The sequence below is a fragment of the Streptomyces sp. NPDC102490 genome (genome assembly GCF_044765285.1).
Taxonomy (GTDB): Bacteria; Actinomycetota; Actinomycetes; order Streptomycetales; family Streptomycetaceae; genus Streptomyces.
In genome coordinates this window covers 1-113,898 of the sequence record NZ_JBIWJU010000011.1, presented here as the reverse complement: position 1 = coordinate 113,898, position 113,898 = coordinate 1, and the positions used below count along the sequence as shown (strand labels likewise).

The following is a 113,898-nucleotide window of genomic DNA, read 5'->3' as shown; positions in this document are numbered from 1 at the left end:
CTACAGCGGTACGCGCAGGGCCCCGTCGATGAGTTCGGCCGCCTCGGCCGTGCCCGCGCACCCGCTGCTCACCAGGTGCTCGCGCACCGCGCGCAGTCGGTCGCGCAGCCGCTGGGACTCCATGCCCCGGGCCTGTTCGGCCATCCGCACGGCCGTCGCCACCGCCTTGTCGGCGTCGCCCCGGCGCAGCTCGATGGTGCTGAGCATGGCGAGCCGGTGCACGCGCCCCCGGTCGTGCGCCGGGGTGTCGACGGCGGCCGCCGCGTGCTCCCCGGCCGCGGCGAGTTCGCCGAGGCTCAGCAGTGCCTCCGCCACCTGGACGTTGACCAGTCCGGGCTGGACGTAGCCGGTCTCGTCGGGCTCGTACCCGCGCCGGATGCGCTCGGCGGCCTGCTCGGCCCGGCGGATGCAGGCGAGCGCGCCGCTGCCGTCGCCCAGGTGCGCGTACGCCTTCGCCTGCATCGCGTACAGGTCGGAGGCGAGCGCCGGGGTGATGTGCCGTCCGGCGGCGCGCAGCGCGGCCTCGGCGAAGGCGACGGCCTGGCGGTACTCCCGCGTGAACAGCGCCTGGTTGACCAGCAGCGCGATGACGTAGGCGCCGAGCCCCCGGTCGCCGCTGGCCTTGGCGAGCCGCAGCGCCTGGTGGAAGTAGCGCTGGGCGAGGCCGTGCGCGTCGGAGTCGTACGCGCAGATCCCGGCCACCGCCACCAGGCCCCCGGTGGCCCGGTGCAGTTGCCGCCCGGTGGCGTCGGTGTAGCTGCCGCGCAGCAGCGGCGCGGCCTCGGAGTTGAGGAAGCCGACGATGCGGGCGCGGGTCGCGATGCCGCCGGCCTTGCGGTACATCTGCTCGTAGTGCGTGCGGGCGCAGCGCACCATCTCCAGGTCGGCGGCGGTGACCCGGTGCCGCCCGCCGCGGGAGACGTCGGTGTCCTCGGGCGGGTTCTCCCACTCCCACACCGGCATCACGGCCGGCGTGCCGGTGAGCGCGGGGGCGCCGAGGATGTGCGGTCGCCGCTGCTGGTCGGAGCGCCACAGGGCGGTCGCGCGCTCCACGAACCCGGACAGCGAGCCGGTGTGCGGGGCGGCGGGTTCGCCGGGCACGCCGAGGCCGATGTCGTCGAGGGTGACGGGGCGGTGCAGCCGGGACGCGAGGACCTCGCAGATCAGGTCGGGCACCTGGCCGCGCGGACGCTGCCCCTTCAACCACCGTGCCACGGCGGTGTGTTCGTACCTCAGTGCGAGCCCCCGCACCCGACCCGCCTGGTTGACGTGTGCGGCCAGTCCCGCGTGCGAGATCCCGGCCTCGTCGAGGACGGCGTCGAGCAGGGTGTTGGGCTGCATGGGTGCCCCCCGGTGAATCGGTGCCGACAGCGTAGTGCGTCGGTCTTCACACGGGGTGTGAACGCAGTGCGCGCATCCGCAGCGTGTGCGCGCTGTCGCGGAGAGTTCCGGGCCGGTTGACTGAAGGGCCTCGAAAGAGGCCGGCCGGGCCGCCGGCTCCCCCTCGTACAGTGCGGCGGCCCGAACCCACGCCGTCCGCCCCGCCGCCTGCCCGACACTCCGTGGCGGGGCGGACGGTGCGCCGGCCGGAGAAGCGGTCAAACCCCGTTCAGGTGACGCCCCCAGGGGCGCGGGGAACTGCGCGACCGGCCACCGACTACCCGCGGCCGCCGACCGGCAGAAACCCCACGCCCCTTAAGCGCACCGAACCGCTAACTACGCAGCACCGCTCCGACCCGCTCGCCCGCGAGGGCGACCGCCGCGTCCCGCGCCGCCGACGCCTCGTCGACCGTCAGCGTCCGGTCCCCCGCGCGGAAGCGCAACGCGTACGCCAGGGACTTGCGCCCCTCACCCAGCTGCTCCGCGTTGTCGTACACGTCGAACAGCCGGATGGACTCCAGCAGTTCGCCCGCGCCCTCGCGCAGCGCCGCCTCGACGTCCGCCGCCGGGACGAACGCGTCGACGACCAGGGCGACATCCTGCGTGGCGACCGGGAAGGTGGAGATACCCGGCGCCTGCGGGGTGTCGTCGCCGACCCGCCCCACGGCGTCGAGGTCCAGCTCCATCGCGCAGGTGCGGGCGGGCAGGCCCAGCGTCTTCAGGACCCGCGGGTGCAGCTCACCCGCGTGCCCGATCACGCGCTCCTCGCCGTCCACGGTGATGGTCAGCTCGGCGCAGCGGCCCGGGTGCCAGGGACCGTACTGGCCCTTGCGGACGCCCAGTTCGGCACCGGCCTCGCGCGCGACGGTGCGGGCGGCCTCGACCGCGTCGGCCCAGTCGGCCGGGCGTCCCTTGCCCCACCAGCCGGCCTGCTCGCGGGCGCCGGTGAGGACGACGGCGACGTGCCGGGGCTGGTCGGGCAGCGCGGCGTCCAGCGCGGCGAGGTCGTCCTCGCTGGGGCGCCGGTCGACGGGCAGGTCGGCGGCGATCCGCCGCTCGTCGCGCGGGTGGAAGACCAGGCCGGTCTCGAAGAGCGCCAGGTCGTGCGCGCCCCGGCCGTCGTTGCGGCGCAGCGCGCCCAGCAGGCCCGGCAGCAGCGAGGTCCGCAGCGCGGGCTCCTCGTCGCTGAGCGGGTTGACCAGCTTGACGACGCGGCGGGCCGGGTCGTCGGCGTCGAGACCGAGCTGGTCGAAGACCTGCTCACCGACGAACGGGTAGTTCAGCGCCTCGACGTAACCGGCACCGGCCAGGGCCCGCCCGACGCGGCGGTGCAGCCGCTGCCGTGAGGTCAGGCCGCGACCCGCCGGGGGCCGGGGCAGCGTGGAGGGCAGGTTCTCGTAGCCCTCCAGGCGGATGACCTCTTCGGCCAGGTCGTTCGGGTCGGTGAGGTCGGGCCGCCAGGACGGGACGGTGACGATCAGCTCGTCCTGGCCGTAGACGTCGCAGCCCACCTCCTGGAGGCGGCGTACGACGGTCTCGCGGCCGTACTCCACACCCGCGACCTTGTCCGGGTGGTCGGCCGGGACGCTGATGGTGTGCGGCGCGGACGGAGCGCTGATCTCCGTGACCCCGGACTCGGCGGTGCCGCCCGCGAGCAGCACCAGCAGGTCGACGGTGCGCTGCGCGGCAGCGGCGGCGGCCTGCGGGTCGACGCCGCGTTCGAAGCGGCGGGACGCCTCCGACGACAGCTTGTGGCGGCGGGCGGTGCGCGCGACGGACACCTGGTCGAAGTGGGCGGCCTCGATGACCACGTCACTCGTCGCGTTCCCGCCGTTCTCGGCGGTGTCGTGGTCCGCGATCTCGGTGTTGGCGCCGCCCATGACGCCCGCGAGGCCGATGGGGCCGCGGTCGTCGGTGATGACCAGGTCCTCGGCGTGCAGCTTCCGCTCGGTGCCGTCGAGCGTGACGATCTTCTCGCCCTCCTGGGCCCGGCGTACGCCGATGGTGCCCTGGACCCGTGCGCGGTCGTAGGCGTGCAGGGGCTGGCCCAGCTCCATCATCACGTAGTTGGTGACGTCGACGGCGAGCGAGATCGGACGCATGCCGACCTTCTGGAGCCGCCGCTGGAGCCAGATCGGCGAGCGGGCCTCGGCGCTGAGGCCGGTCACGGTGCGGGCGGTGAAGCGGTCGCAGCCGGTGGGGTCGGCGATCTTCACCGGGTAGCCGTAGGCGTTCGGGCCGGGCACGTCGAGCAGGGCCGGGTCGCGCAGCGGCAGGCCGTAGGCGATGGCGGCCTCGCGGGCGACGCCGCGGAGGGACAGGCAGTCGCCGCGGTTGGCGGTGACGGCGATGTCCAGCACCTCGTCGACCAGTTCGAGCAGCTCGATGGCGTCCTTGCCGACCTCGGTCTCCGGCGGCAGCACGATGATGCCGTGGGTGCCGTCGTCGCCCATGCCCAGCTCGTCGCTGGAGCAGATCATGCCGTGGGACGTCTTGCCGTAGGTCTTGCGGGCGGAGATCGAGAAGCCGCCGGGCAGGGTGGCGCCGGGCAGCACCACGACGACCTTGTCGCCGACGGCGAAGTTCCGGGCGCCGCAGACGATCTCCTGCGGCTCACCGGTGCCGTTGGCCTGGCCGACGTCGACGGTGCAGAAGCGGATCGGCTTCTTGAAGCCCTCCAGCTCCTCGATGGTCAGCACCCGGCCGACGACGAGGGGGCCCTTGAGGTCGGCGCCCAGGTGCTCGACGGTCTCGACCTCCAGACCGGCCGAAATCAGCTTGGCCTGCACGTCGCGGCCGGTCTCGGTGGCCGGCAGGTCGACGTACTCCCGCAGCCAGGAAAGCGGGACCCGCATCAGATCTCCATCCCGAACGGCCGGGTGAACCGGACGTCACCCTCGACCATGTCTCGCATGTCCTCGACGTTGTGGCGGAACATCAGCATCCGCTCGATGCCGAACCCGAAGGCGAAGCCGCTGTACTTCTCCGGGTCGACGCCGCAGGCGGTGAGTACCCGCGGGTTGACCATGCCGCAGCCGCCCAGCTCGATCCAGCCCTCGCTGGAGCAGGTGCGGCAGGGCCGGTCGGGGTTGCCGACGGACGCGCCCTTGCAGACGTAGCAGAGCATGTCCATCTCGGCGGACGGCTCGGTGAAGGGGAAGAAGTTCGGCCGCAGCCGGGTCTTCATCTCCGCGCCGAACAGCGACTGGACCATGTGGTCCAGGGTGCCCTTGAGGTCCGCCATGGTCAGGCCCTCGTCGACGGCGAGCAGCTCGACCTGGTGGAAGACGGGGGTGTGCGTGGCGTCCAGCTCGTCGGTGCGGTACACCCGGCCGGGGCAGATCACGTAGACCGGCAGCTCGCGCTCCAGCGCGGAGCGGATCTGCACGGGCGAGGTGTGGGTGCGCAGCACGACGCCGGACTCGGAGCCGCCCTCGGGGCCCTGGACGAAGAACGTGTCGGCCTCGCCGCGGGCCGGGTGGTCCGGGCCGATGTTGAGGGCGTCGAAGTTGAACCACTCGGCCTCGGCCTCGGGGCCCTCGGCGACCTCGTAGCCCATGGCGACGAAGATGTCCTCGATGCGCTCGGAGAGCGTGGTGAGCGGGTGGCGGGCGCCGGCCGGTACGCGGTCGTAGGGCAGCGTGACGTCCACGGCCTCCTCGACCAGGACGCGCGCGTCACGCTCGGCCTCCAGCTCCTCCTGGCGGGCGGCCAGCGCCTTGTTCACGGCACCGCGGGCCATGCCGACGCGCTTGCCGGCCTCGGCCTTGGCCTGCGGGGGCAGGGCGCCGATCTCGCGGTTGGCCAGCGCCAGCGGGGAGGTGCCGCCGGTGTGGGCGACCTTGGCCTCCTGGAGCGCGTCGAGGGAGTCCGCGGCGGCGAAGGCGGCGAGCGCCTCGTCCCGCATGCGCTCGATCTCTTCCGGTTTCAACGCCTCGACCTCGACTGGGTCGTACGACTTATTCGGTGCCGACATCTCTTCCCGTGCTTCCGGTTGGCTGGCTGGGACGCCCCGTCTACGGTCCGGAGACTGTGCGGAGACGCTTGGTCGACGCTTGGTCTGCGGATCTGGACGCAAAGGTGCCAAAGACCGAGTCTAACGGGGCTGTGGAACGCTGATTACGCCCGTGGGGTCCGTCGGCCGTCTCAGGTGGGTGTCAGCTGAGGTACGCCGGTGCCGCCACGGGCAGGGTAAATCGGAACTCGGCGCCCCCGCCGGGGGCGCGGCCGACCGTGATGGTGCCGCCGTGGGCCTCGACGATGCCCTTGACGATGTACAGCCCGAGGCCGGTGCCACCGCGCTTGCTGCCCCGCCAGAAGCGGGTGAAGACGCGGTTCATGGACTCCTCCGGGATGCCCGCCCCCTCGTCGCTCACCGTGACCGACGTGCCGGTTTCCTCCCCTTCGCGGGGGGACGCCGTGGGCGTGACGTCAATGGTGACGGTTCCCTCGCCGTGCCGCACGGCATTTTCCAGCAGGTTGCTCAGCACCTGGTCGACCTTGTCGGGGTCGGCCCACAGGTCGGGGAGCGGCTGGGCGAGCCGGAGCAGGAAGCGGTCGGCCTCCTGACCGGCGGCGACGTACGCCTGGATGTGCCGTCCGACGGCGGCGCCGATGTCGACGGGCTGGCGGCGCACCTCCAGGCGGCCGGAGTCGATCCGGGAGATGTCGAGCAGCTCGGCGATGAGCCGGGTGACGCGGTCGGCGTCGGCGTCGACGGTCTCCAGCATCAGCCGCTTCTGGTCGTCGGTGAACCTCTCCCACTTGGCCAGCAGGGTGGCCGTGAAGCCCTTGACGGAGGTGAGCGGGGAGCGCAGTTCGTGGGCGACGGTGGCGATCAGCTCGGCGTGGCTGCGCTCGGTGCGGCGGCGGGCCTCGGTGTCGCGCAGGGTGACGACGACGCGGTGGACGGGGCCGAGGCGTTCGGCGCGCACGTAGCGGGCGGTGACCAGGACTTCCCGGCCGCCGGGGAGCAGCAGGTTGCGCTCGGGCTGGCCGACCCGGATGGCGAGGCCGCCGTAGGGGTCGGTGAGCTGCCACCAGCGGCGGCCCTCCAGGTCCTCCAGGGGCAGCGCGCTGTCCAGGGGCTGCCCGAGGGCTTCGGCGGCGGGGGTGGCGGTGATGCGGACGGCGGCCGCGTTGAAGCAGACCACCCGGCCGTGCTGGTCCGCGACGACCAGGCCGTCGGGCAGCTGGTCCGGGTCGATGCCGAGGTCGGCGAGGTCGCCGGGCGTACGGGGCGCGGGCGGACGCGGCACCTGGCGTGCTCCCGGTGCGCTGCTCGTGCCGACGCTCATCCCCTACCCCACCTCTCAACCGCGCAGGGGCCTTGAGCTGGTCACCCTACTAGCTCTCGGTGACGGAGCGGCACCCTCCGGCGGCACGCTGTGCACGCGCCGACGCGTAGAGACATACGGCGGCGGCGGTCGCGAGGTTCAGACTCTCCGCCTTTCCGTGGATGGGGACGCGCAGCACGGCGTCGGTGAGGGCACGGGTCTCCTCCGGGAGCCCCCAGGCCTCGTTGCCGAACACCCAGGCGGTGGGCCCGCCCATGGTGCCGGCGTCCAGCTCGGTGTCGAGGTCGTCCTCGCCCGCGCCGTCGGCGGCCAGCACCCGCACCCCGGCGTCCCGCAGCCCGGCGACGGCCCGCTCGACGGGCACGCCGACGGCGACCGGCAGGTGGAACAGGGAACCGACGGAGGCGCGTACGGCCTTGGGGTTGTACAGGTCGACGGAGGCGTCGGTGAGCACGACCGCCTCGGCGCCCGCGGCGTCGGCGCAGCGCAGCACGGTGCCCGCGTTGCCGGGGTCCCGCACGTGCGCGAGAACGGCGACCAGTTTGGGCCGGGCGGCGAGGATCTCCTCGAACGGCGTGTCCAGGAACCGGCAGACCCCGACCAGCCCCTGCGGGGTGACGGTGGTGGAGATGTCCTCGATCACCGCGTCGGCGGCGAGGTGCACCCGGGCGCCGACCTCACGGGCGGCCCCGACGATGTCGGCGTACCGTTCGGCGGCCTCGACGGTGGCGAACAGCTCGACCAGCGTCTCCCCGTACCCGGCGGCCTCCCGCACGGCCTGCGGCCCCTCGGCGAGAAACAGCCGCTCCTTCCCCCGGAAGTTCCGCTTCCCCAGCCGCCGCGCGGCGGCGACACGGGGGGACCGGGGGGAGATCAGCTCGGGGGCGGCGGGTCGCACTCTTCTCACCTTCACAACTAAAGCAACGCTGGCTGGGGCGCCCCTTCAGGGGCGCGGGGAACTGCGCGACAGGCCACAACGGACCCGCAGCCGAAAGAGAACCGGACGGGCGGCAACCGAAGGGACCCGCAGGCTCCAGCCTGCGGGTCCCTTCGACAACCGGCTAAAGCCGGCGCAGCGTCACGCCGCCTTCGGCGCGTTCACGTCGCTCGGCAGTGCCTTCTGCGCGACCTCGACGAGCGCGGCGAACGCGTTCGGGTCGTTGACGGCCAGCTCGGCGAGGATCTTGCGGTCGACCTCGACGTTGGCGGCCTTCAGGCCCTGGATGAAGCGGTTGTACGTGATGCCGTTGGCGCGGGCAGCGGCGTTGATGCGCTGGATCCACAGCTGGCGGAAGTCACCCTTGCGCTTCTTGCGGTCGTTGTAGTTGTAGACCAGCGAGTGGGTGACCTGCTCCTTGGCCTTGCGGTACAGGCGCGAACGCTGACCGCGGTAGCCGGAGGCCTGCTCGAGGATCGCCCGGCGCTTCTTGTGGGCGTTGACTGCCCGCTTGACGCGTGCCACTTGTTAACTCCTTGTAGCGGGGCCGCGGTGTTCCTCACGCGGCCCGGTATCGATGGGGTCCCGGTCCTGCCGTACGGCGCTCAGTGGCGCCCGTACGTCACTTGCCGAGAAGCTTCTTGATCTTCGCGGCGTCGCCCGGGGCCATCTCGGCGTTGCCGGTGAGGCGACGCGTCACGCGGGACGACTTGTGCTCGAGCAGGTGGCGCTTGCCGGCGCGCTCACGGAGCACCTTGCCGGAGCCGGTGATCTTGAAGCGCTTGCTGGCACCGCTGTGCGACTTGTTCTTCGGCATAGCGCCGTTCTCTCCTCGTCGGTGGCGCTCCGGTGCCCGGTCGTGAAACCGGGCACGGTGGGAGCGTCGCTCTTGTATCGGTCTGTGTCCTGGGGACTGGCGGTCCCCCGGGGTCACGCTTCGGCGGGTGCCTCGGCCGGGGCCTCGGCGTCCTCGATGTCGTCGGCCTCCGCGGCGTTCTGCGACTTGCCGGGGTTCGCCTTCGCGTCCGCCTTGCGGGCTTCCTGCGCCTGGCGGGCCTCGGCCATCGCCTCGGTCTTCTTCTTGTGCGGACCGAGGACCATGATCATGTTTCGGCCGTCCTGCTTCGGATTCGACTCGATGAAGCCGAGGTCCTGGACGTCCTCCGCGAGCCGCTGCAGCAGTCGGTAGCCGAGCTCCGGCCGGGACTGCTCACGACCGCGGAACATGATCGTGATCTTGACCTTGTCGCCCTGCTTGAGGAACCGGACGACGTGACCCTTCTTGGTGTCATAGTCGTGCGGGTCGATCTTCGGCCGGAGCTTCATCTCCTTGATGACCGTGTGCGCCTGGTTCTTGCGCGCCTCACGGGCCTTCATGGCCGACTCGTACTTGAACTTCCCGTAGTCCATGAGCTTGCACACGGGCGGACGGGCGTTCGCCGCGACCTCGACGAGATCGAGGTCGTACTCCTGCGCAAGCTCCAGGGCCTTGGCAAGCGGGACAATCCCGACCTGCTCGCCGCTGGGACCGACAAGTCGCACCTCGGGAACGCGAATCCGGTCGTTGATGCGGGGCTCGGCGCTGATGGATCCTCCTCGGTAGCACCACGCGACGGTCTGGCGGACAGCCGCGTAACGTCTGTGTTCGATAGACCTAACCGCGCCGGCACATGAAAAATGCCCCGGACGATCACAGGCGGGGCTCCTCGAACTGCTACCGGAGCACCGCCGCTATGACCGCGGGGCGCGATTTCGGGCTGGTCGCCGCCGTGGGACGGGACCGCCTGACCGGTGACCCGCCGTCCGGGGGACGGCCAGGTGGGAGTTCGAAGCCTCCACTTGTGGGCCGGATCCGCTGCCGTGAGCGTGCGTGTCCGACCGGTCGTTACACAAGGTTAGCAGCTCGCCGGGGGAAGGGCTAACCGAGTCCGAGTGGGGCCCGCTCCCCCGCTGCGCCTATCGTGTGCGGCATGAGTGAGACCCCTGCCGAATCCGCGGCGAATCCCGACTTCGACGCCATGACCCGCGACATCGCCGAGGTTCCCGCCGTCGAGGTGATCGTGACGGTCGCCGTCAACCTGATGAGCGCCGCCGCCGTGAAGCTGGGCCTGACCGAGGAGGGCGACGCGCACAAGGACCTGGACGAGGCCCGCAAGCTGGTGCACGCGCTGGCCGGTCTGCTGGACGCGACGGCCACCGAGATCAGCTCCTTCCACGCCGCGCCGCTGCGCGACGGCCTGAAGTCGCTCCAGCTGGCCTTCCGCGAGGCATCCCTCGTCCCGGACGAGCCGGGCCAGGGCCCGGGCGAGAAGTACACGGGCGCGGTCTACGGCTGACCGCCGCCCGTCTGACCCGGGGCAGCTATCCCCGCACGTACAAGGGCTCGCCTGGCGGCGTCGCCCCGGCCGGCAGCAGTGCCAGGTCGAGGCCGCGCACCAGGCGGGCCCTCAGTGTGTCGTCGGCGGCCAGCCGCTCGGCGACGGCGCGGGCGGCCTTCGCCGCGTCGGCGGCCGGGTCCAGGACCAGGGCCAGCGTGCCGTCGGCCCGTCCCGGTCCGAGGTGGGCGCGGAGCACGGCGGGCTCGTCGGCCAGGGCGGCGCGCACGGCCCCGGCCACGGCGGGGTCCGCGAGCGGGTCGGTCGTCGTACGCCCCTCGGCCAGTGCCAGCAGCACCGCTCCGGTCAGCTCGAACGCCACGGGTCCGGCCAGGTCCAGAACGACGGTGTCCGCCTTCTCGTGCGCGGCGGCTTGCAGCGCCTGGTGCACGGGTACGGCGACGGGGCGGGCGGCGGGGTCCCAGCGGGCGAGCGACTCCGTGGAGGTGAAGGCGGGCAGCGCGGTGCGGCCACCGGCCTTCAGGGTCGGCACGGCCATGTCGCTGGTCTTCTCGCGGCGCAGCCCGTTCTCGTCCTCCTCCACTTCACCCAGCACGGCGACGACGGGCACGAGCAGCCGGGCACCCTTGAGCGCCTCGAGGACCGGGCCCACGGCGGCGCGATCCTCGGCCCAGGCGGCGAGCGCGGCGCTCAGCCGGGGATCGGCGGAACCGTCGTCGCCGGAGAAGACGGAGTCGGGAATGTTCTTGTTCGCCACGGTCCCGACCCTAATCCAGGGTGCGAGCAGCTCGTCGCGGACCCCGCAAGGATGCGCGGAGACGCTTGCACGGGCAGCGGCCGCCTTGCCCAGGGGAGTGTCACCCCAGCGGAGTTACCTTGGAAGCCTGCGGACCTTTGGCACCCTGCTCGATGTCGAAGGACACCCTTTGCCCGGCGTCCAGAGTCTTGTAGCCCTTCATCTGTATCGCGCTGTAGTGGACGAGGACGTCCGGTACGGCCTCCGGCACTGGGGCGGGTTTACCTCGCAGTCTGCTCCACCAGCTCTGATGCGGCGGGGAATTCCAGCCGTCGGGCGTGATCCACCCGTATCCCTGCTCAGAATTAAACGACTTGACCGTTCCCTCAGCCATGCCTGGCTCCTCGTCCGGTCGCTTCGTCCGGGCAGTGAGCGGGGCTACACGTGACCGCCAGGATCACTCTGATTCCCGCTCCGGAGAGTGTCAATGCAACGCCGAGGTTCGAGAACAGGTTCTGAAGAGCGTTTGATTCCGATAAAGGTTACGGCTGTGACGCCGTGATCACACCAGACACGGCAAGATCATGGCACTCGACCAGCGGTTACGGGACAGCCCTTAACCCCTCGTTGACTCCGTCAACAATTGTTCCAGCGCCCCCGCAACCCAGCGGTGCCGCGTCGAACCGTCGTGCTCCCAGTCCATGTCGAGTTCCGCAGAGAACTCGGTGATGTACATGCTCGAGCGGTACGGGAAGTAAGCAGGCTCGGCGTCACCTTGAGGATCAGCCGCACCGGGGTTCCCGCAAATGAAGTCGCCGAGCGTTTTCCAGCGTTCGCTTTCTGAACTTCACGATGCCCCTCCCCCAGAGCCGCTCCCCCAGCCACCGCGTGCGGACTATTGTGCCCTCTCACCGCAGACGTCCGGCACGTACGACCGCGTCCGGGTCCGTCACGCGTGCAGCATCAGCGGTCGCCACGAGCACGATGCCGGGACCCGCCAGGAGTTCGTGGACGGTCGAAGTACGTGTCAACTGGCCCGAAGACCGACCGCCAGCGTCAGTTCAAGGACCCGGTGTGGCGATGCGAGATCCGGAAACAGCTCCCGCAGCTGCGACATCCGGTACCGGACGGTCTGGGGATGGATGAACAACGCCGCCGCCACCTCGTCCCGCCTGCCCTGGTGCAGCAGCCACGCCCGCAACGTCTCCTCCAGCCGCCGTGCGGTCGCGACAGGCAAGGTCCTGAGCGGTGCGAGGGCTCGGGCACGCAGGTCTGCGAACGCGTCCACATCGGCGGTCAGCACCAGTTCGGGCAGGTGATCCTCGGTGTCGCGGATATCAGAGGAGAGGGAGCGGGCGCGTACGGCTCGTCCGTACGAAGCGGACGCACGGGTCCACGGGCGGGCCGGGCCGACCACGGCCGTGTGGTGGGTCAGATGCCGCAAGAGATGTGATCGTTCGGCATCGGGGACGAGCAGCACACCGGTGGCGTCCGGCAGATCGTCGAGGACGAGGGTGCTCGGGTCGAGCGCGCGGTAGGCAGGCCGGGCCTGGGCGGCGGGCAGCAAGACCGCCGTCAGCGAATCCGGAGGCTGCCATCCGGCCCGTTGAGCAGAGGCCAGCAGCACGTCCGGGCTCGCGCCGGCGAGGAGATCGCGGGCCAGGTGTTCCAGGTGGCGCTCGTGGGCCCTGCCCCGAGCAGCCAGTTCGTCGGCGTGGCCCGCAGCGCTCGCGGCGGAGAGCTCGTCGATGTAGGCGAAGGTCAGCTCGGCGAACTTGGCGACCTCGACGGCGGGCAAACCTGCGGACACGGCGCCTGCGGCCAGGCGTCGCCAGGCCACGCGGGCGCCGACGCGGTAGGCGCTGAGCAGGGCGTCCATCGAACGGCCGTCGCGCACCTCGCCGCGGCCCAGCTCGTAGGCTGCGTCGCCGGCGTCGCCGCCTGTGGCGTTCCCGCTCGCGAGGTCCAGGTAGTGCCCCAGGGCGGTGCGGACGGCCCGGCGAATGGTGGCGCCCATATGGCCCGACAGGGCGTTGGCGTAGGAGGGGACTTCGTCGATGATCGCCTGGACGACCTCGTCGGCGGTGGTCTTCAGCGCGGCCCGCAATGCGGTGACCGTCGTCTCATCCAGGGCCAGTTCGCTGGCCCTCCGGATTGCATGGCTCACGTCTTTGTTCCCTGCGAACAATTCCACCCACCAGATTCACGTCCTGCGGTCAGGACTTTACGCCCTGAGGCGCAGCAAGCTGGAGCCATGACGAGTGCAGCCCTCCGCAGCAGGGCGTGGAAATTGCTGGAGATGGTCACAACACCGCTGCTGCCGTCGGACTACCTCGACCTGGTCAGCCCACTGCGTGCGGGCGCAGACCTGCGTGGGCGCATCGAGGCCGTGCACCCCGAGACGGGTGACGCCGCGACCATCGTGATCAGGCCAGGACGGGGCTGGCGCGGCCACACAGCCGGTCAGTACGTGCGGATCGGGGTCGATGTCGACGGGGTGCGCCTGTGGCGTGCCTACTCCATCACCTCGCCGACGAACCGCCAGGACGGCCGCGTCACGATCACCGTGAAGGCTATCCCGGACGGCAAGGTCAGCAACCACCTGGTCCGCAGGGCGAAACCGGGCACGCTGATCGAGCTCGACCAGGCGACCGGTGACTTCGTGCTGCCGCAGGCCAAGCCCGCCAAGGTGCTCTACCTGACGGCCGGCAGCGGCATCACACCCGTGATGGGCATGCTGCGCGACACCGAGCCCGACGACGTCGTCATGGTCCACTGCGCGCCACAGCCGCAAGACGTGATCTTCCGCAACGAACTGCACAACCTGGTCGCGGACAAGAAGCTGCGGCTCACCGAGGTGCACACTGCCAGGGACGGCATGCTCGACATCGCCCGTCTCGACGAACTCGTGCCCGACTGGGCCGAGCGCGAGACCTGGGCCTGCGGGCCCGCGGGCCTGCTCGACGCCGCCGAAGAGCACTGGAGCACACACGGCCTCCAGGACCGTCTGCACACCGAGCGGTTCCGCCCCAGCATCGTCGTCGCCGGTGATGGCGGCGAGGTCACGTTCAGCGCCACCGGCAAGACCGTCGACGCGGACGGCGCCACGCCGTTGCTCGACATCGGCGAGGAGGCGGGCGTGCTCATGCCCTCCGGGTGCCGCATGGGCATCTGCTTCGGCTGCGTCACGCCGCTCAAGGCGGGCGCCGTCCGCGACCTACGCACCGGCGAGATCACCGAGGCCGAGCCAGGCGTCCTCATCCAGACCTGCGTGTCCGCCGCCGCGGGCCCCTGCGACATCGAACGGTAGGAGAACCTTGACCGCTATCGACCCCACCGCCCACCTGACTGCGGAGCAGATCGAGGAGCTGGGCCGCGAGCTGGACGCGATCCGCGACGAGGTGATCGCCGGCCGCGGCGAGAAGGACGCCGCCTACATCCGTAAGGTCATCGCCGCCCAGCGCAAGCTGGAGCTGGTCAGCAGGGGCGTGCTGCTGTTCTCGATGTTCCCGCCCGCGTGGCTGATCGGCACCGCCGGTCTGTCCGTGGCGAAGATCATGGACAACATGGAGATCGGGCACAACATCCTGCACGGCCAGTGGGACTGGATGCGGGACCCGAAGATCCACTCCACCACCTGGGAATGGGATCACGTCTCGCCGGCCGACCAGTGGAAGCACTCGCACAACGAGCTGCACCACACGTACACCAACGTGATCGGCAAGGACAACGACCTCGGCTACGGGATCATGCGCGTCGACGAGGACCAGAAGTGGCATCCTTTCCACCTCGGCCAGCCGCTGTGGAACTTCCTCAACGCCTGCTTCTTCGAGTACGGCATCGCAGCGTACGACCTGGAGCTCGGCAAGAACCTGAACAAGCGCCGCCGCAAGGACCCGGAGTTCCGCGCGCGGGCCAAGGCCGTGGGCCGCAAGATCCGCAAGCAGGTGCTCAAGGACTACCTGATCCACCCGCTGCTGTCGGGCCCGTCGTTCCTCCCCACACTCGCCGCCACGTTCACCGCCAACCTGGTCCGCAACCTCTGGTCCCACTCGGTGATCATGTGCGGACACTTCCCCGAGGGCGTACAGGTCTTCGAGCGCCGGTCGATCAAGGACGAGACGCGCGGCCAGTGGTACCTGCGCCAGATGATGGGCTCGGCGAACATCAGCGGCAGCAAGGCCATGCACTTCATGACCGGCAACCTGTCGCACCAGATCGAGCACCACCTGTTCCCCGACCTGCCGAGCAACCGGTACGCCGAGGTCGCGGTGAAGGTGCGCGCCCTGTTCGAGAAGTACGAGCTGGAGTACGTCACCGGGCCACTGCCCAAGCAGGTTTTCTCCGCGTGGCGCAAGGTCTTCCGGCTCTCGCTGCCGAACAAGAAGCCCGAGGTCGGAACGCCGGACCGCGAGCAGGAGCTCGTCGCCGCCTGATTGTTACAAGCGCCTGGCTCACGAACCCGAGGTCAGGCGCCCTTGTCCGCGGGCTGCAGAATCGCCACGCACTCCACGTGATGCGTCATCGGACGTCACAAGGTGTGTGGACGGGAGGAGAATCTGCGGCAGGTCAGCTGCGGGATGCCCGGCGCAGCGCTCGTCACCGGCCCGCCCGGGCCAACCCGGTGGGCCGGTGATGAGGCTGGACATCCGGACCGACTCGTCGCCGGGTTTCACCTCGTGCACATCGGCGTCCGCCCCGGACACCTGCTCGGGTGTTGCTCAGGCGTCGATGATGACGGGGATGATGAGGGGCTTGCGGCGATGGGTGCGGAACGCCCAGTTCGCCACGGCGCGGGCCACGAGCTGTTCGAGCTGGCGCGCGTCCCCGACGCCTTCCTCGGCAGCGGTGGCCAGCGTCTTCTCGATGACGGGGATGACCGGCTCGAAGGTGGCGTCGTCGTGGACGAAGCCCCGGGCCAGGAAGTCGGGGGCCTCGGCGAGGGCGCCGGTGTCCGCATCGACGATCGCCACCACCGTGACCACGCCTTCGGCGGCGAGGGTGAGGCGGTCCTTGAGGGACGCCTCGGTGGCACCGCCGACCTCCATGCCGTCCACGTAGACGTTGCCTGCGGGAACCTTGCCACTGACGGACGCCCGCCCGTCGACCAGGTCGACGACGACGCCGTCCTCGGCGATGACCACCCGGTCGGGGTCCACACCGGTGCGGATGGCGAGGTCGCCGTTGGCCCGCAGGTGGCGCCATTCGCCATGCACGGGCATGACATTGCGGGGCTTGACGATGTTGTAGCAGTAGACAAGTTCGCCGGCGCTGGCGTGCCCGGAGACGTGCACCTTGGCGTTGCCCTTGTGGACCACGTGGGCACCCCACCGGGTGAGTCCGTTGATCACCCGGTAGATGGCGTTCTCGTTGCCGGGGATGAGGGAGCTGGCGAGCAGGACGGTGTCGTCCTTGCCGATGCGGATCATGTGGTCCCGGTTGGCCATCCGTGACAGCGCGGCCATCGGTTCACCCTGGGAGCCGGTGCACACCAGAGCGATCTTGTGATCCGGGAGCTTCTCCAACTCCTTCGTGCTCACGACCAGACCGGAGGGGACCTTCAGATAGCCCAGGTCCCGGGCGATGCCCATGTTGCGGACCATCGACCGGCCGACGAAGGCGACCTTGCGGCCGTGCTGGTGGGCGGCGTCCAGGACCTGCTGGATGCGGTGCACGTGGCTGGCGAAGCTGGAGACGATGACCCGGCGCGGCGCGGTACGCATCACCTGCTCGATCGCCGGGTTCAACTCCCGCTCGGAGGTGGTGAAGCCGGGTACTTCGGCGTTGGTGGAGTCGGTGAGGAACAGGTCCACGCCCTCCTCGCCGAGGCGGGCGAAGGCACGTAGATCGGTGATGCGGTCGTCGAGAGGGAACTGGTCCATCTTGAAGTCGCCGGTGTGCAGCACCATCCCGGCCCGGGTCCGGATCGCGACCGCGAGGCTGTCCGGGATGGAGTGGTTGACCGCCACGAACTCGCAGTCGAAGGGCCCGAAGCCACGCCGGTCCCCCTCCCGCACCCGCACCGAGCGCGGCCGGATGCCGTGCTCCTTGAGCTTGGCCTCCAGGAATGCCAGCGTCAGCTTGGAGCCGACGACCGGGATGTCCCTCCGCTCACGCAGCAGGTACGGCACGCCGCCGATGTGGTCCTCATGACCGTGGGTGAGGACCACCGCCACGATGTCGTCCAGCCGGTCCCGGATCGAGGTGAAGTCCGGCAGGATCACGTCCACGCCGGGCTGGGTCTCCTCGGGGAACAGCACCCCGCAGTCGACGATGAGCAGTTTGCCCGCGTGCTCGAACACGGTCATGTTGCGGCCGATCTCACCCAGGCCGCCCAGGGCGATAACCCGCAGCCCTCCTTCGGGAAGGGGAGGGGCGGCTTTCAGTTCGGGGTGTGGATGACTCATACCCTGACGGTACCCGGAGAGCGGGACAGGATGATCCATTACCTCCTCCCGACAGGGTCGGGGCGCGATGGTGTGGTCTCGGGTGGACACGAGCGTCCCGTCCACGCTCAGTACGGTGCCCTTGTCGAAAGATCTGTGGGGCAGGAGCGCGGTCACCGGCCCGAGATGGTCGATGATCCGGTCCACGGCTGACTTCGACACGCCGAAGAGCAGGGCGAGCTGCCGCATCGTCAAGTTCGTTCGCCAGTAGACCGCGACCAGCAGCGTCCGGTCCTCCAGAGACAGGCTCCACGGCCGCCCTCTACCGACGGTGTCCGCACCCTCGCGCCGCAGAACCGTCACCAGCTTCCTCAAGGAACGCGGGCTCAGCCCGGTGAACGGGGCTATCCAGGACGGCTGCGATGCCGTAATCACACCAGTCACAACTGGATCACCCCAGTTTCGGCACCGAACGCCTGGCGCACCGATGAGTTTTCTGCACTGCGGGCGTCCTATTGGCAGCAACGCACACCACGGCGGTACGGCCCCTACGTGAACCGGAGAGACAGACATGGCAACAGCGCGAGAGCAGTCGGCCGGAGCCGAGGCCCGAGTCGCCTCCGCAGACGGCACCGAGATCGCGTTCGAGCAGTCGGGCAGCGGGCCGGCCGTCGTCCTGGTCGCCTCGGCATTGGCAGACCGCTCGGACACGACCAAACTCGCGGCCCTCCTCGCCCAGCACTTCACCGTCATCAACTACGACCGGCGCGGACGGGGTGCCAGCGGTGACACCCATGATTACTCCCCTGACCGCGAGATTGAAGACATCGCCGCGTTGGTCGAACACCTCGGCGGTTCGGCATCGCTGTTCGGCTCGTCCTCCGGAGCGGTCCTCGCCCTGCGCGCGGCCGCGGCCGGAGTCAACGTCGACCGCCTGGCTCTGTATGAGCCGCCGTTCGTGGTCGCCGAAGGAGACGACGGGCCGCCCAAGGATCTCGCGCAGCAGATCACCGTGATGCTTGCGGAAGGCCGGCACAGTGACGCGGTCAAGTACTTCATGACGAGGGTGCAGGGCATGCCCGGCATCGCCGTGTTCTTCATGAAGCTCATGCCGAAGATGTGGGCAAACCTCACCAAGCTGGCCGGCACTCTGCCCTATGACATCGCGGTCATGGGCGATACCCAGCAAGGCAAGCCGCTCGATGCCGAGGAGTGGAAAGGGGTGGCCGTACCCACCCGAGTGTTGACCGGTGGCAAGAGTGCGACCGCATTCCAGCGCGCCGCCCTCGCCGTCACCCAGATCCTGCCGCAGGCCGACCACCGCACTCTGCCCGGACTCAACCATGGCGCCGTCGTCATGGCGCCGCGAAAAATTGCCCCGCAGATCATCGAGTTCATCAAGGGATGAGTTTGTCGTTCGAGCGGTTCGGCGGCGCTTGGCACCTCTCCCGGCACTCCAGGACAAAACGCTCTTTGAGGACACGTCACGCGCCAGTAGATCCGTCGATCTGCTCGCGGATGAGGTCGGCATGGCCGTTGTGACGTGCGTATTCCTCGATCATGTGCACCATGATCCAGCGCAGGGAGACGGCCTCGTCGCCGACGTGACCTGCTCCCTGTTCGGACAGGCGGCTGGACTCGTCCAGTCCTGCCTCAGCGATCAGCTCACGGCCGCGGGAGACCTCGGCCTGCCAGGCGGCCACCGCCTCGTCGAGCCCTCGTTCAGACCGGAGGGCAAAACCGTCGTGGTTGCTCTCCCCGAAGACCGGCGGCACATTCTGACCTGCGAACACGCGCTGGAACCAGTTGCGTTCCACCTCGGCCATGTGCTGCACGAGCCCGAGCAGCGTCATCGACGAGGGTGGGGCCACAGCAAGCCGTAATTGGTCATCCTTGAGGCCCGCACACTTCAGGGCGAGCGTCGCACGGTGAAAGCCCAGCCATGCCTCCAGCATGGTCCGCTCGTCGGCATGCGCGGGAGGAATCGGCCGTCCGTCCGGTGTCGTATTCATGAGCACACCCTGGCAGCGGCAGCCGTCCCTCACGCGTCTCTTCGCTGGCGACGAACACGCGCCCCGCCCACTCCTGCTCATGGCTCACAGACCTCCGATCGACGGCACCCACAGCGAGCGCGTGGACCACCGCTGTCATGGCATCCTCCGGAGCCCGGCGGGCGCGACGGACGCGGCGGCGTCGTATCGTCGTCGGTTTCGGGGCCCTCGGGTGGGGAGGCGGCGGTGGGGACGGTCGAGACGGTGGTGGGCGGTGAGGTGCGGCTGGCCGCGGCGATGGCGTCGGTGACGGTGCCGGACGGCGCCGAGGTGTCGGTGGCGGTCCTTGAGCCGGGGTCGGGCGCGGGCGCCTCGTACGGCACGGGCGCCTTCGACACGGCGAGCATCGTCAAGGTGGACATCCTGGCGGCGCTGCTGCTCCGGGCGCAGGACGCCGGGCGTGCGCTCACCGCGTCGGAGAAGGCGTACGCCGCCGCGATGATCGAGGACAGTGACAACGACTCGGCGTCGGCGCTGTGGCGGGCGATCGGGGCGGCCGACGGGCTCGACGCCGCGAACGAACGCTTCGGGCTGACCGGCACCGAGGGGGGCGAAGGACCGCTGTGGGGCCTGACCCGGACCACCGCCGCCGATCAGGTCACGCTGCTGCGGCAGGTGTTCGTGGCGGACGGCTCGGTGCTGAACCCGGCCTCACGGGCGTATGTGCGCGGGCTGATGGAACGGATCGCGGACGGTCAGCGGTGGGGTGTGTCGGCGGCGGCCGACGAGGCCGCAGGGTCGGCCGGTCCGGCCTGGGCGCTGAAGAACGGCTGGCTGCGGCGCAGTACCACTGGACTGTGGGTCGTCAACAGCATCGGCCGGGTGGCGAGCGGCGGCCACGGCTACCTGGTGGCGGTGGTGTCCCGGGGCAGCGGTACGCAGGCGGAGGGGGTCGCGCTGACCGAGGCGGCGGCACGGGCGGCGGTGACCGTGTTCACGGACACCGCCCTCTAGGGACCGTTCCGGGGGTCAGTAGTCCTCGTGGCGTTCGCGGCGGCCGCGCCACAGGACGACGGACGCGACCACCAGGACGCCGCCCGCACTGCCGGCCAGCGGGCCGGCCCAGGCCGAGGTGTCGTCGTCGGAGGCGGGCGTCTCCGGCCCCGGGCCGAAGTACTCGTCGCCGTACGCCGCCGACTCCAGCCCCGCCGGCCTGAGCCGTCCGGCCGCCTCGATGGCGGCGGCCGGGTCGACGAAGCCGAAGCCGCGGGAGTCGTCACGGCCCTCGGCCGGGGCGTTGCGGGCGGTGTCCTCCAGGACGGACTTGACCTGGGCCGGGGTGAGGCCGGGGTGGGCCGCCTTCACCAGGGCGGCGGCCCCGGAGACGAAGGCGGAGGCGGCGCTGGTGCCCCAGCCCTCGTAGTAGCGGTGGTCGGGATCGGCGATGATCACGTCGACGCCGGGGGCGCTGACCGTGGCGTACCAGCGGCGGGTGGAGAAGGAGGCGCGGGTGCCGTAGCGGTCGACGGCGGTCGCGGCGATCACGCCCGGGTAGGCGGCCGGGTAGGAGATGTGGTCGCCCTTCTCGCCGCCGTTCCCGGCCGAGGCGACGACGATCACGCCCTGCCGCAGGGCGTACTGGATGGCCTCGTCCTCGGCGGGTTCCGGGTGGGCGGAGGCGGAGTCGTCGCCGAGGGAGAGGTTGATGATGTCGGCGCCGTGGTCGGCGGCCCAGCGGATGCCCTCGGCCAGGGCGTTGCCGCGGGTCTTGCGGGCCTTGGCGCGGGAGGGGTCGCCGTCCTCCAGGATCACGCGCAGGGGCAGGATCTTGGCCTCCGGGGCGATGCCCATGACGCCCTCGGCGTCGCCGGGGCCGTGTCCGTGACCGGCGATGATCCCGGCCATGGCGGTGCCGTGCCGGGCCCAGGAGCGGTCGCCCTCGCTCGCGCCGAAGCCGACCAGGTCCTTGCCGGTGAGCACGTTGCCGGTCAGGTCGGGGTGGTCGGCCTCGACACCGGTGTCCAGGACGGCGACGGTGACGCCCGCGCCCTTGGTGGTGCGCCACGCCTCCTGGGTGTGCATGGCGTCCAGGGCCCACTGCTGGGCGCGGATGCCGTCGGCGTGCGCGGCGGGGGCCGGGACCAGGACGAGGGCGGCGGCGAGGAAGAGGCTCAGGGCCCCTGTCCTGCGGCGGATGTCTGCGGGGGTCACGACGGGTGCTCCGTGGGCGCGCCGACGTTCTTGCGCAGGGCGCGTTCGACGCGGTCGGCGAGGCCCTGCGCCTCGTGGCCGAGACCGGCCTGGGCGGGTGCCGAGGCGGCGCCGGATTCGATGGCCTCCTCTGCGGGTTGGGGCTCGTCGACGGTGCGGCCGTCGGCCCAGCCGGACACGGCGTAGACGACGACGGGGGCGTCGGTGAGGACGGAGACGGTCCAGGAGGCCCGCTGCGGTGCGCCGAAGCCCGCGGCGACCGTGTCCTTCGCCGCGTACGGCAGGGGCATGAGGTCCTCCCGGCGGCCGAGGCGCTCCTTCTCGAACCGGTCCGCCAGCGCGGTCATGGCGGCGGCGTCGGCCTTGGTGAAGAGCAGGCCGACGGTGGTGACGTGGCTCTGGGTGGCGTCGGTGTAGGTGGCGCGCAGCAGACGCGAGCAGCCGACCGGGTCGAGCACCTTGGCGAGGAGCCGGTCGAAGGCGCCGGCGCAGTCGCCGTCCGGGGCGACGGCGACCCGCGTCCAGGTGCGGTCGGCTCCGCCGGGGCCCGCGCCCTTGCCCTGGACGGTGGGCGGGAACAGCTGGTCGACGGGCACGCTGTGCCAGAGGTCGCCGGCCTGGGTGTACGCGCTGCGCGCGCCGTCGTCGCCGGAGTCCCCGGCGAGCCAGCTGCCGGTGACGGCTCCGGTGAGGAGCCCCACGCCGAGGACGAGGCAGACGGCGGCGGCGACGGCCTGCGGCCGCGGGCGCCCGCCGAGCGGACGCGGCCGGGCCAGTCCGTCGTACCCCTCGGGCTCCCCGAACGAGACCCGGGGCCGTGTGTCGATGGGGCTGCTCCAGGAGAAGGCGGGGTCGGGGGCGGCAGGGGCGCCGGGGCGGTCCGGCGGGCCGGAGAACGGGGTGGCTTCCGTTCGAGCCGAGGGCTCCGGTTCCGTCTCCGCCGGGAGCGGGCCCCGGCGCGCGGTCGGGGTCTCCCCGGGACGGTTGGGCGGGGCCTGCGGTACGCCACCGACGGTCGGCGCGGTGTCGGGGAAGCGGGCGGAGGCGCGGGGCGGCGGCTCGGCGTCGGCGGACCGGGGGTCACCGAGCCGGAAACGCGGGTAGCGGGTGCGGACACCGGAGTCCGCGCGGTCGTCCCCGGCCGCCGTACGCCCCCCGGGGAAGGACGCATCGGCGTCCCGCCGCGCACCGGCCTGCCCGACCTCCGCGTCGCCACCGCGCTCTGCCGCGGGCGCCCGCACCGGGCGGGGCGGAACGCCGGGACGGGGCGGCGTCACGGGGCGGGCCAGGGTGTCCGGGCGGGGTGAGGTGGGCGGAGGCGCACTGCCGGGACCCGGCGCAGGCGCAGACTCCGGGCGCGGCGGCATCGCCCGTCGGGCCGGGGTCTCCGACCGGGGTGAGGGGGGCGGAGGAGCGGTGCCGGGCCGTCCCAGCGCGGACGAGGGACCTGGCGTGGGCTCGGGGCTCGGCGGCGTCGACGGGCGGCCCTGGGCCTCCGGCCGGGGCGAGGTGGGCCGAGGAGCGGGGCCGGGACCCGACGCGGCCTGCGAAACGGGCCCAAGACGCGACGGCGTCGCCGGAGTCGACGCGGGCGCAGACTCCAGACGCGGCGGCATCGCCGGGCGGGCCGGGGTCTCCGCCCCGGGTGAGGGAGGCCGAGGCGCGGTGCCGGGCCGTCCCGGCGCGGACGAGGAGCCCGGCGCAGACTCCGGACGCGGCGGCGTCGACGGGCGATCCGGGGCCTCCGGCCGGGCCGAGGTAGGCCGAGGAGCGGGGCCGGGACCCGACCCGGACTGCGGAACGGGCTCAGGGCGCGACGGCGTCGCCGGAGCCGACGCGGGCGCAGACTCCGGACGCGGCGGCATCGCAGGGCGGGCCGGGGTTTCCGGCCCGGGTGAGGGAGGCCGAGGCGCGGTGCCGGGCCGTCCCGGCGCGGACGAGGGGCCCGGCGCAGACTCCGGACGCGGCGGCGTCGACGGGCGGCCCTGGGCCTCCGGCCGGGGCGAGGTGGGCCGAGGAGCGGGGCCGGGACCCGACCCGGACTGCGGAACGGGCTCAGGGCGCGGCGGCGTCGACGGGCGCCCCGGGGCCTCCGGCCGGGCCCAGGTCGGCCGAGGAGCCGTGCCGGGGTCCGGCGCGGAGGGCGGACCCGGCGTGGGATCGGGGCTCGGAGGTGTCGTGGGGCGCGGTGGGGTCTGTGGGTGGGGTGGGGGCTGCGGGGGGAGGGAGGCGCGGCGCGCTTCCGTGCTCATGCACCCCCCGTTCCTCGGGCCCAACCCGTCTCTCCGACCACGGGTCCAAGACCGTGGTCGCTCCTGCCCGGCCCGGCGCGGAACCGTTCCGTCCCGGGCACGCATACCCGCCCGGGAGGACCACCATCCCGGCGCGGCCGCCAGGGCCCTGCCGCCGGGGTGGGGCCCGCCGTGCGTGCGCGTCACTCTACGGCGTGACCCCGCCGGAGGGGGAACCAGTCCGCACGCCCGTGGCATTGGCCCGGATCGTCCCCCTACCCTGCGGTAATCCTGTCTGGCAGGCTGCGTCCATGACTGCGCGCGCCGCCGACCGGGCCCGTTACGACCGGGCCACCGCCCATCTGGACGCCCCTGTGGCGATCGTGGACCTGGAGGCATTCGACGCCAACGCGGACGACCTGCTCCGCCGGGCCGGCGGGAAGCCGATCCGGGTCGCCAGCAAGTCCGTACGCTGTCGTGCGCTGCTGGAACGGGCCCTGGCCAGGGACGGGTTCGCGGGCGTCATGTCGTTCACGCTGGCCGAGTCCCTGTGGCTGGCGCGCTCCGGTTTCGAGGACGTGCTGCTCGCCTATCCGTCGGCGGACCGGGCCGGGTACGCCGAGCTGACCGCCGACCCCAAGCTCGCCTCCTCTGTGACGGTGATGGTCGACGACGTGGCGCAGCTGGACCTGGTCGACGCGGCGCGGGAGGGCGACGGCGGAAGTGAAGTCGTGCGGGTGTGTCTGGAGTTGGACACCTCGCTGCGGCTGTTCGGGGGCCGGGTGCGGGTCGGGGCCCGGCGCTCGCCGCTGCACTCCCCCGCGGAGGTCGCCGAGCTGGCCCGCGCGGTGACCCGCCGGCCGGGGTTCGAGGTCGTCGGCATCATGGCGTACGAGGGTCATGTCGCCGGGGTCGGCGACGCGGTGGCGGGGCGTCCGGTCCGGTCGCGCGCGGTGCGGCTGATGCAGGCCGCCGCCCGGCGGGAACTGGCCGAGCGGCGGGCGGCCGTGGTGCGGGCGGTGCGGGCCGTGGTGCCGGGCCTGGAGTTCGTCAACGGCGGTGGCACGGGCAGCGTGCAGCACACCGCCGCCGAGGACGCGGTGACGGAGATCGCGGCCGGTTCAGGGCTGTACGTGCCGCGGCTGTTCGACAACTACACCTCGTTCAGCGGTCGTCCGGCGGCGCTGTTCGCCCAGCCCGTCGTACGGCGGCCGGGGGTCGGGGTCGTGACCGTGCTCGGCGGCGGGTATCCGGCCTCGGGCGCGCCCGGCGCCGACCGTCTGCCGGTGCCGTACCTGCCCGAGGGCCTGCGCTACGACCCGCAGGAGGGCCCGGGCGAGGTGCAGACGCCGCTGCTGGGCTCGCCCGCCGACGACCTGCTGATCGGCGACAAGGTGTGGTTCCGGCACGCCAAGGCCGGGGAGCTGTGCGAGCGGTTCGACGCGCTGCACCTGGTGGAGGGGGACGCGGTGACGGCGACGGTGCCGACCTACCGGGGCGAGGGGCACACCTTCCTGTAGCGCGGCGGCGCTCCGGGCCGGGGTCAGTCCGTCGGGCCGATGCCGCTGCCCACGCCGCCGCCGGTGTCCGCGTCGCCGATGGGCCGGATGCCCTTGGTGATCCGGTCCATGTCCGCCAGGGGCGGTCCGTCCTCGCCGGCGTCGAAGACGTAGCGGACGAGGATCGGGGACTCGGTGCCGACGGTGGACGGGAAGACCATCGACTGCACGTAACCGCCGGGCCCCTCGGCCGTCTTCACCCGCCAGCGCACGTAGTACCCGGCGCGCCCGGCGACCGCGACGGGGCCGGACGCCACCTCCTGGTGGGACTCGATGCCGCCGAAGGGCTTGTTGCCGATCAGGTCGCGGTCGTAGGCGTCGTCGGCCGCGTCCTCGATGTCCTGCCGCGCGAGGATCTTCGGAGAGGACTCGGCGTTCGCCGTGACGGTGCGGGAGACGACGAGGCCGTGCCGGCACACGCTGCCGTCGGCGGGGCAGTCGTAGGTGCCGTCGGTGGTCATCATGACGTCGTCCTCGGCGACGTACTCGGGCCTGACCCAGCCGTCCGGCAGCGGGAAGGTGACGCCGTTGAGCTGGTCCTCGACCAGGGCCGGGTCGTCGGCGGAGGGCTCGGAGGTGCTGGGTGCGGGGGACGGCGGGTCGCTCACCGGCGCGGGGCCGGTGGCGGTCGCGGTGACCGGCGGGGTCCGCGTCCGCGGGCTGCCGCCGTCGTCCTCGCCCAGGACGAACACGCCGGTGACGATCGCCGCGACCAGCACGGCCGCGGCGGTGGTGAGGGCGACGGCCTTCCCGCGTCCGCCGGCGCCCGCCCCCGGCCCGGGGCCCGTCCCCGGCCCGGGGTCCGGGGCGCCCACCGCGGGCCCGTAGCCGACGGGTTCGGGGGCGCGGCGGTGCTCCGTCCAGGCGGTGCCGTCCCACCACCGTTCCTGGTGCGGGGCCGACGGGTCGCGGTACCAGCCGGGCGGCGGCGTCATGCTCATCCCGGCACTGTAGGACGCCGCGCGCGGTGTTCTACAGCGGTGTGACGTACGCCCCCGAGATCCCGCCGTCCACCAGGAAGTCCGTGGCGTTGACGAAGGAGGAGTCGTCGCTGGCCAGGAAGGCGACGGCGGCGGCGATCTCCTCGGCCTCGGCGAACCGCCCCACCGGGATGTGCACGAGACGGCGTGCGGCCCGCTCCGGGTCCTTGGCGAACAGCTCCTGGAGGAGCGGGGTGTTGACCGGCCCCGGGCACAGCGCGTTGACGCGGATGCCCTCCCGCGCGAACTGCACGCCCAGTTCCCGGGACATGGCGAGGACGCCGCCCTTGGAGGCCGTGTACGAGATCTGCGAGGTGGCCGCGCCCATCCGGGCCACGAAGGACGCGGTGTTGATGATGGAGCCCCGGCCCTGGCGCCGCATGTAGGGGATGGCGGCCTTGCAGCACAGGTAGACGGAGGTGAGGTTGACCTCCTGGACACGCTGCCACGCCTCCAGGCCGGTCTCCAGGATGGAGTCGTCGTCGGGCGGCGAGATGCCGGCGTTGTTGAAGGCGACGTCGACGCTGCCGTAGGTGTCGTACGCCGCCGCGAACAGCGCCTCGACCTGCGCGGGGTCGGTGACGTCGGCCTTGACGAAAAGGCCGCCGGTCTCCTCGGCCGCGGCCTTGCCCCGGGTCTCGTCCACGTCGCCGCAGACGACGTGGGCGCCCTCCGAGGCCAGCCGGCGGACGGTGGCGAGGCCGATGCCGCTGCCCGCCCCGGTGACGACGGCGGTACGGTCCACGAGCCTGCGGCAGACGATGTCTTCGCTCACTGTGCGGGGCCCTCCGTGCTCGACGGGATGTCACTGATGAAGACGTTCTTGGTCTCGGTGAACGCGGTCAGCGCGTCCGGGCCCAGTTCGCGGCCGAGGCCGGACTGCTTGAACCCGCCGAACGGTGTCCAGTAGCGGACGCTGGCGTGCGAGTTGACGGACAGGTTCCCGGCGCGCACCGCGCCCGACACGCGCAGGGCGCGGCCGACGTCCCGCGTCCACAGCGAGCCGGACAGGCCGTAGTCGGTGGCGTTGGCCAGGCGGATCGCGTCGGCCTCGTCCGCGAAGGGCAGGACGACGGCGACGGGCCCGAAGACCTCCTCGACGGCCACGCGCGCGTGCGCGTCGACACCGGTGAGGACGGTGGGCGGGAACCAGAAGCCGGGGCCGCCCTCGGGTGCCTTGCCGCGGATGCCGGCGGCGTCGGCGGGGACGTGGGAGCGGACGCGCTCCAGCTGGGCGCGGGAGATCAGCGGGCCCATCTCGGTGCTCTCGTCGGCCGGGTCGCCGACCCGGACGGCCTCGATCGCGGGGGCGAGGAGGTCGAGGAAACGGTCGTACACGGAGCGCTGGACGAGGATGCGGGTGCGGGCGCAGCAGTCCTGGCCCGCGTTGTCCAGGAAGGACAGGGGGGTGGCGGCAGCGGCGGCCTCGATGTCCGCGTCGGCGAAGACGATGTTGGGGCTCTTGCCGCCGAGTTCGAGGGTGACGGGTTTGAGGAGCGCCGCGGCCTTGGCGGCCACCTGTCGGCCGACGGCCGTGGACCCGGTGAAGACGATCTTGGCGACGCCCGGGTGCTCCACGAGCGCGTTCCCCGCGACCGGCCCGTGCCCGGGCAGCACCTGGAACAGGCCCTCGGGCAGGCCGGCCGCCAGGGCGAGTTCGGCCAGCCGGAGCGCGGTGAGCGGGGTCGTCTCGGCGGGCTTGAGGAGGACCGCGTTGCCCGCCGCGAGCGCCGGTGCCGTGGCCCAGGCCGCGATCGGCATCGGGAAGTTCCAGGGGGCGATGACGCCGACGACGCCGAGTGGTTCGAGGAGCGTGACGTCCAGGCCGCCGGCCACCGGGATCTGGCGTCCGGTGAGCCGCTCCACTCCCCCGGCGGCGTAGTCGAGCAGGTCGCGGACGTTGCCGGCCTCCCAGCGGGCGTTGCCGAGGAGGTGCCCGGCCTGGCGCACCTCCAGGCGGGCCAGCTCGTCCAGGCGCTCGTCGACGGTGGCCGCGAAGCGGCGCAGCAGCCGGGCCCGGTCGCCGGGGGCCAGGGCGGCCCAGGCGGTCTGGGCCCGGGCGGCGCGGGCGACGGCGGCGTCCACGTCGGCCGCGGAGGCGGCGGGGACGGTGGCGACGACCTCTTCGGTGGCGGGATTCAGTACCCGTAGCTCGTCGGGGAGTTTCTCGGACAACCGGTGCCTCACATGCGTTCGAAGGAGCGGCGCAGTTCCCAGTCCGTGACGGCGGCGTCGTACGCGTCCACTTCGACGCGCGCCATGTTGCGGTAGTGGGCGACGACCTCGTCCCCGAAGGCGGCCTTGGCGAGGGCGCTGTTCTCCCACAGCTCGGCGGCCTCGCGCAGGGTGGTGGGGACGTGCTCGTAGTCGGCGGCGTAGGCGTTGCCGGGGCAGGGCTCCGGCAGTTCCAGCCCCTGCTCGATGCCGTGCAGTCCGGCGGCGACCAGGCCGGCCACCGCGAGGTACGGGTTGACGTCGCCGCCGGGGAGCCGGTTCTCGAAGCGGAGCGAGCGGCCGTGGCCGACGACGCGCAGGGCGCAGGTGCGGTTGTCGTGGCCCCAGGCGACGGCGGTGGGGGCGAAGGAGCCGGGCTGGAAGCGCTTGTAGGAGTTGATGTGCGGGGCGTACAGGAGGGAGAACTCGCGCAGCGCCACCAGTTGTCCGGCGAGGAAGTGCCGCATGACCTCGGACATGCCGCTCCCGTCGGCCATGGCGTTGCGGCCGTCGGCGTCGGTGAGCGAGAGGTGGATGTGGCAGGAGTTGCCCTCGCGCTCGTTGTACTTGGCCATGAAGGTGAGGGACATGCCCTCCTGGGCGGCGATCTCCTTGGCGCCGGTCTTGTAGACCGCGTGCTGGTCGCAGGTGACCAGGGCCTCGTCGTAGCGGAAGGCGATCTCGTGCTGGCCGGGGTTGCACTCGCCCTTGGCGGACTCCACGGTGAGTCCGGCGCCGGCCATCTCGTTGCGGATGCGGCGCAGCAGGGGTTCGACGCGGCCGGTGCCGAGCACCGAGTAGTCGACGTTGTACTGGTTGGCCGGGGTCAGGCCGCGGTAGCCCGCGTCCCAGGCGTGTTCGTAGGTGTCCCGGAAGACGATGAACTCCAGCTCGGTGCCGACCTGCGCGGTGTACCCGTGCCCGGCGAGCCGTTCCAGCTGGCGGCGCAGGATCTGGCGGGGCGCGGCGAGCACCGGGGAGCCGTCCTCCCAGGCGAGGTCGGCGACGACCATGGCGGTGCCCTCGTTCCAGGGCAGCCGGCGCAGGGTGGCCGGGTCGGCGTGCATGGCGAAGTCGCCGTAGCCGCGGTCCCAGGAGGACATGGCGTAGCCGTCGACGGTGTTCATGTCGGCATCGACGGCGAGGAGGTAGTTGCAGCCCTCGGTGCCGTGTTCCAGGACCTCGTCGAGGAAGAAGCGCGCGGCGAACCGCTTGCCCTGGAGGCGGCCCTGCATGTCGGGGAAGGCCAGGACGACGGTGTCGATGTCACCGGCGGCGACGAGGGCGTGCAGTTCCTCGACCCCGAGCGGGGGTGTGCGGTCTGCCACGGGGAGAGCCTCCTTTGGCCGGGAGCCATAAGGTATTGCCGGGAACCTTTGGTTGGGAAGGGGGCACGGCCGCGTGCGGGAGGAATCCGCCGGGACTTCCGGGAGTTCCGGGAGCGTGACGGACCGGCTGGCGCCGGTCCTGCGGCCGGTGCGGGCCGGGAACGGCTTCGAGGAGGCGCTGGAGCAGATCCTCCAGGTCGTCCGGCTGGGCCTGGTGGCGGGAGGCGAGCGGCTGCCGGCCGAGCGGGAGCTGGCGGAGCGGCTGGGGATCAGCCGGGTGACGCTGCGCGAGGTGCTGCGGGTGCTCCAGGAGCAGGGGCTGGTCGAGGCGCGGCGGGGGCGCTACGGCGGCACGTTCGTGCTGCCCCGCGCGGACGCGGGCGGCGAGGACGAGCTGCGGCGCCGGGTGGCCGGGGTCGACATCGAGGACGCGCTGCGCTTTCGGGAGGTGCTGGAGGTGGGCGCGGCCGGGCTGTGCGCGGCGCACGGGCTGCCGGACACGGGTGCGGCTCGGCTGAGCGGGGCGCTGGCCGGTACGCGGGACGCGCCGCTCGCGCAGTACCGGCGGCTGGACACGATGCTGCACCTCACCCTGGCGGAGCTGTGCGGCTCCCCGGCGCTGGCGGCGCAGTACGCGGCGGTCCGCGCCACCCTCAACGACCTGCTGGACTGCATCCCGCTGCTGGTGCGCAACCTGGAGCACTCCCAGCGCCAGCACGCCGCGCTGGTGGAGGCGGTGCTCGACGGGGACGCGGACGGGGCGCGGGAGATCGCGCGGGAGCACTGCGCGGGGACGGCGGCGCTGCTGCGCGGGTTCCTGACCTGAACGCCGTGCCGGGGGGCGCGTCCTCCGGCAAAGGTATGAGAACGGTTCATTGTCTGGAGGACGGATGGCCGACCGGCCGCTGATCGGTGTCAGTACGTATCTGGAGTCCGGCGCACGCTGGGGCGTGTGGGAGCTGGAGGCGGTGCTGCTGCCGGCCGGGTATCCGCGGCTGGTGCAGCGGGCGGGCGGCCTGGCCGCGCTGCTCCCGCCGGACGCGCCGGAGCACGCCGCCGCGGCCGTCGCCCGCCTCGACGGGCTGGTGATCGCGGGCGGCCCGGACGTGGAGCCGGTCCGTTACGGCGCCGAGCCCGATCCGCGCACCGGCCCACCGGCCCGGGCCCGGGACACCTGGGAGCTGGCGCTCATCGGGGCGGCGCTGGCCGCGGGCGTCCCGCTGCTGGGCGTCTGCCGGGGCATGCAGCTGCTCAACGTCGCCCTGGGCGGCACCCTCGTCCAGCACATCGAGGGGCACGCCGAGGTGGTCGGCGTGTTCGGCGGCCACCTGGTCCGGCCGGTGCCGGGGACGCTGTACGCCGGTGCCGTGCCGGAGGAGACGTTCGTGCCGACGTACCACCACCAGGCGGTGGACCGGCTCGGCACCGGCCTGATCGCGTCGGCCCACGCGGCGGACGGCACCGTGGAGGCCGTCGAACTGCCCTCCGGCCCCGGCTGGGTGCTGGGCGTCCAGTGGCACCCGGAGATGGGCGAGGACGTACGCGTGATGCGCGCCCTGGTGGACGCGTCACGAGCCCACTGAGCGCGAGACGCGCTGCCCACCCCGGACGACATTACCCACGACCAGGCCACCAACCAGATCGACGGGGGCCTGGCAGCGGCGGACACCGCCGTGGGGCTGCCCCCGCCGCGATCAGGTCGGTGCCGATCTGGTCGCTTGCCCATGAGGACTCCACCGCGTGTGCCGACGCACCGCGCTCCGGCCCTGCCGGTCGCGGCACGAAGCCGACCGGATCGGCACCGACCCGGCCACGGCGCACACCACCGCCGGCGGCCGGCTCGGCGCGAGCCTGGTCGCGGCGATCGGCACCAGGGCGCTGTCCAGGCGCCCTCCGGCTCCGGTGGACGCGGCACCGGGGCCGCGCCGGTCGCGGGGCTACGCCCGGGTCAGGGACAGCAGGTGGCGGGCCGGGCCGGTGGGGCGGTGGCCGGTGGGCCACACCGCTCGCAGGTCGCGGGCCAGGACGACGTCCGCCACGGGGACGCTGACCAGGCGCCGGGTGGTCAGTTCCTCGCCGACGGCGAGTTCGCTGAGGACGGAGGGGCCGGCGCCGCCCACCGCGGCCGCCTTCACCGCCGTGGTCGAGGAGAGTTCGATCAGGGGGCGGGCCAGGCCGCCCAGCGCCGCGTCCAGGACCTGCCGGGTGCCCGAGCCCTTCTCCCGCAGGATCAGCGGCGTGGCCGCCAGCTCCGCCGCCTCCAGCGGGCGCCTGCGGCGGGCCCAGGGGTGGCCCGGCGCGGTCACCACGATGAGCCGGTCGTGGCCGATGACCGCGGAGTCGAGGCCGGGCGGCACACTCACCCCCTCCACGAAGCCGAGGTCGGCCTCGTCGGCCAGCAGGCGCTCCGCCACCGCCGCCGAGTTGCCCGCGAGCAGCGACACCGCCGTGTCCGGCAGCTGGGTGCGCAGCGCGACCAGCCAGCCCGGCAGCAGGTACTCGGCGATGGTCATGCTCGCCGCGACCCGCAGCCGCGAGTCCCGCCGGTCCCGCAGCGCCTGCGCCCCCGCGTCGAACGCCTCGGCCGCCTCCACGATCCGCCGCGCCCAGTCCGTGACCAGCGCGCCCGCGTCGGTGAGCCGGGAGCCGCGCGGTGAGCGGTCCACCAGGGCGACGCCCAGCTGCCGTTCCATCGAGCGGATGCGGCTGCTGGCGGCCGGCTGGGTGATGCCCAGCTCGCGCGCCGCCCCGCCGAGGCTGCCCAGGCGCGCCACCGCCAGCAGCAGCTCCATCGCCCCGAGGTCCGGCACCCGGTGGGCGAGCGAACCCGCCCCGTGCCGCGCCCGCGTGTCGCGCCCGCCCTCCGCGGCGCCCGTGCCGATGCCCGCGCCGTCGCCCGTACCGCCGGCCGTACTGCTGCCCGTGCCCCTGCTCATAACCCCAGCTTATGCCCTCATAGAGACATGGTCCCTGGTCAGGGGCTTCGCCCGCCGGGACGGTGGAGCCATGGTCACCGCAGCCCAGCACCGCTCTCCGGTGCCTTCCCCCTCCCCCGCCGTCGGCCCGGCCGTCCGGCGGGTCCCGGCCGTGCGTCATCTCGGGCCCAACTGGTACGCCTGCGTCATGGGCACCGCCATCGTCGGTACGGCGGGGGCCGCGCTCCCCGGGCACGTGCCCGGACTGCGGGCCGTCTGCACCGCGGTCTGGGCCCTGTCCCTCCTCCTGCTGGCGGTGCTGCTGGCCGCCCGGTCCCTGCACTGGCGCCACCACCGCGACCAGGCCCGCGCCCATCTCCGGGACCCGGCCGCGGCCCCGTTCTACGGCTGTCTGTCGATGGCCCTGCTGGCGGTCGGCGGCGGCGCCCTGACCCTCGGCCGGGACTGGATCGGCACGTCGGCCGCGGTCGCCCTGGACGCCGTGCTGTTCACCGCCGGTACGGTGATCGGGCTCGCGGCGGCGGTCGCCGTGCCGTACCTGATGGCCGTACGCCACCGCGTCGAGCCGGAGCAGGCCAGCCCGGTGTGGCTGCTGCCGCTGGTCGCTCCGATGGTGTCCGCGGCCGTCGGCCCGCTGCTCGTCCCGCACCTCCCGGCGGGGCAGCCCCGCGCGACGCTGCTCCTCGCCTGCGTCGCGCTGTTCGGCGTCAGCCTGTTCGCGACCCTGGTGACGCTCCCGGTGATCTTCGGCAGGCTGCTCACCGGCGGTCCGCTGCCGCTCGCGCTGACCCCGTCGCTGTTCCTCGTCCTCGGCCCGCTCGGACAGTCGACGACCGCCGTGGGGAAGTTCGCGGACGCGGCACCGGGTGTCCTGCCGGGGCCGTACGCCGAGGGCTTCTCGGTCTTCGCCGTGCTGTACGGGGTGCCCGTGACGGGCTTCGCCCTGATGTGGCTGGCGTTCGCCGTCGCGCACGTCGTGCGGGCCCGCCGGGAGGGCATGCGCTTCTCGATGACGTGGTGGTCCTTCACCTTCCCGGTGGGCACCTGTGTCACCGGCGCCGAGGCGCTGGCCCGGGAGACGGGGCTGGTCGTCTACGACGGGCTCGCCGTCGCCCTGTACGCCCTGCTCGTCGCCGCCTGGGCCGTCGCCGCCGGGCAGACCGCCCGGGGCCTGCTCAGCGGCGGGCTGCTCGCAGGGCCGCGGCCAGCACCCGGGGCGCCTCGGCCAGCGACGGCCCGTACCACGTGAGGTACCGCCCGTCGACCAGGGCGCAGGGCAGGCCGGGGAAGGCGTCCGGGCCGTCGTCGGCGGTGAAGCGGTACGGCTCGTCCGGCAGCACCACGACGTCCGGGCGGGCCGCCCGCAGCTCGTCCACGGGGACCTTCGGGTAGCGCTCGGCATGGGCGGCGTACAGGTGGTCGACGCCGAGGCGGGCCAGGACGTCCCCCGCGAAGGTGTCCCGGCCCAGGACCATCCAGGGCCTGCGCCAGATCGGCACGACGGCCGTGACGCGCCGCCCGGGGTCGGGCGGGTCCGCCCAGGCCGCCTCCGCCTCGTCCAGCCAGCGGGGCCGGGAGGGCGCGCCGCAGGCGGTCAGCACCCGGTCCAGTTCGGTGAGGGCCTGCGGGACGCTGCGCACCTCGGTCACCAGCACCTCGGCGCCCGCCGCGCGCAGGGCGTCCAGGTCGGGGGCGCGGTTCTCCTCCTCGTTGGCGACGACCAGGTCGGGGGCGAGGGAGAGGATCCGGTCGGTCTTCGGGTTCTTGGTGCCGCCGACGCGGACGACGTCGAGGCCGGCCGGGTGGGTGCACCAGTCGGTGGCGCCGACCAGGGCACCCGGCACCGTGCGGGCGACCGCCTCGGTCAGCGACGGCACCAGCGAGACCACCCTCACCGGGGCGGCCTCACCGGCGCGGCCCTTCCCGGACCGCCTCGATGTGCTCGGCGACGGCGACGACGATCAGCCGGGTGTCCGGCACGGTGGCCCGCCAGCGGTGCCGCACCCCGCCGGTGAGGTACAGCGTGTCGCCGCGTCCGAGGCGGTAGGCGCGGCCCTCCGCCTCGATCTCCACGGCGCCCTCGGCGACGAACATCAACTGGTCGTTGCGGTACTGCAGTTCCCGGCCGGCGTCGTGGTCGCCGGTGAACTCGGAGGCGTGCATCTGGTGGTGTCCGCGCACCAGGGAGCGCACCCTGGGTGCCAGCTCGGGGTCGGGCTCCTCGGCGCGGACCACGTCGACGCTGCACGCGGGGTCGGCGGCGGCGAGCAGCTCCACGGCGGTGGTGCGCAGGGCGTCGGCCACCTTCTCCAGGGAGGTCTGGCTGGGCCGCGCCCGGTCGTTCTCGATCTGGCTCAGGAAGGGCACGGACAGGCCGCTGCGCTCGGCCACCACGGCGAGGGTGAGTTCGAGGTCCCGGCGCCGCCGCCGCACGGCCGCGCCCACCCGGAGGTGCTGATCCTTGTGGTCGCCCATCGCTCCGGCTCCCTCCTCCACCCGTCGTCCTGATGAGTTCTCTGCACCCTACGCATGTTCGGCAAACCGTTTCATGCGGCCGTCACATCGATGTCACGGTGCGGTGGCCGCGACCTCACGTTTCTCGCCACCGACGGGCGGGCCCGCGCGCCCTACCGGTTCAAGGCGCGGACGGTCCCGCATGTTCCCGCCGGCCGCTCGTGCCCCGGTCGGCGAGATGCTCAGGCCGGGGCCTGGCGCTCCGTGGTTGGCCGAATCCCTACCGTGTCCGGTCCGGGAACGGCCCGAGGGGCGGGCCCGGCGGCGCGCCGTCAGGAGACGCCACCGGGCCCACCCCTCGGGGTGACCGTCGAAGAGTCGAAGAGCCGTACCGCGCCGCTACGGGGTCATCCGGCCGACCATGTCCGGGTGGTCCTTCAGCCAGGCCGCGACGGCTTCTTCCTCCTTGCCCTGGCCGCGGTCCTTGATCTCGGCCTCCAGGCTGCCCAGCTCGTCCTCGCTCATCTTGAAGTTCTTGATCCACTTCGTGAGCTGGGGGTACTGCTCGGGGAAGTCCTTGCTGGAGATGGTCCGGATCGTGTTGCCTTCGCCGAAGGCCTTCTTCGGGTCCTTCAGCTTGGTCAGCTCGTAGTCGCTGTAGGCCCAGTGCGGCGACCACAGGGTGACCGCGACCGGCTCCTTCTTGGCGAGGGCGCGCTTGAGCTCGGCCAGCATGGCGGGCGTGGAGCCGTCGACGACCTCGTACTCGTCCTCGAGGCCGTAGCCCGGCAGGACCTCGTTCTTCAGCAGCTGCATCTCACCGGTGCCGGGCTCGATGCCGATGATCTTCCCGTCGAAGAGGTCGCTCTTGCCCTTGAGGTCGGCGAGGGACTTGACGTCCTTCACGTACGAGGGGACGGCGATCTCCAGGGAGGTCGGCTCGTACCAGGTGCCCAGGTCGGTGAGGTTGTCCTTGTGCTTGTTCCAGTAGTTGCTCTGGGCGTAGGGCAGCCACGCGTCGAAGTTGAGGTCGATGCCTCCGGAGGCCAGGCCGGTGTAGACCGGGCCGACGTCCATCTGCTTCAGGTTCATCTTGTAGCCGCGGCGCTCGAGGACGTTCTTCCACAGGTAGGTGACGGCGACGTCCTCCTCCCAGGGGAACCAGGCCACGTCGAGGGTCTGCTTGGCCTCGGCGGGGGTCCCGCCGCCGCCCGCGACCGGGGCGAGCTTGTCGACGACCCCCGGGTTGGCCTCGAGCCAGGTGCGGACGGCGTCCTGCTGCTGCCCCTTGCCGGCCTTGTTGATCTCGGCCTCCAGGCTGGTGAGCTGCTTCTCCGTCATGGAGAAGTCCTTCAGCCACTTGGCCACGACCGGGTTGTCGTCCGAGAAGCCCTTGCGGGACAGCGAGTGCACGCCGTCGCCCTTGCCCCAGGCGCCCTTGGGGTCCTTGAGCTTCTTCAGCTTGTAGTCGTTGTACGCCCAGTGCGGGGACCACAGCGTGGTGACGATCGGCTCCTGCTTGCTGTAGGCCCGCTTCAGCTCGGCCAGCATCGCCGGCGTGGAGCTGTCGACGACCTTGTACTCCTTGTCGAGGCCGTACTCCTTGAGGACCTTGCTCTTGAGCAGGTTCATCTCACCGGCGCTGGACTCGATGCCGGTGATCTTCCCGCCGAAGAGACCGGCCTTGCCCTTGAGGTCCGCGAGGGAGTCGATGTCCTTCATGTACGCCGGGACGGACAGCTCCAGCGACGTCTGGTCGTACCAGGAGCCGAGGTCCTCGAGCTGCTTGCCGTACTTCTTCCAGTACTGCTCGTGGGTCGTGGGCAGCCACGAGTCGGTCTGGAAGTCGATGTTGCCCTGGGCGAGCGCGGTGTAGAGCGGGCCGGCCTCGAACTGCTTGGCCTCGACCTCGAAGCCGCGCTGTTCGAGGATCTCCTTCCACAGGAACGTGGAGGCGACGCCCTCGTCCCAGGGGATGTAGCCGATGGAGACCTTCTTGCCGTTGCCGACGTTGTTTCCGCCGCCCGCCGTGTCGGCGTCGTCGGAGCCGCCGAACATGCCCATGCCGCCCGCCACCAGGGCGAGGATCACGATGCCGATCACGGCGACCTGCGGCTGGGGGCGGTAGGACCGGATCTTCAGGCCCTGGGCGGCGCGCGCCTTGGCGGCGGCGCGGCGGCCCAGCGGGGAGACGTGCGTGCCCAGCGCGCTGGTCATGCGGTCCAGGTAGATCGCCAGGATCACGATGGCGACACCGGCCTCGGCGCCGAGGCCGACGTTGAGCTGGCCGATGGACTCCATGACGTCGCCGCCGAGGCCGCCGGTGCCGACCATGCCGGCGATCGCGGCCATGGACAGGCCGAGCATGATGACCTGGTTGACGCCCGCCATCACGGTGGGCAGCGCCAGCGGGAGCTGGACGCGCAGCAGGGTGTTGCGGGGCGTGGTGCCGAACGCCTCCGCCGCCTCGACCAGTTCCTTGTCGACCTGGCGGATGCCCAGCTCGGTCATGCGGACGCCGGGGGCGAGGGCGAAGATCAGGGTGGCCACGATGCCCGGGGCGGAACCGGTTCCGAAGAACAGGATCGCCGGGATCAGGTAGATCATCGCGGGCAGCGTCTGCATGAAGTCCAGGACCGGCCGGACGAAGGCGCTCACCCGGTCCGAGCGGGCCGCCCAGATGCCCACCGGCACCGAGACGACCAGGGCGATGATCGTGGCGACCAGCAGGAGCGCCAGGGTGACCATCGCGTTCTCCCACAGACCGAGGGAGTCGATGAAGGCGAAGCCGACGAAGGAGAGGACACCGGCGAGGGTGCCGCGCAGCCAGAAGGCCAGCACGGCGAAGATGCCGGCGAGCAGCAGCGGCTCGGGGGCCTGGAGGAGGGCGTTGATGCCGTCGTAGGCGCCGGTGAAGACGCTCTTGAAGAAGGTGAAGAGCCAGGAGACGTTGTCGAGCAGCCAGTCCACGCTGCTGTTGACCCAGTCGCCGAGGGGAATCCTAGGCACGGCTGATCACCTTCTCGCCGCCCTTGTCCCGCGGGCTGTCGCAGACGCCGGGGACGACGTCGTCCTCGTCGCCGAGGAAGCCGATGAGCCGCTGGGCCGGGACGACGCCGACCAGCCGGCGGTCGCCGTCGACCACCGCCACCGCGTGGGGCACGCGGGCGCTGATCGCGCACAGCTCCGAGAACGGCGTCTCGGGCGTGGCGGTCTCGCAGTCGCAGTCCGCCTCGTCGCCGCGCACGTCGGTCTCCATGACGGCACCGGTGGTCAGGACGCGGGAGCGGTCGACGTCCTTGGTGAAGGAGGCGACGTAGTCGTTGGCGGGACGTATCAGGATGTCCTGCGCGGTGCCTATCTGCACGATCCGGCCGTCGCGCATCATGGCGATGCGGTCGCCCAGGCGCATGGCCTCGTTGAGGTCGTGGGTGATGAAGACGATGGTCTTCCTCAGGGTCTTCTGGAGGTCGAGCAGCTGGTCCTGCATGTCGCGGCGGATCAGCGGGTCGAGGGCGCTGAAGGACTCGTCCATCAGCAGCAGGTCGGCGTCGGTGGCGAGCGCGCGGGCCAGACCGACCCGCTGCTGCATGCCGCCGGACAGCTCGTCGGGCCAGGACTTCTCCCAGCCGGCCAGGCCGCACAGGGCGAGCGCCTCGTCGGCGCGGCGTTCGCGCTCGGCGCGGGGCACGCCCTGCACTTCCAGACCGTAGGCAGCGTTGTCACGGACGCTGCGGTGGGGGAAGAGCGCGAAGTGCTGGAAGACCATGCTGATCTTCTTGGAGCGGACCTCGCGCAGTTCGCGGTCGCTGAGCTCGGTGAGGTCCTGGCCCCCGAAGCGGACGTGCCCGGCGGTCGGCTCCGACAGACCGTTGAGCATGCGCAGCAGCGTGGACTTGCCTGATCCGGACAGTCCCATGACCACGAAGATCTCGCCGGGCTCCACAGTGAAGGAGGCGTCGATGACGGCGGCGGTGGTGCCGTCGGCGCGCAGCTCCTCCCGGACGTCCCCCTGGTCCTTGCGGACCTCTTCCTGGCGCAGTCGTTCGACTGCCTGGTCCGGTTTCCTGCCGAAGACCTTGTACAGGTTCTCGGCCTCTAGTCTGGCTGACACGCTTACCTCTTGGCTCGGGGGCAGGGACAGGACCCAAAGCTCCCCTGACAGTTGAATGCATCAACCAGCTTCGGCCCGGCTGCGCACCTGCCCCGATCTTTATGTGTCAAACATATGAGTGATTCAGTTCACAGGTCCTCCGTCCCTCACCCGCCCCACCTGCGGCATGATGCGAGGCGTGACCGGACGACTGATGCTTCTCGACACCGCCTCCCTCTACTTCCGCGCCTACTTCGGCGTGCCGGACTCGGTGCGGGCGCCCGACGGCACGCCGGTGAACGCCGTGCGCGGGCTGCTGGACTTCATCGACCGCCTGGTGAAGGACCACCGCCCCGACCATCTGGTGGCCTGCATGGACGCCGACTGGCGACCGCACTGGCGGGTGGAGCTGATCCCCTCCTACAAGGCGCACCGGGTGGCCGAGGAACGCCCGGCGGGCCCCGACGCGGAGGAGGTGCCCGACACGCTGTCCCCGCAGGTGCCGGTCATCGAGGCGGTCCTCGACGCGCTCGGCATCGCCCGCGTCGGCGTCGCGGGGTACGAGGCCGACGACGTCATCGGCACCTACACGGCGCGGGCCACGGGCCCGGTGGACATCGTCACCGGCGACCGCGACCTCTACCAGCTCGTCGACGACGCCCGCGGCGTGCGCGTGCTCTACCCGGTCAAGGGCGTCGGCACGCTCAACCTCGTCGACGAGGCCGCGCTGCGCGAGAAGTACGGCGTCGACGGCGCCGGGTACGCCGATCTGGCGCTGCTGCGCGGCGACCCGAGCGACGGCCTGCCCGGCGTGCCCGGCATCGGCGAGAAGACGGCGGCGAAGCTGCTCGCCGAGTTCGGGGACCTGGCCGGGATCCAGGCCGCCGTCGGCGACCCGAAGGCGAAGCTCACCGCCACGCAGCGCAAGCGGCTGACCGAGGCCGGGCCGTATCTCGCGGTGGCCCCGAAGGTCGTCCGGGTGGCGGACGACGTGCCGCTGCCGGAGACCGGCACGGCGCTGCCGCGCGGCCCGCGCGACGCCGAGGCGCTGGACGCGCTGGCGGTCCGCTGGGGGCTCGGCGGGTCGCTGCACCGGCTACTGACCACGCTCACCACCTGAGCGGCGGCACGCGGCGCCCGTTTCCCCGAGCCGCACGCCGGGCCGGGATGCTAGCTTAGGTATACCTAACTCAGGAGCAGGGAGGCCGTCATGGCAGACCGTCCGGCACGCAAGCCGCGCAAGCCGCACACCGCGCAGGTCGTCCGCACCGAACGGCTGACCCCGCACATGCAGCGCGTGGTGCTCGGCGGCGAGGGGCTCTCCGCGTTCGCGGCGGACACCTGCACCGACCACTATGTGAAGCTGCTCTTCCCCTCCGGCGGCGCCACCTATCCGGAGCCCTTCGACATGGAGCGGATCCGCGAGGAGTTCCCCCGCGAGCAGTGGCCGGTGACCCGGACGTACACCGTGCGCCACTGGGACGCCGAGCACCGCGAGCTGACGCTGGACTTCGTCATCCACGGCGACGAGGGCCTCGCCGGGCCCTGGGCGAAGCGGGTGCGCCCCGGCGAGGAGATCCACTTCATGGGCCCCGGCGGCGCCTACGCCCCCGACCCCGCCGCCGACTGGCACCTGCTCGCCGGTGACGAGAGCGCGCTGCCCGCGATCGCCCGCTCCCTGGAGGCGCTGCCCGACGGCGCCCGCGCGTTCGCCTTCGTCGAGGTCGAAGGGCCCGAGGAGGAGCAGAAGATCGACTCCGACGTGGAGGTGGTCTGGCTGCACCGCGCCGGCCGTCCGGTCGGGCAGGCCCTGGTGGAGGCCGTGCGCGCGCTGGAGTTCCCCGAGGGCAGGCTGCACGCCTTCGTCCACGGCGAGGCGGCCTGCGTGAAGGACCTGCGCCGGTACCTGCGGCTGGAGCGCGAGATCCCCCGCGAGGACCTGTCCCTCTCCGGCTACTGGCGACTCGGCCACAACGAGGACGGCTGGCAGGCCTCCAAGCGCGAGTGGAACGCCCGCATCGAGGCCGAGCAGGAGGGCACAACGGCGGCGTAACGGCCCCGCCGGCGGTCCGTCCCCGCGTACACCCACACCACCGCCCCGGCGCCCAGCGGGCCCCGGCGGCCCACAGACCACGCGCCCTTGCAGGCACACGCGGCGCCGACGCCCCGCGCCCGGCGGGGGGCACGCCGGTCCACAGGCCACGTGCCCGCTCAGGCACACGCGGCGCCGACACCCCGCGCACGGCGGGGCCACGCCCCGGCACCCTCAGCGGCGAAGCCCGCGCCGGAAACCGGCCCCGTGCGCGTGCCGGCGCCCGTCGTGCCGTACCCCACCCAGCGGGCCGGACAGGCCCGCGCCCAGCGTGCCCAGCCCCCGCGCACGCCGTCGCGGCCCCACCGAGCGCCCCCCCGGCGCCCACCGGCCCTGGACGGACCGCGAGCCGCACCCTCGTCAGTCGCCGCGTACGCGCGCGTGCCGTACCGCCACCGCCGCCCTTGGTGCGGCGGGACCGCGCCCCGGCCCACAGCGCCCGCAACGGCGAAGCCCGCGCTGGAAACCGGCCCCGACCACGCGGCCCCCGCCCAGCGCCAACCCCGCGCCCACCGGGGCCCGCGGGCCCCGGGCCCCTCAGTCGCCGCGTACGCGCGCGTGCAGGTGCATGTCGTGCCAGCCGTCCGCGTGGAGGAGGGCGCTGCGCTTGGTGCCCTCCAGGGCGAAGCCCGTCTTGTCGGCGACGCGGCACGAGGCCTCGTTGGCCACGGCGTGCGAGAGTTCCAGGCGCTGGAAGCCGATCCCGTCCAGGGCCCAGTGGGCCAGGGTGCGGGTGGCCCGCGCGGCGACGCCCCGGCCGCGGGCGTCCGCCGTCGTCCAGTAGGCGACCTCGGCCACCCCGTCGCCGAGCACCATCTCCCGCAGCGCGACCCGGCCGAGCAGCCGGTCGTCCGCCGCGTCGGCGACCGCCCACTGGACGTTGCGCTCCCCTTCCCAGGCCCGTTGCCACGCGGTGATCCAGCCGCGCACCTCCTCCTCGGAGTCGGCGGCGCGGATGTGCCAGTGCCGCAGCACCGGGTCCTGGAAGGCGGCGTGCACGGCGGGCGCGTCCTCGGCGCGCCAGGGGCGCAGCACCAGCCCGTCGCCGGTGGGGAGCGTGGGCTGCGGGGTGCGGGAGAGGGTGCCGGCGGCGAGGACCGGGCGGGTCAGGTAGGGCATGGGCGGCATCCTGCCAACGGACGCGGCCGGCGGCCCAGCGGATTTCCGGCCCGGTCACCCCCGCCTCGGCCCACCGCCGCAGCTCACCGCCTCGTACGCTGGCAGGTGATGAGACGCCGTACCCCTCCCCCGCCCTCGCCCCTGCCGCAGCGCGACGGCATCGACGCGGTGCGGGTGCGGCTGCCCGCCGACGGGCCGTGGGCCACGGTGCGGGAGCATCTGACGGAGCGGCTGTCGGGCGCGGGCGCCGGTGTGGTCGACGGCATGTTCGACGCCGGGCTGTTCGTCGGGGCGGACGGGCGCCCCGTGCCGGGCGACGCGCCGTACGAGCCGGGCATGTACGTGTGGTTCCACCGCGAGCCGCCCGCCGAGGTTCCGGTGCCCTTCCCGCTGGAGGTGGTGTACCGCGACGAGCACATCGTCGTCGTGGACAAGCCCCACTTCCTGGCCACCACCCCGCGCGGCGGCCACGTCACGCAGACCGCGCTGGCACGGCTGCGCCGGGAGCTGGGCGTCCCGGCGCTCGGCGCCGCGCACCGCCTGGACCGGCTCACGGCGGGCCTGGTCCTGTTCACCGTGCGCCCCGAGGAACGCGGCGCGTACCAGGGCCTGTTCGCCGACCGGCGGGTGCGCAAGGAGTACGAGGCCGTCGCCCCGTACGACCCGGCGCTCGCCCTCCCCCGGACGGTCCGCAGCCGGATCCTGAAGGAGCGCGGCGTGCTCGCCGCCCGGGAGGTGGACGGCGAGCCGAACGCCGTGACCCGCGTCGAGCTGCTCGCGCACCGGTCCGACCGCGGGCTCGGCCGGTACCGGCTGGTTCCCGGCACCGGCCAGACGCACCAGCTGCGCGTGCACATGAACGCGCTCGGCGTGCCGATCCTCGGCGACCCCCTCTACCCCGAGGTGGCCGATCCCGTGCCGGCCGGTGACTTCCGGCGCCCGCTGCAACTGCTCGCGCGGGAGCTGGCGTTCACCGATCCGGTCACGGGGCGCGCGCACCGCTTCCGCAGCGGCCGGTCCCTCGGCGCCTGGACGGCGTACGAGGACTGGGCGGCGCGGGAGGAGCCGTAGGCGGACCGGGGCGGCCGGCCGTCAGTAGCCGCGCCACCAGCGCAGGAAGCGCTGCCAGGCGCCGCGGGGAGGGGCCTGGTCCGCTCCCGGCGCCTGCTGGGGCTCGGCGGCCGTCACCGACACGGGCTGCGGCGGCTGGGACGGCGGCTGCGGCGGCCGCGTGCGCTCCTCCGGCTTCGGGAGACCGACGTGCCAGGCGTCGCGCCGTACCGGGGCCGGGGCGTGGCTCGGCTGCTCCATGATGTCCTGCTGTGCCCGGGGCTCGAACCGCACCGGCAGCTCCACCAGGTGCCGGGAGGCGATCGACGACCGCCACCGCAGGTCGTCCTCGTCGCAGGCGAGCCGGACGTCGGGCAGCCGCATCAGCAGCGCGTCGATGCCGGCGTCGGCGATGGCCCGCCCGATGTCCTGCCCGGGGCACTCGTGCGGGCCGCCGCCGAAGGCGAGGTGGGCGCGGTTGCCCATCATGCTCGCGCCCAGGTCGGGACGGATGCGCGGGTCGACGTTGCCCGGGGCGATGCCGAGCAGCAGGCCGTCACCGGCGCGGATGCGCTGACCGCCGAGTTCCGTCTCCTGCTTGGCGAAGTAGGCGAAGACGGTGCTGAAGGGCGGCTCGTCCCACAGGGACTGCTCGACGGCCTGGGGCACCGTCATCTGGCCGCCGCTGAGCTGGGCGCGGAAGCCGGGGTCGGTGAGCACCACGCGCAGCACGTTGGCGATCAGGTTGACGGTCGCCTCGTAGGCGGCCAGCAGGACCACCCTCAGGTGTTCGCGCACCTCGTCGTCGGTGAGCCCCGCCGGGTGGGTGACGAGCCGGCCGGCGATGTCGTCGGCCGGGTCGGCCCGGCGGGCGGCGGTGAGCCGTCCCAGCGCCTCCATGACGTAGGCGTGGCTGGCGATCGCCGTCTCGGTGCCCTTGAGGGTGTCACGGGCCGCCTCCACCAACCGGTCGTTGTACTCCTCGGGCATGCCCAGCAGGTGGCACATCACGCCCATCGGCAGGTGCTCGGCGAACTGGCTGACCAGGTCGGCGCGGCCCTCCTCGCAGAACCGGTTGACGATGCGCTGGGTGTAGCGCTTGATGTGCCGGCGCAGCTCCCGGTAGTCGAGGCCGGTCATGGCGCTGGTGACCGCGCCGCGCAGGCGCTTGTGCTCGTCGCCCTCGGCGTGGGAGCAGATGGGCTGCCAGGCGATGTGCGGCATCAGCGGGTGGTCGGGCTTGACCATGCCCTCGTTGAGCGGGGTCCAGATCCGGCTGTCGCGGCAGAACTGGGCGGGGGTGCTCACCATGTGCAGGTTCTCGGCGTGCCCGAGGACCACCCATACGGGTACGTCGTCGTGGAGCAGCGCGGGCGCCACCGGCCCGTGCTGTTCGCGGAGCTTCTCGTACAGCTCCTCCAGGTCGTCCGCCTCGTGCAGCCGGTGCAGTCCGCCCGGCCCGAGGCCGTGGGCGGGGCAGCCGGGCGGTGGTTCGAGCAGGGGTTCGCCCGTTCCGGTCGGGGAGTGGCGTTCAGGCGTCACAGTCTCGCTCCGCAACAAAAGGTGTGGTCACGTCAAAGGGGGTGTTGGGTGGGCGCGCGGTTCAGGTGAGCGCGCCCTTCATGGCCAGGGCGTGCAGGAAGCGCATCAGGGTCATCAGGACGTCCCGGCTGGAGGCCCGGCGCCGCACGTCGCAGTCGAGGATGGGGATCTCCTCGGGCAGGTCGAGCGCGGTGCGCAGTTCCGCGACGGGGTAACGGGGCGCGTCGGGGAAGGAGTTGACGGCGACGACGAAGGGCACGCCGCGCTCCTCCAGGCGTCCCATCACGTCGAAGCTGACCTCCAGGCGGCGGGTGTCGACCAGGACGACGGCGCCGAGGGCACCCTCGAACAGGCCGTTCCACAGGAACCAGAAGCGCTCCTGGCCGGGCGTGCCGAAGAGGTACAGCACCAGTTCCTCGGTGATGCTGATGCGGCCGAAGTCCATGGCGACGGTGGTGGCGGTCTTGGAGGGGGAGCCGTAGTTGTCGTCGACGCCGATGCCGGCCTGCGTCATCGTCTCCTCGGTGGTCAGCGGTCTGATCTCGCTGACCGAGCCGACCATGGTGGTCTTGCCGACCCCGAAGCCGCCCACGATGACGATCTTCACGGCGGCCTCGGCCGTGTGTGGCAGCCGGTCCTCGGTCCGTGGGCCCGGGATCGTGTCAGAGCTTTTGAAGTCCATGCATCACCGCTTCGAGGAGGTTTCGGTCGGCGACCTTCTGGCGGACGATCGGGGCGCGGGCCTGCACCAGTTCCGCCGCCAGCAGGTCGGTGAGCAGCACGGTCACCACACTGAACGGCAGGCTCAGGTAGGCCGACAGCTCCGCCACGGACAGGGGCGCGGCGCACAGCCGCAGCAGGGCGGCCTGTTCCGGTGTGGCGGACACCGGGGGGTCGGCGCGGGCCACGATCAGGGTGACGAGGTCGATGTCGGCGCGTTCGCCGCCGCCCTCACCGCCGATGACGAAGAGCCGCTCGGGGTTGCGGAGCTCTCCCTCCTTGGCGGGCGTGCCGGGAGAGGCCGGCGCGGCTGAAGGGGCCGGCGCGGCGGGCCGGTCCGGCCCGGGGGATCGCCTCTGGCGCCTGGGAGGAGTCATACGGTCTGCCCGTTGCGCCGTGCGGGACTGGTCAGATGGGGGCCGATCCGGGCGACCAGGTCGGCCATGCTCAGGCCCATCCGGCCGGGCTCGCAGCGGACGTCGGAGAGCACCGCGAGATAGGCGTTGGGTCCGGCGGCCATCAGGTAGAAGTAGCCTCCGTTCATCTCGATGAGCACCATCTTCATGTCGCCGTCGCTGGTGGGGATCTCCTGGCTGACGGCGCTGGCCAGGCTCTGCAGACCGGCGCAGGCGGCGGCGACCCGGTCGGCGGCGTCCGGGTCCCCGGAGTAGCGGGCGATGCGCAGGCCGTCGGCGGAGAGCACCACGATCATCTCGATGCCCGGGACGCCGTCGTAGAGGTCCCGGAGCATCCAGTCGAACTTGCCTTGCTGCTCGATCACTTGAGGTTCCCCTCGTCGTCTGCCGGGGCGTGGGCCGGCTCGCTGCTGCTGGACTGCTGGTGGGCCTGGGTGCTGCCCGAGTGCTGCTTGAGCCCCTCCCAGAAGGCGCCGATGAAGTGGCCCGGCGGGAGGCCGCCCTGGTCCTTCTCCGCGGGCTCCGGCTCGGCGGGCGCCGGGATGCCGTTGCGGGCGCGCTCGGCGGCCTGGCGGGCCTCGCGTTCGGCGTCCTCCCGCTCCCATGCCGCCTGCTCGGCCAGGCGCTGGCTGAGCGGCATCTTGACCCGGCTGCGGCGCTGCGGGAGTCCGCCCGCCGTCCACTCGGTCACCTCGGGGACGTCGTCCTCCAGGGAGACGTTGGCGGGGATCCGGGGGCTGGTGGGGCGGCGCTTCTTGGGCTTGCGCTCCGGTCCGGGCAGGGCGTCGGGTCCGGGCGTGGGGATCGAGGTGGCGCCGATGCCGTGGGCGAGGCCGACACCGGGCTCGGTGGTCATCATCTTGCTGGGCACGATGAGGATGGCGCGGACGCCGCCGTACGCGGAGGCGCGCAGCGAGACGTCCATGCCGAACTGGGTGCACAGCCGGCCGACCACGGACAGGCCCAGGCGCGGGTGGTGGGCGAGGTCCTGCACGTCGGTGCCGCGCTTGGCCTGTTCCAGCAGGCCCTCGATGCGGGCGCGGGACTCCTCGCTGAGGCTGACGCCGGCGTCCTCGATCTCGATGCACACACCGCTCTGCACCTCGGTCGCGGTGACGTGCACCTTGGCCGCGGGCGGCGAGTAGCGGGTGGCGTTGTCGAGGAGTTCGGCCGCGGCGTGGATGACCGGTTCGACGGCGGTGCCCTTGATGTTGACCTTGGCGATGGAGGCCAGGTTGATCCGTCGGTACTCCAGGATCCGGGACATGGCGCCGCGCAGCACGCTGTACAGGGCGACCGGCTCGGGCCACTGGCGACCGGGCCGGCCGCCGCCGATCACGGAGATGGAGTCGGCGAGGCGGCCGATCAGCGAGGTGCCGTGGTCGATGCGCAGGAGGTCGTCGAAGACCTCGGGGTTGCGTCCGTGGTCCTCCTCCATCTCGCGCAGTTCCTTCTGCTGCTGGTGGACGATCGCCTGGACACGGCGGGCGATGTCGACGAAGGAGCGCTCGGCGGACTCGCGCATCGCGTCCTCGTGGTCGACGATCTCGCAGACCATGCGGACCAGCTTGCGCTGGGGCTCGCCGAGTTCGGCGTAGGTGGGGTCCACCTCGGCCAGGCGGTTCATCATCTCGCGGGGCGTGGCGCCCCGGCGCATGTACCGCAGGACGTTCGGGATGACCTCGGCGCCGAGGCGGACCATCTCCTCGTGGTGGCCGGCGGCCCGGTGTTCCAGATACGCGGTGTGACGGGCGTGCTCGGCGCGCAGGGCCCGCAGCGCGCGGCCGCGGCGCACCGCTTCGGCGCCCGCGGCGATCACCAGGACGGTGGCGACGGCACCGCACAGGCCGACGGCGAGCCGGGCCGGTTCCGTCACGAGGGCGACGGCGGCCCCGGTGGCCGCGGCCATCAGTATGGCCGGCAGCAACAGGGTTCGCGCGTAGGGAAGTTCACGGCGACCTGGAGGGGAATCAACACTCACCATGTAGGCCCTCTGAAAACGAATCGGCGGGGATGGGAAAGCTTGCGGCGGGGTACGTCTGGGAGTTGTCGGGATCTTCGGCGCATTGGGAACAAGCGCGCGAATACACCTCAACTCGGTGCGCTGCGGGCGAGCTTAGTCCGGGGGGATCATCGCCGTGTCATATTCGGCAAGCACCTGAAACGGGCGCGGGGACTGGAGTATGGTCGGGCCCATTTGCACGCCGGGGAGTCATTCGAACACGTGGAGTAGCACCCCAAGGGTGCTCGAAAATCACTCACCGTGATGAGGGAACGAGATACCGGGGCCTTGGAACGCGCGAAGGCCCGGCGGGGTTCCCGCCGGGCCGTGCTGGGGTGGGGTGGGGGTCAGCCCACGGACGAGTAGGCGACCACCCCGCGCAGCAGTTCCTCGACCGCCTTGCGCGCGTTCTTCGGGACGGTGGAGCCGTCGCCGGGCGCGGCGGCCGAGATCTGGCCGAGGACGTCGATGACCTGCTTGCACCAGCGCACGAAGTCGCCGGCCGGCATCTCCACCTCGCGCAGCACCTCGTCGAGGCCCTTGCCGGAGGCCCACATGTACGCCGCCCAGGCGAAGCCGAGGTCGGGCTCGCGCTGGCCGACCCCCTCGGTCTGGCTGATCCGGAAGTCCTCCTCCAGGGCGTCGAGGCGGCCCCAGATGCGGACCGTCTCGCCGAGCGCGGCCTTCGCCCTGCCCGAGGGCACCTTCGGCGCCATCGCGTCGTCGGCGACCCGGGACTCGAAGACCAGCGCCGAGACGCAGGCGGCCAGCTCGGCCGGGGACAGCCCCTCCCACACGCCTTCGCGCAGGCACTCGCTGGCGAGCAGGTCCAGCTCACCGTAGAGCCGGGCCAGGCGCTTGCCGTGCTCGGTGACCTCGTCGCCGCGCAGGTAGTCCAGCTCGGTCAGCAGGGCGACGATCCGGTCGAAGGTGCGGGCGATGGTGTTCGTCCGGCCCTCGATCCTGCGCTCCAGCTGCGAGGTGTCGCGCAGCAGCCGGTGGTAGCGCTCGGCCCAGCGGGCGTGGTCCTCCCGGTCGTCGCAGCCGTGGCAGGGGTGGGCGCGGATCGCCTTGCGCAGCCGGGCGATCTCCCGGTCGTCGGCGGCCTGGGAACGCTTCTTGCGGGCCCGCTCCGGCGGGATGTGCCCGGCCTTGGTGCGCAGCGCGGAGGCCAGGTCGCGGCGGGACTGCGGCGAGCGCGCGTTGAAGGACTTGGGGATGCGCATCCGGTCCAGCGCCTCGACCGGCACCGGGAAGTCGATCGACGCCAGCCGCTTGACCTGCCGCTCGGCCGTCAGCACCAGCGGGCGGGGCCCGTCGTGGTGGTCGAAGCCGCGGTGGCCGTTGGACCGCCCGGCGGGCAGCCCCGGGTCGAGGACCAGGGCCAGGCCCGCGTACTTGCCCGCGGGCACGTGGATGACGTCGCCCGGCTTCAGCTTCTCCAGCGCCACGGCGGCTTCCGCACGCCGCTGGTGGGCGCCCTGCCGGGCCAGCTCCTGCTCGCGGTCCTTCAGCTCGCGGCGCAGCCGGGCGTACTCGTCGAAGTCGCCGAGGTGGCAGGTCATGGAGGCCCTGTAGCCCTCCAGGCCCTCCTCGTTGCGCTGCACCTGGCGGGAGATGCCGACGACCGACTTGTCCGCCTGGAACTGCGCGAAGGACGTCTCCAGCAGCTCCCGCGAGCGGTGCCGGCCGAACTGCTCGACCAGGTTGACCGCCATGTTGTACGACGGCTTGAAGCTGGAGCGCAGCGGGTACGTGCGGGTGCCGGCCAGTCCCGCGAGGTGCTCGGGGTTCATGCCGCGCTGCCACAGCACCACGGCGTGGCCCTCGACATCGATGCCGCGCCGGCCGGCCCGGCCGGTGAGCTGGGTGAACTCGCCGGGGGTGATGTCGGCGTGCTGCTCGCCGTTCCACTTGACGAGCTTCTCGAGGACGACCGAGCGGGCGGGCATGTTGATGCCGAGGGCGAGGGTCTCGGTGGCGAAGACGGCCTTCACGAGCCCGCGGACGAACAGCTCCTCGACGACCTCCTTGAAGGTGGGCAGCATCCCCGCGTGGTGGGCGGCGATGCCGCGCTCCAGTCCCTCCAGCCACTCGTAGTAGCCCAGGACGTGCAGGTCCTCGCGGGGGATGGAGGCGGTGCGCTCCTCGACGAGGGCCCGCACCCGCTCCCGGGCGCCCTCGTCGTTGAGCCGGAGGCCCGCGTACAGGCACTGCTGGACGGCGGCCTCGCAGCCGGCCCGGCTGAAGATGAAGGTGATCGCGGGCAGCAGCCCCTCGGAGTCCAGCCGCTCGATGACCTCGGGCCGGCTGGGCGTCCACACCCGCGAGCGCTGTCTGCGCTCCCGCTCCCGGTCGGCCTCCTTCATGGCACGGCCGCGCCTGCGGTCCTGGTAGGACGGGCGGCTGGCCTCCAGGCGCGCCATGCGCGTGAGGTCGGGATTGACGGCCTTCTTGTGGCCCTCCGCCTCCTCGAACAGGTCGTACATCCGGCGTCCGGCCAGCACGTGCTGGAACAGCGGCACGGGCCGGTGCTCGGAGACGATCACCTGGGTGTCGCCGCGCACGGTGTCGAGCCAGTCGCCGAACTCCTCCGCGTTCGACACGGTCGCCGAGAGTGACACCAGGGTCACGGACTCGGGGAGGTGGATGATCACTTCCTCCCAGACGGCGCCGCGGAACCGGTCGGAGAGGTAGTGCACCTCGTCCATCACCACGTGACCGAGGCCGAGGAGGGTCTGCGAGCCCGCGTACAGCATGTTCCGCAGGACCTCGGTGGTCATCACGACCACCGGGGCCTCGGAGTTCACGCTGTTGTCGCCGGTGAGCAGGCCCACCCTGTCAGTGCCGTAGCGGCGGCACAGGTCGGCGTACTTCTGGTTCGACAGGGCCTTGATGGGCGTCGTGTAGAAGCACTTGCGGCCCTGCTGGAGGGCGAGGTGGACGGCGAACTCGCCGACGATCGTCTTGCCGGAGCCGGTGGGCGCGGCCACCAGCACGCCCTTGCCGGCCTCGAGCGCCTGACAGGCCTCGATCTGGAAGGGGTCGAGGCCGAAGTCGTACATCTCGCGGAAGGAGGCGAGCGCGGTGGCCTGCTCGGCAGCGCGCTGACGGGCTGCCGCGTACCGCTCGGCCGGGGAGAGATCCTCTGTCATCGTGCTTTCGAGCGTACCGGCCCGCACTGACAACCGGACGATCATTATCGGGATCGGCCGTGTGGGGGTTCCGTGGGGGCGGCGGCACCCGGCCTCACCGCCCCGGCGGTCCTCAGGTCACGTCGTCGTAGCCGTTGACCCGGTCCTTCGTGGCCTGCTCGGGCAGGACACGGGCGGTGGTCACGGGCTCGACCTCGCCGATGTCCTCGGGAGTGAGGTCCAGGTCGGACGCCTCGTCGACGTCGGGCTCCAGGGCCTCGCGGCGGGCCCTGCGGCGGTCGTTCAGCAGGGAGACGACGACCGCGGCGAAGTACAGGACCCAGATCGGCCCGGCCAGCATGATCATGGTCAGCGGGTCCGTGCTGGGCGTGGCGATGGCCGCGAACAGGGTGATCCCCATGATCATCGCGCGCCACCAGCCGAGCATCCGCCTGCCGGTCAGCACGCCGGTGAAGTTGAGCATCACCAGCAGCAGGGGCAGCTCGAAGGAGAGACCGAAGACGAGCACCATGCGTGTGACGAGATCGAGCAGCTCGTCCAGCGGCAGCAGGTTGTCGACGTCGCTCGGCGTGAACTCGATCAGCACCTCCGCGGAGGTGGGCAGCACCGCGTAGGCGAAGTAGGCGCCGATGAGGAACAGCGGGGCGCCGGTGGCGACGAAGGCGTAGGCGTACTTCTTCTCGTTCCGGTGCAGGCCCGGGGCGACGAACGCCCACAGCTGGTAGAGCCAGACCGGCGAGGCCAGCACGACACCGGCGGTCAGGGACACCTTCAGCGCCAGGGTGAAGGGGCCGAGCAGACCGTTGATGGTGATCTGCGCGCACGGCTCCGAGCCGGCCGTCGAGCGGGCCAGCTCCGCGAACGACTTCTCACAGCCGATCGACTCGAGGATCGGCTCGGTGAGGAGGTTGATGATCTCCTGATAGAAGAAGGCGGCGGCCACGGTGACGACGACGATGGCCAGCAGCGCCTTCGCGAGCCGGTTGCGGAGCTCACGAAGGTGCTCCGCGAGCGGCATCCGCCCCTCGGGATCCTTCTCCTTGCTGCGGGCAGACTTCAGCAACCCACGTTCCCATCTCGTGCGGCGGGCCGGAGGTCACCGGCCCTGCGTCAGCGCTTGGTCGTGTCCGTCGGCTCGGTGACCGGCCGGGAACTGGTCACGTCACCGGGGGCGGCCTGGATGGTGCGCTGCGCCGCGGACTGCTCGGGGTGGGGCGGGTCGGCGGGGGCGGCCTCGTCGGACTTGGCCTCGCTCTTCATGGCCTTGGCCTCGCTCTTGAGGATGCGCGCCGACTTGCCGAGCGACCGCGCCATGTCCGGAAGCTTCTTCGCGCCGAACAGCAGGATGATGACGACGAGGATGAGAATGATCTCGGGGGCGCCGAGCCTTCCGAACATAAGTCTTTACCTTCTCACCGAGGCGGCTGGGTGGGGGTGCTGTCCGACCGGCCGGACATGCGTCCGATCGATCGTCTTGTGCAGCGATCGTAACGCTCAGGGGTGAACGTGAGGCAATCCCCGTGCGTACTCCCGTCCGCGACCGGGCCTCGTTTTCCTGGCCGCGACCAGCAGCGTACCGCCCGGGGCCGGTGAGGTGACAGGGCGAAGTGTCCCAAAACGTAACTCACACCGGCCCGTCGGGTCACCGGCGCCACGTCGCGGCCCCGTCCGGGGTGTTCACAAGGCGTCCACGGCACGGGCGGCGCTCTCGGACGCGCGCTCCAGGTCCTCCGCGGCCCGGCTGATCCGGCGGGCGGAGTCCGTCACCTGCCGGCCGAGGCGCTGCGCCTCCACGAACACCTGCACGGCGAACACCGCGAGGACGGCAAGACCCAGGAAACCCACGGCAACCGCGAACATCGGCCAGAACATGAGGTCGAGACTAGACCGTCGAGTGCAGCCGCAGGGTCCTGACCCCGCCGCCGGTGAGCAGCTCCACGACCCGCTCCCCCGCCGGCTTGCGCACGGCCGACCCGCATTCGGGGCAGGTGAACGAGTAGAAGGTGGTACGGCTCGTGGCGCCGATGGCCAGGCGCAGGGCGCTCGCGGCGAGTTCGAAACGGCCCCGGCAGTCCGGGCAGCCCGCCTTGAACACGACCGGTGACACGCGTCTCATGCCGGCGAACGCGGTCGCCGCCGTCATGCCCGGCCCGGACGACGGCCCGGACGGCCCGGACGGCCCTGCCGGACCCGACGGTCCCAGGGGGTCGCTCACAGTGCTCGCTCCTGCCTGTCGTGCTGCCCCTCGGCCACCCCGGCGCCCTGACGCGCCCCGGCCCCGGCGACCGCCCCGGCCCCGCCCGGCGCCCCGGCCGCCTCGATCCCGTCGTACGCGGCCAGCGCCTCGCGGGCGGCCTGCCGGGCGCTGTCGGCGAGCGCGGACGGGGAGACGATCCGGCCGTCGCGGCCGAGCCGCAGCGCCAGCCGCCGCAGGGAGGCGGGGTCGGGGGTGCGCAGAGTGATCCGCAGACCGCCGTCGGGAAGTTCGTCCGCGCTGTCGTGCGGGTAGTACTCGGCGACCCAGCGGCCGCCCGGGCCGACCTCCACGACGACCTCGGGGTCCTCCGCGGCGGGCTGCACCAGCCCCTCCGACAGGTCCCGCAGCTCCACCTCCGGCGGCGCGGAGGGCTCGTCCAGGATGCGGATCTCGGCGACCCGGTCGAGCCGGAAGGTGCGCCGCGCCTCGGAGCGGCGGCACCACGCCTCCACGTACGTGTGCCCGACGCTGACCAGGCGGATGGGGTCGATCTCGCGCTCGGTGACCTCGTCACGGGCCGGCGAGTAGTAGCGGATCCACAGCCGGCGGCGCTCCGAGATGGCCCGGTCGACGTCGGCGAAGACACCGCCCTCGGACTCGAAGGTGACGGACAGGCGCGAGCTGGCACCGGCGGCATCGCCGGCCGAGGTCTCCACCTTCGCGGTCGCCCGCAGCAGCGCCTGCCGGTCGCTCTCGCGCAGCCCCGGCAGGGTCGCCACCGCCCGGGCCGCGACGAGCAGCGCGGTGGCCTCGTCGGCGGCCAGCCGCAGCGGCTCCGCGGCGTCCGCGCCGAGAGCGGCCGGGTTGTGCCACCAGATGCGCTCGCCGTCGGTGTCGATGTCCAGCAGATCGCCGCCCCGGAAGCTGGTCCCGCACATCGGGAGCACGTCGAGGTCGGAGACCAGCTCGTCCTCGGTGATGCCGAAGGCGCGCGCCACGTCCTCGACCCGGGCCCCGGGGCGCTCACGCAGATACGTCACCAGGGACAGCATCCGTCGGGTCTGGTCGATGGCGTTCACGGGCCTGACCGGTTTGCCTGCCACTGTGTTGTCCGCTCCCCCTCAGCCCTTGGCCACGGCACGCAGCCGGTCCACCACGTCCGCACGCAGCTCGGCGGGCTCCAGCACCACCACGTCCGGTCCGAACTCCACCAGCCAGGCGTCCAGGCCGTGCCCGTACGGAATCTCCAACTCGTCCCAGCCGTCACCGAGTTCCCGCACCCCCGTGGCCTTCGCCCGAAGGGGGTACCCCGCGCCCGTGCGCAGCCGGATCCGCGCGGAACGGTCGGCGCTCTCCCCCGCCCAGCTCGCCACCGTCTCCCGGACGGTGACGACGTCGGGCACCGGCGCGGTGAAGCGCGCTCCGCGCGAGCGCACCTTCCCCGTGATCCGCGACAGCCGGAACACCCGCTCGGCACCCCGGTCGCGGTCGAAACCCGCCAGGTACCAGTGGCCGCGCCAGCACTCCAGCGCCCACGGCTCCACGTGCCGGGGCTCGGGCTGGGCGGCATTCGCCTTGCGGTAGTCGAAGACGACCGGGCGGCGGTCGCGGCAGGCCAGCATCAGCGGCTCGAAGGCCGCCTCGTGCACCGGGATGCGGGGCTCCAGCGCGCTGTGCGCCTCGTACGGGTCGACGTCCTCGGGCAGGCCAGCCGCCCGCAGCTTCTGCAACGCGCCGCTCGCGGCACCGGCCAGCCGGGCCTGCTGCCACACCTTCGCGGCCAGCCCGAGGGCGGCGGCCTCCTCGGCGTCCAGGGTGATGGGCGGCAGCCGGTTGCTGTCCCGTCGGGCCAGGTAGCCGATCTCGCCGTCCAGGCCCTCCACGGTCTCGATGACCAGCCCGAGCTCGCGCAGGTCGTCCTTGTCGCGCTCGAACATGCGGTTGAAGGAGTCGTCGGAGCCCGCCTCGAGATAGGCCTCGACCGACTCGCGCAGCTCACGCTTGCTGAGTGGCCGCCGCGTCCCGAGCAGACACAGCGCCAGGTTCATCAGCCGCTCGGCCTTGGCAATGGCCATCGACGCCCTTCTCCCTATGGTGCTTACGACGGATGACCGTACCGCCCCGCGGTGGCGCGGCAAAAGCCGAGGGCCCATGCCCGGACAGGCATGGACCCCAGGTGACCGGCTCCGATCGCCGGCCGCTCGTCCGTCGATCAGACTCCGAGCAGATCGACCACGAAGATCAGCGTCGAGCCGGGCGGGATCGCCGGGGTCGGGCTCTGGTCGCCGTACGCGAGGTGCGCCGGGATGGTCAGCTGGCGGCGGCCGCCGACCTTCATGCCCTGCACGCCCTGGTCCCAGCCCGCGATGACGCGGCCGCCACCGAGCGGGAAACGGAACGGCGTACCGCGGTTCCAGCTGGCGTCGAACTCCTCACCCGTGCTGAAGGTCACGCCCACGTAGTGGACGGTCACGGTCTGACCGGCCTCGGCAACCGGGCCGTCGCCCTCCCAGATGTCCTTGATCTCGAGGTCCGCCGGGGGCTCGCCGCCCGGGAAGTCGACCTCGGGCTTGTCGATGCTCACGTGTTCAGCTCCTGCTTGTCTGCGGAAAGGCAACGGCCCAAGTCTTACATCTTCGAGGCGTCACATCTTCGCGAGGATGTCCACGGAGAAGACCAGCGTGGAGTCCTTCTCGATGCCGCTGCCCTCCGGCGGGCTGTCGCCGTACCCCAGCTCCGGCGGGATGACGATGAGGACGCGGCTGCCGACCTTCTTGCCCGTCAGGCCCTGCGCCCACCCCTTGACGACCTGCTGGAGCGAGAACGACGTCAGCTGTTTCCTGGCGTACGTGGAGTCGAACTCCTTGCCGCCGTCCCACAGCACGCCCTCGTACTGCACCAGCACACTGTCCTGCGCCCCGACCTCGGCGCCGTCGCCCTCCAGGACGTACTCGGCGACGAGCTTCTTCGGCGGGTCGGTCTTCGGCACCTCGATGGAGGGCGCCTTGCCGTCCGTGTTGGTGCCGACCTTCGGCAGGGCGGCGTCGCCCTGCCCGGCCTTCTTGCCGTCGGCGCTGCTCCTGGCGTTGAAGGTGTCCTGGACGTCCACCACGAACACCAGCGTGTCGTCGCCCTTGATACCCGCCTGCTCGTTGCCCTGCTTCCCGTACCCCCAGGTCGGCGGGACCGCGAACTGGACGCGGCTGCCGGTCTTCTTGCCGGTGAGCGCGTACCGCCAGCCGTCGATGATGCTGCCCTGGGCGAGCTGGATGACCAGGGGGGTCTTGCGGTCGTAGGAGTTGTCGAAGACCTTCGCGCTCTGCCAGACCTGACCGAGGTAGTTCGCCGAGATGAAGTCGCTCTCCGCGACGGCCTTGCCGCCGCCCGCGATGACCGTCTTGACCGCGAGATCCTTGGAGGGCTCGCCACTGCCCTTGGCGACGGTCGGCTTCTCGTCGAACTTCGTCCCCGCCGTGATGGCCGGCAGCGGACCGTCGACGATCTTCGGCGGCGGTGCGGCCGACGAGGCCGACGCGTCGGGCGACGCGCTGTCGCTCGCGTTGCTCGATGAGCCGGAGTCGTCACCGTCACCGCAGGCGGCGAGCGTGACCAGTCCCGCGGGGACGGCGATGAGGAGTGAACGTCGGCGCACGGTGGGGGCCTCGTATCGATATCGGGTCGGTCCTGTTGGCTGGCGTGCGCGCAACTCTACGGCGTGAGAAGGGCACCGCACGGCTAACGTACGGTGCCCGTGTGGCGTTCCGCGCTTTCACGCGGAGACGCTTCTCTCACCCGTCCGGCCTCATGCCGCCCGGATCACATCCCGGCGATCAGCTTCTCCACCCGGTCGTCCACCGACCGGAACGGGTCCTTGCACAACACGGTGCGCTGCGCCTGGTCGTTGAGCTTGAGATGCACCCAGTCGACGGTGAAGTCCCGGCGCTGCTCCTGGGCCCGCCGGATGAAGTCGCCGCGCAGCCGGGCCCGAGTGGTCTGCGGCGGAACGGACTTGCCCTCGAAGATCTTCAAGTCGTTGGCGACCCGGGCGGCCTGGCCCTTCTTCTCGAGCAGGTAGTACAGACCACGACGCCGGTGGATGTCGTGGTAGGCGAGGTCTATCTGCGCGACCCGCGGGTGCGACATGGTCATGTTGTGCTTGGCCCGGTACCGCTCCAGCAGCTTGTACTTCATGACCCAGTCGATCTCGGTGCCGATGCGGTCGAGGTCCTCGGCCTCGATCGCGTCCAGCGTGCGGCCCCACAGCTCCAGCACCCGCTCCACGGTGCCCGTGCGGATCCCGCGGCGCTCGCAGAAGTCCACCGCCTTCTCGTAGTACTCCCGCTGCACCTCCAGCGCCGACGCCTCCCGGCCGCTGGCCAGCCGCACCTTGCGGCGCCCGGTGATGTCGTGGCTGACCTCGCGGATCGCCCGGATCGGGTTCTCCAGGGTCAGGTCCCGCATCACCGTGCCCGCCTCGATCATGCGCAGCACCAGGTCGGTGGCGCCGACCTTGAGCAGCATGGTCGTCTCGGACATGTTCGAGTCGCCCACGATGACGTGCAGACGCCGGTAGCGCTCGGCGTCGGCGTGCGGCTCGTCGCGCGTGTTGATGATGGGCCGGGACCGGGTCGTCGCCGAGGAGACGCCCTCCCAGATGTGCTCGGCACGCTGACTGACGCAGTACACGGCACCGCGCGGCGTCTGGAGCACCTTGCCCGCACCGCACAGCAACTGCCGCGTCACCAGGAACGGAATCAGGATGTCCGCGAGCCGCGAGAACTCCCCGTGCCGGGCCACGAGGTAATTCTCGTGGCAGCCGTAGGAGTTGCCGGCGGAGTCGGTGTTGTTCTTGAAGAGGTAGACGTCGCCCGCGATTCCCTCCTCGTGCAGGCGTCGTTCGGCGTCCACCAGGAGTCCTTCGAGAATGCGCTCGCCCGCCTTGTCGTGGGTGACGAGCTCGGTCACGTTGTCACATTCGGGTGTCGCGTACTCCGGATGCGATCCCACGTCGAGATAAAGGCGGGCACCGTTGCGCAGAAAGACATTGCTGCTGCGGCCCCATGACACGACACGGCGGAAGAGGTACCGCGCCACCTCGTCAGGCGACAGGCGGCGCTGTCCCCTGAACGTGCACGTGACGCCGTACTCGTTCTCCAGCCCGAAAATGCGGCGGTCCATGACTGAACATTACGCCTGATGACCCGAACTGAAACGGGGTTCGACGGCACGGTTTGGATCATTTTCCGATGAAGCCGCAACCACCGCTCCCCGCACGGGAGCTGCGAGGACCCGCCCGGTGCACGCCAGCACCAGCAGCGAGACGCACCCCGCCACCCCCGGCACCGCGAAGCCCCACAGCGCCCCACCGTGCTCCACGACGGGCCCCGCCAGGCCGGTCCCCACCGACGCGCCCACGGTGAACGTCGTCACCAGCCACGAGAACGCCTCCGTCACCGTCCCGCGCGGCGCGTGCACGTCGACGAGCACGAACGCACAGGCGATGCACGGCGCCAGGAAGACACCCGCGAGCACCGTGAGCAGCACCATGGCCACCGCGCCCGGCATCAGCAGCAACGGCAGATAGCAGACCGCCAGCAGCGCCACCAGCACCCGCAGCCGCCGGGCCGGCTCACCGGTCCACCGCCGCGCCCCGTAGACCGCTCCCCCGACCAGCGCACCCAGCCCCAGGGCGGCCATCAGCCACCCGTACACCGCGTCGCCCCCGTGGTCGTCGGCGTACGGCACCGAGGCGACCGTGATGGACCCGAGCGCCATCCCGATGAACAGGAAGGCCCCCAGCAGCGCCAGCAGCCCGCCCGAACGCAGCGCGCCCAGCCAGTGCGCCTCCCGCGGCGCCGACCGCCACGCCCGCGAGGGCGGCGACACGACGACGGACAGCGCGCCCAGCACACCGACACCGTTCAGCACGAGCAGCGCCGCCAGTGGCGACCACAGGGACACGCACACCGTCACCAGCAGCGGCCCGACGGTGAACATGACCTCCTGCGCCACGGCGTCCATCGCGTACGCCGTGTGCACCTGGTCCTCCTCGCCCAGCACACTCGGCCACAACGCCCGCAGACCGCCCTCCAGCGGCGGCGTGAACAGCCCGGCCGCCGCCACGGCCCCGTACGCGAGCGCGGACGTCCCGGTGCCCGCGAAGGCGAACACGGCCATCGCCAGCGCCGACAGCACTGCGGCCGGCAACTGCACCCGCGGCTGCCCGTGCAGGTCCACCAGCCGCCCCAGCACCGGCTGCCCCACGGCATTGGCGACGCCGTACACCGCGGCCAGCGCCCCCGCGAGGCTGTACGAACCGCCCTCGGCCCGCACGAACAGCACGATCGCGATCGCCGCGGTGGCGTTCGGCAACCGCCCGACCAGCGTGCCGACCAGCAGCCGCACGGCATGCCGTGCCCGGAGGATCTCCAGATACCCGGCGACCACGACCCACCTCCTTGTCCCGACTCCAGCAAGTGTTACGTATAACTCCTGCCGCCATACGTACCATGTCGCCAGTTCAGCAGTCCAGACGAAAGCGCAGGCGAACGGTGGCACGAGGCAGCACCCGTCCCACGAGCCGGGACGTCGCCCAGGCCGCCGGCGTCTCCCAGGCAGCCGTCTCCCTGGTCCTCGGCGACAAATGGCGCGGCCGCGTCTCCGAACCGACCGCCCAGCGCGTCCGCGACGCCGCCCTGGAACTCGGCTACCGCCCCAACCTGGCCGCACGCAACCTGCGCCTCGGCCGCACCCGCACCGTACTGCTGGTCGTCCCCGCCCTCACCACCGAATTCTTCGCCGAGGTCTACACCGGCGCCGCCCGAGTCGCCGCCGAGCACGGCTTCGGCGTGGTCCTCTACCCCTCACCCGAAGGCGTCGGACCCGCCCGGGACCCCTTCGCCTCCGCCCAGGCCGCCCTCGACGGCGTCATCGCCTCCTCCATGGCCGCCGACGCCCTCTCCGCCATCCGCGGCGACCAGCTCCCCCTCGTCATGCTCGACAGCGACCCCGAGGGCAGCCTGGGCGCCGCCACGGTCAACCTCGACATCGCCGACGGCATCCGCCAGGTCACCGAGCACCTGCTGTCCCTGGGCCACCACCGCTTCCTCCACCTCGCGGCCGACATCCCGTCCTGGACCTTCGAGGTACGCGCCCGCGAACTGGCCGCACGGCTCGCCGACACCCCCGGCACCGAACTGCGCACCATCCGGGCCCCCATCTCGATCGAGGGCGCCCAACGGGCCACGGAAGCCGCCCTCACCGCGCCCGGACCCCGGCCCACGGCACTGGTCTGCGACGACGACAAACTCGCGGCCGGCGCCTACAAGGCCATCCGGCGCGCCGGACTCCGCGTCCCCGACGACCTCTCCGTCACCGGCCTGGACGACCTCGGCCTCGCCACCGCCATCGACCCCGAACTCACCACCGTCCGCCTCGACGCGGAGGCCTTCGGCGAACGGGGCATGCGCGCACTGCTGGCGGTACTGGAAGGCAGGCCCCCCGAGAAGGGGGACCTGCCGGTCAGCCTGGTGGTACGGGGCTCCACGGCCCCGCCGCGACAAGGGGAGGTGAGGTGAGCGCCTACTCCTCGTCCGACCCGGAGTCGGCCTCGTCCGCCTCGGGCGTCGTGCTCACGCCGTCACCCGCACCGGACTCCAGCAGCCGCGACAGCTGACCGCCCACGATGCGCTTGAACTTGCGCTGCTGCGGACGCGTCCGGTCCAGCACCGCGACCTCCAGCCGCTCCGCCGGAATCTCCCGCTCGGTCCCATTGGTGTCACGGGACAACGCCTGCACCGCCAGCCTCAGCGCCTCGGCCAGCGTCATACCGTCCCGGTGCCGCTGGTCCAGATACCCGCTGATCTGCTCCGCGTTGCCCCCGACCGCCACCGAACCGTGCTCGTCCACGATCGAACCGTCGTGCGGCAGCCGGTAGATCTGGTCGTTCTCCGGACTGTCACCGACCTCCGCGACGACCAGCTCCACCTCATACGGCTTCTCGGCCTGACTGGAGAAGATCGTGCCCAGCGTCTGGGCGTACACGTTCGCCAGACCGCGCGCCGTCACATCGTCCCGGTCATAGGTGTAACCCCGCAGATCGGCGTAGCGCACCCCGCCGATCCGCAGGTTCTCGTACTCGTTGTACTTGCCGGCGGCCGCGAAGCCGATCCGGTCGTAGATCTCGCTGAACTTGTGCAGCGCACGGGACGGATTCTCACCGACGAACACGATGCCGTCGGCATACTGCAGCACGACCAGGCTGCGGCCACGGGCGATGCCCTTGCGGGCGTACTCCGCCCGGTCGGCCATCGCCTGCTGAGGAGATACATAGAACGGCGTCGACACCGGTTATCCGTCCCTTCCTGTCGAAATCACTGGACCACCTGACAACGAAGACCCGCGCCCGCTACAGCAGCGCGGCCCGCGGACCGTCGGGCTGCTCCAGCCGCGCCCGCAGCACCGAGCCGGCCAGCTCCGCGGCCTCGTCCTCACCGAGCCGGCGGAAACCGTCCTCGGTGATCACAGTGATGATCGGATAGATCCGGCGGGCGACATCGGGACCACCGGTCGCCGAGTCGTCGTCAGCCGCGTCGTACAGCGCCTGCACCACGAGCATCGTGGCCTGCTCCTCGGTCAGGTCGTCACGGAACAGCTTCTTCATCGCCCCGCGCGCGAAGACCGAGCCCGAACCCGTGGTCGCGTAGTTCCGCTCCTCGGACCGGCCACCGGTCACGTCGTACGAGAAGATGCGGCCCCTGCCCCGGTCCACGTCGTACCCGGCGAACAGCGGCACCACGGCCAGCCCCTGCATCGCCATGCCCAGGTTGGACCGGATCATCGTCGACAGACGGTTCGCCTTGCCCTCCAGGGACAGCTGCGCGCCCTCGACCTTCTCGAAGTGCTCCAGCTCCAGCTGGAACAGCTTCACCATCTCCACGGCCAGACCGGCCGTACCGGCGATGCCCACCGCCGAGTACTCGTCGGCCGGGAAGACCTTCTCGATGTCCCGCTGGGCGATCATGTTGCCCATGGTGGCCCGCCGGTCACCGGCGAGGACGACACCCCCGGGGAACGTGACCGCCACGATCGTGGTGCCGTGCGGTGCCTCGATGACGCCCTGCACCGGCGGCAGCTGCCGGTTGCCCGGGAGCATCTCCGGCTGGTGCTCACCGAGGAAGTCCATGAAGGAAGACGATCCAGGCGTCAGGAAGGCAGCTGGTAGACGCCCGGTGCTACGAGTGTTGGCTTCCACGAAGTTCCCTCCAAGTAGGCGGCAGCCCGACGAACAGCGTCGGGATCGTCTCCCAACTTGCCGATGGCCGAATTGCAGTTGAAGCACAGTACGCCACGGACCTTACCCGTCTTGTGACAGTGATCCACATGAACGGCCGGAGCCTTCAAACAAATCACGCAGAGCCCCATCTGAGAGGCCACCATCTCGTCCCGTTCGGCTTCGGTAAGGCCGTAGTGACGCTTTAGGTGACGGGCCCGCCCTTCGATTGCCCGACATGCCTTGCAGGCTGTCGACAGGCCGTCGGAAGCCGCCCTGTTCCTGTCCCACTCGGAGTGCGGCTTGATCTCCTCGCAGCGCTGGCAGTACTTGTGCCCGTCAGGTGCTGTCACCCTCGGGCGAGGCTTCCTGCCACAGGCATCCTGACGCTGCCGGTAGTACGCCGCAGAGCACTCCCGACAGTACGCCTGCAGGCGATCTTTCATCGCCTTGTTACTCGCGAAGGCCGCCCGCGGTTTCGACTGCTTACACCGCGAGCAGCGCTTCACGCCTTCGTCAGACAACTCCAACCCCCCACCCCAGCCTTCGAATCAAAGGCAGATCTACTCTCCACCCTTCTGAACGAAGGATCGCACGAAGTCCTCGGCATTCTCTTCCAGGACATCGTCAATTTCGTCCAGGACGGAGTCCACGTCGTCGCTCAGCTTTTCCTGGCGTTCCTTGAGGTCCTCCGATGCCTGCGCGTCCTGCGCCTGCTCCTCGACCTCCTCGGTGGACCGTGTGGCCTTCTGCTGTCCGCCGCCGGTGTCCTTGGTCGCCATAACCCTCACCCCGCTCGGTTCGCCCGACACAGTTGCTCGGTCAAGATCAGACCCTACAAGCCCGGTCTGACATCGGCCCCGCGTTTCTCCAACGAACGGGGGCCATCTCGATGGTTCCCGGACCGGGTGGGTTTCCACCCTGTCCGGCGGTCTCCTCCGTGTACCCGCTCGGTCCGCTCACCCGCCGGACAGGACCCTGACCAGGTCGTCCGCGGTGCGGCAGCGGTCCAGTAGCTCCTTGACGTGATTACGCGTTCCGCGAAGCGGTTCCAGGGTTGGGACCCGCTGGAGCGAGTCCCGGCCCGGCAGATCGAAGATCACCGAGTCCCAGGAGGCCGCCGCGACGTCGTCCGCGTACTGCTCCAGGCAGCGTCCGCGGAAGTAGGCCCTGGTGTCCTCCGGCGGCTTCGTACGGGCCCGCTCGACCTCGTCCTCGTCCAGCAGGCGCTTGATGCGGCCGCGGTCCACCAGGCGGTTGTAGAGGCCCTTGTCGGGCCGTACGTCGGCGTACTGGAGGTCGACGAGGTGCAGCCGGGCGGCGTCCCAGTCGACGTTGTCGCGGCGGCGGTAGCCCTCCATGAGTTCCCGCTTGGCGACCCAGTCCAGCTCGCCGGCCAGGCTCATCGGGTCGTTCTCGAGCCGGTTGAGGGTGTCCTCCCAGCGGCCGAGGACGTCCTTGGTCTGGTCGTCGGCGTCGGCGCCGTACCGCTCCTCGACGTATTTGCGGGCCAGCTCGTAGTACTCCATCTGGAGTTGCACGGCGGTCAGTGTGCGGCCGCTGCGCAGGGTGACGAGGCGCTTGAGCGTGGGGTCGTGCGAGACCTGGTGGAGGGTGCGTACGGGCTGGTCCACGGCGAGGTCGACGGCGATGAAGCCGTCCTCGATCATGGACAGGACCAGGGCCGTCGTGCCGAGTTTCAGGTACGTCGAGATCTCGGACAGGTTGGCGTCGCCGATGATGACGTGCAGTCGGCGCCACTTCTCGGCGTCGGCGTGCGGTTCGTCGCGGGTGTTGATGATGGGGCGCTTCAGCGTGGTCTCCAGGCCGACCTCGACCTCGAAGTAGTCGGCGCGCTGGCTGAGCTGGAAGCCGTGTTCGTGGCCGTCCTGGCCGATGCCGACGCGGCCTGCGCCGGTGAAGACCTGGCGGGAGACGAAGAAGGGCGTCAGGTGGCGCACGATGTCCGAGAAAGCGGTTTCCCGCTTCATCAGGTAGTTCTCGTGCGTGCCGTAGGAGGCGCCCTTGTTGTCGGTGTTGTTCTTGTAGAGGTGGATGGGCTGGGCGCCGGGCAGCTGGGCGGCGCGTTCGGCGGCCTCGGCCATGATGCGTTCGCCGGCTTTGTCCCACAGGACGGCGTCGCGCGGGTTGGTGACTTCCGGAGCGCTGTATTCGGGGTGGGCGTGGTCGACGTAGAGCCGTGCTCCGTTGGTGAGGATGACGTTGGCGAGGCCGATGTCCTCGTCGGTGAGCTGGCTGGAGTCGGCGGCCTCGCGGGCGAGGTCGAAGCCTCGCGCGTCCCGGAGCGGGTTCTCCTCCTCGAAGTCCCAGCGGGCCCGGCGGGCCCGGTGCATCGCCGCCGCGTAGGCGTTGACGATCTGGGACGAGGTGAGCATGGCATTGGCGTTGGGGTGGCCGGGGACGGAGATCCCGTACTCCGTCTCGATGCCCATTACTCGCCGTACGGTCATGCGGCCCTCCTTGCCCGGCGGCGCCCGTAGTGGGCGCCGCTCAAGTACCGCTGGCGCTCCGATGCGTGTGCGGTGCCCGTCCCCGCAGTGCGCGACCCGGCGGTATGGAAGAGCCTAGAACGCCTTTGCGCTGGCGGGGAGATCATTTGCGTCATTGCCTTGCTCCAGCCGGGCTCCGGAAAACAGTCGGCTGCGGGTACCCGGTGTGGGCACCCGCAGCCGCCCCGCCTTTTACAGGTACTGACCGGTGTTTGCCACCGTGTCGATGGAGCGTCCGGTGTCCGCGCCCTGCTTTCCGGTGACGAGCGTACGGATGTACACGATCCGTTCGCCCTTCTTTCCGGAGATGCGGGCCCAGTCGTCGGGGTTGGTGGTGTTGGGCAGGTCTTCGTTCTCCTTGAACTCGTCCACGCAGGCCTGGAGGAGGTGGGAGACGCGGAGGCCCTTCTGGTTCTTGTCGAGGAAGTCCTTGATCGCCATCTTCTTGGCGCGGCCCACGATGTTCTCGATCATGGCGCCGGAATTGAAGTCCTTGAAATAGAGGACTTCCTTGTCGCCGTTGGCGTAGGTGACTTCCAGGAAGCGGTTCTCCTCGGATTCGGCGTACATGTGTTCCACCGCCGTCTGGATCATGCTCTGGACGGTGGCCGCCTTGTCCTTCTCGTGCTCCGCGAGGTCGTCGGAGTGGAGGGGGAGACGTTCGGTGAGGTACTTGCCGAAGATGTCCTTGGCCGCTTCGGCGTCCGGACGTTCGATCTTGATCTTCACGTCGAGCCGGCCGGGCCGCAGGATGGCGGGGTCGATCATGTCCTCGCGGTTGGAGGCGCCGATGACGACCACGTTCTGGAGGCCTTCCACGCCGTCGATCTCGGCGAGCAGCTGCGGGACGATGGTGTTCTCCACGTCCGAGCTGACGCCGGAGCCGCGGGTGCGGAAGAGGGATTCCATCTCGTCGAAGAAGACGATGACGGGGGTGCCCTCGCTGGCCTTCTCCCGGGCTCGCTGGAAGACCAGGCGGATCTGCCGCTCGGTCTCGCCGACGTATTTGTTGAGGAGCTCGGGGCCCTTGATGTTGAGGAAGAAGCTCTTGCCGGCGGCCTGTCCGGTGACTTCGGCGACCTTCTTGGCCAGCGAGTTGGCGACGGCCTTGGCGATGAGCGTCTTGCCGCATCCGGGGGGCCCGTAGAGCAGGACGCCCTTGGGCGGGCGCAGCTCGTGCTCCCGGAACAGGTCGGGGTAGAGATAGGGGAGCTCGACCGCGTCGCGGATGGCTTCGATCTGTCCGCCGAGGCCACCGATCTGCTCGTAGCCGATGTCGGGGACTTCTTCGAGGACGAGTTCTTCGACCTCGCTCTTGGGGACGACCTCGTAGACATAGCCGGAGCGGGGTTCGAGCAGGAGGGCGTCGCCGGGGCGGATGGTGAGGCCGCGCAGGGGCTCGGCGAGCCGTACCACCCTTTCCTCGTCGGTGTGGCCGAGTACCAGGGCGCGCTCGCCGTCCTCGAGGATCTCCTTGAGGGTGACGATGTCGCCGACGCTCTCGTACTCCATGGCCTCGACCACGTTGAGTGCTTCGTTGAGCATCACTTCCTGGCCGCGCCTGAGCTCGTCGAGCTCGACGCTCGGGCTGACGTTCACCCGGAGTTTGCGGCCGCCGGTGAAGATGTCGGCGGTGCCGTCCTCGTTGGCCTGTAGGAAGACGCCGAAGCCGGCGGGTGGCTGGGCCAGCCGGTCGACTTCTTCCTTGAGGGCCACGATCTGGTCGCGGGCCTCGCGGAGTGTGCCGGCGAGTCGCTCGTTCTGGGCGGACACGCCGGCCAGGTTGGTCTGCAGTTCGACGATCCGCTCTTCGAGAATTCTCGTGTGTCGCGGAGATTCGGCGAGCTTGCGTCGCAGGACGGCGATCTCCTGCTCAAGGTAGGCCACCTGCCCGGCCGGGTCCTCGGACCCGCGTCCCGGGCGGATGCCGCGGTTCATGTCGTCGTCGTGGGCTGCCACGGTCCTCACCTCCTCCAAGGGGAGCTGGACGCTTCCAGACCCTACCTGGGTGGGTGTCGATTGAAACCCCTAGATCACAAAGACTGTCGGGGTGTGTCCGATCTTCACCCTTGCGCTCTCCCTCACGCCAGGGGAATACCCACGGAACGTGGAGGGAACCCCGGCGGGGGTAGGGTCGAAGTGTTCAACACCCGTCAGAGCTGGCCGGATTCCCGAGCGGTTCGGCGCAGGAAACGGCAGGAGAGATGAGCGTGCAGCAGGAGGCCGGAGTCGACGGCGAGGCTCTGGAGGTCTGGATCGATCAGGACCTGTGTACCGGTGACGGCATATGCGCCCAGTACGCGCCGGAGGTGTTCGAGCTGGACATCGATGGTCTGGCCTATGTGAAGGGCGCGGACGACGAGCTGCTGCAGGCGCCGGGGGCGACAACGCCCGTGCCGTTGACGCTTCTCACGGATGTGGTGGACTCCGCGAAGGAGTGTCCGGGTGAGTGCATCCATGTGCGTCGGGTTTCGGACAGGGCTGAGGTGTACGGTCCGGACGCAGAGTGACCAAAATGTGACTTAGTGCGCACTCTCCGTGACGACTGTTTGGTGTGTCACGTTCCCTGTGCTCTCTGTCCCCGGGTTGCGGGTCACACGGTGCGGGCCTGTGAGGGCGTGTCGCTGACGAACGCGCCGTTCTTCCACCGCCACTTCACGTCGTCCGTGACGTCGGGGCAGCAACTGGGCACGTCGGCCGACGAGTAGCCGAGCAGGGTGGCGCGGACGACGCCGTCGCGCACCGTGAGTGCGGTGGCCGTACGGCGCTCCTTGGGGTCCACGAGGGTGGCGACGACGCGGGGCTTGCCGCCGTCGGCGCCCCGGGTGAGGACGTACACGCCGTCGGGCGGTGTCCCCATGGGCGCGTCGCAGTGCACGGAGGCCACCGTTTCGGGCCGGCCGTCGCCGTCGAGGTCGCCGGAGGCCTTCTTCTGTACGACGGCCTTGACGGGGCCGCATTCCAGGGGGAAGGCCACGGTGGCCGGATCGGGCGGCGTGACGGGGGCCGGTGCGCTCTTGGGAGCGGGGGCCGCGGGCTTGTCGGCGCTCTGGGCCGCCGTCGCGGCGTCGGGCTGGAGGACCGAGGAGAGGGCGACCACCGCGGCGACGGCCGTGGCGGTGGCGACCCAGTGGATCGGCCGGGTGTGCGTGTGCGAGAGGTCCGGAACGGCGGGGTGCTGCACGAGGAGTGTCTCCTGTGAGGGCTGTGCCGGTGGGGGTGGCCAGCATCGTGCCACACGTCACAGTGCGGGGGAACGGCGGGGTGGGTACTCGTTCCGATTCCCGTGCGGGCGCGTGTCCCGTCGGGTGGTCGCCGTCAACGCGTCGACGCCGTGGTGGAGTTCCGGCGGTGTTCCGGAACTCCACCACGGCGTCCGTACGTTGTACGCGGCACGGGCCGTCTCAGCGGCCGGAGCCTCCGCCGGCGTTGGGGCCCTCGTAGTCCTCGCCGTAGGCGCCCTTGGCGGGGCGGCGGCGGCGCATGGGCGGCTCGACGCCGTCGGCGAGGCGGCGGGCGGTGAGCAGGAAGCCGGTGTGGCCGATCATCCGGTGGTCGGGGCGGACGGCGAGGCCCTCCACGTGCCAGTTGCGGATCATCGTCTCCCAGGAGGTCGGCTCGTTGAAGCAGCCGATCTCGCGGATGGACTCGACGGTCCGGGCGAGCTGGGTGGTGGTCGCGACGTAGCAGCACAGGATGCCGCCGGGCACGAGTGCCTTGGAGACGGCCTCCAGGCACTCCCACGGGGCGAGCATGTCGAGGATGACGCGGTCGACGTCGGCGTCGGAGAGGTTGTCCTGGAGGTCGCCGACGGTGAGCTGCCAGGCGGGGTGCGGGCCGCCGAAGTAGCGCTGCACGTTCTGCTGGGCGATCTCGGCGAAGTCCTCGCGGCGCTCGTAGGAGTGCAGCATGCCCTGGTCGCCGATGGCGCGCAGCAGGAAGCTGCTGAGCGAGCCGGAGCCCACCCCCGCCTCCACGACGCGGGCGCCGGGGAAGATGTCGGCGAAGGCGAGGATCTGCCCCGCGTCCTTGGGGTAGACCACGGCGGCGCCGCGGGGCATGGACAGGACGTAGTCGGGGAGCAGGGGGCGCAGCGCGAGGTAGGCGACGTTCCCGGTGGTGCGGACGACGCTGCCCTCGGGAGCACCGATCAGTTCGTCGTGGGGGAAGGAACCCTTGTGGGTGTGGAAGTTCTTCCCGGCCTCGAGCGTGAACGTGTAGTGGCGGCCCTTGGGGTCGGTCAGCTGAACCTGGTCCCCGACCTTGAAGGGCCCGCGCCTGCGGGCGGCACCGGTCGGTTCGGACATGTGACCAGCCTACCGGTCCCCGGGCGGGGCCGCCGACCACCGCTTTGGGAGAGCGGTACTCAGGAGGGCCGTGCCATCGCCTTGACGAAGGCGCGTTCCACGTCGGCCGCGGACAGGACGCCGTAGATCTCGCCGGTCTCCTCGACGACGAGGTACTCGGTGGCCGGGTTGGCGCGCAGGGCGTCCAGGAGTTCCTCGCCGGACAGCTCGGCGGAGACGCGCATGCCGTCGGTGAGATCCTGGGCGAGGGTGCTGACGGCCACCCAGGGGCGGCGGTGCTCGGGTACGCCGACGATGGCGGCCTCGCGGACCAGGGAGGCGGGGGTGCCGTCGGCGTCGACGACGACCAGGGCGCGGGCTCCGGAGGCGTTGGCGCGGCGCAGGGCCTCGGAGAGGGGGGTGTCGGCCTGGACGGGGACGGCGCGCCGGGTGAGGGCGCGGGCGCGCAGCTCGGGGAGGTGTTCGCGCAGGCGGGCCATGCGGAGGCTGTTTCCGGCGCCGGTCCAGATGATCGCGGCGAGGATGGCGGCGAGCAGGGCGTCCATGACGGTGTCCATGCCGACGTCGCTCGTGGCGTCGCTGCCGAGTGACTGGGTGAGCAGCGGCAGGCCGATCAGTACGGCGATGGCGAGGGCGCGGCCGACCCAGGCGGCGGCGATCGTTCCGCTCATCGGTTTGCCGGTGAGCTTCCAGACGACGGCGCGAAGCATGCGGCCGCCGTCGAGGGGGAGGCCGGGCAGCAGGTTGAAGACGGCGACGATGAGGTTGGAGGCCATCAGGCCGGCCAGCAGCACGCCGGCGACGCTGTCGGGCTCCACGGGCAGCAGGGCGGCGTAGAAGACGCCGGAGAGGACGAGGGAGAGCAGCGGGCCAACGAAGGCCAGCACGAATTCGCGGCCGGGGGTCTCGGCTTCCTTCTCGATCTCGGAGACGCCGCCGAAGAACTGGAGCTGGATGCGGCGGACGGGGAGCTTGAAGCGGAGGGCGGCGACGGTGTGGGCGAGCTCGTGGACGAGGACGGAGGCGTAGAAGGCGACGGCGAAGAAGAGGGAGACGAGGTAGCGGGCGGCGCCCAGCTCGGGCAGGACGCGGTCGAGCTGGCCGCCGAACACCCAGGTGATCAGGACGGCGACGAGGAACCAGCTGGGGGCGACGTACACGGGCACGCCGAAGGGCCGGCCCATGAGCAGACCGCCGCCGGGTTCCGGCCGGCGCTGCGGGGGCCGCCCCGGCCCGCCCGGGGGGTCGGTGTGGGCCTCGGTGCGGTGGCGTGGGGCGGCGCCGGGGTGGTGAGCGGCGTGCCGGGGGGCCGCGGCCGGCTCGGGAGGCGCGGGGGGTGCGGAGGGTTCCGGCTCACGCTCGCTGTCCGACGGCGGCTTCGGCCGGGCGCTGGTGTCGTCCTCGTCGCGCGCGGCGGGGGACTCCCCCGGCGTGGAGGCCATCGGCGTCTCGGGTCCCGGGGTCTGGGGTCCCGGGGTCTGGGGTCCCGGGGTCTGGGGTCCCGGCGTGGAGGGCGTCGGCGTCTGCGATCCCGGCGTCTCGGGTCCCGGCGTGGAGGCCATCGGCGTCTGCTGTCCCGGCGTCTCGGGTCCCGGCGTGGGGGGCGTCGGCGTCTGAGGTCCCGGGCTCTCGGGTCCCGGGGTCTCGGCGTCTCGTGTCCCGGGTCCCGTGGGCGTCGGGCCGGTGGGTTGGCGTGGTGCGGGGTCGGTGGGGTCGGCGGCCGGGCCCGTGGGATGTGCCTGGGGCTCGGCCGACTCGTCGTTGCCGGACCGCGGCTGCCCGCTCCCGCCGCTCACGTCCACGGTGTCCCCTCGTTCGAAGCGTCTCCCGCCTGCCGGTCGGGAGGGTCTCGTGTCGATGGTATGCGTCCCTTGCCGCCCGTTCCGCTCCGGCACCCCTCTGCTTCCCCTCCGTCACACGGGTCACGCCTGCGGGCTGGGTCGCTGTCGGTGGCCGGCCGTAAGGTCGGTGGCTATGGAGACGAGTACCGAGGATGTCGCGGAGGACACCGGCGGCCGAGACCGGCCGGCGGCGACGGTGGTGGAGCAGGCGGACCCGGCGGTGGAGTCCGCCGTCCCGGCGGCGGGCCCGGCCGCCGCGGTCCCCTCGCCCGCGCCCGTGTCGATACCGCCCACCTCGCTCTCGCCCTCCCGGGCCGGCGACTTCATGCAGTGCCCGCTGCTGTACCGGTTCCGGGTCATCGACCGGCTGCCGGAGAAGCCCAGCGAGGCGGCGACCAGGGGCACCCTGGTGCACGCGGTGCTGGAGCGGCTCTTCGACGCCCCGGCGGCCGAGCGCACGGCGCCGAGGGCGAAGGCGCTGGTCCCCGGCCAGTGGGACCGGCTGCGGGAGAGCAGGCCGGAGGTCGGTGAGCTGTTCGCGGACGATCCGCGGGGCGAGCGGCTGGCGCAGTGGCTGACGGAGGCGGAGCGGCTGGTCGAGCGCTGGTTCACCCTGGAGGACCCGAGCCGGCTGGAGCCCGCCGAGCGGGAGCTGTTCGTCGAGGCCGAGCTGGACTCGGGGCTGCGGTTGCGCGGCATCATCGACCGGGTGGACGTGGCCCCCACCGGCGAGGTGCGGATCGTCGACTACAAGACGGGCAAGGCGCCCCGGCCGCAGTACGCCGAGGGCGCGTTGTTCCAGATGAAGTTCTACGCGCTGGTGGTGTGGCGGCTGAAGAAGGTGGTCCCGCGGCGGTTGCAGCTGGTCTATCTCGGCAGCGGTGACGTGCTCACGTACGACCCGGTCCCGGCCGATCTGGAGCGGGTCGAGCGCAAGCTGCTGGCGCTGTGGGAGGCGATCCGGCTGGCGACCGAGACGGGTGACTGGCGGCCGCGTCCCACCAAGCTGTGCGGCTGGTGCGACCACCAGGCGCACTGTCCGGAGTTCGGCGGCACTCCCCCGCCCTACCCGCTGCCGGTGAGGGCGGCCGACTCCGGCGTCGTCGAGCAGGGCAGAATGGGGCCGGACTAGCGAGAAGGAGACTTACGTGGCCATCCGCGTCCTACTGGTCGACGACCAGCCGCTGCTGCGCACGGGCTTCCGGATGATTCTGGAGGCGGAGCAGGACCTCGCGGTCGTCGGGGAGGCCGGAGACGGCCTCCAGGCGCTCGACCAGGTGCGGGCGTTGCAGCCCGATGTGGTGCTGATGGACATCCGTATGCCGCGGATGGACGGAGTGGAGGCGACTCGGCAGATCACCGGGCCCGAGCGGGACGGCCCGGCGAAGGTGCTGGTGCTGACCACGTTCGACCTCGACGAGTACGTGGTCGAGGCGCTGAAGGCGGGCGCCAGCGGTTTCCTGCTCAAGGACGCCCCGGCCAACGAGCTGGTGCAGGCGATCCGTGTGGTGGCGAACGGCGAGGCGATGCTCGCGCCCAGCATCACCCGGCGGCTGCTCGACAAGTACGCCACGCACCTGCCCTCCGGGGACGAGCCGGTGCCGGACACCCTGCACACGCTGACGGACCGTGAGGTCGAGGTGCTGAAGCTGGTCGCCCGCGGGCTGTCCAACGCGGAGATCGCCGCGGACCTGTTCGTCAGCGAGACCACCGTCAAGACCCATGTGGGGCACGTGCTGACCAAGCTGGGCCTGCGGGACCGGGTGCAGGCCGCGGTGTACGCGTACGAGAGCGGTCTGGTGCGTCCGGGCGCGCAGTAGCCGCTCCCGGCGGCAGGCGCACGGCCCGGCCTGCGCACCGTCCATGCGCACCATGCGAAGGGCGCCTTCCTCCGACGGGAGGAAGGCGCCCTTCGTACGTGTCCGGTGCCGGCGTCAGCCGCTCACGCCCCGGCCCAGCTCCCACAGCTGGAGCGAGGAGGAGGAGTTGAGGAGGTAGGCCGTGCCGGTGACGTCGTCGCGGGTGGCGACGTACTGCTTGCCCTGCCAGAGCGGGATCAGCGGGACGTCCTTGGCGGTGATGTCCTGGATCTCGGTGAGGCTGTCCACCGCGGAGAGCCGGTCGGCCTCGCCGCGGGAGGCGGGGATCAGGTCGTTGATGATCTCCGGGTTGGCGTACGGGATGTTGAGGGTGTTGCCCTTGTCGAGGAACGGCGCGACGAAGCTGTCGGCGTCCGGGAAGTCGGGGAACCAGCCCATGCCGAAGACGTCGTACTCCCGGTTCCGCTCCGCCTTGTGGAACTTCTCCCAGGGCGTGCCCTTGATGTCGACGTCGAACAGGCCGCTGTCGTTCAGCTGCTTCTGGAGGTGCTCGAACTCCGGCTTGGTGCCGGCGCCGTAGTGGTCCGTCGTGTAGTGCAGCGTCAGCTTGACCGGCGTGGTGATGTTCGCGTCCTCCAGCATCGCCTTCGCCTTGGCGACGCTGGGGTCGCCGTACTTGTTGAAGAACGAGTTGGAGTGGCCGGTGATGCCGGCCGGAACCATCGAGTACAGCGGTTCGGCCTGGGACCCGTAGACCGCGGAGACGAGCTCGCTGCGGTTGATGAGCTGGGCCATCGCCGTGCGGACGGCCTTGTCCTTGACCGTGGCGGCGTCCGTGTTGAAGGCGAGGTAGCGGATCTCGAGGCCGGCCACCTCGACCAGGCCGACGTCGCCGTCCGTGCCCTTGGACAGGTGCTGAACCTGTTCCGGCGTCATCGCGCGGGTCATCACGTCGATGTCGCCCTTGTCGATGGCGTCGCCCATGGCCTCGGCGTCGGCGAAGGAGACGAGTTCGACCTTGTCGTTGTTCACCGTGAGACTCCCCTTGTAACTGGGGTTCTTGGTGAACACGGCCTTGGTCATCTGGTCGCCCTTGACCTCGGCCTTCATCGTGTACGGGCCCGAGCCGGTCAGCTCGAAGCCGTCGCGCAGCTTGTCCTTCTCGTAGTCCTTCGGGTTGACGATGCCGGCGACCGGCGTCGACAGCTTGAACGGGAAGGTGGCGTCGGCGGTGTTGAGGTGGAAGATGACCTCGCGGTCGCCCTTCGTCTCGACGGTGTCGACCGTGGAGAGGATGGAGGCCACCTCGGTGTCGGCGTTGATCTTCCGGACGCGCTCGATGGAGTACTTCACGTCCTCGGCGGTGACGGGGTCTCCGTTGGCGAACTCGAGGCCGTCTCGCAGGGTGCACGCGTAGCGCTCGTTGCCGGTGTCGGTGAATCCGCACTGCTGGGCGGCCTCGGGCACGGGTTCGCCGTCACCGCGGGGCAGCACCATCAGCGTCTGCGAGGTCTGGCGCATGATGTTCCAGGCACCGACGTCGTAGGCGTACGCCGGGTCGAAGGGCGCGGTGATCTCTTTCGAGACGTTGAACCCGTCCGTGGTGCCGACGGCGATCGCGTCCCCGTCGCCGCTGCCGCTGTCCGATCCGCCGCAGGCGGCGAGCACCGGCGCGAGCAGGCCGACGACGGCCGGCAGCACCAAAGTCTTGCGGTTCATGCTCGAGTTTCTCCAGAGCTGTCGGTCCGTGTATCCGGCATGCAGGGGTGTCGCGGCGGATCACGGGGGTAGTGGCCGATGTTCTCGCGACGAGATTAGTCCGCGCCCGCACGGGCGCTCGCAGCCACCGGAGTTGAGGGCTCATCACGGAGCGAAACCGGGTGTGGACACACCGAAAACCCGACAGGGGAAGGATTCGTGCAGGGTTTCACCAATCAGGACACAAGGGCCCCTCGACAACGTTCGCCAGGCCGGGAGCAGCACACCCCGGCACACCTGTCGACCTCTTGTGACGTGGCGAACATCACAGTCTGACTTCGGTCGCTGCTGCCTGAATTCGACCGTCCGGGACGGCGGAAATGCACTGTGAACACCTGTCGTGTCACGCCGGGCGGCCCTTCCCCGAATTGCCGCGCCGCCGCCGTCGCACGCTTGGTGAACGCCTAGCGCATTCGTGTCATCAGGCCGCGCAGAAATGCCAGGTCGACCTCTTCCAGGGAGGTGACCACGGTGCGCCGGACAGCCGGGGTGATGGGTGCGACCGAGGGCACCGCCACGACGTGGCAGCCGGCGGCCTCCGCGGCGGCGACCCCGGTCGCGGTGTCCTCGACGACGGCGCACCGGGCCGGGTCCACGCCGAGTCCGGCCGCGGCCGCCAGGTACGGGTCGGGGTGGGGCTTGGTGCGCGGCACCTCGTCGCCCGCGACAGTGAGGGCGAAGTGCTGGGGGCCGAGCGACTTCAGGACGCGGTCGATGATGCGCCGGTGCGAGGCGGAGACCAGGGCGGTGGGGATCTCGTGCGCGGACAGCTCTTCGAGCAGCCGGGCGGCGCCGGGCATGAGCGGCAGGTCGCGGCCGATGCGCTGCTCGAAGCCGTCGTTGAGCAGGACGCTGAGTTCGGCGAGGGAGATGTCGGCGCCGGTGGCCTCGATCAGGAAGCCCGCGCTGCGGGTCATGGGGCCGCCGACCACGACATGGCGCCAGGAGTCGTCGAGGGTGTGGCCGAGGGAGGCGAAGACCTCCCTCTCGACGTCCCACCAGAAGCCCTCGGTGTCCACCAGGGTGCCGTCCATGTCGAGGAGCACGGCCTGGAGGGCGGAGCCTTCGGCCGTACGGGTTCCGAGCGCGGGGACCGTACTGGTCATCCACGTACCTCCTTGAAGGGACGATCAGGCCGGCTCCCACGAGGGGAGCCGGCCTGCGGTGGACCGACCAGTGTACGTCGTGCGGGACGCGAACGCCTGGTGTGGCCGACGGGGCGGGTACGGAGCGCCTAGCGGGCGTTGAAGTACTTCGCCTCGGGGTGGTGGATGACGATGGCGTCGGTGGACTGCTCGGGGTGGAGCTGGAACTCCTCGGACAGGTGGACGCCGATCCGCTCCGGTTCCAGGAGCGCGGCGATCTTCGCGCGGTCCTCCAGGTCGGGGCAGGCGCCGTAGCCGAGGGAGAAGCGGGCGCCCCGGTACTTCAGGGCGAACATGTCCTCCATCTCGGCCGGGTCCTCCCCGGCGAAGCCGAGTTCGGAGCGCACGCGCGCGTGCCAGTACTCGGCGAGGGCCTCGGCGAGCTGCACGGACAGGCCGTGCAGTTCGAGGTAGTCGCGGTAGGCGTTGGCCTCGAACATGCGGGCCGTCTCCTCGCCGATGCGGGAGCCGACGGTGACGACCTGGAAGCCGACGACGTCGGTCTCGCCGGACTCCTCCGGGCGGAAGAAGTCGGCCAGGCACAGCCTGCGGCCGCGGCGCTGGCGGGGGAAGGTGAAGCGGGTGCGCTCGTTGCCGTCGTCGTCGAGGACGATCAGGTCGTCGTCCTTGGAGACGCAGGGGAAGTAGCCGTAGACCACGGCCGCCTCCAGCAGGTTCTCCGTCTGGAGCCGGTCGAGCAGGCCGCGCAGCCGCGGCCGGCCCTCGGACTCGACCAGTTCCTCGTACGAGGGCCCCTCGCCGGTGCGGGCCTGCTTGAGGCCCCACTGGCCCTTGAAGAGGGCGCCCTCGTCGAGCCAGGAGGCGTACTCCTTGAGCTGGATGCCCTTGACGACGCGGGTGCCACGGAAGGGGGGCTCGGGGACCGGGTTGTCGGTGGCGACGTCGGAGCGGACGTGTCCCTCTTCGGGGCGCTCGTCGATCTCCACGGTGGCGGCCCGCACCCGGCGCTGCTTCAGCTCGGGCAGCTTGGCGCCGGGCACACCGCGCTTGATGCCGATCAGCGCGTCCATCAGGCGCAGGCCCTCGAAGGCGTCGCGGGCGTAGCGGACCTCGCCGTCGTAGACCTCGTGGAGGTCCTGCTCGACATAGGCCCTGGTGAGGGCGGCGCCGCCGAGGATGACCGGGTAGTCGGCGGCCAGCCCGCGCTGGTTGAGCTCCTCCAGGTTCTCCTTCATGATCACGGTGGACTTGACCAGCAGGCCGGACATGCCGATGACGTCGGCCCGGTGCTCGTCGGCGGCCTCCAGGATCGCGGAGACGGGCTGCTTGATGCCGAGGTTGACGACGGTGTAGCCGTTGTTGGACAGGATGATGTCGACGAGGTTCTTGCCGATGTCGTGGACGTCGCCGCGGACGGTGGCCAGCACGATGGTGCCCTTGCCGTCGTCGTCGGTCTTCTCCATGTGCGGCTCCAGGTGGGCCACCGCGGTCTTCATCACCTCGGCGGACTGGAGCACGAACGGCAGCTGCATCTGGCCGGAGCCGAACAGTTCGCCGACCACCTTCATGCCGTCGAGCAGGGTCTCGTTGACGATGTCGAGCGCCGGACGCTCCTGGAGGGCCGCGTCGAGGTCCTGTTCCAGGCCGTTCTTCTCGCCGTCGATGATGCGGCGCTTGAGGCGCTCCTCCAGCGGGAGGGCGGCCAGTTCCTCGGCCTTGGACGCCTTCAGGGACTTGGCGGTGGCGCCCTCGAAGAGCTGCATCAGCTTCTGCAAGGGGTCGTAGCCCTCGCGGCGGCGGTCGTAGATCAGGTCGAGGGCGGTGGTGACCTGCTCCTCGTCGAAGCGGGCGATCGGCAGGATCTTGCTCGCGTGCACGATGGCCGAGTCCAGGCCCGCCTTGACGCATTCGTCGAGGAAGACGGAGTTCAGCAGGATGCGGGCGGCCGGGTTGAGGCCGAAGGAGATGTTCGACAGACCGAGCGTGGTCTGCACGTCCGGGTGGCGCCGCTTCAGCTCGCGGATGCCCTCGATGGTGGCCAGGCCGTCCTTGCGGGACTCCTCCTGACCGGTACAGATGGTGAAGGTCAGGCAGTCGACGAGGATGTCGGACTCGTGGATGCCCCAGTTGCCGGTGAGGTCGTCGATCAGCCGTTCGGCGATCTCGACCTTCTTCTCGGCGGTGCGGGCCTGTCCCTCCTCGTCGATGGTGAGCGCGATCAGCGCGGCACCGTGTTCCCGGGCCAGCTTCGTGACGCGCGCGAAACGGGACTCGGGTCCCGCGCCGTCCTCGTAGTTGACCGAGTTGATCACCGCGCGGCCGCCGAGCTTCTCCAGGCCGGCCCGGATGACCTCGACCTCGGTGGAGTCCAGCACGATCGGCAGCGTGGAGGCGGTGGCGAACCGGCCGGCCAGCTCCTCCATGTCGGCGACGCCGTCCCGGCCGACGTAGTCGACGCACAGGTCGAGCATGTGCGCGCCTTCGCGGATCTGGTCGCGGGCCATCTCGACGCAGTCGTCCCAGCGGCCGTCCAGCATGGCCTCGCGGAACTTCTTCGAGCCGTTGGCGTTGGTGCGCTCGCCGATGGCCAGGTAGGAGGTGTCCTGGCGGAAGGGCACGGTCTGGTAGAGCGAGGCGGCGCCGGGCTCGGGGCGCGGCGAGCGCTCGGTGGGGGCGGTGTCCCGGACCCGCTCGACGACCTGGCGCAGGTGTTCGGGGGTGGTGCCGCAGCAGCCGCCGACCAGGGACAGGCCGTACTCGCGGACGAAGGTCTCCTGCGCGTCGGCCAGCTCGGGTGCGCTCAGCGGGTAGTGGGCGCCGTCCTTGCCGAGGACGGGCAGACCGGCGTTGGGCATGCAGGACAGCGGGATGCGGGAGTGGCGGGCGAGGTAGCGCAGGTGCTCGCTCATCTCGGCCGGGCCGGTGGCGCAGTTCAGGCCGATCATGTCGATGCCGAGGGGCTCGAGCGCGGTGAGCGCGGCGCCGATCTCGGAGCCCAGGAGCATGGTGCCGGTGGTCTCGACGGTCACGGACACGATGACCGGGACGTCCAGGCCGAGGGCGTCCAGGGCGCGCCGGGCGCCGAGCACGGAGGCCTTGGTCTGGAGCAGGTCCTGCGTGGTCTCCACGAGCAGCGCGTCGGCGCCCCCGGCGACCAGGCCCTCGGCGTTGCGCTGGTAGGCGTCGCGCAGGACGGTGTACGGGGCGTGGCCGAGGGTGGGGAGCTTGGTGCCGGGGCCCATGGAGCCCAGCACCCAGCGCTGCCGGCCGTCCCGGGCGGCGAACTCGTCGGCGACCTCGCGGGCGACACGGGCGCCGGCCTCGGACAGTTCGTGGACGCGTTCGGGGATGTCGTACTCGCCGAGGGCGGAGTGGTTGGCGCCGAAGGTGTTGGTCTCGACGCAGTCGACGCCGGCCGCGAAGTACTCCTCGTGCACCGAGCGGACGATGTCGGGCCGGGTGAGGTTCAGGACCTCGTTGCACCCCTCCAGCTGCTGGAAGTCGTCCAGCGTGGGGTTCTGTGCCTGGAGCATGGTGCCCATGGCGCCGTCGGCGACCACCACGCGGGTGGCGAGGGCCTCTCGGAGGGCGGACACGCGGGTGCGGGTGTCGGCGGGCGGGGTGGATGGCGACGAGGCCATGAAGGGGCTCCCTAGGGTGCGACGGCTGTCGGCTTTGCGTCTGCCCGGTGCCGTCCGCGGTGGACGCCCCCGGGAGAACGCACGCCGCCAGGGTAGCCGGGACCGGGGGCGGATGGTCAGGGCGTCCACGAGACGGACGAGGATGGCGGGGCGAAGAGCCGCCGAACGGATGAGCCCCGCCTCCCGGAACGCCACCGCGGCGGCCCGGTGGCCGAAGTGCAACAGTTGCCCGCCGACCATTAGCGGGAGGTCGGCATCGACCGGTAGTGTTCGGCATTGCCGAACGACGTCAGTGACGCCGAGTCGGCAGTCGAAGGGGACGGAGGCAGTACGTCGATGGCACGGAACATCCAGTCGCTCGAGCGGGCGGCCGCGATGCTGCGCCTGCTCGCGGGCGGCGAGCGGCGGCTCGGCCTGTCGGACATCGCCTCGTCGCTGGGTCTGGCCAAAGGCACCGCGCACGGCATCCTGCGCACCCTCCAGCAGGAGGGCTTCGTCGAGCAGGACGACGCCTCCGGGCGCTACCAGCTGGGCGCCGAGCTGCTGCGCCTGGGCACGACCTATCTGGACGTGCACGAGCTGCGGGCCCGCGCCCTGGTGTGGACGGACGACCTGGCCCGCTCCAGCGGCGAGAGCGTCCACCTCGGGGTCCTGCACCAGCAGGGCGTCCTGATCGTGCACCACGTCTTCCGGCCCGACGACAGCCGGCAGGTCCTGGAGATCGGGGCCATGCAGCCGCTGCACTCCACGGCGCTGGGCAAGGTGCTGTCGGCGTACGACCCGGTCGCGCACAGCGAGGCGCTGGAGGCCGACCGCAAGGCGTTCACGGACCGGACCGTCTGCGAGCCGGACGGCTTCGAGCACGTCCTGGACATCACCCGCGCGCGCGGGTACGCCGCCGACGTCGAGGAGACCTGGGAGGGCATCGCCTCCGTCGCCGCACCCATCCACGACCGCAGGCGCATGCCGGTCGGCGCGGTCGGCATCACGGGGGCCGTGGAGCGGCTGTGCCGGGAGGGCGAGCTGCGGCCCGAGCTGGTCGCGGCGGTACGGGACTGCGCCCGCGCGGTGTCGCGCGATCTGGGCGCCGGGCGGTTCTAGGGCGCACGCGAGCGGGCGCGCACACGCGCGTACGGGCCGGGACACCGAGGGTGTTCCGGCCCGCGGCGTTCCCGGGGGCGGCCTCCGGCCGGCACCGGCCGGCACCGGCCGGCCGGAGATCGATAACCCGTGACGATCAATAACGATCGTGCTTTCGATAACACAGCTCTTGACGCGCGCGGGACGCCGAACGAGACTCGCGTCCATCGGTCGGCATTGTCGAACACCTACCGGCAATAAGCGTTAGAGTGTGACAGTGCCAAGGGCCGCCATCGCTCTCATACCGAGGGCGCCGGAACACCCGGAGGGACCCGGGGGTTCGGCTTCCCCTGGACGAAGGACAAAGGAGTCGCGGGTGTCCAGCTCCGACATCTTCATCGGCGAGACCATCGGTACCGCCATACTCATCCTGCTCGGCGGCGGCGTGTGTGCCGCCGTGACGCTCAAGGCCTCCAAGGCACGCAACGCCGGCTGGGTCGCCATCGCCCTCGGGTGGGGCTTCGCCGTCATGACGGCGGCGTACATATCGGGTCCGCTCTCCGGAGCCCACCTGAACCCGGCCGTGACGATCGGCATCGCGATCAAGGACGGCGACTGGAGCAACACGCCGACCTACTTCGCCGGCCAGATCCTCGGTGCCATGATCGGCGCGGTCCTGGTCTGGATCACCTACTACGGCCAGTTCCAGGCCCACCTCACCGACCGGGAGATCGTCGGCGGTCCCGGCGCGCAGGACACGACGGCCAAGTCCGTCGAGGCGCAGGAGAAGGGCGCCGGCCCCGTCCTGGGCGTCTTCTCCACCGGTCCGGAGATCCGGCACACGGTCCAGAACCTCGTCACCGAGATCATCGGCACCTTCGTCCTGCTCCTGGCCATCCTCACCCAGGGCCTCAACGACGAGGGCAACGGCCTCGGCATCCTGGGCGCCCTGATCACCGGGTTCGTGGTGGTCTCCATCGGTCTGTCGCTCGGCGGCCCGACCGGGTACGCGATCAACCCGGTCCGCGACCTCGGCCCGCGCATCGTGCACGCCCTGCTGCCGCTGCCCAACAAGGGCGGCTCCGACTGGGCCTACGCCTGGATCCCGGTCGTCGGTCCGCTGATCGGCGGTGCGATCGCCGGAGGTGTCTACAACGTCGCGTTCGCCTGAGCGGGCCCCCGCTCGGCGATCATCGAGCCGCAGACCACGCGCCGTACGCACCGGCCACCCACCACGGAACCCCAGGAGCACACAGTGACCGACGCCCACACCGCCGGGCCCTTCATCGCCGCCATCGACCAGGGCACCACCTCCTCGCGCTGCATCGTCTTCGACCGCGACGGGCGCATCGTCTCCGTCGACCAGAAGGAGCACGAGCAGATCTTCCCCAAGCCGGGCTGGGTCGAGCACGACGCCACCGAGATCTGGACCAACGTCCAGGAGGTCGTCGCCTCGGCCGTCGAGAAGGCCGGCATCACCCGCGACGACATCAAGGCCATCGGCATCACCAACCAGCGCGAGACCACCCTCGTCTGGGACAAGAACACCGGTGAGCCCGTCCACAACGCCATCGTCTGGCAGGACACCCGCACCGACGCCCTGTGCCGGGAACTCGGCCGCAACGTCGGCCAGGACCGCTTCCGCCGCGAGACCGGCCTTCCGCTGGCCTCCTACTTCGCCGGCCCCAAGGCCCGCTGGCTGCTCGACAACGTCGACGGCCTGCGCGAGCGCGCCGAGGCGGGCGACCTGCTCTTCGGCACCATGGACACCTGGGTCATCTGGAACCTCACCGGCGGTGTCAACGGCGGCAAGCACGTCACCGACGTCACCAACGCCTCCCGCACCATGCTGATGAACCTGCACACCATGGCGTGGGATCCGAAGATCGCCGAGTCCATCGGCGTCCCGATGCAGATGCTCCCCGAGATCCGCTCCTCCGCCGAGGTCTACGGCGAGATCACCGGCGGCCGCCTCGGCGAACTGCTCGGCGGCATCCCGGTCGCCTCCGCGCTCGGCGACCAGCAGGCGGCCCTGTTCGGCCAGACCTGCTTCTCCGAGGGCGAGACCAAGTCCACGTACGGCACCGGCACCTTCATGGTGATGAACACCGGCGACAAGCTCATCAACTCCTACTCGGGCCTGCTGACCACCGTCGGCTACAAGATCGGCGACCAGGACACGGTCTACGCCCTGGAGGGCTCGATCGCCGTCACCGGTTCGCTGGTGCAGTGGATGCGCGACCAGATGGGCCTGATCTCCACCGCCGCCGAGATCGAGACCCTCGCCCTCACGGTCGAGGACAACGGCGGCGCCTACTTCGTACCGGCCTTCTCCGGTCTGTTCGCCCCGTACTGGCGCTCCGACGCCCGCGGTGTGATCGCCGGCCTGACCCGCTACGTCACCAAGGCGCACCTCGCGCGCGCCGTCCTGGAGGCCACCGCCTGGCAGACCCGCGAGATCGCGGACGCCATGACGAAGGACTCCGGCGTGGAGCTGACCGCCCTCAAGGTCGACGGCGGCATGACCTCCAACAACCTGCTGATGCAGACCCTCGCCGACTTCGTGGACGCCCCCGTGGTGCGCCCGATGGTCGCCGAGACCACCTGCCTCGGCGCCGCCTACGCCGCCGGTCTGGCCGTCGGCTTCTGGAACAGCACCGACGACCTGCGCGCCAACTGGCGGCGGGCCGCCGAGTGGACCCCCCGCATGGACGCGGACACCCGCGCCCGTGAGTACAAGAGCTGGCTCAAGGCCGTCGAGCGGACCATGGGCTGGCTCGAGGACGAGGAGTAAGAACCACCATGACCACCCAGTCCACCCTGCAGTCCGTGCCTGCCCTGGGGACGCACCCGGCCTCCGGCTCCAACCCGAGCCGGGCCGAGACCCGGGAGCAGCTCTCCAAGGCGTCGTACGACCTTCTCGTGATCGGCGGCGGCATCCTGGGCATCTCCACCGCCTGGCACGCCGCGCAGTCCGGCCTCAGGGTGGCCGTGGTCGACGCCGGCGACTTCGCCGGCGCCACCTCCTCCGCCTCCTCCAAGCTGCTCCACGGCGGACTGCGCTACTTGCAGACCGGCGCGGTGAAGCTGGTGGCGGAGAACCACTTCGAACGCCGTGCGGTCTCCCGCCAGGTGGCCCCCCACCTGGCGAACCCGCTCACCTTCTACCTCCCCGTGTACAAGGGCGGCCCGCACGGCGCGGCGAAGCTCGGGGCCGGCGTCTTCGCGTATTCGGCGCTGTCCGCCTTCGGCGACGGCGTCGGCCACCTGCTCTCCCCGGCCAAGGCCGCGCAGGACGTGCCGGAGCTGCGCACCGACAACCTCAAGGCCGTCGCCGTGTACGGCGACGACCAGATGAACGACGCCCGCATGGCCCTCATGACCGTCCGCGCGGCGGTCGAGTCCGGCGCCGTGGTCCTCAACCACGCCGAGGTCACCGGACTGCGCTTCACGGGCGGCCGGGTGACCGGTGCCGAGCTGAAGGACCGGCTGTCGGGCGACGAGTTCGGGGTGAACGCACGTCTGGTGCTCAACGCCACCGGCCCCTGGGTCGACCACCTGCGCCGCATGGAGGACCCCGGCGCGGCGCCGTCGATCCGGCTCTCCAAGGGCGCGCACCTGGTGCTCAAGCGCACCGCGCCGTGGAAGGCGGCGCTGGCCACCCCGATCGACAAGTACCGGATCACCTTCGCCCTCCCCTGGGAGGACATGCTGCTGCTCGGCACCACCGACGAGGAGTTCGAGGGCGACCCCGCGGACGTCGCGGTCAACGACAAGGACATAGCCCAGATCCTCGACGAGGCCGCGTTCTCCATCCGCGACCAGCAGCTCGACCGGGACCTCATCACGTACTCCTTCGCGGGGCTGCGCGTGCTGCCGGGCGGTCCGGGCGACACGGCGAAGGCCAAGCGCGAGACGGTCGTCACCGAGGGCCGGGGCGGCATGCTGTCCGTCGCGGGCGGCAAGTGGACCACCTTCCGCCACATCGGCCGTACGGTGATGAAGAAGCTGGAGGCGCTGCCGGGCCACCCGCTGGGCGACGACTTCGAGCCGATCGCGTCGCTGCCGAAGAAGCTGCCGCTGCCCGGCGTCGCCAACCCGCGCGCGGTCGCCCACCGACTGCTGGTGGACGGGTCGGCGCCCGGCCCGCGCATGGCGGCGGACACCGCCAGGCACCTGGCCACGCACTACGGCTCGCTCGCCTTCGACATCGCCCGGCTCGCCAACGAGAGCCCGGAGCTGGCGCAGCGGGTCCACCCGGACGCCCCCGAGATCTGGGCGCAGGTCGTGTGGGCCCGGGACAACGAGTGGGCGCAGACGGCGGACGACGTGCTGCGCCGCCGTACGACGCTGACGATCCGCGGCCTGGCCACGGACGACGTCCGCGCGCAGGTCCAGGACGTGCTCGACAAGAAGTAGGGCCCGCGTTTCGGCGCCGGGCCGCGGGTGTCCGGACCCCGGGGACGGGGCAGTGATCCGTTCACTGCCCCGTGCAAGGGGGCTGCGGGCGGCCCCTCGGCACGCCGTAAGGTTGGGGGGTACGCGAGGGCACGTCGGAAGGAGGCGCTGGGTGATCGAGCTCGAGGGGGTTCCCGAGCTGGTCGACCCGGTCATGGTGGCCGCGTTCGAGGGCTGGAACGATGCCGGTGACGCCGCCTCCACCGCGGTCGCGCATCTCGACAGGGAGTGGAAGGGCGAGGTGTTCGCGGCGCTGGACGCCGAGGACTACTACGACTTCCAGGTCAACCGTCCCACCGTGTTCATGGAGGACGGCGTACGCAAGATCACCTGGCCGACGACCAGGCTGTCGGTGGTCCGCGTCGGCGGCGACAAGCCGCGCGACCTCGTCCTCGTCCGCGGCATCGAGCCGTCCATGCGCTGGCGTTCGTTCTGCAACGAGCTGCTCGGTTTCGCCCACGAGCTGGGCGTCGAGCTGGTGGTCGTCCTGGGTGCCCTGCTGGGCGACACGCCGCACACCCGGCCGGTGCCGATCAGCGGGACCACGTCGGACGCCGACCTGGCCCGGCGCATGGACCTGGAGGAGACCAAGTACGAGGGGCCCACGGGCATCGTCGGCATCCTCCAGGAGGCGTGCACGCACGCGGGCGTGCCGGCCGTGTCGCTGTGGGCGGCGGTGCCGCACTACGTGTCGCAGCCGCCGAACCCGAAGGCCACGCTGGCCCTGCTGAACCGGCTGGAGGACCTGATCGGCGTGCGGGTGCCGCTGGGCGAGCTGCCCGAGGACGCGCGGGCCTGGCAGGTGGGCGTGGACCAGCTGGCCGCGGAGGACAGCGAGGTCGCCGAGTACGTGCAGTCGCTGGAGGAGGCCCGGGACACGGCGGAGCTGCCGGAGGCGTCCGGCGAGGCGATCGCGCGGGAGTTCGAGCGGTATCTGCGGCGCCGGGACGGGTCGGGGACGGGCGGGCCCGGCCCCGGGGGTCCTGGCGGGCATGCCACGGCGGACGGGGGCGACGGACCGTCCGGGGCGCCGTTCCTGCGGGACAACCCCAGTGGGCGGACCCGGCCGCCGAAGCCGCCGAAGGCGGCCGGGGACGACGAGGAGTCGTCGGAGGACTGAGCGAGAGAACCAGGGGCCGCTTCCGGGAAGCGGCCCCTGGTTCTTTCGTCTGTACGCCTGCCTAAAGCGCCACGCCCAGCAGGGCGTCCACCGCGCGGGAGACGACGCCCGGGGCGCCGGTGTCCGTGCCGCCGGATTCCTGCTGGAGGGCGGCCCAGCGGTCGATCGCGTCGAGGGCCGCCGGGGAGTCCAGGTCGTTGGCCAGGGCCGCGCGGATCTCGTCGACCAGCGTCTCGGCGGGCGGGCCGTCGGGGCGGGAGACGGCGGCGCGCCAGCGGTCGAGGCGGGCGAGGGCGTCCTGAAGCACCTGGTCGGTCCACTCCCAGTCGGAGCGGTAGTGGTGGGCGAGCAGCGTGAGCCGGATGGCGGCCGGGTCGACGCCCTCGCGGCGCAGCTGGGAGACGAAGACCAGGTTGCCCTTGGACTTGGACATCTTCTCGCCGTCGAGACCGACCATGCCGGCGTGCACGTACGCCTTGGCCATGGGGAACTCGCCGGTGAGGGCCTGGGCGTGCGAGGCGCCCATCTCGTGGTGCGGGAAGGCGAGGTCGGAGCCGCCGCCCTGGACGTCGAAGCCCATGCCGAGGTGGTCGAGGGCGATGGCGACGCACTCGATGTGCCAGCCGGGGCGTCCGCGGCCGAGCGTGCCGCCGTCCCAGCTGGGCTCGCCCTCGCGGGCGGCCATCCACAGCATCGGGTCGAGCGGGTTCTTCTTGCCGGGCCGGTCGGGGTCGCCGCCGCGCTCGGCGGACAGCAGCCGCATCGCGGCCGCGTCGAGGTGGGAGACGCCGCCGAAGTGCGGGTCGGCCTCGACGGAGAAGTAGACGTCGCCCTCGAGTTCGTAGGCCGCGCCCGCGTCGCGCAGCCGCTCGACGAGCGGGACGATGCCGGGTATGGCCTCGACGGCTCCTATGTAGTGGCGCGGCGGCAGCATCCGCAGCGCCGTCATGTCCTCGCGGAAGAGGGCGGTCTCCTGCTCGGCGAGGGCGGTCCAGTCGACCCCGTCGCGCACGGCCCGCTCCAGGAGCGGGTCGTCCACGTCGGTGACGTTCTGGACGTAGTGGACCTGCCGCTTGGTGTCGAGCCACACGCGCTGCACGAGGTCGAACGCGTTGTAGGTCGCCGCGTGCCCCATGTGGGTGGCGTCGTACGGCGTGATGCCGCAGACGTAGATACGGGCGACGGGACCGGGGTCGAGGGTGACGAGGCCGCCGGTCGCGGTGTCGTGGATCCTCAGGTCGCGGCCCTGACCAGGCAGGGCGGGGACCTCGGAAGCGGGCCAGGCATGCATGTCATGAGCCTAACCGGACGGATGTTCCGTACACGAACCGGACCGGGCCGGATGGCCGGTAAGGCGCTCTTGCGCGGCACCGGCCGCTGTGCGGGTGGGGCGGCTACACGGGCGGCCAGGGGATGGCGGGCCACTCGCCGCTCGGTTCGGGGTGCTTCCCGGAGGCCAGCAGGGCGTCGACCCGCGCGCGCGTGGCGTCGAGTTCGGCGGGGGTGATGAGCGCGGCGAGCCGGATGGCCAGGGTGCCGCCGTCCTTCAGTGCCTCTCTGAGGGCGTCGAGGACCGCCAGGGCCTCCCCGGTGAGCGGTTCGCCCGCCCAGCCCCACAGGAGGGTGCGGAGCTTGTTCTCGGCGTTGAAGGTGACGCCGTGGTCGATGCCGTACAGCCGCTCCCCCGCCGCGGGCAGCAGGTGGCCGCCCTTGCGGTCCGCGTTGTTGATCACGGCGTCGAGCACGGCGAGCCGGCGCAGCCGTTCGTCGTCGGCGTGGACGAGCAAGGCGGTGCGGCCCTCGCCGACCTCGGCGAAGGCGATCGCCTTCCAGCCGGGGCCGGGCTCCTCCTCGTCCACCAGGGCGAGCAGGTCCGTCTCCGGCACGGTCTCGATCCACAGCTGGACCATGCCCTCGCCGTACGGGCCGTCGCGCAGCACGGTGGGCGGGACCAGGCCCCAGCCGGTGGCCTCGGAGACCTCGTAGGCGGCGACCTCGCGCTGGGCGAGGGTGCCGTCGGGGAAGTCCCACAGCGGGCGTTCCCCGGCGACCGGCTTGTAGACGCAGGCCGCCTCGCGCCCCTCGTGCGTCACCGTGCAGTACAGCGCCGCGTTGGAGGCGTCACGGATGCGTCCGCGTACGGTCAGTTCGCCCTGGGCGAGCAGTTCGGCCGCCGCCGCGTCGGTGGTCACGCTCCGCGGCGGTATCCGTTCTGGCGCGGACATACGTGTCCTTCCGGGTCGAGCGGGAGGCTGCACAGCGGGCACGGCGGCCGCCCGGCGTTGACGACGTCGAGGGCGCGCTTGGCGAAGGCCCTGGCCTGCGCGCCGGTGAGGCGGACCCGGAGCATCGGCGGGCCGTTCTCCTCGTCCTGGAGGAGGCGCTCCTCGGCCTCCGCCAGGTCCTCCTCGGACTCGGCGTCCAGCTCCACGAGGGCCTGCGCCTCGACGATCATGCGCTGGTCCTCGCCGTCCCAGGCGAGCGCCATGGTGCCGACCCGGAACTCCTCCTCGACGGGGGTGTCCAGCGGCGCCGTGTCGGCGGGCCCGGTGGGCGCGGTGGCGGGGACGACGGTGCTGCCGCCGCTGCGCCGTACGACTTCGTCCAGGAGCTCGTCCATGCGCTCGGCGAGGGCGGCGACCTGGGTCTTCTCCAGGGCCACGCTGGTCACCCGGGAGCCGGCGGAGGCCTGGAGGAAGAACGTACGGCGCCCGGGCAGCCCGACCGTACCGGCCACGAAACGTTCCGGTTGGTCGTAGAGGAACACCTGACGGGACACGTCCTGTCTCCATGGAGGTCGGGGAAAGCGGAAGATCGGGATCGGGGGCACTGCCGCGACCGGTTCACCCTACTGCGGCGGACGATCACGGTGCGCCCGCACCACCCCCGACCGGGGCCTCGTCGCCGGACGGCTCCTCGCGCGGGGCCAGCGAGGCGAAGTCGCCGGTGTCGCCGAGGCGGAGCAGGAACGGGCGCAGCCGGGTGTAGCGGATCGCGGTGACGGAGCAGGGTTCGACGGAGATCCGCTGGAAGAGGTCGAGGTGGAGGCCGAGTGCCTCGGCGACGAGGGACTTGATGATGTCGCCGTGGGAGCACATGAGGTAGACGGCGTCGGGGCCGTGGTCGCGCTCCACGCGCGCGTTCCACTCGCGGACCGCCTCGGCGGCGCGGGTCTGCATGGCGCGCATCGACTCGCCGCCGGGGAAGGCCGCGGCGGAGGGGTGCGCCTGCACCACCTCCATCAGGGGCTCGTCCTTGAGTTCGGCGAGCTTGCGGCCGGACCAGTCGCCGTAGTGGCACTCCCCGATCCGTTCGTCGGTGTGGGCCCGCAGCCCGGGGCGGGCGTCGAGCAGCGGCCGGAGGGTCTCCTGGCAGCGTTGCAGGGGGCTGGTGACGATCTCGGAGAGCGGCAGGCCGGCGAGCCGCCCGGGGAGCGCGGCGGCCTGTGCGGCGCCGCGTTCGTCGAGGGCGACGCCGGGCGTCCAGCCGGCGAGCAGCCCCTCGGTGTTGGCGGTGGAACGTCCGTGCCTAACCAGGATCAGCGTGGGCATGCGGCCAGGGTAGGCGTACGGCGCGGTACAGGGGCGCCGGGGCGAGGGGAGAATGGGTTCGGTGATCGTCGACTGCGCCATCTACCGGGACGGGCACCGCACGGACGGGCCCGAGGACTTCTCCGACGCGCTCGGGGAGGCACGGGGAGCGGGCGGGTTCGTCTGGATCGGTTTGCACGAGCCGACGGAGAAGGAGTTCGAGCTGGTCAGCCAGGAGTTCGGGCTGCATCCACTGGCGGTGGAGGATGCCCTCAAGGCACATCAGCGGCCCAAGCTGGAGGTGTACGACGACTCGCTCTTCATCGTCCTCAAGCCGGTGGTGTACGAGCCGGACAGCGACGCCGTCTCCACCGGCGAACTCATGATCTTCCTGGGCGACTCCTTCGCGGTCGTCGTCCGGCACGGCGAGGGCTCGCCGCTGAAGGCCGTGCGGCGGCGCCTGGAGCACGAACCGGAACTGCTCGGCAAGGGTCCCACCGCGGTGCTGTACGCGATCGCGGACGCCACCGTCGACCACTACCTGGACGTGGCGGTCGAGCTCCAGACCGACCTGGAGGAGCTGGAGGCGGAGGTCTTCTCGCCGGACGGCGGCGGTTCCCGGCACACCGCGTCGCGGATCTACACCTTCAAGCGGCAGGTGCTGGAGTTCCGCCGGGCGACGGGTCCGCTCGCGCCGCCGCTGGCCCGGCTGGCGGGCACGGGGGCGTACGGCGACGGCGTGCCGTTCGTGAACGACAAGGCGCGGCCGTTCTTCCGGGACGTGAACGACCACCTCACGCGCGTGAACGAGTCGGTGGAGAGCCTGGACCGGCTGGTGTCGGACATCCTGTCGGCGCACCTGGCGCAGACCAGCGTCCGGCAGAACGACGACATGCGGAAGATCTCCGCGTGGGCGGCCATGGCGGCGGTCCCCACGATGATCGCGGGGATCTACGGCATGAACTTCGACCACATGCCGGAGCTGCACTGGGTGTGGGGCTATCCGGCGGTGATCGTGCTGATGGCCGTCCTGGAGGTGCTGCTGTACCGGCAGTTCAAGCGCCGGGGCTGGCTGTAGGGGCCGGTGCGGCTCCTCAGGCGACTTCGGGGGCCGGGGTGGCGGGTCCGCCGAGGGCGTCGCGCCGTTCGGGGGCCCGCAGCGTCACCATGCGGCGCCAGCCGGCCGCCCGCTCGGCGGCGTACATCGCGTGGATGCCCGCCGCGAGCAGCGCCGATCTGGCGCGGGACCAGCCGAGGATGCGCCCCATGCGGGCCATCACGGCGAGGCTGACGTCGCGGTGGACGCGGATCTCGGCGTGCGCGCACGCGCGCAGGGTGCGCCGGATGTACGGGCCGTGCCCGGCGGCGGCGTAGCGCAGCAGTTCCTCGTGGGAGTAGGCGAGGTGGTTGTCCTCGTCGGCCGAGATCATCCGGACCGCCCGGCCCAGGTCGGGGTGGTCCGCGAAGTACTTGAGGAGCATCGCCATCTGCTCGGCGGCGCGCTGCTCGGTGACCCGGCTGTGGGCGAGGTAGGTGATGATGTCCCGCACCGTGAGGGGCTGGTCGGCCTTGAGCTTGTCGTGGGCGAGGCCGATGCCGTGCCGCTCCAGGAGCATCGTGTAGTCGGTCTCGGGCGGTACCTCGACGGGTTCGAGGCCGCGCTTCTTCAGCAGGGCGTGGAAGATCCGGCCGTGCTTGTCCTCGTCCGCGCCGTGCCGGGTGATCTTGGGGGCGAGGGCGCGCTCGCTCTCGGGCACCAGCGCGGCGATGCGCGCGTTCTCCCAGCCGCCCTGGGACTCGCCACTGGCGGCGATGGAGCAGAAGAGACGGAACGACTCGTCGTTGTCGAGGATCTCCTGGAAAAGGCTCTTGGCCGAAAGCATCGGGGGCACCTCTCTGCCGCTGCGTGGTCCGCAGGTTCCGCACACTCCGCGATGCACGAGTCAAGTGCGGGACAGGGGGCGCGGCAACAGGTGCGGCGGACGACTCCGCCGAACGAAGGACACCGGGCGCGCGAGAAACGAAGGACACCGGGCGCACGCGGAGGCGTAACCCCGCGCGTGTGGGCGCGTTGTTCTCCGTGACGGCCGTGGCGGGGAAGACCCCCGAGCCCCCACCACGGCCGCAGAAACTTTCCGCCTCGGTACTACGCCAGTCCGGCGCGCTCCAGGGCCTCGGTGCCCGCGCGGAGGGCGGCGAGCCGCTCGTCGAGGGTGAAGCCCGCGGGGGCGAGGGTCAGGGTGGTGACGCCGGCCGCGGCGTAGGCCTTCATGCGGTCCGCGATGCGGTCGACGGAGCCGAGCAGGGTCGTCTGGTCGATCAGCTCGTGCGGTACGGCCTCGGCGGCGCCCTGCTTGTCGCCGGACAGGTACTTGTCCTGGATCTCGGCGGCTTCCCGCTCGTAGCCCATGCGCCGGGCGAGCTGGTTGTAGAAGTTCTGCTTGCGGCTGCCCATGCCGCCGACGTAGAGCGCGGTGTAGGGGCGGAAGGTGTCGGCGAGGGTGGTGACGTCCTTGTCGTCGCCGAGGGCGAGCGGCAGGGTGGGGCAGATGTCGAACCCGTCGAGGGTCTTGCCGGCCTTCTCGCGTCCGGCGCGCAGGTGCTGGACGGCGGTCTCCTCCAGGTGGTCGGCGGAGGGGAAGATGAGCAGGGCGCCGTCGGCGATCTCGCCGGTCTGCTCCAGGTTCTTCGGGCCGATCGCGGCGATGTACAGCGGGATGTGCTCGCGCTGCGGGTGCACGGTCAGCTTGATCGGCTTGCCGGGGCCGCCGGGCAGCGGCAGCGTCCAGTGCCGTCCCTCGTAGGACAGCCGCTCCCGGGTCATCGCCTTGCGCACGATCTCGACGTACTCGCGGGTGCGGGCGAGCGGCTTGTCGAACGTGACGCCGTACCAGCCCTCGGAGACCTGTGGTCCCGACACGCCGAGGCCGAGGCGGAAGCGGCCCTGGGACAGGGAGTCCAGGGTGGCGGCGGTCATCGCGGTCATCGCGGGCTGGCGGGCCGGGATCTGGAAGATGGCCGAGCCCACGTCGATGCGCTCGGTGTGGGCGGCGACCCAGGTCAGCACGGTGGCCGCGTCGGAGCCGTAGGCCTCGGCGGCCCAGCACACGGCGTATCCGAGCCGGTCGGCCTCCTGGGCGACGGCCAGGTTGTCCGCGTCCATTCCGGCACCCCAGTAGCCGAGGTTGATCCCGAGCTGCATGGCCGATTCCCCTTACCGATCAGTAACGTGGCTGGTGCCCCGACCTTAGCGCGCGGAATTCGGTTGTCCACAGGCCCCCACAGGGCAAGGCGTGGCCAGTAATGTCGGCGTTCATGGAGCAGAGGCATCTCGGCCGCACCGGCCTGCGCGTGTCCCGCATCGGTCTCGGCACCCTGACCTGGGGCCGGGACACGGACGAGCATGACGCCGCGGACCTCTTGAAGACCTTCTGGGAGGCGGGCGGGACGCTCGTCGACACCGCGGACGTCTACGGCGACGGCGAGTCGGAGTACCTGCTCGGCCGCCTCATGGAGGGCCTGGTCCCACGCCGGGACCTGGTGATCTCGACGAAGGCCGGCAGCGTTCCGGATCCGGACCGCCGGTTCGACGGTTCGCGCGCCCATCTGCTCTCCGCGCTGGACGCCTCCCTCTCCCGCCTGGGCACGGACCACGTCGACGTGTGGCACCTGCACGCCTTCGATCCGCACACGCCGCTGGAGGAGACGCTGCACGCCCTGGACGTGGCGGTGAGCAGCGGCCGGGCGCGCTACGCGGGGGTCTCGAACTTCTGCGGCTGGCAGCTGGCCAAGGCGGCGACCTGGCAGCTGGCGGCGCCCGGTGTCCGCAACCGGCTGGCGAGCACCCAGATGGAGTACTCGCTGCTCCAGCGGGGCGTCGAGCGGGAGGTGCTGCCGGCCGCCCTGGACCTGGGCGTCGGGCTGCTGCCCTCGTCCCCGCTGGGCCGCGGGGTGCTCACCGGCAAGTACCGCAAGGACGCGGCGCCGCCGGACTCGCGGGGCGCCTCGGACCATCTGGCCCCGTTCGTCGAGCCCTACCTGGACGACACGGCCGGACACATCGTGGACGCGGTGGCGACGGCCGCGGACGGGCTCGCGGTGACCCCGCTCCAGGTGGCGCTGGCCTGGGTCCGCGACCGGCCCGGGGTGGTCGCCCCGATCATCGGCCCGCGCAACGCGCAGCAGCTCACGGCGGCGTTGTCAGTGGAGACCCTTAGTCTTCCTGACGAGATCTGCCGGGCGCTCGACGACGTGTCGGCGCCCGTGCACCGCTATCCCGATCACGACTGGAGCACGCTGTGAGCACGGAGCCCGAGCCCGCCACCGAGGACACCACGGACGCCGTGGCCGCCGGGCCGGAGACCCCGGGCACCGCGCAGGCGGACGAGACCGCCTCCGACCCGCGGCCGGGTGAACCCGCCGTGGACGGGGGTGAGGCGGCCGGGGACGGGGGTGAGGCGGCCGCGCAGGTGTCCGAGGTCGAGGCCGAGCTGGCGGCGCAGCGGATCGAGCGGGAGCGGATCGAGCGGCGCAAGGCGGAGAAGCAGGCACCGATCGAGGCGGGCGGCAAGCTCAGCGGCACGGCGGCCGATCTGCTCGCCGCCGTACGCGCCGTGGAGAGCGGTGAGAAGCCGGCGGCGGTCTTCGGCGCCCCCGAGCCCGCGCGCCGCCCCGCGCCGGAGCCGGTACGCCCGCCCCGGCCGGCGCCCGCCGGGCAGGCCGCCGCACCCGCGGTACCGGCGGGACCGGCGGGACCGGCGGCGGAGACCGTGCAGGCGGTGCGGCGGGTGCTGGCGGAGGGCGGCGCCCCCGAGGCGCTCGCGCCGCAGACCGCCGCGCTCCTCGGCGAGGGCGCTCAGGACGCGCTGCGCGCGGACCCCTGGCAGTTGCTCCGGGTCGGCGGAGTGCGGCCGGAGCAGGCCGACGGGTTCGCCCGCGCGCTGCTCGGCGCGGAGTGCGGCCCGGACGACGAGCGGCGCGGCCGTGCCGTCACCGTGTGGCTGCTGGAGCAGGCGGCCCTGGCCGGGCACACCGCGCTGGAGCTGCCGCGGCTCACCGCCACGCTGGCCCAGCGGGGCGTGCCGGACCCCGACGCGGCCGTGCAGAGCACGCTCGCCGAGGGCGAGGCACTCGCCTTCCAGGACGCCCTGGACGGGCCGGGTGCCCGCCCGGAGCGCACGGCGGGCGGCGCGGAGGGCACCGACGGGGAGGGCGCGGAGGGCGAGGAGCGCCCCGTCCGGGTGCTGATCGGCCTGGAGCGGTACGCGCTGGCCGAGGAGAGCCTCGCCGACGGGCTGGCCCGGCTGGTCAACTCGACGCCCAAGCAGGACGGCTCCGCGGCGGACTGGGAGCAGGCGGCCGCCTCCGCGCAGGGCTCCGCGGGCGAACTGATCCGGGCCGTCGCGGCCCACGGGCTGGTGCTGCACACCGGTGGCGAGGCGTCCCTGGCCGAGCCCGCCGCCCTGCTGCACGCGGCGCACGCCCTGGGCCTGCGGGCCTGGGCCGCCGCGCCCGGCCCGCTCGGCCGCGACCGCTTCGCCGCCCTGCTGGGCGCCGCGCCGGCCGAGCCGCCCTCCCCGGGGCCGGCGGCTCCCGCCGCGGTCACCGTGGCCGGGCTGCTCACCGGCGCCGAGGGGCCGGGGCGGGACGCCGACGGGGCGCTCGACCTCGACCTGCTCGTCGTGCTCGACGCGCCGCAGCTCGACGTCGAGGCGGGCGCCCTGCTCGCGGAGTCGCTGCCGGACGGGGCCCGGCTGGTGCTGGCCGGGGACCCGGCGGTGCTCTGGTCCGTGGGCCCCGGGCGGGTCTTCGCGGACCTGCTGGCGGCGCGGATCTGCCCCCAGATCGCCTCGCGGCGCCCGGACCCCGGTCCGCTCGGCGAACTGGTCTCCGGCGTCGGCGTCGGCGAGCTGGGCCAGGTGGAGGCGCCCGGCAAGGAGGTCGTGATCGTGCCGGTGCGGGACGCGGGCGAGGCGGTGCACCGCACCGTCCAGCTCGTCGCGGACTCGGTGCCGCGCGCGATCGGCGTCCCGGCCGAGGAGACCCAGGTGATCACGCCGGGCCACGGCGGTGCCGTGGGCACGCGGGCGCTCAACGCGGCGCTGAAGGAACGCCTCAATCCCGGCCCCGGCCGCTTCGGCGGCTTCGACCCCGGCGACCGGGTCGTCCACACCCCCGCGCCGGGCCGGGTGCTGCCGGGCCGGGTGGTCACGGCCGACGCCGACGGGCTGCACCTGTCGTGCGCGGGCGGGACCGTGGTCGTGCCCAGGGACCGGGTGGAGGGGTCGGTACGGCACGGCTGGGCGCTCACCGCCCACCAGGCGCTGGGCGGCCGCTGGGACGCGGTGGTCGTGGTGCTGCCCGGCGATGCCGTGCAGGCCCTCAGCCGCCCGTGGATCTACACGGCGTTCGGCCGGGCCGCCCGGCACCTGTCCGTGGTGCACGGCGTGGAGCAGGCCCTCCCCCGCGCGGTGGCGGAGATCCCGGCCAAGCCCCGCACGACCCGCCTGCCCGCGCTGCTGGCCCCCCAGGTCCCGGTCACCGACTGACGGGACGCGGACCGCGCCCCTTCGCCACCCGCCCGACCGCCCGGGGTTTCGAGCCCGCTCGCCGCGTCACCCCGGGCACCCGGCGTCCGGCGCCCGTCACGGGGCACAACCCCGCCGGGGCACGGCGGAGGCACGGCGGCCGTGGAGCGTCGGCGCGCCGTGGCCCGCGCTGCTCAGCGGTCGGCCTCCAGCCTCGCGGGTTCGCCGTCCTCGTCGAGGTCCGTGTCCAGGTCGGTGTCGAGGTCCTCGTCCAGCTCCGCCAGGTCGGCGTCGCCGTCCTCGTCGTCGTCGCCGTCGTCGAAGTCCTCGTCGAAGACCGCGCTGACGTCGAAGCGGCAGACCACCCGCTGCGGGTCGACCTGCTCGAACGGGGCCTCCAGCCACTCCCCGGGCTCGGCACTCTCGTCCGCGGCCGTCACCCAGAGCGTGGAGTCGCCCTCCTCGAGACCGAACTCCTTGTGCCGGGAGGCGATCTCGTCCGGCTCGAACTCGCCGAACAGGAGGCCGAGCGCACCGTGCACCGTGTCCGAGGTCTCCACGCCCGGCCCCTCCTCGTCCGCCGCCTCGACCCGCCGGGCCTGGGCCATCAGCCGCTGCGGCTCGGCCACGGCGTAGTCGCGGCGGATCAGGACGCTCAGCGCGCTGGGTTCCTCGGGGCCCGTGTACGGCGGCAGCGCGTCCTCGCCGGGGATCTCGAAGGGAGTGACCTCGTCGTACCGGTCGTAGAGCAGTTCGTCGTACGCCTCCGCGGCCGCGGCCAGCTCGTTGAACGCGTCGTAGACGGCCGGGTCTTCCTCTCCCGACCGGCGTTCGACCGCGGCTAGGTGGCGGTCGAGCGCGGTCTTGACCGCCTCGGCGGCGGCGCGTACCTCGGCAGCGGTGGGCTGCGCAGCATCAGACATAGTGCAGACGCTATCCGTACCGGGCCCCAGCCCGCACAATAGATTCGATGCCGGAATACGAATTTGTCGATGTGTACCTACCGCGCGGGGTCACCCGCAAGGAGGCGGCACGTCAGCTGACGGACCATGCCGAGTACGGACACTGGGAGTTGTACCGCCTGACCCTGCTGCGCGACGGCAGCCGCAAGGTGCGGTTGCGGCGGCGGATCATCCGCCAGGTGCGCGCCACCTGGTGACGGAGGTGGACGCGGAGCGGGCCCCGCTGGTGCGGAGCCCGCCGCGTGCGCCGGTGTGCCCGTCTCAGGCCGAGGCGCGCGCCTTGCGGTAGAGCACCGTGCCCGCGAGCAGCGCGCCGGCGCCGACCGGCAGGGCGAGGCCCAGCGGCAGGTCGCTGCCGGTCTCGGCGAGCGCCGCGTCGCCGCCGGGCCGGGCGACGGTGCGGGTGCCCGGCTGGTTGCCCTCCGTGGAGTCGCCCGGCGTTTCGTCCTCCGGCCCGGACGGCTTATCCGGGGTGTCGGGCTTGTCGGGGTTGTCCGGCTTCTCCGGGGGCGTCTCGCGGTCCCCGGGCGGCGGCGTCGGGTGGTCCCCGCCTCCGCCCGCGTTGTCGCAGTCGTTGCCGAAGGCCGGGTTGAGGACCCCGACGACGTCGATGCTGTTGCCGCAGACGTTCACCGGCACGTCGACCGGCACCTCGACGTGGTTGCCGGAGCCGACGCCCGGCGAGTCCGTGGCGTGGCCGCCCGCGTGGGAGCCCCCGTGCGAGCCGCCGTGCGACCCGTCATGGCTCCCGGAGCCGCCGTGTCCGCCCGAGCCGCCGTGCCCCGCGGGGGCACCGCCGCCCTTGTTGGCGCACGAGTTGCCCATCGCCGGGTTGAGGACGCCGACCACGTCCACCGTGTTGCCGCAGACGTTCACCGGCACGTGCACCGGGGCCTGCACCGTGTTGCCGGAGAGTACGCCGGGCGAACCCGAAGTCGAGCCGTGCGCGCCCGAGTCCGCGTGGGCGGCACCGCCCGCGGCGGCGATCACTCCGGTGGCCGCCGCCATCGTCATCAGGCCCTTGCGGGTGACCTGTCGCATTTCCTGAATCCCTGCCTTGTCCTGGTCCCGTGGTACCGAGAATGCCGAGAGTGCCGGAACTCCGGCGTCGCCGTCGTATCCCCGCCTCGTATGTCCCCCGAAAGGCCGTCGGCCCCGGAGCGCATGGCGTGCACTCCGGGGCCGGCGGAATCAGACCCTCACGGGGCGAGGCACAACGTCACTTGTTGATGCAGACGTTGCCGAAGGCGGGGTTCAGCAGACCGATCACGGAGATCGTGTTGCCGCAGACGTTCACCGGCACGTGCACGGGCACCTGAACGACGTTGCCGGAAAGGACGCCGGGCGAGTGCACGGCGGCACCCTGGGCACCGGAGTCGGCGACGGCCATGCCCGCGCCCGCGAGAACCAGACCACCGGTGGCTGCCGCGGCGGCGACGACCTTCTTGAGCATTGTTCCTCCTAGTTGGCAAACGCGATCCCAAAATTGCCGATCGCATCACCTGTAACGAGGAGGGAGTAATGAGGCTACGAGCTTATGAGCACATTCACTCGCCCCGGTCACCTCCCGTACGCACGGGCGAATTCAGGACGCGTCGATGAAGCGGTCGAGCACCCGCACACCGAACTGGAGTCCCTCGACCGGCACTCGCTCGTCCACGCCGTGGAACATGCCCGCGAAGTCCAGCTCCGGCGGCAGCTTCAGCGGCGCGAAGCCGAAGCCGCGGATGCCGAGTTCGTCGAAGGACTTGGCGTCCGTACCGCCGGAGAGCATGTAGGGGACCGCCTTCGCGGCCGGGTCCTCGGCCACCAGGGCGGACTGCATCGCGTCGACCAGCGCGCCGTCGAACGTCGTCTCGACGGCCTTGTTGGCGTGCACGTCCTCGCGCCGCACGTGCGGTCCGAGGATCCGGTCGACGTCGGCGAGGAACTCCTCCTCGTACCCGGGCAGGAAGCGCCCGTCGACGTGTGCCGTGGCCTCGCCGGGGATGACGTTGACCTTGTAACCGGCGCCCAGCTGGGTCGGATTGGCGGTGTTGCTCAGGGTCGCGCCGATGAGCTTGGCGATGCCGCCGAGCTTGGCGAGCGTGCCCTCCATGTTCTCCGGGTCCAGCTCGGTGCCGAGCGCGTCCCCCAGTTCGTCGAGGAAGGCCCGGGTCGTCTTGGTGACGCGGACCGGGAACGTGTGCCGGCCCAGACGCGCGACGGCCTCCGACAGCTCGGTGATGGCGTTGTCGCGGTGGATCATCGACCCGTGCCCGGCGGTGCCGGCCACGGTCAGCTTCATCCAGTGGATGCCCTTCTCGGCCGTCTGGATCAGGTAGAGGCGGCGCTGCTCGCTCACGGTGAAGGAGAAGCCGCCCACCTCGCTGATCGCCTCGGTGACGCCCTCGAAGAGGTCGGGGTGGTGGTCGACCAGGTGGCGGGCGCCGTAGGTGCCGCCGGCCTCCTCGTCGGCGAGGAACGCCAGCACGATGTCGCGCGGGGGCTTGCGCCCGCTGCGCAGCCGGTCGCGGACGACGGCGAGCGTCATCGCGTCCATGTCCTTCATGTCGACGGCGCCGCGTCCCCACACGCAGCCGTCGGCGACCTCCCCGGAGAAGGGGTGGTGGGTCCAGTCGTCCGCGTTGGCCGGGACGACGTCGGTGTGGCCGTGGATGAGCAGCGCGGGCCGGGACGGGTCCTCGCCCTCGATCCGGGCCACCGTGGAGGCGCGTCCGGGGTGGGACTCGAAGATCTTCGGTTCGAGTCCCACCTCGGCGAGCTTCTCGGCGACGTACTCGGCGGCCTTGCGCTCGCCCGGCCCCGAGTGGTCGCCGTAGTTGCTGGTGTCGATCCGGATCAGCTCGCGGCAGAGGTCGACGACCTCGTCCTCGCCGGTGACGCTCCTGGCCGTGCCCGAGTCGCTCACGTGGTTCCTCCCGCTGTCACTGCCGATGTCAGTGCCGATGTCACTGCTGGTGGGTCCCCCTCATCCTCCTCCCTGGGCCGTCCGGGCCCAAGGAGGGGGTGATCGGCCACCCCGGAAAGCCTGGTAATGTTTACGTCGTCGCCGCGGGGAGAAACCCGCTCGACAGACACCTTGTCCGGGTGGCGGAATGGCAGACGCGCTAGCTTGAGGTGCTAGTGCCCTTTATCGGGCGTGGGGGTTCAAGTCCCCCCTCGGACACCAGCTGAAACCCCTGCTGAGCAGGGGTTTTCTGCTTTTCGTCCCCTGCTTTCGCCGCCCGCTCCTCCTCTACAGTGGTCGCCATGACCACCCCCGCCTGCCCCTGCGGACGGCCCGAGCCGTACCCGAGGTGCTGTGGCCGTTTCCACGCCGGGACCGCCGCCGCCCCGACCGCCGAGGCCCTGATGCGCTCGCGCTACAGCGCCTTCGTGCGCCTGGACGCGGGCTATCTCCTGCGCACCTGGCACCCGCGCACCCGGCCCGCGCGTCTCGACCTGGACCCGGGCACGCGGTGGACCGGGCTGGACATCCTGGACACGGCCGACGGTTCCGCCTTCCACACCACCGGGACCGTGACGTTCCGGGCGTCCTACCGGGGTGGCTCGCTGCACGAGCGGAGCCGCTTCGAGCGCGTGGACGGGGCATGGGTGTACGTGGACGGGGAGTTCCTCGACTGACGCCTCCCCCGGTGTCCTACGGCGCCAGGATGTCCAGCTCGTGGAGGGCGCCCTCGGTGATCTCCCGGGTCAGCCGCTCGGCGCGCTCCGCGTCCCGGGCGCGGACCGCCTCGGCGACCTGGACGTGCAGGGTGACGGCGGCCGGGTCGGGGTCCTCGAACATCACGTCGTGGTGGGTGCGGCCGGCCAGGACCTCGGCGACGACGCCGCCGAGGCGGGCGAACATCTCGTTGCCGGAGGCGGTGAGGATGACGCGGTGGAAGGCCACGTCGTGGAAGAGGTACTCCTCCAGCCGGTGGCCGCGTGAGTTGGCGACCATGCCGAGCGCGCACTCGGTCAGCTCGGCGCACTGCTCCGCCGTGGCGTGCCGGGCGGCCAGGCCCGCCGCGACCGGTTCCACGGCCGACCTGAGCACGGTCAGGGAGCGCAGCTGCCGGGGCCGTTCGGAGCCGGCCAGGCGCCAGCGGATGACCTGCGGGTCGTAGACGTTCCACTCGCACTCGGGCAGGACGGTGACGCCGACCCGGCGGCGCGACTCGACGAGGTGCATGGACTCCAGCACCCGGACCGCCTCCCGCATCACGGAGCGCGACACCTCGAAGCGCTGCGCGAGTTCGTCCGTGCGCAGAACACTGCCCGCGGGGTAGGCGCCCGCTGTGATCGCGGGGCCGAGGGTGTCCAGTACGCGGCCGTGCAGCCCCCGGCCCGGTGTGCTCATGCACTCAGCGTACGGGGCACGTCACCGGAATAAAAAGTCAGACTTATATGTCACAGACTCTTGAAGTCGTCGTACCTAATGGGTTTCAGTTGCGTCGACATCAGGTGTCGACGAAGACAGCAGACAGCGAGAGTGCGATGCAGCAACTGCACACCCCCCACGTGGTCGTGGTCATGGGCGTCGCGGGCACCGGGAAGACCACCATCGGTCCCCTGCTCGCGGCCCGGCTCGGCGTTCCCTACGCCGAGGGCGACGACTTCCACCCACCGGCCAACATCGCCAAGATGACGGCCGGCACCCCGCTCACCGACGAGGACCGCTGGCCCTGGCTGGACGCCATCGGCGGCTGGGCGCACGGGCGTGCCGGGCTCGGTGGGGTGGTGAGCAGTTCGGCGCTGAAGCGGTCGTACCGCGACCGGCTGCGGGCCGCCGCTCCCGGTGTCGTCTTCGTGCACCTCACGGGCAGCCGTGAGCTGATCGAGGACCGGATGTCGCACCGGCAGGGCCACTTCATGCCGACGGCCCTGCTCGACTCCCAGTTCGCCACGCTCCAGCCGCTGGAGCCAGACGAGGCGGGAGTCGCGGTGGACGTGGCCGGCACCCCCGAGGAGATCACCGAACGGGCGGTCGACGCCCTGAAGGACCTCCCCGAGCCGGTCCGGTAACCCCCGCACCCCCACCCCCCACCTCCCCCGGGGTCGTGCCGCCTTCCGCGCGCACGGCCCCGCACTCCCCCGAATCCCCATCACCGCAAGGGAACCACCGTGACCAGACTCAGCGTCGAGATGCTGGCAGCGGACCCCGTCGAGCCGATCACCTCGGCGGGCCACGCCCAGCTGGGCATCGCCGTGCTCCTGGGCATCGCCGTCATCGTCCTGCTCATCACCAAGTTCAAGCTGCATGCCTTCCTGTCGCTGACCATCGGGTCGCTGGCGCTCGGCGCGTTCGCCGGGGCGCCGCTGGACAAGGTCATCACCAGCTTCACCGCCGGGCTCGGCTCCACCGTCGCGGGTGTCGGCGTGCTGATCGCCCTCGGCGCGATCCTCGGCAAGATGCTCGCCGACTCCGGCGGCGCCGACCAGATCGTGGACACCATCCTCGCCAAGGCGAGCCCGCGTTCGATGCCGTGGACGATGGTGCTGATCGCCTCGGTCATCGGACTGCCGCTGTTCTTCGAGGTCGGCATCGTCCTGCTGATCCCGGTCGTCCTCATGGTCGCCAAGCGCGGCAACTACTCGCTGATGCGGATCGGCATCCCGGCCCTGGCCGGTCTGTCCGTGATGCACGGTCTGGTCCCGCCGCACCCCGGCCCGCTGGTCGCCATCGACGCGGTGGACGCCAACCTCGGGGTGACCCTGGCGCTGGGCGTGCTGATCGCGATCCCGACGGTGATCATCGCCGGTCCGGTGTTCTCGAAGTACGCGGCCCGCTGGGTGGACGTCCAGGCCCCCGACCGCATGATCCCGCAGCGCGCCTCGGAGCAGCTGGACAAGCGCCCCGGCTTCGGCGCCACCCTGGCCACGATCCTGCTGCCGGTCGTGCTGATGCTGCTGAAGGCCCTCGTCGACATCATCGTCGACGACCCGGAGAACGTGGTGCAGCGCACCTTCGACGTCATCGGCAACCCGCTGATCGCCCTGCTGGTCTCCGTGATCGTCGGCATCTTCACGCTGCTGCGGCCCGCCGGGTTCGGCAAGGACCGGCTCTCCGGCCTGGTCGAGAAGGGGCTGGCGCCCATCGCCGGCATCCTCCTGATCGTCGGCGCGGGCGGTGGCTTCAAGCAGACGCTGATCGACTCCGGCGTGGGTCAGATGGTCCTGGACATCTCCAAGGACTGGTCGATCCCGGCGCTGCTGCTCGCCTGGCTGATCGCGGTGGTGATCCGGCTGGCGACCGGTTCGGCGACGGTGGCGACCGTCTCGGCGGCCGGTCTGGTCGCGCCGCTCGCGGCCGACATGTCGACCACGCACGCCGCCCTGCTGGTCCTGGCGATCGGCGCCGGCTCGCTGTTCTTCAGCCACGTCAACGACGCCGGCTTCTGGCTGGTGAAGGAGTACTTCGGGCTGAACGTCGGCCAGACCATCAAGACCTGGTCCGTGATGGAGACGATCATCTCGGTGGTCGCCGGTGCCTTGGTGCTGCTGTTGTCCCTGGTCATATAGCCGCACCACGCACCAGCCGGAAGGCACGGGAGGACGACGATGACGGCCCACCCCCTCTTCGACATCGGCGGGCGCACCGCCCTGGTGACCGGCTCCAGCCGGGGCATCGGGCTGGCGCTGGCCCGGGGCCTCGCGGAGGCCGGCTGCCGGGTGATCCTGAACGGACGCGACGGCGACCGCCTCACCGAGGCCGCCGCCGGACTGCCCGGCGAGGTCCACACGGCGGTGTTCGACGTGACCGACGGTCCGTCGGTGACCGCCGGGATCGCGGAGGCCGAGGAGCGGGTGGGTCCGCTCGACATCCTGGTTAACAACGCCGGGATGCAGCTGCGGGCGCCGTTGCTCCAGTTCGCGGACGCCGACTGGCACCGCATCCTGGACACCAACCTGACCAGCGCCTTCCTGGTGGGCCGGGAGGCCGCGCGCCGGATGACGGAGCGCGGCCACGGCAAGATCGTGAACATCTGCTCCTTGCAGAGCGAGGTGGTCCGCCCGGGCATCGCGCCCTACGCGGCCACCAAGGGCGCGCTGAAGATGCTCACCAAGGGCATGTGCGCCGACTGGGGTCCGCACGGCGTCCAGGTCAACGGCCTCGGCCCCGGTTACATCGAGACCGAGCTGACCCGGCCGCTCGTCGAGGACGAGGAGTTCAGCGCCTGGGTGCGCGGCCGTACCCCGGCGGGCCGCTGGGGCCGTACCCAGGACCTGGTGGGCGGGCTGCTGTTCCTGGCCTCGCCCGCCGCGGACTTCGTCGGCGGCCAGATCCTGTACGTCGACGGCGGAATGACGAGCGTCCTGTGAGCGCCGGGGACGGCGCCGCAGCGGCGTTCGTGCCGGGCTGTGTGATCCACGGTGCGGGCGACCTGCGGGTCGAGGACGTGCCCGTGCCCCGCCCGGGGCCGGGTGAGGCGCTGGTCGCCGTGGACTACGGCGGCGTCTGCGGCTCCGACCTGCACTACTGGCGGCACGGCGGCGTCGGCGACTTCCGTCTGCGGGAGCCGATGCTGCTCGGGCACGAGGTGGTCGGCACGGTCGTGGCGTACGGCTCCCCGGACACGGTCGGTCCGGCGGCCGGTACGCCCGTCGCCGTGCACCCGGCGACCCCGTGCGGGGTGTGCCCGGAGTGCGTGGACGGGCGGCGCAATGTCTGCCGGGACACCCGGTACCTGGGCAGCGCGGCCCGCTTCCCGCACGTCCAGGGCGGCTTCGCGGCGCGGATCGTCGTCCCCGCCGGGCAGTTGCGCGCCCTCCCGGCCGGTCTGGACCCGCGCCGCGGCGCGCTCGCCGAGCCGCTCTCCGTCGCCCTGCACGCCGTAGGCCGGGCCGGGGAGCTGGCGGGGCGTCATGTGCTGGTCACCGGGGCCGGGCCGATCGGCTGCCTGGTGGTCGCGGCGGCGAAGGCGGCGGGCGCGGCCCAGGTGACGGTGACGGACCTACTGCCCGCGGCGCTGGAGTACGCGCGGGCCGCCGGCGCCGACACCCTCGTACGGGCGGACGACCCGGACGACCCCGGGTGGCCGGTGGACGCGGACGCGGCGGTCGAGGCGTCCGGGGTGGCCGCGGGGCTCGACACCTGTCTGCGGCTGGTGCGGCGCGGCGGCGTGGTCGTCCAGCTCGGCATGCTGCCTCCGGGGCAGAGTCCGTTCGCCGGGAACCTGCTGGTGAGCCGGGAGATCGAGCTGCGCGGGGCGTTCCGCTTCGACGGCGAGTTCGACGACGCGCTGCGGCTGCTCGCGGCCGAGCCCGCGTTCGACGCGCTGGTCAGCGCGGTGGTGCCGGTGCGGGACGCGGCGTCGGCGTTCGCACTGGCCGCGGACCGCAGCCGGTCGTGCAAGGTGCTGCTGGACTTCGGCGCGGCCCCGGCCGCCTGAGCCCGGGAGGCGGAGCCCGGACGCACCAGGCACCGGCCCTCCGCCGTCCCGGCGCGGGGTCAGGAGGAGGCGGCCTTGTCCAGCTGGAACGCCTCGTTGCCCTGGCCGATGCGGGCGTGCCGCTCGGGCGCGCGGGAGCGCAGGATCAGGCCCTGCACCACGCCGGCGACCGCGGCGAGGCCGATGATGCCGGGCAGCGCCCAGCTGAGGGCGGAGCCGGGTCCCGCGCCGACGAGGACGTCGAAGTCCTTGACCGTGTAGCCGGCGATCACCAGCAGGGCGAGGCCCGCGACGGTGGAGGTGGCCAGGCGTACGCCCTGGGCCCCGGCGGCCCCGCGCCGCACGAAGAAGGCCACGACGGAGAACGAGGCGGCGGCCATCAGCACGATCACGCCGAGGGCCCCGATGTTGCCGCCCCAGGTGAACAGGTGCAGCACGGGCGCGGTCGGGTCGCCGCTCGGCTTGTCGTCGGCGAGCGCGAAGCCGAGGACGACGACCGCGGACACGGCGGTCTGGAGCAGCGAGCCGGTGCCGGGCGCGCCGCTGGAGCCGCTGGTCCGTCCGAAGGCGGCGGGCAGCAGGCCCTCGCGGCCCATGGCGAAGGCGTAGCGGGCGACGACGTTGTGGAAGCTGAGCAGGGCGGCGAACATGCCGGTGACGAACAGGACGTGCAGGACATCGGTGAAGCTGTCGCCGAGCCGGGACTCGGTCAGGAAGAACAGCAGTCCGGCGCTCTGCTCCCGCGCGGTGCCGACGATCCGGTCGGGGCCGGTGGCCACGGTCAGGGCCCAGCTGCTGAGCGCGAAGAAGACGGCGACCCCGCCGACTGCCAGGAACATGACACGCGGGACCAGCACATGCGGCCGGCTGGTCTCCTCGGCGTACACCGGCGCCTGCTCGAAGCCGAGGAAGGCGGCGATGCAGAAGCAGAGCGCGGTGCCGACCCCGGCGCCGGTCAGGGTGTCCGGGTCGAAGGCGTGCAGCGACAGCCCCTGGGCGCCGGGGTCGGCGACGGCGGCGATGTCGAACACCACCACGAGCACGACCTCGATGAGCAGCAGGACGCCCAGCACGCGCGCGTTGACGTCGATCTTCAGCCAGCCCAGCGTGCCGACCGCCAGGACCGCCAGCAGGGCCGGGATCCACCAGGCCACGTCGAGGTCGGCGTAAGTGGACAGCAGGCCGGAGACCTCGAAGCCGAAGATGCCGTAGATGCCGACCTGGAGGGCGTTGTAGGCGACCAGCGCGACCAGGGCCGCGCCCGCGCCGGCGGTGCCGCCGAGGCCGCGGGAGATGTAGGCGTAGAAGGCGCCCGCGTTGTGAACGTGCCGGCTCATCTCGGCGTACCCGATGCTGAACAGGATCAGCACCACGCCCAGCAGCACGAAGAGCAGCGGCTGTCCGACGATGCCCATGACCGCGAAGGTGGTGGGCATCACGCCCGCGACCACCATCAGCGGGGCGGTGGCGGCGAGCACGGACAGGAGCAGCCCACCCGTGCCCAGCCGGTCGGCGCGCAGCGCGCGCTCCTCGCCCTTGAAGGTGCTGATGGCGCCACCGCTCGCGGTTCTGCTCGTGCTCGAACTGCCCGTGGTCATCGCAGGACGTCCTTCTCTCTCAGGGCTTTCCTGTGGGTGGTGTGCGTCGGATCGTCGGCGGTCAGCCGGTGCCGAGCGCGCCCGCGCGGGCGGCCCGGAAGGCGGGGAACGGGTCGCGGTCCGGGTACGACCACGGGGCCGGGGTGGCGTGCTCGCCGATGCGGTGGAACAGGGCGGCGGCCTCGGCGCCGCGGCCCTCGCAGGACTTGGCGTGGGCGAGGTAGTTGAGGTCGATCAGCCGGCGCGGGTGGCCGTCCTGCTCCCACTCCAGCCACCAGTCGAAGGCCGCCTTCATCACCAGCCGGGCCCGCCGGCCGGCCCAGTGGCCCGAGACGGTCGGGTCGGCGGACGCGTGTCCGGCGGCGGCCAGCACGCGGTAGCGCTCGGCGTGCGCGACGACCGGGAGGATGGCCAGCGGGGAGTCGGCGGGGGCCTGCTCGGCGGCCCAGTTGGCGAAGTCGTACACCTCGTGCAGCGGGTCGGGGCCACCGTCGCCGCCGCGCTCGGCGAGCCGGGCCACCATCAGGTGGTGGGCATGGTGGTGGTCGGCGTACCGTCCGCGCACCTCGTCGAAGACCCGGATGACGTCCTCGTCCGCGCCCAGGGAGCGCTCCAGCATGAGCAGCCCGAACCAGGGTGTGGGATCGTCCGGCACCAGGGCGGCGGCGTCCCGGCACACCTCGCGGACCCGGGCGGGCTTCTCCTTGCCGCGCAGGGCCCGGTGGACCAGGGCGAGGGCGAGCAGCACCGAGGCGTCGGCGGAGTCGGGTTCGGCCAGCAGCCACTCGCGGGCCCAGGGCGCGCAGTGGGGCTCCTTGGCGAGCACCGCCGCGCGGTGGCCCCGGCGGTCCCAGTCGTCACCCGTGTGGACCAGCAGGGAGCGGACGGACTGCCAGCGCCCCTGGGCCAACGCGCCGCGTACGGCGATCAGTTCGGCGTCGTCGAGGGCCTCGTCGAAGGTCTGGGCCGCGCGTTTGCGGCCGCGGCCGAGGGGAGGCGGGGGTGGGGACACCGCGGGAACTTCCTCACGCGACGCGGTAGGTCGTCGTAGCCGGAGTGCCATGACCGGATTGCCATGAACTGATCACGCACAGCAAACCGGCAGCCAAGGCTTGACGTCAAGGGGAGTCAGCCCGTTACACGCGTCAACAGGCGTTACTCCAGGGGAAGTTGATACCGACCGCCACGTCTCCCCCATCCCGAATGCGTCACTCGCCCGGCGCCCGGTACCCACCCGCACTAGAGTCGTCCCCGACGCCCCGTGACCCGACCGACGATCGAGGTGCGCAGCGTGTCGGTTCTCGTTCTGGTTCTCGCCGTGTGCGCCGCGTGCTGTCTGGGTCTCGGCTTCGTCCTCCAGCAGAACGCGGCCCAGCGCGCCCCGCTCGGCGACTTCCTCTCGCCCCGCCTCCTGCTCGACCTCGTGCGGGTGCCGCGCTGGCTGGCCGGCATGGGACTGATGGTGGCCGGTCTGGTGCTGGGCGCGCTCGCGCTGGGCGGTGGCGAACTCACCCTCGTCGAGCCGCTCCTGGCGACCAACCTCCTCTTCGCCCTCGCCCTCTCCCGCGTGCAGACCCGGCAGCCGCTGGGCCGCCAGGGCTGGGCCGGGCTCGCGCTGCTCGCGGGCGGGGTGACCGCGTTCATCCTGGCGGGTGAGCCGCGCGGGGGCAGCGCGGTGACCGATCCGCTGCGGCACTGGCTGATCGTCGGCGTGATGCTGGGCCTGGCCCTCCTGCTCACGCTGTGCGCCGGCCGCCTGCGGCTGACCTGGGGTCCGGTACTGCTGGCCCTGGCGGCCGGTCTGGTGTACGGGGTGCAGGACGCCTTGACCCGGGTCAGCGGCCGGCGCTTCTCGGCGGGCGGCCTCGCGGAACTGCTGACGGGCTGGCAGCCGTACGCCGTGGTGGTGCTGGGCATCACCGGTCTCGTCCTGGTCCAGAGCGCCTTCGAGACGGCGCCGCTGCGCCGGTCGCTGCCCGCGCTGACGGCGGCCCAGCCACTCGCGGGCATCGCCTGCGGGGTCGGCTTCCTCGGCGACCGGCTGCACACCGGCGCCGGAGCGCTCGCATGGCAGGCGGGCGGCCTCGCGGCAGTCGTGGCGGGCATCGTCCTGCTGGGCCTGCACCCGGCGATGCCGCAGGGCACGGGCACGGGCGAGAGCGGGCGCGAACCGGCGCTGGAGCGGCGCTGAGGCCCGCGGCGTCTGCTGCTTGGATGGGCGGATGAGTTCTGCTGACGAGATCCTCGACGTCGTCGACGAGAACGACCGCGTCGTCGGGCGGGCCCGGCGGGGCGACGTGTACGCCCGGGGGCTGCGGCACCGCTGCGTCTTCGTCTGGGCCCGCGACCCGCAGGGCCGGGTCTTCGTCCACCGCCGGACGGCTTCGAAGCTGGTGTTCCCTTCGTTGTACGACATGTTCGTGGGCGGGGTGGTGGGCGCGGGCGAGTCCTACGACGACGCGGCGCTGCGGGAGGCGGAGGAGGAACTGGGGGTGAGCGGGCTGCCCCGGCCGGAGCACCTGTTCACGTTCCTGTACGACGACGGGGCCGGGCGGAGCTGGTGGTCGGCGGTGTACGAGGTGCGGGTGACGGGGGCGGTGTCTCCTCAGGCGGAGGAGGTGGCGTGGTACGGGTTCCTCGCCGAGGAAGAGCTGGCGGCGCGGCTCGCGGAGGGCCGGTGGGAGTTCGTGCCGGACGGGATGGCGGCGTACGCGCGGCTGCGGGGTTTCGGTGGACCGGCGTCGGCGCGGTGACCCGGCGTGGGTGCGGGCGGGGAGGTGGGTGCGCAGCCCGGCGTAGCGGGGTGCCGCTGCGCCCACCCGTGCCGCCCAGCGGCACGACTGCCCGCAGCTAGGGCAGCATGCGACGGCCCGCAGCTAGGGCGGCGCGGTGGCGGCCCGCAGCTAGAGCGGCGTGGCGACGGCCCGCAGCTAGAGCGGCGCGGCGACGGCCCGCAGCTAGAGCGGCGTGGCGACGGCCCGCAGCTAGGGCGGCGCGGTGGCGGCCCGCAGCTGGGGCGGCGTGGCGACGGCCCGCAGCTGGGGCGGCGTGGCGACGGCCCGTAGCTGCGCGCACGCGGCGGGAGAGTCGTGTACGGCGAGCAGGGGTCGTGTCGGGGGGTGTCCGCCCGCAGCGGTTGGCGCGTCAACGCCGGTGAGATCTGTGGCCGGCCGATTCCGCGCCGTTCCGAGGACGGACACCCCCCGGCACGGCCCCGACCCACCCACCGGACGCACCGCGCGCAACGCGCACCCCCACCAAACCCGCGCGGGCCGCCGCAGGCATCCACGACGGGCCCCGGATAGGGTCCCCGGGTGATCGATTTCGTGCGGAGTGTTCGCTTGTGGTTCGTGCCTGCGGAGGTGCGGCGGGAGGGGGGCACCCCCGACTACCGGTTCTCACTGGCCAACGAGCGGACGTTCCTCGCCTGGCTGCGTACCGCCCTCGCACTGATCGGCGGCGGGTTCGCGGTGGACCAGTTCCTGCCCGACCTGCGCTGGGGCTGGCGGGTCGGGCTCGCGCTCGCGCTGCTCGCCGCCGGGGTGCTCTGCTCGCTGCGGGCGGTGAACCACTGGGCGCGCTGCGAACGCGCCATGCGCCGCGGCGAGGACCTGCCCGTCTCCCGCTTCCCGGCGCTGCTCAGCCTGGTCGTCGCCGTGGTCGCCGTGGTGATGGTCGTCGTGGTCCTCACCGGCTGGGAGGGCTGAGCGTGAGCGGCGCCGACGCGGCACCCGCGGACCGCGACCCCGGCCTCCAGCCCGAGCGCACCCGGCTCGCCTGGCGCCGCACCACCCTGTCCGGCACTGTCGTCGCCGTACTCGCCGCGAAGACCGCGCTGCACGGCGGTGCGACGGCCGTCCCGGTGCTCGCCGCCGCCCTGTGCTGCGCCCTCTGGCTGGCCTTCCTGCGGATCGCCCACGGCCGTATCGCCACCCTCGCCGCGGCGAACAGGCCGCGCGCCCTCACCCCGGCGCACGCCGCCGCCGCGGCCCTGTGCACGCTGGCCCTCGCCGTCTGCGGGGCGTTCCTCGTGTTCTGAGGCGGGGAAACCCCCTCGGACCGGCCGTAACGCCGATCACGTTCCGCCCGCCCACTGGACGGCATACCGACCGGTCGGCATCATGTGTCGGGTACTGTTCACCCGTCCCAGGGAGCGACGATGAGCCCCGACCACCCGCCCGGACTCGATCTCGACCGGTTGCGCCTCCTGCTCGACCGCGAGCGGCCCGGCCTGGTGACCGGCCCGCTGTCCGGCCGGCTGATCGAGGGCGGACGGTCGAACCTCACCTACGCCGTCTCGGACGGCACCGACCGCTGGGTCGTACGGCGCCCGCCGCTCGGCCACGTCCTGGCCACCGCGCACGACATGCGGCGCGAGCACCGTGTCATCGACGCGCTGTACCCGACCGACGTGCCCGTGCCGCGCCCGGTGCTGCTGTGCGAGGACGAGGAGGTGCTGGGGGCGCCCTTCTACGTGATGGAGTTCGTGGACGGCACGCCGTTCCGCACCGCCGAGCAGCTCGCGCCCCTCGGACCCGAGCGCACCCGCGCCGCCGTGCTGAACCTGGTCGACACCCTGGTCGGGCTGCACGCCGTGGACCCGGCCGAGGCGGGCCTCGCGGACTTCGGCCGCCCGGAGGGCTTCCTGGACCGCCAGCTGCGCCGCTGGGCCAAGCAGCTCGACGCCTCGCGCAACCGCGACCTGGCCGGCATCGACGAGCTGCACGCCACCCTCGGCCGGGAGCTGCCCCGCTCCCCCGCCCCGACGGTCGTGCACGGCGACTACCGCCTCGACAACGTGCTGATCGGCGGCGAGGGCGACGAGATCCGGGCGATCCTCGACTGGGAGATGTCCACGCTCGGCGATCCGCTGACCGACCTGGGCCTGCTGGTGATGTACAGCAGCCCGCTCGGCATGCCCGACTCCCCCGTCTCCACCACCGCCCAGGCCCCCGGCCACCCCGCCCCCGCCGAGCTGGTCGAGCGGTACGCCGCCCGTTCCGGACGCGACGTGTCCACGGTCGCCTGGTACACGGCGTTCGCCTGGTTCAAGCTCGCCGTGATCCTGGAGGGCATCCACTACCGCTACACCCTGGGCCAGACGGTCGGCCGCGGCTTCGACCGCATCGGCGACCTCGTCCCCGTCTTCATCGAGCACGGCCTGACCACCCTTCAGAAGGGCTGACCCCGCCATGGACTTCGCGTACGACGCACGCACCGAGGAACTCCGCGCCAAACTGCTCGCCTTCATGGACGAGTACGTCTACCCGGCCGAACAGGTCGCCCACGAGCAGCGCGCCCGGCTCGCCTCCCCGTGGGACACCCCGCAGGTCGTGGAGGACCTCAAGGCCGAGGCGCGCCGCCAGGGCCTGTGGAACCTGTTCCTGCCCGACGCCGAGTACGGCGCCGGACTCACCAACCTCCAGTACGCCCCGCTCGCCGAGATCACCGGCCGCAGCCCGCAGCTGGCGCCGACCGCGACGAACTGCGCGGCGCCGGACACCGGGAACATGGAGGTGCTGGCCCAGTTCGCCGACGAGGCGCAGCGGAAGCAGTGGCTGGAGCCGCTGCTGGCCGGGGAGATCCGCTCCGCGTTCGCGATGACGGAGCCGGACGTGGCCTCCTCGGACGCCACGAACATCACCACGCGCATCGAGCGCGACGGCGACGAGTACGTCGTCACGGGCCGCAAGTGGTACATCTCCGGGGCGATGAACCCGGACTGCCGGATCTTCATCGTGATGGGCAAGACCGACCCGGACGGCGAGGACATCCGCCGCCAGCAGTCGATGCTGCTGGTCCCGCGCGACACGCCCGGGGTGACGGTGGATCGCGCCATGCAGGTCTTCGGTTACGAGGACCACTACCACGGCGGCCACGCCGAGGTGACCTTCGACCACGCGCGCGTGCCGGTGTCCAACCTCATCGGCGAGGAGGGCGGCGGCTTCGCCATCGCCCAGGCCCGGCTCGGTCCCGGCCGTATCCACCACTGCATGCGGCTGATCGGCATGGCCGAGCGCGCCATCGAGCTGATGTGCCGCCGCGCGGTGTCCCGCGACGCCTTCGGCAAGGCGCTGGCCCAGCAGGGGGTGGTCCACAACTGGATCGCGGACGCCCGGGTCACCGTCGAACAGCTGCGGCTGCTGGTGCTGAAGACCGCCTGGCTGATGGACACCGTCGGCAACCGGGGCGCGCACACCGAGATCCAGGCCATCAAGATCGCCACGCCGCGCGCGGTGGTCGGCATCATCGACCGGGCGATCCAGCTGCACGGCGCGGGCGGCGTGAGCCAGGACTTCCCGCTGGCCGAGCTGTACGCGGGGGCGCGGACGCTGATGATCGCCGACGGTCCGGACGAGGTCCACCAGCGCTCGCTGGCCCGCCGCGAGATCAAGAAGTACCTCTGAACGACCGTGAGGCGGGGGCCCCCCGGGGGGGGGGGGGGGGGGGGGGGGGGGGGGGGGGGGGGGGGGGGGCGGGGGGGGGGGGGGGGGGGGGGGGGGGGGGGGGGGGGGGGTGTGGGGGGGGGGGGGGGGGGGGGGGGGGGGGGGCAGGCGCGGCGCGCTTCCGTGCTCATGCACCCCCCGTTCCTCGGGCCCAACCCGTCTCTCCGACCACGGGTCCAAGAC

Annotated in this window: 101 protein-coding genes, 1 tRNA gene and 2 pseudogenes; 37 read left to right on the top strand and 67 right to left on the bottom strand. The window is 72.0% G+C overall.

The window, feature by feature from the left end:
* The 8 genes from ACIRGB_RS25470 to infC form a co-directional block, all read right to left on the bottom strand.
* Window positions 1-1,341 (bottom strand): transcriptional regulator, encoded by a 1,341-nt coding sequence (locus ACIRGB_RS25470; protein WP_403869379.1) that lies wholly within the window; start codon window positions 1,339-1,341, stop codon window positions 1-3.
* A 371-nt stretch (window positions 1,342-1,712) separates the two neighbouring features.
* Entirely contained in the window at window positions 1,713-4,235 is a 2,523-nt protein-coding gene (pheT, locus tag ACIRGB_RS25465) for a phenylalanine--tRNA ligase subunit beta (protein ID WP_403869376.1), read from the bottom strand.
* Entirely contained in the window at window positions 4,235-5,356 is a 1,122-nt protein-coding gene (gene pheS, locus ACIRGB_RS25460; protein ID WP_403869373.1) for a phenylalanine--tRNA ligase subunit alpha, read from the bottom strand. Before pheS ends, pheT begins: the two co-directional genes overlap by 1 nt.
* 181 nt (window positions 5,357-5,537) lie before the next feature.
* Window positions 5,538-6,677, bottom strand: coding sequence for an ATP-binding protein (locus ACIRGB_RS25455; RefSeq protein WP_403869370.1), 1,140 nt, complete (start codon window positions 6,675-6,677; stop codon window positions 5,538-5,540).
* A gap of 49 nt (window positions 6,678-6,726) precedes the next feature.
* Entirely contained in the window at window positions 6,727-7,575 is an 849-nt protein-coding gene (locus ACIRGB_RS25450; protein ID WP_403869367.1) for a TrmH family RNA methyltransferase, read from the bottom strand.
* Window positions 7,576-7,755: 180 nt separating this feature from the next.
* Entirely contained in the window at window positions 7,756-8,139 is a 384-nt protein-coding gene (gene rplT / locus ACIRGB_RS25445) for a 50S ribosomal protein L20 (protein ID WP_003977226.1), read from the bottom strand.
* A gap of 97 nt (window positions 8,140-8,236) precedes the next feature.
* The gene (gene rpmI, locus ACIRGB_RS25440; RefSeq protein ID WP_003977225.1) at window positions 8,237-8,431 is read right to left on the bottom strand and encodes a 50S ribosomal protein L35; all 195 of its coding nucleotides are present in this window, start codon (window positions 8,429-8,431) and stop codon (window positions 8,237-8,239) included.
* Between the two features lie 113 nt (window positions 8,432-8,544).
* Complete coding sequence (gene infC / locus ACIRGB_RS25435) at window positions 8,545-9,201, bottom strand: translation initiation factor IF-3 (protein WP_104633929.1); 657 nt, start codon at window positions 9,199-9,201, stop codon at window positions 8,545-8,547.
* 383 nt (window positions 9,202-9,584) lie between these two features.
* Between infC and ACIRGB_RS25430 the strand changes: the two genes are divergently transcribed.
* Complete coding sequence (locus ACIRGB_RS25430; RefSeq protein ID WP_356866056.1) at window positions 9,585-9,950, top strand: DUF1844 domain-containing protein; 366 nt, start codon at window positions 9,585-9,587, stop codon at window positions 9,948-9,950.
* Between the two features lie 25 nt (window positions 9,951-9,975).
* On the opposite strand, the gene ACIRGB_RS25425 is transcribed toward ACIRGB_RS25430, so the two are convergent.
* The 3 genes and pseudogenes from ACIRGB_RS25425 to ACIRGB_RS25415 all read right to left on the bottom strand — a co-directional run bounded on the left by ACIRGB_RS25425 (window position 9,976) and on the right by ACIRGB_RS25415 (window position 12,853).
* On the bottom strand, window positions 9,976-10,707 hold the full coding sequence (locus tag ACIRGB_RS25425; RefSeq protein WP_403869362.1) for an SseB family protein: 732 nt from the start codon (window positions 10,705-10,707) through the stop codon (window positions 9,976-9,978).
* A gap of 100 nt (window positions 10,708-10,807) precedes the next feature.
* Window positions 10,808-10,939: pseudogene (locus ACIRGB_RS25420) on the bottom strand (cold shock domain-containing protein); the annotation flags it as partial.
* A 774-nt stretch (window positions 10,940-11,713) separates the two neighbouring features.
* Window positions 11,714-12,853 carry a PucR family transcriptional regulator gene (locus tag ACIRGB_RS25415; RefSeq protein WP_403869359.1) on the bottom strand — a complete coding sequence of 380 codons (1,140 nt, stop codon included), beginning with the start codon at window positions 12,851-12,853 and terminating at the stop codon, window positions 11,714-11,716.
* Between the two features lie 87 nt (window positions 12,854-12,940).
* Here ACIRGB_RS25415 and ACIRGB_RS25410 point away from each other — a divergent pair, with 87 nt between their 5' ends.
* Window positions 12,941-13,996, top strand: coding sequence for a ferredoxin reductase (locus tag ACIRGB_RS25410; RefSeq protein ID WP_403869356.1), 1,056 nt, complete (start codon window positions 12,941-12,943; stop codon window positions 13,994-13,996).
* A gap of 7 nt (window positions 13,997-14,003) precedes the next feature.
* Complete coding sequence (locus tag ACIRGB_RS25405) at window positions 14,004-15,122, top strand: fatty acid desaturase family protein (RefSeq protein ID WP_403869353.1); 1,119 nt, start codon at window positions 14,004-14,006, stop codon at window positions 15,120-15,122.
* Window positions 15,123-15,407: 285 nt separating this feature from the next.
* On the opposite strand, the gene ACIRGB_RS25400 is transcribed toward ACIRGB_RS25405, so the two are convergent.
* Both ACIRGB_RS25400 and ACIRGB_RS25395 read right to left on the bottom strand, forming a co-directional pair.
* A complete protein-coding gene (locus ACIRGB_RS25400) occupies window positions 15,408-17,093 on the bottom strand; it encodes a ribonuclease J (RefSeq protein WP_059302656.1) in 1,686 nt (561 codons plus the stop codon).
* Window positions 17,094-17,150: 57 nt separating this feature from the next.
* A pseudogene (locus ACIRGB_RS25395) lies at window positions 17,151-17,516 on the bottom strand (transposase family protein); the annotation flags it as partial.
* Between the two features lie 127 nt (window positions 17,517-17,643).
* Between ACIRGB_RS25395 and ACIRGB_RS25390 the strand changes: the two are divergent.
* On the top strand, window positions 17,644-18,480 hold the full coding sequence (locus ACIRGB_RS25390; protein ID WP_403869351.1) for an alpha/beta fold hydrolase: 837 nt from the start codon (window positions 17,644-17,646) through the stop codon (window positions 18,478-18,480).
* Window positions 18,481-18,556: 76 nt separating this feature from the next.
* Here the strand turns inward: ACIRGB_RS25390 and ACIRGB_RS25385 are convergent, their stop codons facing one another.
* The gene (locus tag ACIRGB_RS25385) at window positions 18,557-19,084 is read right to left on the bottom strand and encodes a DinB family protein (RefSeq protein ID WP_403869348.1); all 528 of its coding nucleotides are present in this window, start codon (window positions 19,082-19,084) and stop codon (window positions 18,557-18,559) included.
* Window positions 19,085-19,360: 276 nt separating this feature from the next.
* Here ACIRGB_RS25385 and ACIRGB_RS25380 point away from each other — a divergent pair, with 276 nt between their 5' ends.
* A complete protein-coding gene (locus ACIRGB_RS25380; protein WP_403869899.1) occupies window positions 19,361-20,077 on the top strand; it encodes a serine hydrolase in 717 nt (238 codons plus the stop codon).
* A gap of 15 nt (window positions 20,078-20,092) precedes the next feature.
* On the opposite strand, the gene mycP is transcribed toward ACIRGB_RS25380, so the two are convergent.
* Both mycP and ACIRGB_RS25370 read right to left on the bottom strand, forming a co-directional pair.
* Window positions 20,093-21,274, bottom strand: a complete 1,182-nt coding sequence (gene mycP / locus ACIRGB_RS25375; protein WP_403869345.1) for a type VII secretion-associated serine protease mycosin — start codon at window positions 21,272-21,274, stop codon at window positions 20,093-20,095.
* Window positions 21,271-22,551: a hypothetical protein gene (locus ACIRGB_RS25370; RefSeq protein ID WP_403869342.1), complete on the bottom strand. Its 1,281-nt coding sequence runs from the start codon at window positions 22,549-22,551 to the stop codon at window positions 21,271-21,273. Before ACIRGB_RS25370 ends, mycP begins: the two co-directional genes overlap by 4 nt.
* 1,265 nt (window positions 22,552-23,816) lie before the next feature.
* Here ACIRGB_RS25370 and ACIRGB_RS25365 point away from each other — a divergent pair.
* The gene (locus ACIRGB_RS25365; protein WP_403869340.1) at window positions 23,817-25,025 is read left to right on the top strand and encodes an amino acid deaminase/aldolase; all 1,209 of its coding nucleotides are present in this window, start codon (window positions 23,817-23,819) and stop codon (window positions 25,023-25,025) included.
* 23 nt (window positions 25,026-25,048) lie between these two features.
* On the opposite strand, the gene ACIRGB_RS25360 is transcribed toward ACIRGB_RS25365, so the two are convergent.
* Genes ACIRGB_RS25360 through glnA4 form a run of 4 tightly spaced genes read right to left on the bottom strand, consistent with a single transcriptional unit; the run spans window position 25,049 to window position 29,586 of the window.
* Window positions 25,049-25,999: a DUF2510 domain-containing protein gene (locus ACIRGB_RS25360; RefSeq protein ID WP_403869896.1), complete on the bottom strand. Its 951-nt coding sequence runs from the start codon at window positions 25,997-25,999 to the stop codon at window positions 25,049-25,051.
* Between the two features lie 37 nt (window positions 26,000-26,036).
* Window positions 26,037-26,819: a 3-oxoacyl-ACP reductase gene (locus ACIRGB_RS25355; protein ID WP_403869337.1), complete on the bottom strand. Its 783-nt coding sequence runs from the start codon at window positions 26,817-26,819 to the stop codon at window positions 26,037-26,039.
* A complete protein-coding gene (locus ACIRGB_RS25350) occupies window positions 26,816-28,219 on the bottom strand; it encodes an aldehyde dehydrogenase family protein (RefSeq protein WP_403869334.1) in 1,404 nt (467 codons plus the stop codon). Before ACIRGB_RS25350 ends, ACIRGB_RS25355 begins: the two co-directional genes overlap by 4 nt.
* An 8-nt stretch (window positions 28,220-28,227) precedes the next feature.
* The gene (gene glnA4 / locus ACIRGB_RS25345; protein ID WP_403869331.1) at window positions 28,228-29,586 is read right to left on the bottom strand and encodes a gamma-glutamylethanolamide synthetase GlnA4; all 1,359 of its coding nucleotides are present in this window, start codon (window positions 29,584-29,586) and stop codon (window positions 28,228-28,230) included.
* Window positions 29,587-29,701: 115 nt separating this feature from the next.
* Between glnA4 and ACIRGB_RS25340 the strand changes: the two genes are divergently transcribed.
* Together ACIRGB_RS25340 and ACIRGB_RS25335 are read left to right on the top strand one after the other, a co-directional pair.
* Window positions 29,702-30,412 carry a FadR/GntR family transcriptional regulator gene (locus ACIRGB_RS25340; protein ID WP_403869327.1) on the top strand — a complete coding sequence of 237 codons (711 nt, stop codon included), beginning with the start codon at window positions 29,702-29,704 and terminating at the stop codon, window positions 30,410-30,412.
* A 64-nt stretch (window positions 30,413-30,476) separates the two neighbouring features.
* Entirely contained in the window at window positions 30,477-31,169 is a 693-nt protein-coding gene (locus ACIRGB_RS25335; RefSeq protein WP_403869324.1) for a gamma-glutamyl-gamma-aminobutyrate hydrolase family protein, read from the top strand.
* A 354-nt stretch (window positions 31,170-31,523) separates the two neighbouring features.
* On the opposite strand, the gene ACIRGB_RS25330 is transcribed toward ACIRGB_RS25335, so the two are convergent.
* Window positions 31,524-32,522, bottom strand: a complete 999-nt coding sequence (locus ACIRGB_RS25330) for a LysR family transcriptional regulator (RefSeq protein WP_403869321.1) — start codon at window positions 32,520-32,522, stop codon at window positions 31,524-31,526.
* 70 nt (window positions 32,523-32,592) lie between these two features.
* Between ACIRGB_RS25330 and ACIRGB_RS25325 the strand changes: the two genes are divergently transcribed.
* On the top strand, window positions 32,593-33,771 hold the full coding sequence (locus ACIRGB_RS25325) for a TDT family transporter (protein ID WP_403869318.1): 1,179 nt from the start codon (window positions 32,593-32,595) through the stop codon (window positions 33,769-33,771).
* On the opposite strand, the gene ACIRGB_RS25320 is transcribed toward ACIRGB_RS25325, so the two are convergent.
* The 4 genes from ACIRGB_RS25320 to ACIRGB_RS25305 all read right to left on the bottom strand — a co-directional run bounded on the left by ACIRGB_RS25320 (window position 33,698) and on the right by ACIRGB_RS25305 (window position 39,090).
* Window positions 33,698-34,417, bottom strand: a complete 720-nt coding sequence (locus ACIRGB_RS25320; protein ID WP_403869315.1) for a helical backbone metal receptor — start codon at window positions 34,415-34,417, stop codon at window positions 33,698-33,700. The genes ACIRGB_RS25325 and ACIRGB_RS25320 overlap by 74 nt on opposite strands.
* 10 nt (window positions 34,418-34,427) lie before the next feature.
* On the bottom strand, window positions 34,428-34,997 hold the full coding sequence (locus ACIRGB_RS25315; RefSeq protein ID WP_403869312.1) for a helix-turn-helix domain-containing protein: 570 nt from the start codon (window positions 34,995-34,997) through the stop codon (window positions 34,428-34,430).
* Window positions 34,998-35,375: 378 nt separating this feature from the next.
* Window positions 35,376-37,985 (bottom strand): ABC transporter permease/substrate binding protein, encoded by a 2,610-nt coding sequence (locus ACIRGB_RS25310; protein WP_403869309.1) that lies wholly within the window; start codon window positions 37,983-37,985, stop codon window positions 35,376-35,378.
* Complete coding sequence (locus ACIRGB_RS25305; RefSeq protein ID WP_403869306.1) at window positions 37,978-39,090, bottom strand: glycine betaine/L-proline ABC transporter ATP-binding protein; 1,113 nt, start codon at window positions 39,088-39,090, stop codon at window positions 37,978-37,980. Before ACIRGB_RS25305 ends, ACIRGB_RS25310 begins: the two co-directional genes overlap by 8 nt.
* A 193-nt stretch (window positions 39,091-39,283) precedes the next feature.
* On the opposite strand from ACIRGB_RS25305, the gene ACIRGB_RS25300 reads away from it, so the two are divergent.
* Window positions 39,284-40,189: a 5'-3' exonuclease H3TH domain-containing protein gene (locus ACIRGB_RS25300; RefSeq protein ID WP_403869893.1), complete on the top strand. Its 906-nt coding sequence runs from the start codon at window positions 39,284-39,286 to the stop codon at window positions 40,187-40,189.
* Between the two features lie 90 nt (window positions 40,190-40,279).
* Window positions 40,280-41,122, top strand: coding sequence for a siderophore-interacting protein (locus tag ACIRGB_RS25295; protein WP_403869303.1), 843 nt, complete (start codon window positions 40,280-40,282; stop codon window positions 41,120-41,122).
* Between the two features lie 576 nt (window positions 41,123-41,698).
* On the opposite strand, the gene ACIRGB_RS25290 is transcribed toward ACIRGB_RS25295, so the two are convergent.
* Window positions 41,699-42,280, bottom strand: a complete 582-nt coding sequence (locus ACIRGB_RS25290) for a GNAT family N-acetyltransferase (protein ID WP_403869300.1) — start codon at window positions 42,278-42,280, stop codon at window positions 41,699-41,701.
* Between the two features lie 108 nt (window positions 42,281-42,388).
* Here ACIRGB_RS25290 and ACIRGB_RS25285 point away from each other — a divergent pair, with 108 nt between their 5' ends.
* The gene (locus tag ACIRGB_RS25285) at window positions 42,389-43,351 is read left to right on the top strand and encodes an RluA family pseudouridine synthase (protein ID WP_403869297.1); all 963 of its coding nucleotides are present in this window, start codon (window positions 42,389-42,391) and stop codon (window positions 43,349-43,351) included.
* A gap of 21 nt (window positions 43,352-43,372) precedes the next feature.
* Here the strand turns inward: ACIRGB_RS25285 and ACIRGB_RS25280 are convergent, their stop codons facing one another.
* The 16 genes from ACIRGB_RS25280 to ACIRGB_RS25205 form a co-directional block, all read right to left on the bottom strand.
* Window positions 43,373-44,872, bottom strand: a complete 1,500-nt coding sequence (locus ACIRGB_RS25280) for a cytochrome P450 (RefSeq protein ID WP_403869294.1) — start codon at window positions 44,870-44,872, stop codon at window positions 43,373-43,375.
* 61 nt (window positions 44,873-44,933) lie between these two features.
* Window positions 44,934-45,554 carry a GTP-binding protein gene (locus tag ACIRGB_RS25275; protein WP_403869291.1) on the bottom strand — a complete coding sequence of 207 codons (621 nt, stop codon included), beginning with the start codon at window positions 45,552-45,554 and terminating at the stop codon, window positions 44,934-44,936.
* Window positions 45,535-45,969, bottom strand: coding sequence for a DUF742 domain-containing protein (locus ACIRGB_RS25270; RefSeq protein WP_403869289.1), 435 nt, complete (start codon window positions 45,967-45,969; stop codon window positions 45,535-45,537). Before ACIRGB_RS25270 ends, ACIRGB_RS25275 begins: the two co-directional genes overlap by 20 nt.
* Complete coding sequence (locus ACIRGB_RS25265; protein ID WP_167308645.1) at window positions 45,966-46,343, bottom strand: roadblock/LC7 domain-containing protein; 378 nt, start codon at window positions 46,341-46,343, stop codon at window positions 45,966-45,968. Before ACIRGB_RS25265 ends, ACIRGB_RS25270 begins: the two co-directional genes overlap by 4 nt.
* A 26-nt stretch (window positions 46,344-46,369) precedes the next feature.
* Window positions 46,370-47,992 carry a sensor histidine kinase gene (locus tag ACIRGB_RS25260; protein WP_403869286.1) on the bottom strand — a complete coding sequence of 541 codons (1,623 nt, stop codon included), beginning with the start codon at window positions 47,990-47,992 and terminating at the stop codon, window positions 46,370-46,372.
* Between the two features lie 365 nt (window positions 47,993-48,357).
* Entirely contained in the window at window positions 48,358-51,210 is a 2,853-nt protein-coding gene (locus ACIRGB_RS25255; RefSeq protein ID WP_403869283.1) for a DEAD/DEAH box helicase, read from the bottom strand.
* 67 nt (window positions 51,211-51,277) lie between these two features.
* Window positions 51,278-52,228, bottom strand: a complete 951-nt coding sequence (tatC, locus tag ACIRGB_RS25250) for a twin-arginine translocase subunit TatC (protein ID WP_403869280.1) — start codon at window positions 52,226-52,228, stop codon at window positions 51,278-51,280.
* A 47-nt stretch (window positions 52,229-52,275) separates the two neighbouring features.
* A complete protein-coding gene (tatA, locus tag ACIRGB_RS25245) occupies window positions 52,276-52,563 on the bottom strand; it encodes a Sec-independent protein translocase subunit TatA (RefSeq protein ID WP_403869277.1) in 288 nt (95 codons plus the stop codon).
* A gap of 279 nt (window positions 52,564-52,842) precedes the next feature.
* Window positions 52,843-53,037, bottom strand: a complete 195-nt coding sequence (locus ACIRGB_RS25240; protein WP_403869274.1) for a hypothetical protein — start codon at window positions 53,035-53,037, stop codon at window positions 52,843-52,845.
* Between the two features lie 10 nt (window positions 53,038-53,047).
* Complete coding sequence (locus ACIRGB_RS25235; RefSeq protein WP_059299655.1) at window positions 53,048-53,308, bottom strand: hypothetical protein; 261 nt, start codon at window positions 53,306-53,308, stop codon at window positions 53,048-53,050.
* 68 nt (window positions 53,309-53,376) lie between these two features.
* The gene (locus ACIRGB_RS25230) at window positions 53,377-54,465 is read right to left on the bottom strand and encodes a helix-turn-helix transcriptional regulator (protein ID WP_403869271.1); all 1,089 of its coding nucleotides are present in this window, start codon (window positions 54,463-54,465) and stop codon (window positions 53,377-53,379) included.
* 18 nt (window positions 54,466-54,483) lie between these two features.
* A complete protein-coding gene (locus ACIRGB_RS25225; protein ID WP_403869268.1) occupies window positions 54,484-55,437 on the bottom strand; it encodes a helix-turn-helix transcriptional regulator in 954 nt (317 codons plus the stop codon).
* A 137-nt stretch (window positions 55,438-55,574) separates the two neighbouring features.
* Window positions 55,575-55,946 (bottom strand): FKBP-type peptidyl-prolyl cis-trans isomerase, encoded by a 372-nt coding sequence (locus tag ACIRGB_RS25220; RefSeq protein ID WP_064727030.1) that lies wholly within the window; start codon window positions 55,944-55,946, stop codon window positions 55,575-55,577.
* A gap of 60 nt (window positions 55,947-56,006) precedes the next feature.
* Window positions 56,007-57,014, bottom strand: coding sequence for an FKBP-type peptidyl-prolyl cis-trans isomerase (locus tag ACIRGB_RS25215; protein ID WP_403869265.1), 1,008 nt, complete (start codon window positions 57,012-57,014; stop codon window positions 56,007-56,009).
* A 164-nt stretch (window positions 57,015-57,178) separates the two neighbouring features.
* Window positions 57,179-58,540 (bottom strand): Pup--protein ligase, encoded by a 1,362-nt coding sequence (gene pafA / locus ACIRGB_RS25210; RefSeq protein WP_003977186.1) that lies wholly within the window; start codon window positions 58,538-58,540, stop codon window positions 57,179-57,181.
* Between the two features lie 9 nt (window positions 58,541-58,549).
* Entirely contained in the window at window positions 58,550-59,809 is a 1,260-nt protein-coding gene (locus ACIRGB_RS25205; RefSeq protein WP_403869261.1) for an MFS transporter, read from the bottom strand.
* Window positions 59,810-59,913: 104 nt separating this feature from the next.
* Here ACIRGB_RS25205 and ACIRGB_RS25200 point away from each other — a divergent pair, with 104 nt between their 5' ends.
* Window positions 59,914-60,939 (top strand): LacI family DNA-binding transcriptional regulator, encoded by a 1,026-nt coding sequence (locus ACIRGB_RS25200; RefSeq protein WP_403869258.1) that lies wholly within the window; start codon window positions 59,914-59,916, stop codon window positions 60,937-60,939.
* Window positions 60,940-60,943: 4 nt separating this feature from the next.
* Here ACIRGB_RS25200 and prcA read toward each other — a convergent pair whose 3' ends face one another.
* From prcA to arc, 6 genes are all read right to left on the bottom strand, one after another.
* On the bottom strand, window positions 60,944-61,708 hold the full coding sequence (gene prcA / locus ACIRGB_RS25195) for a proteasome subunit alpha (protein ID WP_403869255.1): 765 nt from the start codon (window positions 61,706-61,708) through the stop codon (window positions 60,944-60,946).
* Window positions 61,709-61,769: 61 nt separating this feature from the next.
* Window positions 61,770-62,615 (bottom strand): proteasome subunit beta, encoded by an 846-nt coding sequence (gene prcB, locus ACIRGB_RS25190; RefSeq protein ID WP_403869252.1) that lies wholly within the window; start codon window positions 62,613-62,615, stop codon window positions 61,770-61,772.
* The gene (locus ACIRGB_RS25185; RefSeq protein WP_398917366.1) at window positions 62,567-63,142 is read right to left on the bottom strand and encodes an endonuclease VII domain-containing protein; all 576 of its coding nucleotides are present in this window, start codon (window positions 63,140-63,142) and stop codon (window positions 62,567-62,569) included. Before ACIRGB_RS25185 ends, prcB begins: the two co-directional genes overlap by 49 nt.
* Window positions 63,143-63,196: 54 nt before the next feature.
* A complete protein-coding gene (locus tag ACIRGB_RS25180; RefSeq protein ID WP_011027899.1) occupies window positions 63,197-63,415 on the bottom strand; it encodes a ubiquitin-like protein Pup in 219 nt (72 codons plus the stop codon).
* 177 nt (window positions 63,416-63,592) lie between these two features.
* Window positions 63,593-65,104: a depupylase/deamidase Dop gene (gene dop / locus ACIRGB_RS25175; RefSeq protein WP_403869248.1), complete on the bottom strand. Its 1,512-nt coding sequence runs from the start codon at window positions 65,102-65,104 to the stop codon at window positions 63,593-63,595.
* Between the two features lie 231 nt (window positions 65,105-65,335).
* Entirely contained in the window at window positions 65,336-67,102 is a 1,767-nt protein-coding gene (gene arc / locus ACIRGB_RS25170) for a proteasome ATPase (RefSeq protein WP_059299666.1), read from the bottom strand.
* 245 nt (window positions 67,103-67,347) lie between these two features.
* Between arc and ACIRGB_RS25165 the strand changes: the two genes are divergently transcribed.
* Complete coding sequence (locus tag ACIRGB_RS25165; RefSeq protein ID WP_403869244.1) at window positions 67,348-67,653, top strand: ferredoxin; 306 nt, start codon at window positions 67,348-67,350, stop codon at window positions 67,651-67,653.
* An 83-nt stretch (window positions 67,654-67,736) separates the two neighbouring features.
* Here the strand turns inward: ACIRGB_RS25165 and ACIRGB_RS25160 are convergent, their stop codons facing one another.
* The 3 genes from ACIRGB_RS25160 to ACIRGB_RS25150 form a co-directional block, all read right to left on the bottom strand.
* The gene (locus ACIRGB_RS25160) at window positions 67,737-68,327 is read right to left on the bottom strand and encodes a hypothetical protein (RefSeq protein WP_403869242.1); all 591 of its coding nucleotides are present in this window, start codon (window positions 68,325-68,327) and stop codon (window positions 67,737-67,739) included.
* Window positions 68,328-68,547: 220 nt separating this feature from the next.
* Window positions 68,548-69,450, bottom strand: a complete 903-nt coding sequence (locus ACIRGB_RS25155) for a tRNA (adenine-N1)-methyltransferase (protein ID WP_104633854.1) — start codon at window positions 69,448-69,450, stop codon at window positions 68,548-68,550.
* A gap of 59 nt (window positions 69,451-69,509) precedes the next feature.
* On the bottom strand, window positions 69,510-71,252 hold the full coding sequence (locus ACIRGB_RS25150; RefSeq protein ID WP_403869239.1) for a site-2 protease family protein: 1,743 nt from the start codon (window positions 71,250-71,252) through the stop codon (window positions 69,510-69,512).
* 172 nt (window positions 71,253-71,424) lie between these two features.
* Between ACIRGB_RS25150 and ACIRGB_RS25145 the strand changes: the two genes are divergently transcribed.
* Window positions 71,425-72,423, top strand: a complete 999-nt coding sequence (locus ACIRGB_RS25145; RefSeq protein ID WP_403869236.1) for a RecB family exonuclease — start codon at window positions 71,425-71,427, stop codon at window positions 72,421-72,423.
* A gap of 16 nt (window positions 72,424-72,439) precedes the next feature.
* On the top strand, window positions 72,440-73,111 hold the full coding sequence (locus ACIRGB_RS25140; protein ID WP_003977171.1) for a response regulator transcription factor: 672 nt from the start codon (window positions 72,440-72,442) through the stop codon (window positions 73,109-73,111).
* 114 nt (window positions 73,112-73,225) lie between these two features.
* Here ACIRGB_RS25140 and ACIRGB_RS25135 read toward each other — a convergent pair whose 3' ends face one another.
* From ACIRGB_RS25135 to metH, 3 genes are all read right to left on the bottom strand, one after another.
* Complete coding sequence (locus ACIRGB_RS25135; RefSeq protein ID WP_403869233.1) at window positions 73,226-74,830, bottom strand: ABC transporter substrate-binding protein; 1,605 nt, start codon at window positions 74,828-74,830, stop codon at window positions 73,226-73,228.
* Between the two features lie 443 nt (window positions 74,831-75,273).
* Window positions 75,274-75,975, bottom strand: coding sequence for an HAD family hydrolase (locus ACIRGB_RS25130; RefSeq protein ID WP_403869230.1), 702 nt, complete (start codon window positions 75,973-75,975; stop codon window positions 75,274-75,276).
* 128 nt (window positions 75,976-76,103) lie between these two features.
* The gene (gene metH, locus ACIRGB_RS25125) at window positions 76,104-79,616 is read right to left on the bottom strand and encodes a methionine synthase (protein ID WP_403869227.1); all 3,513 of its coding nucleotides are present in this window, start codon (window positions 79,614-79,616) and stop codon (window positions 76,104-76,106) included.
* Window positions 79,617-79,952: 336 nt separating this feature from the next.
* Between metH and ACIRGB_RS25120 the strand changes: the two genes are divergently transcribed.
* From ACIRGB_RS25120 to parJ, 5 genes are all read left to right on the top strand, one after another.
* Window positions 79,953-80,717: an IclR family transcriptional regulator gene (locus ACIRGB_RS25120; RefSeq protein WP_403869224.1), complete on the top strand. Its 765-nt coding sequence runs from the start codon at window positions 79,953-79,955 to the stop codon at window positions 80,715-80,717.
* 355 nt (window positions 80,718-81,072) lie between these two features.
* Window positions 81,073-81,867, top strand: a complete 795-nt coding sequence (locus ACIRGB_RS25115; RefSeq protein WP_403869221.1) for an MIP/aquaporin family protein — start codon at window positions 81,073-81,075, stop codon at window positions 81,865-81,867.
* Between the two features lie 84 nt (window positions 81,868-81,951).
* Complete coding sequence (glpK, locus tag ACIRGB_RS25110; RefSeq protein ID WP_403869218.1) at window positions 81,952-83,490, top strand: glycerol kinase GlpK; 1,539 nt, start codon at window positions 81,952-81,954, stop codon at window positions 83,488-83,490.
* 8 nt (window positions 83,491-83,498) lie between these two features.
* Window positions 83,499-85,115: an FAD-dependent oxidoreductase gene (locus tag ACIRGB_RS25105; RefSeq protein ID WP_403869215.1), complete on the top strand. Its 1,617-nt coding sequence runs from the start codon at window positions 83,499-83,501 to the stop codon at window positions 85,113-85,115.
* 151 nt (window positions 85,116-85,266) lie between these two features.
* The gene (parJ, locus tag ACIRGB_RS25100; protein ID WP_403869212.1) at window positions 85,267-86,274 is read left to right on the top strand and encodes a filament polymerization regulator ParJ; all 1,008 of its coding nucleotides are present in this window, start codon (window positions 85,267-85,269) and stop codon (window positions 86,272-86,274) included.
* Between the two features lie 61 nt (window positions 86,275-86,335).
* Here parJ and mshC read toward each other — a convergent pair whose 3' ends face one another.
* The 4 genes from mshC to ACIRGB_RS25080 all read right to left on the bottom strand — a co-directional run bounded on the left by mshC (window position 86,336) and on the right by ACIRGB_RS25080 (window position 89,825).
* Complete coding sequence (gene mshC / locus ACIRGB_RS25095; protein ID WP_403869209.1) at window positions 86,336-87,565, bottom strand: cysteine--1-D-myo-inosityl 2-amino-2-deoxy-alpha-D-glucopyranoside ligase; 1,230 nt, start codon at window positions 87,563-87,565, stop codon at window positions 86,336-86,338.
* A 103-nt stretch (window positions 87,566-87,668) separates the two neighbouring features.
* Entirely contained in the window at window positions 87,669-88,499 is an 831-nt protein-coding gene (locus ACIRGB_RS25090; protein ID WP_403869206.1) for an SCO1664 family protein, read from the bottom strand.
* Window positions 88,463-89,053 carry a DUF3090 domain-containing protein gene (locus ACIRGB_RS25085; protein ID WP_003977160.1) on the bottom strand — a complete coding sequence of 197 codons (591 nt, stop codon included), beginning with the start codon at window positions 89,051-89,053 and terminating at the stop codon, window positions 88,463-88,465. Before ACIRGB_RS25085 ends, ACIRGB_RS25090 begins: the two co-directional genes overlap by 37 nt.
* Before the next feature lie 85 nt (window positions 89,054-89,138).
* Window positions 89,139-89,825, bottom strand: a complete 687-nt coding sequence (locus tag ACIRGB_RS25080) for a histidine phosphatase family protein (RefSeq protein ID WP_403869202.1) — start codon at window positions 89,823-89,825, stop codon at window positions 89,139-89,141.
* A gap of 61 nt (window positions 89,826-89,886) precedes the next feature.
* On the opposite strand from ACIRGB_RS25080, the gene corA reads away from it, so the two are divergent.
* Window positions 89,887-90,882, top strand: coding sequence for a magnesium/cobalt transporter CorA (gene corA / locus ACIRGB_RS25075; protein WP_403869888.1), 996 nt, complete (start codon window positions 89,887-89,889; stop codon window positions 90,880-90,882).
* A gap of 16 nt (window positions 90,883-90,898) precedes the next feature.
* Here corA and ACIRGB_RS25070 read toward each other — a convergent pair whose 3' ends face one another.
* Window positions 90,899-91,687, bottom strand: a complete 789-nt coding sequence (locus tag ACIRGB_RS25070; RefSeq protein WP_403869199.1) for a ferritin-like domain-containing protein — start codon at window positions 91,685-91,687, stop codon at window positions 90,899-90,901.
* A 263-nt stretch (window positions 91,688-91,950) separates the two neighbouring features.
* A complete protein-coding gene (locus ACIRGB_RS25065; protein WP_403869196.1) occupies window positions 91,951-93,006 on the bottom strand; it encodes an LLM class F420-dependent oxidoreductase in 1,056 nt (351 codons plus the stop codon).
* A 113-nt stretch (window positions 93,007-93,119) separates the two neighbouring features.
* On the opposite strand from ACIRGB_RS25065, the gene ACIRGB_RS25060 reads away from it, so the two are divergent.
* On the top strand, window positions 93,120-94,106 hold the full coding sequence (locus ACIRGB_RS25060; protein ID WP_403869193.1) for an aldo/keto reductase: 987 nt from the start codon (window positions 93,120-93,122) through the stop codon (window positions 94,104-94,106).
* The gene (locus ACIRGB_RS25055) at window positions 94,103-96,352 is read left to right on the top strand and encodes a helix-hairpin-helix domain-containing protein (RefSeq protein WP_403869190.1); all 2,250 of its coding nucleotides are present in this window, start codon (window positions 94,103-94,105) and stop codon (window positions 96,350-96,352) included. Before ACIRGB_RS25060 ends, ACIRGB_RS25055 begins: the two co-directional genes overlap by 4 nt.
* Window positions 96,353-96,525: 173 nt before the next feature.
* Here the strand turns inward: ACIRGB_RS25055 and ACIRGB_RS25050 are convergent, their stop codons facing one another.
* A complete protein-coding gene (locus ACIRGB_RS25050; RefSeq protein WP_403869187.1) occupies window positions 96,526-97,254 on the bottom strand; it encodes a hypothetical protein in 729 nt (242 codons plus the stop codon).
* 47 nt (window positions 97,255-97,301) lie between these two features.
* Between ACIRGB_RS25050 and ACIRGB_RS25045 the strand changes: the two genes are divergently transcribed.
* On the top strand, window positions 97,302-97,490 hold the full coding sequence (locus ACIRGB_RS25045; protein WP_003977152.1) for a DUF5703 family protein: 189 nt from the start codon (window positions 97,302-97,304) through the stop codon (window positions 97,488-97,490).
* Between the two features lie 64 nt (window positions 97,491-97,554).
* Here ACIRGB_RS25045 and chpC read toward each other — a convergent pair whose 3' ends face one another.
* From chpC to ACIRGB_RS25030, 3 genes are all read right to left on the bottom strand, one after another.
* Window positions 97,555-98,334 (bottom strand): LAXTG-anchored chaplin ChpC, encoded by a 780-nt coding sequence (gene chpC, locus ACIRGB_RS25040; RefSeq protein ID WP_403869182.1) that lies wholly within the window; start codon window positions 98,332-98,334, stop codon window positions 97,555-97,557.
* Window positions 98,335-98,512: 178 nt separating this feature from the next.
* Complete coding sequence (gene chpH, locus ACIRGB_RS25035) at window positions 98,513-98,746, bottom strand: chaplin ChpH (protein ID WP_003977150.1); 234 nt, start codon at window positions 98,744-98,746, stop codon at window positions 98,513-98,515.
* A 132-nt stretch (window positions 98,747-98,878) separates the two neighbouring features.
* Complete coding sequence (locus ACIRGB_RS25030; RefSeq protein ID WP_403869179.1) at window positions 98,879-100,204, bottom strand: M20/M25/M40 family metallo-hydrolase; 1,326 nt, start codon at window positions 100,202-100,204, stop codon at window positions 98,879-98,881.
* Window positions 100,205-100,377: 173 nt separating this feature from the next.
* On the opposite strand from ACIRGB_RS25030, the gene ACIRGB_RS25025 reads away from it, so the two are divergent.
* Both ACIRGB_RS25025 and ACIRGB_RS25020 read left to right on the top strand, forming a co-directional pair.
* Window positions 100,378-100,465, top strand: a tRNA-Leu gene (locus tag ACIRGB_RS25025).
* Window positions 100,466-100,545: 80 nt separating this feature from the next.
* A complete protein-coding gene (locus ACIRGB_RS25020) occupies window positions 100,546-100,920 on the top strand; it encodes a YchJ family protein (RefSeq protein WP_403869176.1) in 375 nt (124 codons plus the stop codon).
* 16 nt (window positions 100,921-100,936) lie between these two features.
* Here ACIRGB_RS25020 and ACIRGB_RS25015 read toward each other — a convergent pair whose 3' ends face one another.
* Window positions 100,937-101,638, bottom strand: coding sequence for a FadR/GntR family transcriptional regulator (locus ACIRGB_RS25015; protein ID WP_403869173.1), 702 nt, complete (start codon window positions 101,636-101,638; stop codon window positions 100,937-100,939).
* Between the two features lie 146 nt (window positions 101,639-101,784).
* Here ACIRGB_RS25015 and ACIRGB_RS25010 point away from each other — a divergent pair, with 146 nt between their 5' ends.
* The 4 genes from ACIRGB_RS25010 (at window position 101,785) to ACIRGB_RS24995 (ending at window position 105,671) form a co-directional block, all read left to right on the top strand.
* Window positions 101,785-102,303 carry a gluconokinase gene (locus tag ACIRGB_RS25010; RefSeq protein ID WP_403869885.1) on the top strand — a complete coding sequence of 173 codons (519 nt, stop codon included), beginning with the start codon at window positions 101,785-101,787 and terminating at the stop codon, window positions 102,301-102,303.
* A gap of 99 nt (window positions 102,304-102,402) precedes the next feature.
* On the top strand, window positions 102,403-103,800 hold the full coding sequence (locus ACIRGB_RS25005; RefSeq protein ID WP_403869170.1) for a GntP family permease: 1,398 nt from the start codon (window positions 102,403-102,405) through the stop codon (window positions 103,798-103,800).
* A 39-nt stretch (window positions 103,801-103,839) separates the two neighbouring features.
* Window positions 103,840-104,601: an SDR family oxidoreductase gene (locus tag ACIRGB_RS25000; RefSeq protein ID WP_403869168.1), complete on the top strand. Its 762-nt coding sequence runs from the start codon at window positions 103,840-103,842 to the stop codon at window positions 104,599-104,601.
* 29 nt (window positions 104,602-104,630) lie between these two features.
* Window positions 104,631-105,671: an L-idonate 5-dehydrogenase gene (locus tag ACIRGB_RS24995; RefSeq protein ID WP_403869882.1), complete on the top strand. Its 1,041-nt coding sequence runs from the start codon at window positions 104,631-104,633 to the stop codon at window positions 105,669-105,671.
* Between the two features lie 59 nt (window positions 105,672-105,730).
* Here ACIRGB_RS24995 and ACIRGB_RS24990 read toward each other — a convergent pair whose 3' ends face one another.
* Both ACIRGB_RS24990 and ACIRGB_RS24985 read right to left on the bottom strand, forming a co-directional pair.
* The gene (locus ACIRGB_RS24990) at window positions 105,731-107,269 is read right to left on the bottom strand and encodes an APC family permease (RefSeq protein ID WP_403869165.1); all 1,539 of its coding nucleotides are present in this window, start codon (window positions 107,267-107,269) and stop codon (window positions 105,731-105,733) included.
* A gap of 61 nt (window positions 107,270-107,330) precedes the next feature.
* Window positions 107,331-108,281, bottom strand: a complete 951-nt coding sequence (locus ACIRGB_RS24985) for a hypothetical protein (protein WP_403869162.1) — start codon at window positions 108,279-108,281, stop codon at window positions 107,331-107,333.
* Window positions 108,282-108,560: 279 nt separating this feature from the next.
* Between ACIRGB_RS24985 and ACIRGB_RS24980 the strand changes: the two genes are divergently transcribed.
* The 6 genes from ACIRGB_RS24980 to ACIRGB_RS24955 all read left to right on the top strand — a co-directional run bounded on the left by ACIRGB_RS24980 (window position 108,561) and on the right by ACIRGB_RS24955 (window position 113,676).
* A complete protein-coding gene (locus tag ACIRGB_RS24980; RefSeq protein ID WP_403869159.1) occupies window positions 108,561-109,460 on the top strand; it encodes a DMT family transporter in 900 nt (299 codons plus the stop codon).
* A 31-nt stretch (window positions 109,461-109,491) separates the two neighbouring features.
* Complete coding sequence (locus ACIRGB_RS24975; protein ID WP_403869156.1) at window positions 109,492-110,022, top strand: NUDIX hydrolase; 531 nt, start codon at window positions 109,492-109,494, stop codon at window positions 110,020-110,022.
* 561 nt (window positions 110,023-110,583) lie between these two features.
* Entirely contained in the window at window positions 110,584-110,976 is a 393-nt protein-coding gene (locus ACIRGB_RS24970; RefSeq protein WP_403869153.1) for a YidH family protein, read from the top strand.
* A 2-nt stretch (window positions 110,977-110,978) separates the two neighbouring features.
* Window positions 110,979-111,308, top strand: coding sequence for a DUF202 domain-containing protein (locus ACIRGB_RS24965; RefSeq protein ID WP_403869150.1), 330 nt, complete (start codon window positions 110,979-110,981; stop codon window positions 111,306-111,308).
* A gap of 120 nt (window positions 111,309-111,428) precedes the next feature.
* On the top strand, window positions 111,429-112,454 hold the full coding sequence (locus ACIRGB_RS24960; protein WP_403869147.1) for a phosphotransferase family protein: 1,026 nt from the start codon (window positions 111,429-111,431) through the stop codon (window positions 112,452-112,454).
* Window positions 112,455-112,461: 7 nt separating this feature from the next.
* Entirely contained in the window at window positions 112,462-113,676 is a 1,215-nt protein-coding gene (locus ACIRGB_RS24955; RefSeq protein WP_403869144.1) for an acyl-CoA dehydrogenase, read from the top strand.
* Window positions 113,677-113,898 lie beyond the last annotated feature (222 nt).

Excerpts from the sequence above, each read along its gene's own strand:
- ACIRGB_RS25470 (WP_403869379.1), bottom strand. The coding sequence starts at position 1,341 with ATGCAGCCCAACACCCTGCTCGACGCCGTCCTCGACGAGGCCGGGATC.
- pheT (WP_403869376.1), bottom strand. The coding sequence starts at position 4,235 with ATGCGGGTCCCGCTTTCCTGGCTGCGGGAGTACGTCGACCTGCCGGCC.
- pheS (WP_403869373.1), bottom strand. The coding sequence starts at position 5,356 with ATGTCGGCACCGAATAAGTCGTACGACCCAGTCGAGGTCGAGGCGTTG.
- ACIRGB_RS25455 (WP_403869370.1), bottom strand. The coding sequence starts at position 6,677 with ATGAGCGTCGGCACGAGCAGCGCACCGGGAGCACGCCAGGTGCCGCGT.
- rpmI (WP_003977225.1), bottom strand. The coding sequence starts at position 8,431 with ATGCCGAAGAACAAGTCGCACAGCGGTGCCAGCAAGCGCTTCAAGATC.
- ACIRGB_RS25430 (WP_356866056.1), top strand. The coding sequence starts at position 9,585 with ATGAGTGAGACCCCTGCCGAATCCGCGGCGAATCCCGACTTCGACGCC.
- ACIRGB_RS25410 (WP_403869356.1), top strand. The coding sequence starts at position 12,941 with ATGACGAGTGCAGCCCTCCGCAGCAGGGCGTGGAAATTGCTGGAGATG.
- ACIRGB_RS25400 (WP_059302656.1), bottom strand. The coding sequence starts at position 17,093 with ATGAGTCATCCACACCCCGAACTGAAAGCCGCCCCTCCCCTTCCCGAA.
- ACIRGB_RS25390 (WP_403869351.1), top strand. The coding sequence starts at position 17,644 with ATGGCAACAGCGCGAGAGCAGTCGGCCGGAGCCGAGGCCCGAGTCGCC.
- ACIRGB_RS25385 (WP_403869348.1), bottom strand. The coding sequence starts at position 19,084 with ATGAATACGACACCGGACGGACGGCCGATTCCTCCCGCGCATGCCGAC.
- ACIRGB_RS25380 (WP_403869899.1), top strand. The coding sequence starts at position 19,361 with ATGGCGTCGGTGACGGTGCCGGACGGCGCCGAGGTGTCGGTGGCGGTC.
- ACIRGB_RS25365 (WP_403869340.1), top strand. The coding sequence starts at position 23,817 with ATGACTGCGCGCGCCGCCGACCGGGCCCGTTACGACCGGGCCACCGCC.
- ACIRGB_RS25360 (WP_403869896.1), bottom strand. The coding sequence starts at position 25,999 with ATGACGCCGCCGCCCGGCTGGTACCGCGACCCGTCGGCCCCGCACCAG.
- ACIRGB_RS25335 (WP_403869324.1), top strand. The coding sequence starts at position 30,477 with ATGGCCGACCGGCCGCTGATCGGTGTCAGTACGTATCTGGAGTCCGGC.
- ACIRGB_RS25330 (WP_403869321.1), bottom strand. The coding sequence starts at position 32,522 with ATGAGCAGGGGCACGGGCAGCAGTACGGCCGGCGGTACGGGCGACGGC.
- ACIRGB_RS25325 (WP_403869318.1), top strand. The coding sequence starts at position 32,593 with ATGGTCACCGCAGCCCAGCACCGCTCTCCGGTGCCTTCCCCCTCCCCC.
- ACIRGB_RS25315 (WP_403869312.1), bottom strand. The coding sequence starts at position 34,997 with ATGGGCGACCACAAGGATCAGCACCTCCGGGTGGGCGCGGCCGTGCGG.
- ACIRGB_RS25300 (WP_403869893.1), top strand. The coding sequence starts at position 39,284 with ATGCTTCTCGACACCGCCTCCCTCTACTTCCGCGCCTACTTCGGCGTG.
- ACIRGB_RS25295 (WP_403869303.1), top strand. The coding sequence starts at position 40,280 with ATGGCAGACCGTCCGGCACGCAAGCCGCGCAAGCCGCACACCGCGCAG.
- ACIRGB_RS25290 (WP_403869300.1), bottom strand. The coding sequence starts at position 42,280 with ATGCCCTACCTGACCCGCCCGGTCCTCGCCGCCGGCACCCTCTCCCGC.
- ACIRGB_RS25285 (WP_403869297.1), top strand. The coding sequence starts at position 42,389 with ATGAGACGCCGTACCCCTCCCCCGCCCTCGCCCCTGCCGCAGCGCGAC.
- ACIRGB_RS25275 (WP_403869291.1), bottom strand. The coding sequence starts at position 45,554 with ATGGACTTCAAAAGCTCTGACACGATCCCGGGCCCACGGACCGAGGAC.
- ACIRGB_RS25270 (WP_403869289.1), bottom strand. The coding sequence starts at position 45,969 with ATGACTCCTCCCAGGCGCCAGAGGCGATCCCCCGGGCCGGACCGGCCC.
- ACIRGB_RS25265 (WP_167308645.1), bottom strand. The coding sequence starts at position 46,343 with ATGCTCCGGGACCTCTACGACGGCGTCCCGGGCATCGAGATGATCGTG.
- ACIRGB_RS25260 (WP_403869286.1), bottom strand. The coding sequence starts at position 47,992 with ATGGTGAGTGTTGATTCCCCTCCAGGTCGCCGTGAACTTCCCTACGCG.
- ACIRGB_RS25255 (WP_403869283.1), bottom strand. The coding sequence starts at position 51,210 with ATGATCGTCCGGTTGTCAGTGCGGGCCGGTACGCTCGAAAGCACGATG.
- tatA (WP_403869277.1), bottom strand. The coding sequence starts at position 52,563 with ATGTTCGGAAGGCTCGGCGCCCCCGAGATCATTCTCATCCTCGTCGTC.
- ACIRGB_RS25240 (WP_403869274.1), bottom strand. The coding sequence starts at position 53,037 with ATGTTCTGGCCGATGTTCGCGGTTGCCGTGGGTTTCCTGGGTCTTGCC.
- ACIRGB_RS25235 (WP_059299655.1), bottom strand. The coding sequence starts at position 53,308 with ATGACGGCGGCGACCGCGTTCGCCGGCATGAGACGCGTGTCACCGGTC.
- ACIRGB_RS25225 (WP_403869268.1), bottom strand. The coding sequence starts at position 55,437 with ATGGCCATTGCCAAGGCCGAGCGGCTGATGAACCTGGCGCTGTGTCTG.
- pafA (WP_003977186.1), bottom strand. The coding sequence starts at position 58,540 with ATGGACCGCCGCATTTTCGGGCTGGAGAACGAGTACGGCGTCACGTGC.
- ACIRGB_RS25180 (WP_011027899.1), bottom strand. The coding sequence starts at position 63,415 with ATGGCGACCAAGGACACCGGCGGCGGACAGCAGAAGGCCACACGGTCC.
- dop (WP_403869248.1), bottom strand. The coding sequence starts at position 65,104 with ATGACCGTACGGCGAGTAATGGGCATCGAGACGGAGTACGGGATCTCC.
- ACIRGB_RS25165 (WP_403869244.1), top strand. The coding sequence starts at position 67,348 with ATGAGCGTGCAGCAGGAGGCCGGAGTCGACGGCGAGGCTCTGGAGGTC.
- ACIRGB_RS25155 (WP_104633854.1), bottom strand. The coding sequence starts at position 69,450 with ATGTCCGAACCGACCGGTGCCGCCCGCAGGCGCGGGCCCTTCAAGGTC.
- ACIRGB_RS25145 (WP_403869236.1), top strand. The coding sequence starts at position 71,425 with ATGGAGACGAGTACCGAGGATGTCGCGGAGGACACCGGCGGCCGAGAC.
- ACIRGB_RS25135 (WP_403869233.1), bottom strand. The coding sequence starts at position 74,830 with ATGAACCGCAAGACTTTGGTGCTGCCGGCCGTCGTCGGCCTGCTCGCG.
- ACIRGB_RS25130 (WP_403869230.1), bottom strand. The coding sequence starts at position 75,975 with ATGACCAGTACGGTCCCCGCGCTCGGAACCCGTACGGCCGAAGGCTCC.
- metH (WP_403869227.1), bottom strand. The coding sequence starts at position 79,616 with ATGGCCTCGTCGCCATCCACCCCGCCCGCCGACACCCGCACCCGCGTG.
- ACIRGB_RS25120 (WP_403869224.1), top strand. The coding sequence starts at position 79,953 with ATGGCACGGAACATCCAGTCGCTCGAGCGGGCGGCCGCGATGCTGCGC.
- ACIRGB_RS25105 (WP_403869215.1), top strand. The coding sequence starts at position 83,499 with ATGACCACCCAGTCCACCCTGCAGTCCGTGCCTGCCCTGGGGACGCAC.
- mshC (WP_403869209.1), bottom strand. The coding sequence starts at position 87,565 with ATGCATGCCTGGCCCGCTTCCGAGGTCCCCGCCCTGCCTGGTCAGGGC.
- ACIRGB_RS25090 (WP_403869206.1), bottom strand. The coding sequence starts at position 88,499 with ATGTCCGCGCCAGAACGGATACCGCCGCGGAGCGTGACCACCGACGCG.
- ACIRGB_RS25080 (WP_403869202.1), bottom strand. The coding sequence starts at position 89,825 with ATGCCCACGCTGATCCTGGTTAGGCACGGACGTTCCACCGCCAACACC.
- ACIRGB_RS25070 (WP_403869199.1), bottom strand. The coding sequence starts at position 91,687 with ATGCTTTCGGCCAAGAGCCTTTTCCAGGAGATCCTCGACAACGACGAG.
- ACIRGB_RS25065 (WP_403869196.1), bottom strand. The coding sequence starts at position 93,006 with ATGCAGCTCGGGATCAACCTCGGCTACTGGGGTGCCGGAATGGACGCG.
- ACIRGB_RS25060 (WP_403869193.1), top strand. The coding sequence starts at position 93,120 with ATGGAGCAGAGGCATCTCGGCCGCACCGGCCTGCGCGTGTCCCGCATC.
- ACIRGB_RS25050 (WP_403869187.1), bottom strand. The coding sequence starts at position 97,254 with ATGTCTGATGCTGCGCAGCCCACCGCTGCCGAGGTACGCGCCGCCGCC.
- ACIRGB_RS25045 (WP_003977152.1), top strand. The coding sequence starts at position 97,302 with ATGCCGGAATACGAATTTGTCGATGTGTACCTACCGCGCGGGGTCACC.
- chpC (WP_403869182.1), bottom strand. The coding sequence starts at position 98,334 with ATGCGACAGGTCACCCGCAAGGGCCTGATGACGATGGCGGCGGCCACC.
- chpH (WP_003977150.1), bottom strand. The coding sequence starts at position 98,746 with ATGCTCAAGAAGGTCGTCGCCGCCGCGGCAGCCACCGGTGGTCTGGTT.
- ACIRGB_RS25020 (WP_403869176.1), top strand. The coding sequence starts at position 100,546 with ATGACCACCCCCGCCTGCCCCTGCGGACGGCCCGAGCCGTACCCGAGG.
- ACIRGB_RS25015 (WP_403869173.1), bottom strand. The coding sequence starts at position 101,638 with ATGAGCACACCGGGCCGGGGGCTGCACGGCCGCGTACTGGACACCCTC.
- ACIRGB_RS25000 (WP_403869168.1), top strand. The coding sequence starts at position 103,840 with ATGACGGCCCACCCCCTCTTCGACATCGGCGGGCGCACCGCCCTGGTG.
- ACIRGB_RS24990 (WP_403869165.1), bottom strand. The coding sequence starts at position 107,269 with ATGACCACGGGCAGTTCGAGCACGAGCAGAACCGCGAGCGGTGGCGCC.
- ACIRGB_RS24975 (WP_403869156.1), top strand. The coding sequence starts at position 109,492 with ATGAGTTCTGCTGACGAGATCCTCGACGTCGTCGACGAGAACGACCGC.
- ACIRGB_RS24960 (WP_403869147.1), top strand. The coding sequence starts at position 111,429 with ATGAGCCCCGACCACCCGCCCGGACTCGATCTCGACCGGTTGCGCCTC.
- ACIRGB_RS24955 (WP_403869144.1), top strand. The coding sequence starts at position 112,462 with ATGGACTTCGCGTACGACGCACGCACCGAGGAACTCCGCGCCAAACTG.